This is a genomic window from Ruegeria sp. CF3 (assembly GCF_056537365.1).
Window position 1 is genome coordinate 112,200 of record NZ_JBQFRK010000007.1, and the last position, 113,985, is coordinate 226,184.

The window sequence follows — 113,985 nt, forward strand, 5'->3', positions numbered from 1 at the left end:
GTCGTAGGGCAGCAAAACCTCGCATCCGCCTTTGTCGCTGTCGCAGAGATTCAACAAAAACTCGGCCACGCGTTGCGCTCCGGTCTGAGCCTTGAGTTGCTCTAGCTGCGCCACCAACGAGTGAAGATGGGTAAAGGTCGCGGCCAGAATAGAAATACCGATCTCAGGGTCCTCTCTCATCAATGAGATCAGGATCGGACTGGGGATATGCATGACATCACAGGCCGATACGGCCTCGGCGGATACAGGATAGGGAACGTTACGCAGAGCTACGGCCTCACCAAAGCTGTCACCACGTTTGAAGACGCTCACGACGGCTTCGGCCCCGGTGGGGGTCATGCGGAACAGCTTGACCCAACCCTCAAGCACGACGTGGATGGCCTGCGCTTTTTCCTCCTGCAGGAATATTGTCTCACCACGGTCATACTGACGCCAGATCGCGTGGCTCAGCAGTGTTTCCACATGCTGTTCCGGTAAACTGCGCAGCAGCAGCGACTGACGTGCGATCGCTTTTTGTGCTTCGTGAGACAAGAGAATACCCCTGTTATTTCCTGCCGGCGCATGGGCGCGGTCGGTCCATCCCTGTTCCACGCTATGCCAGAGCCGGCAGTTGTGCACCATAGTTTTATGTTGCCTAAACTTGACTATTGTCATGTTGCGGCTTGGTTCGCTGCCCTATTCTCGGCTCAAAGCCAGTATTCCGGGGAGCACGTAACATGGACTACGAGCGTTATTTCAGTCAAAGCCTCAGTGACCTTCGGGATGAAGGGAACTATCGTGTTTTCATAGACTTGCAACGTCGCTGTGGTTCTTTCCCGAACGCGTGTCAGACGGATGGATCTGTCCAGCGAAATGTGCGGATCTGGTGTTCGAATGACTATCTTGGCATGGGTCAGCACCCATCAGTTATCGATGCAATGCATGACGCATTGGATCGCTGTGGCGCGGGGGCCGGGGGCACGCGAAACATATCAGGCACCACTCACGACCACGTGCTGCTTGAGGCCGAACTGGCCGATCTGCATGGAAAGGAAGCCGCGCTTCTGTTTACTTCCGGGTATGTTTCGAATTGGGCAGCCCTTGGCACTCTCGCCGCGAAAATCCCCGGCCTGATCGTATTCTCTGATGCACTGAACCATGCCTCGATGATCGAAGGCATCCGCCACTCGCGGGCGCAGAAGGTGATCTGGAAACACAACGATTTGGATGACCTTGAAGCCAAACTGGCCGCAGCTGATCCCGATGCGCCGAAGATGATCGCGTTCGAGTCGGTCTATTCGATGGATGGTGACATCGCCCCCATCAAAGAGATTTGCGATCTCGCCGACAAATACGGCGCGATGACCTATCTGGATGAGGTTCATGCCGTTGGCCTCTATGGGCCACGCGGCGGTGGTATCGCTGAACGAGAAGGCCTTATGGATCGCCTGACGGTGATCGAAGGCACGCTTGGTAAAGCGTTCGGTGTGGTGGGCGGGTATATTGCTGCCTCGGCTGCGCTGTGCGATTTCGTGCGCAGCTTCGCCAGCGGGTTTATTTTTACCACCGCCCTGCCACCATCGATCGCGGCCGGGGCCGCGGCCTCGATCCGGCATTTGAAACAATCGAATGCTGAGCGCGACCTGCAGAAAGCCCGTGTATCGCAGGTTCGGGCTCGTTTGGATGCGGAAGGTATTCCTCATATTCCTAACCCCAGCCACATCATCCCGGTGATGGTTGGCGATCCGGTGAAGTGCAAGTTTATCTCGGACACGCTGCTGGAAGAGTTCGGCATCTACATTCAGCCGATCAATTATCCCACCGTACCAAAAGGGACCGAGCGTCTGCGGATCACGCCGTCTCCGGTACATACGGATGAGGATATCGAGCATCTGGTTGGCGCGCTGTCCACACTCTGGCAACGCTGTCAGATTGCGCGCATGCCGATGGCAGCCCAGTAACCAAGAAGCGCCCCCTAGCGTAAAACTTCGCCGTCTCCCCGGAGGCGGCGTTTTTTTGAGTCAGATCAGGTAGAGGGCAAAGACAATGATGGCAAAGCCCGTCAGCACCATGGTGAAACCTCGCAGCCAGGCCGGGCTGTTTACGAGATCAAGATAACAAGCCAGGATAACGCGACATTTCGCCAATGCGAGGACCAGAATACACCCCGCCAGAACGGCTGGCGGGATGGGCAGCACAGTCAACAGTGCTGATGCGACGCTGAGCACCAAAAGGGTCAGCCATGCACGTGTGAGCGAACTATGGAGCGCCCTTCGCCAGTATTTGGGAAAAGATGGTGCTGCAGGCATCGGAATTATCCCAGCAGGTAGATCACGGGGAAAAGCATGATCCAGACTAGATCGACCATGTGCCAGAACTGCGCACCTGCCTCAATGTTGCGTGGATCGTCACGCCAGGCGACCAGCAGCAGGATACCGACCCCTGCCAACACATGTGCGGCGTGAAACCCGGTCAGCAGATAATAGAACAGGAAAAATGGGTGGGTCTCATAGGTGATCCCATGTGCAGCTTTGCCCGCGTATTCCGCACCTTTGATGATCAAGAACACGACACCCAGCACGGCGGCAGTGATCAAGGCCATTCGAGCCACGCCCCGGCGCGCGATTTTTCGCCACTGCAGCGCCTGAGCCGCCAGATAGCCCGAGGTGACCAGCACCACCGTGTTGAGCGCCGCCCCTGTCCGGTAAAGGTGCGATTGAGCCTCGGCAAATCCTGTCGGGTCGGTCAGGCGCACGCCCATGAAGGCAATCAGGCCCGCGCCGAAAACCAGCAATTCCGAGATGATCAGAACCCACATCAGCAGCTCGCCCGGAAGCTCATCGATCAAAGAGGCGTCGCTCATGCTCCAACCAGTTGGCGGTAGATCTGAGGCAGGGCCATGATCAGCCGGTGCGGGTCGGGGATGACGGCGAAGCCGCCTTGACCGAACATGCGCGGGAACCAGCTTTTGCCGGTTTTGTCGATGGTAACGCCAAAGACCGATTGCCCTGCCCTACGCGCCTCGCGCACGGCCATGCAGGTGTCTTCGATACCGTGGCGACCCTCGTAATGGTCCAGGTCGTTGGGTTTGCCGTCAGTGATGATCAATAGCAACCGGCGTTTGCGCGATTGGCTGGCCAGATCGGCGGAACAATGGCGTATTGCGGCGCCGAGGCGGGTATAGTGGCCGGGGCGCAGCGAGGCGATGCGCTGTTCCACCAAACTACCCATCGGCTCATCGAAGCGTTTACAGCGCTGCACGTAAACCCGCTGGCGTTTCAGCGAGCTGAAGGCGTGGATGGCGAAATCGTCGCCGCAGGCGTTCAGACCCCAGGCGAGTGCCGCAAGAGCCTCGCGTTCAATGTCGATTACGGCGCGGCCTGTGACGGCGCTTTCGGTCGAGCGGCTGACATCCAGCAGGATAGACACCGCCAGATCGCGCGCCTCGGGGCGCGATTGCATCCAAATGCGTTCGGTGCCTTCGCCATTGGCACAACGGTCTACCTGCGCCCGAACGGCTGCCTCGATATCCAATTGGTCACCATCCAGATGACCACGCGTCATCACGCGGCCCGGGCGCAGCGCCTCGAACTGGCGTTTCACGGCGCGGATGCGGCGGGCAGTGGCGGGGTCTTTGCCGAACTCGGCGGCATCTTCGCGAATCTCGGCATCCGAGGTCAGAACGTTGACATGATCGGGCAAGTATTGGCCGATGCGCACGTCCCATTCGGGATACAAAACCCGTCCCGACAGGCGTTCGCGGTTCACGTCCTCCGGAGCGAGGTCCAGATGAAGTTTCAGTTTGGTCGGCGGCGCCTTCGAGATCTGACCCAAGCCAATCTCTTCCTGATCATCGGCGGCTTTCTTGGCGTTATCAGGATCGTCATCGTCGATGCGCCGGTTGATGTTCAGGAACTCAGCCCAACTGAGGATCGCTTCGAACTTGTGCAGGATGAAACTGTCGCTGCGGTTGGCCTGATCCGATTTGCGGCGGCGGGCACGGTGGGTTTTTTCGCCGGATTCCTCGGGCGGTCCTTCGGTTTCGGGGTTCTCCACTTCGTTATGTTCGGAGAACCCGACCGGGCGCAACTCGGGCCACAGCGGGACAGGCCGGAAATGCTGATAGCTGCGCGGGGCGGTGAGGTCGTCATCCAACGCTAGAAGATGTTCAGCCTTTGGCGACAAAGGCGCGGGGTCGCCCAGCATGTGGCGGACCAGTTCTTCAACCGCTGCCTCGACGGGTGGCAGCCCGGAAATGTCGCGTTGATACAGAACGCCCTTGCACAGCTCGGTATAAAGCGGGCGCAGGCCGGGGGCGTTGTGCAACGCCGCCTCGACCATCTGTCGGGCGGCGACAAGCGCATGCAGGTCGGCGCGCAACGGGTCGTCTTCGTCGATACGAGTTCCGGCATGTGCAGCGGCGGCGGCCAGCCAGACATAAAGCGCACCGTTGGCTTCACGCGCGGGAAACACCGCCAGCCGATCCGGCAAACGCAGAACTTCGCCATCGAACGACGCACGCGGCATCATCTCGGCCTCGGTTGCCAGACGACGACGCCACCCCAGACGGTGGCGCGAAATCTCGGGCGAGACCGGGCGCAATTCTACGCCCGGACTACCCCCAAGTCCTCGAAAGAGGACTGCCAGCCGCCCTGCGACCTCTGAGAGGTCGACCGCGGCTCCATCATGCACTTCAGGTGCATCAAGGCGACTGGCAAGGGTGTGCCACAGTTTCCCGATCGTTTCTTCGGGTTCCCATGGCTCAAAATCGATCCTGACCATCGGCCGGCCTCACCCAAAGACAGCCGTGACAAGATCGAGGAGCCCGCGTTTGATATCCTCATCATCAGTCAGAGGTTCGATCATTGCGGCGAGGATGGCGCGGTCGGTGGACATGCCCTGTGCGATCAGCGTCGCGGCATAAACGACCAGCCGGGTGGACACGCCTTCCTCAAGGTCCTGACCCTTAAGCCCGCGCAACTTACCTGCAAGGCGTACCAGCGGTTTACAGCGTTCAAGCGGCAGACCGCTTTCTTGCGCGACGACTTCGGCCTCCATCTCGGGCGAAGGAAAGTCGAATTCCAGCGAGAGGAACCGCTGCCTGGTCGAGGGTTTCAGGGTTTTCAGGATATTCTGGTATCCGGGGTTGTACGAGGCCACCAGCATGAAGCCGGGTGCGGCCTCAAGCTCTTCACCGGTGCGGTCGATCGGCAGGATGCGCCGGTCATCGGTCAGCGGGTGCAGCACAACGGTGACGTCCTTGCGGGCTTCGACCACCTCATCAAGGTAGCAGATCGCGCCTTCGCGCACCGCACGAGTCAGAGGGCCATCAACCCAGACGGTTTCGCCGCCCTTCAACAGGTAGCGACCGATCAGGTCGGCGGCGGCGAGGTCATCGTGGCAGGCTACGGTGTAAAGCGGCCGGCCAAGCTTGGCGGCCATGTGGGCCACAAAGCGGGTCTTGCCGCAACCTGTTGGGCCTTTCAGCAAGACCGGCAGGTCGTTGTTGTAGGCGGCGGTGAACACATCGCATTCATCGCTTTGGGCGAGGTAGAAGGGGGCGTTCGCCGCCCCCTCATTCAGTTTCATGGAGCCATCCATATCCATTACTCCGCAGGGGTTTCAGAGGCACCGGGTTCAATCACCTCTTTCCGGGGCACCCAGATCGAGTAGATGAACAGCAGCGCACCAAGCACCACAACCACACCAGAGCCAAGACGCATCCAGTAGAAGATCGCGATCTGGTCCTGCACGTCCATGAAGTAGTCACCGACCACACGTTGCATGTGAGTCTGCACGGTACCACCGAAGGTCAGGACGAAGGTCATGAAGACCATGCCGCTGGTCATAAGCCAGAACGAGCCCATGTTCAGAACCTGATTGTAGGGATCACGGTTCTTCAGGATCGGCATCGCATAGCTGAAGATCGCCAGGTTGAGGCAGACATAAGCACCGTAGAAAGCCAGGTGACCGTGGGCTGCGGTGATCTGCGTGCCATGGGTATAGTAGTTCACCCCGTGCAGCGTGTGCAGGAAGCCCCAGACACCGGCACCGAAGAAGGCAAGCGTTGCACAGCCCAGTGACCACAGCAGAGCAGCCTTGTTAGGGTGGTCACGACGGCCCTTCCAGACCATGACGAAGGCAAAGGCCATCATCGCGAAGAACGGGATCACCTCGAGGCTTGAGAAGATCGAACCGATCCACTGCCAATAGCCGGGTGTACCGATCCAATAGTAGTGGTGGCCTGTCCCAAGGATGCCCGAGAACAGCGCGGCGGCGACGATGACATAGAGCCATTTCTCGACCACCTCACGGTCAACGCCCGTTAGCTTCAGCATCAGGTAGGCCAGGATCGAGGCCATGATCAGCTCCCATACGCCTTCGACCCATAGGTGGACGACATACCACCAGTATTGCTTGTCCAAGGACAGGTTGCCCGGGTTGTAGAAAGCAAACAGGAACAACAGCGCCAGACCCCAGAGGCCCAGAACAAGGATGCTCGAAATCGCCGTCTTCTTGCCCTTCAGAACGGTCAGTGACACGTTGTAAAGGAACATCAGCGCGGCCACGACGATGCCCGCCTTGACCCATTTGGGTTGTTCAAGGAACTCGCGTCCTTCTTTGCCCAGCAGCCAGTTGCCTTCGAACAGGTTGAAGACATAGGTCACGACCACGCCCAGCGTGCCAACCACAAGAATGATCAACTGCAGATAGGCCAGTTTGGTCGAATGGATCTCGCGCTCGGTCTCTTCGGGGATCAGGAAGTAGGCCGCACCGAAGAAGCCCAGCAGCAGCCAGACGATCAGAGAGTTGGTGTGCAGCATCCGTACGATATTGAACGGCAGAAGCTCACTCAGGAAGTTCGGGAATACATAGATGAAACCGGCCAGCAGGCCGCCGATTACCTGTACCGCGAACAGGGCCATCGCTACTGCGAAGTAGGCGTAGGCGATTTTTTGGGATTCGTATTTCATTGCTCCGTTCCCTTTCTCAGCCTGCCTCGTTGGGCGGCCAGCCCTGCGCATCGATGTTGTCCGTCCAGATCAAGAAGTTGGTCAGATCGCGGATCTCTTCGTCGCTGAGGTTGAAATTGGGCATCTGCCGACGACCGGGAATGCCGGTCGGCTGCGCCTCCATCCAGCCCTTGAGCGCTTCAAAGGCCGATTCCGGGTCGTCCAGCACACCCCAGCGGGTCATCACATTCCCGACTTCCGGCGCGTAGTAGGCGCCCTCGCCCAGGATCGTGTGACAGTTGATGCAGGCATGTTTTTCCCAGACATGTTTGCCCCGAACCACACTGTCATCAAGCTTCGCCGAATTCTCGGAGTTGACGATGTACCAGTGCGAGTGGGCCGACAGGGCCAGGAAGATGAGGATGAAGAACAGTGACCCGCCATAGAATATGTTGCGAGCCATGCTCTTTGTCATGACTTCTCGCATTGCGCTCTCCTTTGCGCAGATTAGCTAGTCTGATGACAATGGCGGGTGGGTCGCAGGGCCGCCTTAACGAAAGTCAAGCATGCCAAAGTAAGCTCGGAATTGGACACCTGTGGTCATAATTGCGCCAGTATCACTAAAATGCCCTCAGATTGCCTTGAAAAACAGTACTTAGAACAGCATGTTTCCGGACGTTCGAACAGTTGAAGCGAGCGTTCTCGATTTATTGGTAAATAGAGGTGCTTAGATGGCACCTGAAGCGTGGTGGTTAAAGAATGGCGAACTACTCATACATCGGATACGCACCCGGCGTCATTACGGTGAATACAATTGGGCCTGATACGATCACCCTGGACGCAAGCTATGACCCCGCGACGGACCGAAGGGTATTCAATGTTGAGGACGAGGCCGGTGGTTTCATTCGAAATGGGTTTGGCCCGCCAGTTCCCGATACCGGGGATGTTTTCAACGGCGACAGATTCAACAACGAAAATGGCGACGACGATACACAGACCGGAACAGTAACAAACCTTGATGGTTCGACAACGTTTCTGAGCGGCGACATCTATCTGGAAGAATCCTACATTCTGACGAATCCCAGTGGTGGGACAATCACTGTGTACCTTGTCGAGGTTGAAGGAACCAACGCTGGCTACATAACCTCTGAGCCCCTAGATCCCGGGGTGACGTATTCGATGAGCGTCGTCAACGTTACACCGAGCAACGCACCGGACACGACTGACCCCGGTTCCATCGTTGATGTTCCTTGTTTCTCAGCCGGAACGCTTATCGCGACACCTGATGGTGATGTCGCGATAGAAACGCTTTCCGCTGGTGACAAGGTTGTCACCTTGGATCATGGACCACAACCAATTCGCTGGATCGGCGCGCGCGCTCTGGATAGGTCTGAATTTGCGCTCAATCCCAAGCTGCGCCCGATCCGAATCGCAGCGGGCAGCCTGGGAAGCAACCTGCCGCGACGTGATCTGTTGGTCTCGCCGCAGCATCGCATGTTGATCCGTTCGAGTATCGCCGTTCGCATGTTCGACAGCGAAGAGGTTCTGGTCCCAGCCCATAAGCTGGTCGGCATACCCGGCATAACCGTCGACGAGACATCTCAGGGCGTGGTGTATTTCCATATTCTGTTCGACCGGCATGAGATCGTGCTGGCGGAAGGCGCGCCGTCAGAAAGCCTATTCACAGGCAAGCAAGCCTTGAAAGGAATACAGCCCGAGGCGCTGGCCGAAATTGTTGCGCTCTTCCCAGAGTTAGCTTTGCCAGACCATCAACCAATCGCAGCCCGCCAGATTCCAAAACGCGGAAGACAAATCCATACTTTGCTGCAACGGCATATTAAGAATGACAGGGCGTTGCTCCGACCTTCTTGATCTAAGAACCGTTGCTCAGGCCGCTAGACGTGGCCCGGTCAACGCGGGCCACATCGCAACCAGATACAAGACGATGGCGCAGATCCACAGCCCATCTGAGGTCAGCATCGCAACCAGATATCCCTGGTCAAACGCCGATCCGACCCAGCGCAAAACTGCGGCTGCCGCCATCAAACCGTAAGCGATCGCCATGGGTGGCGGGGCCACGAGGGCACGGCCACTATGGCCAAGGGCGGCCCGACTCATCACGGCAAGGGTCATGCCGCCGACGCAACCAATGCCCAGAACATGCAGCGCCCCGATCTCGCTGCCGAACCCCTGCACTGCCAGCCCCCACAGGATCAGGCCCAGCGCCAGCATGCCCAGCCCCAGATGCAACGCGATCAGAATCGGCTGCCGCAGTGCCCAGCGTGCGCGCCAACGTGCCATGCGCAGGATCTGAGCAACGCCAAGCATCAGCGCGGTAGCGCCTGATACAGGTCCGATTCCAAAGACGAGCAGGCTCAGCGGCAGTGACAGTGCAAGCCCCATGGCGGCTTTATCAAACGCTCCTACCGAAATAGGCCAGTTGGATTCGGGCTCTCCCGCGCGTTTCATCGCATTTCGGGTGAAAGCCGGCGTAATGCGCCCGCCAAGTATCGCGATTAGGCTGCAAAGCGTCAGCAACCCCGCCCGCAATCCGATGTCCAGCGTATCGTTGGTCACACCGATCCACTCTAAATGGGTTAACAAGTTGGCAATCCAGATCGCACTGAGCAGCAAAAGGAATACCATGTTCTGCGGTTTGGGGCGTCGGATCAGCTGAGTAGCAATCTTTGCCGCCAGAATTGGAACAAAGACCAGATCGAACACAGCGACCAGAACCGGCGGCAGCGCACCGGAGAACCACATCGCTACCCGCCCGGCCAACCAGAGACCTGCGGCCAGCATGATGAACCTGGCGCGCGCCTCTGGGGTCCCGGTCCAGTTGGGAACAGCCGTCAGAAAGAACCCGCCCAGAGCTGCTGTGGCATAGCCAAAGATCATCTCATGCGCGTGCCACATTGGGGGACTCATGGAATAGGTTGGGTCTTCGTATCCGACCAACCCGGTCTGCGTCATCAACCAAAAACCCCACGCGCCTCCCGCGAACAGACCAAAAAGTCCGGCGGACAGGAAAAAGATGCGAAACCCCTCGCCCAATACGCGCGCGATCACTGCCGACATGCCTGTTCTCCTCGGCCTCAATGGCTGTTGGAACAGGTTTAGCAAGGCCGACCAGTGATGGACTTAACCGAAATCAAGCATCCGAAAAACATGTCCCTGAAACTCAGGTTATCCCTTTGTTTTATGGCTCATTATAGCCCGTCAATTTCCAATTTGCGCGCGTTCCGTTGACTTTCGTCAAGGATGACAAACGCGTGATGTTTCACCCTAGGACCTGCCTCACCAGCAAATGGAGAGTGATCATGTCACTTGGAATCAGCTACAACAGAACTGGCCGCGCCTTAGGGGTCGGTTTGGCAATGTTGCTGGGCAGCGTCGCTGCGCCAGTCTTTGCCGAAGAGCCAACCCTGAGCAAGGAAGCCTTTGAATCATCAAAACAACTTTACTTTGAGCGCTGCGCCGGTTGTCACGGTGTGTTGCGCAAAGGGGCAACCGGCAAAAGCCTTGAGCCTCTGGTTGAAACGAAGAATGACGATGGTACCGTAACCGAGTCGGGCACCCTGAAACTGGGGCAGGAGCGGCTGGAAAAAATCATCGCATGGGGCACCGAAGGCGGGATGAACAACTTCTCGGACGTGATGTCCGAAGAAGAAATCCGCGATATGGCGACTTACATCCAGATGGAGCCACCCCAACCGCCAGAAATGTCGCTTGAGCAGATGATGGCGACCCGCAAGGTCTATGTCGAACCCGAAGACTACCCGACCGAGCCGCTGCATGGCCGCAACTGGGAAAACTTCTTCGTGGTCATCGAGCGTGACGTGGGCAAGGTGGCCGTGATCGACGGTGACACCAAGGAAGTGCTGGCGCATATCCCGACCGGTTATGCGGTGCACGTCCTGAAAGCGTCCGAGCACCATAAACTGGAAGAACCCGAAAATCCGGGCCGCTTCTGGTACACCATGGGCCGTGACGGCAAGATGACCAAGATCGACCTGTGGCAGAAGCCTGAAAACATGCTGGTTGCCGAGGTTACCATTGGTTATGACGCTCGCGACGTGGCGGTATCGGGTGACGGTAAATACGTCATCGGTGGCGCCTACTGGCCCCCTCATTTCGCCATCGTCGACGCCGAAACCATGGAGCCGAAGAAGGTTGTCTCGACCCGGGGTTACAACGTGGACGGGGATTATGTGGAAGAGGCCCGCGTGGCCGCCATCTACACCACCCCGAACGAGCCCACATGGATCGTGGCCGTCAAGGAGCTCGGTCAGCTTTGGCAGGTGGACTACTCCGATCTGGACAACCTGCGTATCGACAAGATCGACAGCGCAAAGTTCCTGCATGACGGGTTCTTTGATCCGACCGGCCGTTATTTCCAGATCGCCGCAAACGCGTCGAACAAGATGGTCGTGGTCGATACCGAGACTCATAAGCTGGAAGCTATGATCGATACCGCGCCGCTGCCGCACCCCGGCCCGGGCGCCAACTGGGATGACCCGAATTGCGGTCCTGTTGCCGGTACGACCCACTTGGGCGAAGGCACGGTTACCGTTTGGGGCAACGACCCCGAAGGCCGCCCGGACGATGCCTGGAAGGTCTGCTATGAGGTGGAAACCGACGGACCCGGTCTATTCATCCGGACCCATCCGAACTCGGACTACATCTGGGCCGACCAGACCAAGCACCCCGAGCCTGAGATCCAGCAATCGGTGCAGGTCATCGACAAAGCAACCGGTGAGATCGTGAAAACGATCCAGATCACAGAAGAGGAAGGAAACGTCGCCGTCCACTTCGAGTTCAACCAAGACGGATCCGAGGTCTGGGTGTCCAAGTGGAACCGCTCGACCTCGAAAGAGCCAAATGGTGAGATCGTGATCTTCGACGCCAAGACGCTGGAAGAGATCGGCCGCGTGAAGGGACTGTTTGCACCCACCGGCAAGTTCAACGTCTACAACCGTTCGAACCACGTCACCTGACGGGTTTTGTACTCAGCACCGGAAAGGGCGGGCCCCTCGCCCGCCCTTTCCTCGTTTGACTCATCAGCCAAATCCACAGGCCTGACATCCAGGGCCAGAAAAAGAAGCCAAAACGGAGACCGGATATGACCTCCGAACCGGAAAAGAAAAAACCAATCTGGCGCCGGTATTTCCTGTGGGGAATGCCCGTGGCCGGGATCGCTGCGGCCTTTGCCGCCGGCATCATCTTCTGGGGCGGGTTCAACACCGCTATGGAAGCTACCAACACCAAGGAATTCTGCGTCTCGTGCCACGAGATGCGAGATTTCGTTTACGAGGAATACACCGGCACGATCCACGACGTGAACCGTTCGGGGGTGGGCGCGGTCTGTTCCGACTGCCACGTGCCCAAGGACTGGACCCACAAGATCATCCGCAAGATCAAGGCGTCCAAAGAACTGTATGGCAAGGTGGTCGGCACCATCAACACCCGCGAAAAGTTTGAAGCCAAGCGCGTACATCTGGCTATGAACGAATGGGAGCGGATGAAATCCACGGACTCGCGCGAGTGCCGCAACTGCCATGACTTCGAGTCGATGATGCCCGAGTTCCAGAAACCCCGCGCCCGTCAGCAGCACCTAAACGCGATGACCGTCGGTCAGACCTGTATTGACTGCCACAAGGGGATTGCGCACTCGGACGCCCGCGACCGGGCCGACGAAGAGTATCTGGAAAAGCTTGAAGCGCCGAACCCAGATTTCATTCGCGAAATCCCGGCCGAATACCTGGCCAGTCTCGAACGCATCGAAGCCAAGGAAGCTGCCGATGCCGAGGCTGAGAAAGCCGCGCGTGTAGCCCAGCAAGAAGCCGTACAGGCCCAGATCGCAGCAGCGGTTGACGCAGCCGTCGCGGAAGAGCGTGCCAAAGCTTCTGGCGAAGAAGCCGCAGCCCCGGCAGGTGGCGGCAGCGATGTTGGCACAAATATCGATTGGGCCGCTGTCCCCGGTGCAGATATGAAACTGTTCTATCCCGGTCAGGCCTCGTTTGAATGGGTTCAGAACGGCAGATCCCACGGAGGAGCACGTCCTTTGACCAAGGGCGGAGACAAGTGCACCACCTGTCACGCTGCCGAACTGGACGCGATCGGCAACAAGATCGTGGCCGGTGGGGATCTGGAACCAACCCCGATCCCGGGCAAACGTGGTGTGATCGATGCGACCGTGCAAGCCGCTCATGATGATGAGACCTTGTATATCCGTCTGCAATGGCCGGATGCGGGCCACAACCCCGCCCCCTTTGTCGATGGCGGCAAGATGGACCCGGACAACCAGATCAAGGTGGCCATGATGATCACCGGCACTGGGATTGAGCTGGGCGATCAGGTCGGCTGCTGGGCCTCGTGCCATGCAGACAACAGCTACATGCCCTTTGACCCGGGTGCCGAGGCGATTGCCGCAAACGGCGATGTCTCGGGTCGGCTGAGCACGCAGGACACTGTGACCAAATACATCAGCGAAAGCCGCACCGAGGTCGAGATCAAAGGCCGCCGCGGTAAGGCGCTGGGTGGCTGGGACAAGCTGCAGGCCGCCGATCAGATCGAGCAGTATCTGGCCGATGGCACCTATCTGGACCTGATGCGCGTCTACGCGGACGGTAGCGCCACCAACGGCTATCTGCTGGAACAGCGCGTGGTCAATGACGGTGAGATCGCCGCCTCGGCCAGCCTTGATGCAGGTATGTGGACCGTGGTCTTCACCCGCCCATTGAACTCGGGCGCAGCCGGTGACGTGCCGCTGGAGGCCGGTCAGACCTATACGGTGGGCTTTGCCATCCACGATGACTTTGCCGCCGCACGGTTCCACCACGTGACGCTGGATACCAGCCTGGCATTGGACGACGACAACGCCTTCATCAACGTCGTCAAACAATAAGGAAGAAGGACCGGGCGATCCGGTCCCTTCCGCTCAAAAGAGGAGACTTGGACAATGAAACCCCAACACCTTCTCCCTGCGCTGCTGCTTCTGGCCGCGCCCGCATGGGCAGAGGACACCGCCGCGCTGTGTGCCGAAGCCGAAGAGCGCTATGTCGAGCTGTTCGGTCAGCCCTCCTCCGCCGTTGAGGATGCCGATGTGGTGCTGATGTACAAATACACGTTCTGCCCAGCCGAGCTAACCGTGAAACCGGGCACAACCGTGCGCTGGGTGAATGTCGATAAGCGCACCAGTCACTCGGTCCTGCTGAAAGACGGCAGCGAGCCCGAAAGCGACCGTTTGTTTCCTGAGGAGACGGTTGACCTGACCTTCCTCACCCCGGGTCCGCAGGACTATCTGTGTGGCCCACATTGGGAGACACAGAACATGATCGGCATGATCACCGTCGAACCCTGAGCCGAGGCAATCATACAGGCAAGCCGAAAGGAGCGCGGGGCAATTCCCGCGCTCCTTAACTTTAGTCAAGGAGGTTCCTTTCCGATTACGCCAGTCTGGCCGCATGACACGCCCGGCTCACCCAGCAACGTCCCCTGATCGCACAGGAATTCCGGGCTCCGAAGACATTCAGACCAAGCGAGTTTGCACATGAGCGGTAAGGTTTTTCTGATTGGCGCAGGCCCCGGTGACCCCGAACTGATGACCCTGCGCGCGCTGCGGATGCTGCAAGAGGCGGACGTGGTGGTCTATGACCGTCTGGTCTCGGCCGATATCCTCAATCTGCACGCTGATGGCGCACGGCTGATCCCGGTTGGGAAGGCCCCCAAGTGTCATACCGTGCCGCAGGATCGCATCAACGAAATCCTCGTCGAGGAAGCCAGCGCCGGTCACACCGTTGCGCGCCTTAAGGGCGGCGATCCGATGATCTTCGGACGCGGCTCGGAAGAGGCGGCGCATCTGATGGCAAACGGCATCCCAGTCGAATACGCGCCGGGCATCACCGCCGCCCAAGGGGCATCCTGTTCCACCGGCGTGCCGCTGACCCATCGCGGGTTGGCGACATCGGTGCAATATGTCACCGGGCACCGACAGGCCGACAAGGTGCTGGATCTGGATTGGAAACGTCTGGCCGACCCGGATTCGACCTTGGTCGTCTACATGGGCGTCGCCAATATCGGCCAGATCGCCATGGGACTGATGACTGAGAACCTGCCCGGCTCAACTCCGGTTTTGGCGGTTGGCAAAGCGACCACACCTGATGAGCGCCGGATGGTATCCCGGCTGGATCGGCTGGCCGCTGATGTGCGCAAGGCCGGGCTAAAGGCGCCCACGCTGTTCATCATCGGCAAGGTAGTTTCACTTTACGCAGAACGGCCTGTGGCCGACCTTTTGGAGCAGGCGCATGGCTAAGTTCGGTTCCAGAAGGCCAGCACAGCAACCGGCTGTGAGAGGACGCAAAGGATGGGCGGCACGTGCGGTTCTCACTTCCGCAGTGCTTGTTGCCACCACGGCCTTCGCCGCCGACACTCTTGACCCCAACGCACTGAAGCGTCTTGTCCATCAGGACTGCGGCTCTTGCCACGGGCTGTCGCTGAAAGGTGGTCTCGGCCCTGATCTGAGATCCGAGACTCTGGAGCACTACGACGCGGACGTTCTGACCGGCGTGATCCTCGACGGCATCCCCGACACCGCGATGCCCCCATGGCGGCCTCTGATCAGCGAAGAAGAGGCCGAATGGATCGCCCGTTACCTGCTGGCACAGGAGGCACAATGAAACAGCTCATCCTTACCCTCGCCGCCACCCTTATGATGACCACCGCCCAGGCTGAACCCACGGCGACCGGCGACCTAGGACTTGTGATCGAACGCGCCAAGGGCTCGGTTCTTCTGGTGGACCAATCCGACCGCGCAGCGCTGGCGCGGATCGAAGGTCTGGGCGATCTGTCCCATGCCTCGCTGGTCTATTCACCCGATGAACGCTTTGCCTATGTATTTGGACGAGACGGCGGCCTGACTAAGGTGGATATCGTCACCCGCCAGATCGTGAACCGGGTCGTGCAGGCGGGCAACGCCATTGGCGGTGCCATTTCGGATGACGGCGAGCTGGTCGCTGTATCGAATTATGAACCTGGCGGTGTGCGCGTCTTCGATGCGGACACGCTAGAGATGGTCGCGGACATTCCTACCGACAGCAAAACCATCGGATTGGTCGATGCACCCGGCCGCCGGTTTGTTTTTACCATGTGGGACACGGGCGAGACCTGGATTGCTGATTTCTCCAACGGCGCACCCGCGATCACCAAGATCCCCGACATAGGCAAGAATCCTTACGACGCGCTGATCACCGCAAATGGCCGCACCTATATCACCGGCTTGTTTGGCGAGGATGGCCTGACCGCGCTGGACCTTTGGGCCGAGACGCCCGAACCCATCCGCGTGCTGCCCAACTATGGGCGCGGGCAAGAAGAAATGCCGGTCTACAAGATGCCTCATCTGGAAGGCTGGGCGCTGACCGGGCGCGAGTTCGTACTGCCCGCCGTCGGCCATCACGAGGTGCTGTGGATCGACGCCGACACTCTGACCGAGACCGGACGTACGCAGACCCATGGTCAGCCGGTCTTTGCCATGGCCCGTCCTGACGGGCGGCAGGTTTGGGTGAACTTTGCCCACCCTCTGAACGACACCATTCAGGTTATTGATTCTGTGACCAAGGAGATCATTCACGAATTCAAACCCGGCCCTGCCGTACTGCATATGGAGTTCACTCCGCGAGGGCATGAGGTCTGGATTAGCGTGCGCGACGCCAACAAGGTTATGGTCTACGACACGCAAACGTTTGAAAAACTGCGCGAGATCGACGCCGACAGGCCATCCGGCATTTTCTTCACCGCCCGTGCGCACAGAATGGGGCTTTGACATGCAACACATCACCGATCCCATCGACCGTCGTTTGCTGGACGAGTTTCAGCGCGACTTTCCGATAACAGAGCGTCCGTTTCAGGTGTTGGCGTCTTTGCTAGGGCTGGACGAAGCCGAGGTGATTGATCGCCTAACTCGCATGCAGGCCACCGGGCGGATTACACGCGTGGGTGCCACCATCGCTCCGGGCGCGGTTTCGGCCAGCACCTTGGCCGCTGTTGCGGCCCCCGAACATCGGTTGGAAGAGATTGCAGCCCTGATCGACGCCGAACCGGGCGTGAACCACAACTACCAGCGGGAGGATGACTGGAACCTCTGGTTCGTCGCAACCGGCCCGGATCGCACCCATGTCGATGACACCCTTGCACGGATATCGCAGCGTTCCGGACTGCGGGTTCTGGACCTGCGCCTCGTACGTCCATTCAACGTCGATTTGGGCTTCCGTATGTCGGGAAAAACACGCAATGTTCCTGGCCTTCGTAAGGTGGATCGCTCAGCCATGCAGCCCGGAGATCGCGAGTTGCTGCAGGCGCTCAGCTCGGGCCTGACCCTGACAGAGATTCCTTATGCCGCATTGGCACAAACGCTGGGCAGAGATGATTCCAACGTAATGGGACGTATCGAAGCGCTGCAAACAGCAGGCATAATCTCTCGTCTCGGGGTTATCGTGCGCCACCGGGCACTCGGCTGGTCAGCCAATGCGATGGTTGTTTGGGACATGCCGCCCGAACAGGTGGACACGGCTGGACCGGCGCTGGCGGCCTATCCCGGCGTGACGCTTTGCTATGAGCGCAACCCGGTCAAGGATGTCTGGCCCTATCGCCTCTATTCCATGATCCATGCACGCTCGCGCCCCGAAGCGATGGAGGTTCTGGCCGCAGCCGCCGCTCTGCCCGAACTGGCAGGCGCACGGAACAAAGTGCTGTTCTCGACCCGTTGTTTCAAACAGACCGGCGCGTTGATCCAACCGAAAGAGGCAGCAGCATGACTATGGACGCAACCGACCGCGTAATCCTGAACCGGATGCAGGATGACCTGCCGCTGACCGCGCATCCCTTTGCCAGTGTAGCTCAGGAACTTGGGATTCCCGAAGACGAACTCCTAACCCGTCTCGCACGAATGAAAGAGCAGCGGATCATCACACGTTTCGGCCCGTTTTTCGACGCCGCTGCAATGGGTGGAGCGTTCTGCCTGTGCGCCATGGCCGTGCCAGAGGATGAATTCGAAACCGTCCTGACCAAAGTCAATGCGCACGCCGAGGTTGCCCATAATTATGAGCGTACGCACCGGCTGAACATGTGGTTCGTGCTGGCCACCGAAACGCCTGAGGGGATCGAGGCCGCCGCTGATGCGATCGAACGGGAAACGGGGATCGAAGTTCTCCGTTTCCCCAAACTACAGGAATTTTTCATCGGCTTCCGGGTGGCAGCATGATCGACGTTCAGGACAGAGAGATTATCGAAGCGCTGCAAAGCGGTCTGCCGCTTGTGCCTGCGCCTTACGCAGCCGTTGCCGAAAAGCTTGGGTTGGACGAGGATGCCCTTTTGTATCGTCTGGCGGAGCTGAAATCCCATGGTGTTATCCGCCGCATCGCCGCCGCTCCGAACCACTACAAGCTGGGGATGACGGCAAACGGGATGACTGTTTGGGATGTAGACGACAGCCAGATTGCGGAATTGGGCACTCAGATCGGGGCGCTGCCCTTTGTCACCCACTGCTACGAACGTCCCCGCGCCCTGCCCGATTGGCCATATAACCTGTTCGCCATGGTCCACGGTTCTGACCGGGACGAGGTCGAGGAAAAACGCGCCGAGATCACCGCCATTCTGGGCGAGGCCTGCCGGGCCAAGGACATCCTTTATTCCACGCGCATCCTGAAGAAGACAGGGCTGCGGTTGAAAAAGAAAGGCTGAGACATGTTCCGCCTGACTGAATACATGCAGCAGCTCGTCAAACCGACACCGGTGCGCAGACGCCGTCCCGGCCCGGTGAAGCCGGTAGTGATCTGGAACCTGACGCGGCGCTGCAATCTGAAATGCCGCCACTGTTACACCGTTTCAGCAGATGTCGCGTTCCCCGGTGAGCTCAGTCACGAGCAAGCCATGGTAACCCTTGAGGATCTGGGCCAATTCCGCGTCCCGGCCCTGATCCTCTCGGGTGGGGAACCGCTGGACCGGTTCGATTTCTTCGACATCGCCAAACGCGCCCGCGATCTGGTGCCGATGCTGGCACTGTCGACCAACGGTACGCGGATTTACGACGAAACCGCCGACATGATCGCCGACGTGGGCTTCAACTATGTCGGCATTTCGCTGGACGGGATCGGGGCCACAAATGACTGGTTCCGGGGCGTCGAAGGCGCCTTTGCCGACGCCCTGCGCGGTGTTCGCGAATGTAAGAAGCGCGGCATCAAAGTGGGTCTGCGGTTCTGCCTGACCGAGGGCACACAGCACCACCTGCCTGACCTGCTGCAACTGTGCGACGACGAGGGTGTCGACAAGTTCTACCTGTCTCACCTCGTCTATGCCGGGCGCGGTGACAAGAACCGAGGCGAGGATGCCGAGCATTTGCGCACCCGTAAGGGTTTGGATTTGTTGTTGGAACGCGCGTGGGAAGCCGTCTCAGGCGGTCGTCCGCTGGATATCGTGACTGGCAATAACGATGCCGATGCCGGGTATTTCCTGAACTGGGTCCGGACGCATTTCGACGACGACAAAGCCGCCCATGTGCGCGAGCATCTGGCGGCGTGGGGTGGGAACTCGAGCGGGCTGGGCGTGGCCAATATCGACAACCTCGGCCGCGTGCATCCCGATACCTATTGGTCCGATTACACTGTTGGCAATGTGAAGACCAAATCGTTTTCGGAACTCTGGACCAGCGATGACCCGATGCTCGCCATGCTGCGTACCCGTCCGCGTCCTTTGAAGGGGCGTTGCGGGGCTTGTCAGTTAAAGGATGTCTGCGGCGGCAACACCCGCATCCGTGCCTTGCAACTGACCGGCGACCCGTGGGCCGAGGACCCGGCCTGCTATCTATCAAACGAAGAAATCGGCGTGCAGGGCGCAGGCGAGCGTTTGCAGGTCACGCCGTTCCGAGGGAAAAGCCATGATCCGGCGCATCAATTCTTTTGACACCTTGAAAATCGGCACATTCTGCTCGCTGCTGCTGACCGGCGCAGCTTGGGCTGATGCACCTTCGGATTATGCCGAATTCTGTGCCTCATGCCATGGTGAAAACCGTCTGGGTGGAGTCGGTCCGGCGCTGATCCCCGAGACGTTGAAACGGATGCGTGGGCCACGCGTGGCGGCGGTGATTGCCGAAGGGCGTACGGCCACCCAGATGCCTGCGTTTTCGCACGAGTTGGACGCGTTGCAGATCGAGGAACTGGCGGGATGGTTGAAATCTCCGCTGGAGACCGATCCCGAATGGGGCGAGGCCGATATCATGGCCAGCCGGACTCTGGATGATGAGTACGTATCGGTTGACGCGCCTGTCTGGGACAGCGACCCGATGAACATCACGCTGGTGGTGGAAACAGGCGATCATCATGTCAGTGTGCTGGACGGCGATACGTTCGAGGTTCTGGATCGGTTCGAAACCCCGTTCGCCGTGCATGGTGGGCCGAAGTTCAGCCCCGATGGGCGCTATGTCTTCATCATGTCGCGCGATGGCTGGGTGCAGAAATATGATATCTGGGCGCTGAAACAGGTGGGCCGCGTGCGCGCGGGGTTAAACAGCCGCAACATCGCCATGTCGGGTGACGGCAAATGGGTGGCGGTAGCGAACTATTTACCGAACTCGCTGACCCTGCTGTCGACAGAGGACTTGTCGGTCGCGAAAGTCATTGAAGTCAAAAGCAAAAAGGGCGTTCCCAGCCGTGTTTCCGCCGTTTATCAGGCACCACCGCGCGAAAGCTTTGTTCTGGCGCTGAAGGATGTCCCCGAGATTTGGGAGGTGTTCTACGGGGCCAACCCGCCGCAATCCGGTATTGGCCACGATTTCCGCATCGAGGGGCAGTTCAAGAACCCTGACCCGTTCCCCGTGCGCAAGATCACCACGCCTGATTACCTGGACGATTTCTTTTTCGATCAGAGTTATGAATACGTTATGGGCGCCTCGCGTGATGGCAAGGGCGGGCAGGTGATTGATCTGGTGATCGGTCATAAGATCGCAGATCTGGACCTGCCGGGGATGCCTCACTTAGGTTCGGGGATCACCTGGCAGCAGGGCGACACCACCGTGATGGCTACGCCGCATCTGACCGATGGCACGGTCTCGGTGATCGACATGGGAACATGGGAAACCGTCAAGCGGATCAAAACCGAAGGGCCAGGATTTTTCATGCGCAGCCATGAGAATTCGCCTTATGTCTGGGCCGATGTGTTCTTTGGGCCGAACAAGGACGCGATGCATGTGATCGACAAGCAAAGCCTTGAAATCGTAAAGACTTTGCGCCCCGCGCCGGGCAAAACCGTGGCGCATGTAGAATTCACCAAGGATGGCAGTCACGCGCTGGTTTCGATCTGGGAAGATGACGGCGCGGTGATCGTCTATGACGCGCAAACGCTGGAAGAGGTCCGCCGCCTGCCGATGCGCAAACCGTCTGGGAAGTACAATGTCTGGAACAAAATCACCTTCTCGGAAGGCACCAGCCACTGAAGGCAAATGGCCGGTCTGGAAGCTGGCCATCCTGCTTTATCCGGCCACGGCTCTGACCGTGGCCATCAACCTGTTTCTGGCTGGGCTGATCCTGCACAGCGCGGGGTTTGGTGCCATTGAACCAGTACCTGCGATCTTATGGTCCATCCCCTTGGGCGTGCCCGCCTCATGGCTGGCAGGGCGCTGGGTGCGTGGCCTGATGGATGAGGCAGACGATTGATTTGAAAAGAAAATCAGAAATTTGCTTCACCTAACCTAAGTCAAGTCGCGACTCGGTAGAATCCAATACCCCAAAGGCATAGCTTTCCGAGTCGGAGACTCCATGCCTGCCCTGATCCCTCTGCACAATCTCCCTGTACGCGCAACTCGCGCGGCATGTGGGTTGGCAGGCATATTCCTTCTGTTGTTGCAGGCCTTTGGACCGGTGCTGGCGAGTCCCGGTGAAAGTGTCTGGATGGAGATCTGCTCGGAAGGCGGCGCGGTCTGGGTTGAAGTTGATCTTGAGGAGGACACCGAAGACCCGACCGCGTACTGCCCAAAATGCGCCGATTGCGCGCTGTGCGCTGTCACCAGTGCAGCGCCCGCACCCGAGCTGGTGCAGATACCGCAAATCGGAAACTTCCGTGTTGTACAGCTTCAGAACAGCAAATCTTCCATGTTGTACAAGTCGCATAAGCTGTGGCCCGAAACCCGGGGACCTCCGCGCCCGACCCAAGAAACTGCTGAACGCGCCCTGCGCGCGTCCATGGCGTCCACCCTAAGTATCGGAGGTGCGCCGTGGTCGTAAGTCGCGCAATCCATATAGTGCTGGCCCTTGCCCTGTCCTGCCTGATGGCGATTAGTGCCCATGCCGACAGCCTCGCCAGCTTCCTGCCCGAGATTGAACCCGCCGATCTGGCCCCCGGTGCTGATGCCATTGGGCCGGTCCGCGATGACGTTCCGGTTGCACCCGTTCTGAAGGCCGGCGAGACCGTTGCCTGGGCCTTCCTAACCTCTGACTTCGTTGGCACCACCGGCTATTCCGGCAAACCGATCCATGTGGTCGCCGCCATCGATGATCAAGCGGTGCTGACCGGTGTGCAACTGGTCAAACACTCGGAGCCTATCGTTCTGATTGGCATCCCCAACGCGCGCATGGTTGAGCTGACCGAAGGCTATGCCGGTCTGGACTTGAAGGTTGAGGCTGAAACCGGCGGTGAGGGGCATGACCTCGATATCATCTCGGGGGCCACCGTCACGATCATGGTGATTGATGACAGTCTTGTGCGCGGCGGCATCAAGGTGGCGCGGGCGCTGGGGTTGGGCGGTTTGTCTCCGCTGCAGGCCGATGGGCCGAAACGCGAAGTCGATCTGGCGCAGGATGCGGTATACGACTGGACCACCCTGTCTGGCAACGGCTCGGTCCGGCGACTAACGTTGGATATCGGGCAGGTCAACGCTGCGTTCGAAGCCACCGGAGATCAGCGCGCCATCAAACGCCCTGAACCCGGCGAACCAGATGACACCTATATTGATATGCATATGGCGTTGGTATCCGTGCCGTCGATCGGCAAGTCGCTGCTGGGTGAGGCCGAATATCAAAACATGGTCGACTGGCTGGACGAAGGCGAGCAGGCCATTCTGGTGCTGGGGCGTGGGGCCTACAGCTTCAAGGGATCGGGCTATGTCCGGGGCGGGATTTTCGACCGGATTCAGTTGATCCAAGGCGACAATTCGGTGCGATTCTTCGACAAGCAGCAGCGCCGGTTGGGCAAGGTTGCGGCACCCGATGCCCCAAGCTTCACGGAATTGGACATCTTCAAGATCCCCGCTGAGGCCGAGTTTGATCCGGCCGAGCCCTTCCGCCTGCAACTGTTGGCGCAGCGGGCTGTAGGCGCGGTTGAGAAGACCTTTCTGACCTTCGATCTGGGCTACAAACTGCCCGAGCAGTATCTGCTGCCCGTTGCAGCGCCAGTAGTTGTCGATGACGCCACCGGCGAGGCGGCAGCCAAGGCCGCGCTTTGGAAACGCATCTGGAAGGACCGCACGGTTGAGATCGGGGTGCTGGGCGTCATGCTTTTGGTGCTGACGGCGACATTCTTCTTCCAGTTCCACGCCACCATGAACGCCCGCGTCTTCTATTGGTTCCGCATCGGATACCTGACCATGACGCTGTTCTTCATCGGCTGGTACGCCAATGCGCAGCTGAGCGTGGTGAACCTGATGGCGCTGGCAGGCAGCTTGCGCACCGGCTTCTCCTGGGATGCCTTCTTGCTGGACCCGTTGGTCTTCATCCAATGGTTCGCTGTCGCTGCCGCGCTGCTGTTCTGGGGTCGGGGTGCTTATTGCGGCTGGCTGTGCCCGTTTGGCGCGCTGCAGGAACTGACCAACAAGATCGCGCGGGCCTTCAAGGTGCCGCAATGGACTCTGCCCTGGGGCCTGAATGAGCGGCTCTGGCCCGCGAAATACATGATCTTCCTCGTGCTGTTCGGGATCAGTTTTGTCTCGATCCCGCTGGCTGAAACCTATGCCGAGGTCGAGCCGTTCAAGACCGCGATCATTCTGAAGTTCATGCGCGACTGGCCCTTCGTGGTCTTTGCGCTGACCCTGCTGGGGATCGGGCTGTTCATCGAACGGTTCTATTGCCGCTATCTCTGCCCCTTGGGTGGTGCGCTGGCGATCCCTGCCCGTATCCGCATGTTCGACTGGCTGCGCCGCTACAAGGATTGCGGCACCCCCTGTCAGACCTGCGCCAACGAATGCCCCGTTCAGGCGATCCACCCCACCGGTGAGATCAATCCGAACGAGTGCGTCACCTGCCTGCATTGTCAGGTGCTCTACCAGTCCGAGGACAAATGTCCCGTCGTTATCCGCCAGTTGAAACGGCGGGCCAAGACAGGGTCGGTTCAACCGAAAACCCCCCTCGGACAACCACCGGCGAACCATCCGAACGCCAAACCGCAAACCGTTTCCTAAAAAGGAGGAACGATCATGTCGGAACACGATAAGAAACTGAACGTCACACGCCGCGGACTGCTGGGTGCATCTGCAACCGGCGCCGTGTTGGCCGGAACCGGTCTGGGCAGCACCCTGATGACCGCGAAAGAGGCCAGCGCCGCCGCCAATGCCGCGCTGGAGCCCGGCGAGTTGGACGAATATTACGGCTTCTGGTCCTCGGGTCAGACCGGCGAGGTGCGTATCCTCGGCGTGCCGTCGATGCGCGAGTTGATGCGCATTCCGGTATTCAACCGCTGCTCGGCCACCGGCTGGGGCCAAACCAACGAGTCGCTGAAGATCCTGACCGAAGGGCTGCTACCCGAGACCAAGCAGTACCTGGCCGCCAATGGCAAAGTCACCTATGACAATGGCGACCTGCACCACCCGCACATGTCCTTCACCGATGGCACCTATGATGGCCGCTATTTGTTCATGAATGACAAGGCCAACACACGCGTCGCGCGCATCCGCTGCGACGTGATGAAATGCGACAAGATCATCGAAATCCCGAACGCGCATGACATCCACGGTCTGCGTCCGCAGAAATACCCGCGCACCGGTTACATTTTCGCCAATGGCGAACACGAGGCCCCGCTGGTCAATGATGGTGAGATCCTCGACGATCCGTCGCAATATGTGAACATCTTCACCGCCATTGATGGTGATACGATGGAGATCGCATGGCAGGTGATGGTGTCGGGCAACCTCGACAACACTGACTGCGACTATCAGGGCAAATACGCATTCTCGACCTCGTATAACTCGGAAATGGGTATGAACCTGGCCGAGATGACCGAGAATGAGCTGGACCACGTGGTCGTGTTCAACCTGAAAGGCATCGAAGACGCGATTGCTGCTGGCAACTATCAGGAGCTGAACGGCGTCAAGGTCGTGGACGGGCGCAAAGAGGCGGGCGGTAACCTGACCCGTTACATCCCGATCCCGAACTCGCCGCACGGAGTGAACGCAGCACCCGACAAGAAACACATCATGATCAACGGCAAGCTGTCCCCGACCGTATCCGTGATCGATGTGGAAAAGGTCGATGCGCTGTTTGCCGACAATGCCGATCCACGCTCGGCCATCGTGGCGGAACCGCAGCTGGGTCTTGGCCCGCTTCACACCGCGTTTGATGGCAAAGGCAACGCCTACACCACCCTGTTTCTGGACAGCCAGGTGGTGAAGTGGGACATCGCCAAGGCCATCGAAGCCTACAGTGGTGCGGATGTTGATCCGATCCTCGACAAAGTGGATGTGCATTATCAGCCGGGCCACAATTCGACCTCGATGGGCGAAACGGCTGAGGCTGATGGCAAGTGGCTGATTTCGATGAATAAGTTCTCGAAGGACCGCTTCCTGAACGTCGGGCCGCTGAAGCCGGAAAACGAGCAGTTGATCGACATCTCGGGTGATAAGATGAAGGTGGTCCATGACGGGCCGACCTTTGCGGAACCGCATGACTCGATCCTCGTGCACCGGTCCAAGGTGAACCCGGTCAATGTCTGGGATCGCAACGACCCGATGTGGGAAGATGCCCGCAAACAGGCCGAGGCTGATGGTGTCGATCTGGAAGAGGGTGCCGAGGAGCCGATCCGCGATGGCAACAAGGTGCGGGTCTACATGACCTCGACCGCGCCGGTGTTCAGCCTTGAGAAGTTCACCGTCAAACAGGGTGACGAGGTAACGTTGTATGTCACCAACCTGGATGACGTGGATGACGTGACCCACGGTTTGTGTCTGTCGAACTTCGGCATCGCGATGGAGGTTGCGCCGCAGGCCACCGCCTCGGTCACCTTCATTGCCGACCGTCCGGGCGTGCACTGGTTCTATTGCCAGTGGTTCTGCCACGCGCTGCACATGGAGATGCGCGGCCGGATGTTCGTTGAGCCGCGGAGCGCATAACCATGCGTTGGTCCCTGCTCATACCGCTCCTGCTCGGCTCGCCCCTTTGGGCGGCGGATTGGGATGTGCCCAACCGGGCAGGGGCCATCAACGAGATACTGGCGCAGGCGGCGGATGGGGACACCCTCCGCCTGAGCCCCGGCGTTTATGCCGAACGACTGGTACTGGACCGGCCCATCACAATTGATGGGCTGGGACAGGCCACCATCGACGGCCAAGGCCAAGGCAGCGTCATCACCGTGACCGGGCCGGGCGTGACTGTGCGCGGACTGACGGTGATCGGCTCAGGCTCGGACCATGACGGGATCGATAGCGGTATCCAGCTGACCAAAACGGCCCATGCGCCGGTGGTTGAGGATAACGTGCTGCTGGGCAATCTCTATGGCGTCGATATTCACGGTGCCAAGGACAGCATCGTGCGCCGCAACCGGATCGAAGGGCGGCAAGACCAGCGCATGAACGAGCGTGGCAATGGCGTCTATGTCTGGAACGCGCCGGGTGCGGTGGTTGAGGACAACGATATTCGCTATGGCCGCGACGGAATCTTTGTAAACTCGTCGAAGAAGAACACCTTCACCGGCAACCTGTTTCGCGATCTGCGTTTTGCCGTGCATTACATGTATGCCGACAATTCGGTGGTCAGCGACAACGTCTCGATCGGCAATGATCTGGGCTACGCGGTGATGTTCACGACCAATGTGACCGTGGCCAATAACGTCTCGATCGGCGACCGCGAACATGGCGTCATGCTGAACTACGCCAACAAAAGCACCATCACCGGAAACGTTGTGAAAGGTGCGAAAGAGAAATGCACCTTCCTCTATAACTCGAACAAGAACGAGTTCACTGATAACTGGTTTGAGGGGTGCGGCATCGGAATCCACTTTACCGCTGGCAGCGAGCGCAACCGCATCGTTGGCAATTCATTCATCGGAAACCGGACGCAGGTGAAATATGTCTCGACCAAATGGGTCGAGTGGTCCGAAGACGGACGCGGCAACTACTGGTCCGATTTCGCCGCTTATGATGTGGATGGCAACGGCATTGCCGATGCCCCCTATCGCCCCAATGACAGTATGGACCATGTGCTGTGGACCCAACCCTCAGCCAAATTGTTGCTCGGCTCCCCTGCCGTGCAACTGGTGCGCTGGTCGCAATCGGCCTTCCCGGCGTTGTTGCCGGGGGGCGTGATGGACAGCAACCCATTGATGCAAGCCCCTGAACCCCCAGCTATGAAAAAGGTGCCTCATGACGGATAAGGCCCTGTCAATCGACCATGTTCTCAAGGACCGAGGGAAAACCCGCGTTCTTGACGATATCACCCTCTCTCTTGCCCCCGGTCAGCGCGTTGCGCTGCTGGGCCATAACGGCGCGGGCAAGTCGACGCTGATCAAATCCATCCTCGGCCTGACGCCGATCCATGGCGGAGCCATTCGGATCGGAGATGCCACCCCCGGCAGCGCGCAGGCGCGTCGCGAGACGGCCTATCTGCCCGAAGCGGTGTCGTTTCATCCCGCTTTGACAGGGCGCGAGCAGTTGACCCTGTTTGCGCAGCTTTCAGGCGCAAAGGCCGACGTGCTTGGCCTGTTGGAGCGCGTTGGTCTCAGCGACGCATTGGACCGCCGGATCGGTACCTATTCCAAAGGCATGCGGCAACGTCTGGGTCTGGCGCAGGTGCTGTTGGGTCAACCGAAAGTGGCTTTGCTGGATGAGCCGACAAGCGGGCTGGACCCGATCTCGCGGCAGGACCTTTATGCCATCATCGACGAGCTGGCTGCCCAAGGCACAGCCGTTCTAATTGCCAGCCATGCGCTGACTGAGGTCGAGGCCCGTACTGATCGCATCGCCATCATGCGCAAGGGCCGGATGGTCGCTGATGACACGCTGAACAATCTGTCGGCTCTGGCCGGTCTGCCGATCCGCCTGAAGGTGCGCGCCAGTGCCAATCCTGATGTGCTGGCCGCCGAACTGGGTGGCAACCGGATCAATGGGGCATCCGTTGAATTGCTCTGCGCACCCGAAGACAAGATGGAGGCGCTGCGCCGGATCGCCGGATTGGGCGACGCTGTGGCGGATGTGGAAATGACCCCGCCCAAGCTGGAAGACCTCTATCGCCACTACGCACAGGAGGATTTGCAATGACCCGCTTCCTCGCCATCACCCGCACAGAAATGCTGATCCTGCGTCGCAACCGCTGGCTGCTGGTCGCAACACTGATCATGGTTCTGTTCGCCTTGGCGCTGACCTTTGCAGGCAGCGCACCAACGGGCACTTTAGGCGTCGACATGCTGACCGTTTCGGTGGCCTCGATGACCACGCTGTCGGTCTATCTTGCGCCGCTGCTGGCGCTGATGATCGCCTTTGACGCCATCGCCGGCGACGTGGATCGCGGCAGCCTGTCGCTGCTGCTGTCCTACCCGGCGGGGCGCGGAGAAATCCTGCTCGGCAAGTTCACCGCCCATCTGGCCGCGCTGGCCTTTGCCATGACCATCGGTTTCGGCACCGCTGGCGCAGTGGCCGCCTTCTTTGGCGGCGCGGGTCCGGAAAGCCTGATGGCTCTGGTCCGCCTGATCCTCACATCTATCCTGCTGGGCGCTGTCTTTCTGGCGCTTGGATACTTGCTGTCCGCCCTGGCAAAGGGGGCCACGGCGGCGGCAGGTTTGTCGGCCGGGCTCTGGCTGGTTTTTGTCGTCCTCTATGATCTGGGCCTGTTGGGGGCCGTCGTCATGGACAAGGGCGGCACCTTCACCCAATCCGTCTTTCCGTGGGTGATGGTGGCCAACCCGGCCGACGCATTCCGTTTGTGGAACATCGCCGCAACCGAGGGCGTCGCGATAGCCTCGGGCATGACCGGGGCGGCGCAGGCCCTGCCGGTCTGGGCCGCGCCCGCCTCGCTGCTGATCTGGCCGGTGCTGGGCTTTGCCCTTGCGCGTCTCGCATTTCGGAGAGTTGAGCCATGAGATACCTAGCCCTGATCGCTCTGGTCGCGTTGACGGCCTGCAAAGAAGAGGTGGCCGAGGCCCCCGACCCGGTTGATCTCACCCCGGATGCGCTGAGTTATTTCTGCCAGATGAACATCGCGGAACATGGCGGGCCCAAAGGGCAGATCCATCTGGAAGGCTATCCCGCGCCTTTGTTCTTTGCGCAGGTGCGCGACATGCTGGCCTATCTGAAAAGCCCCGAACGTGACGCCAAGATCACGGCCGCCTATGTCAGTGACATGAGCGTCGCGCCCAGCTGGCGGCAACCGGGGATTTCCAACTGGATCGCAGCCGATGGCGCGACCTTTGTCGTTGGCGCCGATGTGGCCGGCGGCATGGGTGCGCGCGAAGTCGTGCCCTTTGGCGACCCCGCCGCGGCAGTGGCGTTCATTGCCGAATATGGCGGCGCCGCCCTGCCACTGTCTGATATTCCCGATGCCGAAGTGCTGGGCCCCGTCGATTTGAACCTCGCGCTGGAGACGCCCGCATGACCCTTCTGACCCGCCGCCGTTTCCTGGCCATCTCAGCCGCCTGCGCCGCCGTACCCGCCGCTGCTGGCAACGTCGCCCAATGGCGCGGTATTGCGCTGGGCGCACCCGCCAGCCTGAGGCTGGAAGGCTCGACGGACGCACAGGCCGCGCCGATCTTTGCTGCGGTCGAGGCAGAGCTGAATCGGCTGGAGGATATATTCAGCCTCTACCGGACGCACTCGCAGATCAGTCAGCTTAACCGGATCGGCCACCTGGTCACCCCGGCGCCTGAGCTGCTGGAGGTGCTGAGCCTGTGTTCCACGCTTCACGACGCTTCGGGCGGGGTGTTTGATCCGACGATCCAGCCCCTGTGGCTAGCGCTCGCGAGTGGCGCGGCGGGGTCGCAAGTGGAACGTGCGCGCCAGACGATTGGTTGGGACAAGGTTCACGTAAGCGCCGGTGAGATCCGCCTGCCGCATCCCGGACGCTCGGCGATTACCCTGAACGGGATTGCTCAAGGTGCGATCACTGACCGGATTGCCGCTTTGATGCGATCCTTCGATCTGCGCGATGTGCTGGTGGATATGGGCGAGGTCGCCACCCTTGGCCAGCGGAGCAATGGCGAGCCGTGGCGCGTCGGGCTGGCCAAGCCCGACGGTGCTGTCGCTAAACGGATCACACTGCAGGACCGCGCCGTCGCAACCTCGGCCCCCGAAGGCACCATGCTGCAGGGCGATCAGGGGCATATCCTGAACCCGAAAGGGTTGGGTGCGCCCTATCAGGCTGTATCAATCTCAGCCTCGCAGGCAGCATTGGCAGACGGGCTCTCAACCGCCCTATGCCTGACCCCGCGTGCCAAAGCAAACGCGCTGATATCGCGTTTTCCGGGCGCGCGTGTCGAGATGAGTATCTGAGCGCGGGTAAAGCTTGTCGTAAGGGGATGGTGCCTCAAGAGGGCATCTAATCCTTGTTTCAGGGTGTTTCACCATGCTCCAGATTTTCACTGAGTGATTGTTTTTCAGTGATTTAACTGCACCACCGTGTTCCACTATGCCCCACCGTATACTATATATAGAGGGTGGATAGAGAGGTGGATGGGTGTCACGTCCTTTGAATAAGCTCAGCGCATCAACGCTAAAAGCGGTTCCGCCGGGGAAATACTCCGACGGTGGCGGTCTGTGGTTCCATCGACGTGAGGACGGCGGAGCCCAGTGGTTCTTGCGTGTCACTGTACACGGTCGCAGGCGTGAGATGGGTTTGGGCTCCTTTCCTGAGGTGTCGCTCAAAGAAGTGCGTCAGGTAGCCGAGAACTGGCGGGCTGTTGCGCGAAAAGGCACTGACCCAATCAAAGAGCGCGAGCGCCTCAAGCGTGAGGAGGCCAGCAAACTTCACCTTTTGAAGGACGTTGCAGAGGATGCGTTTGAGAGCCGTAAGGCAGAGCTGAAGGGTGAAGGGAAAGCGGGTCGCTGGTATTCACCACTCGAGCTGCATGTATTGCCGAAGCTGGGCAAAGTACCTGTCGTGGAATTGGATCAGAAAGATATCCGGGACACGCTGGCACCTATCTGGCACGACAAAGCAGACACCGCGCGAAAGGCAATGAACCGGCTGTCTATCGTGATGCGTCACGCTGCAGCTCTTGGGCTAGATATTGACCTGCAGGCTACGGATAAAGCAAAGGCCCTATTGGGCAAACAACGGCATAAGCCGCAAAACATCCCTGCGATGCCTTGGAAGGATGTTCCAGCCTTCTATCAAAGCTTAGATGGCGGTACGACGACCGAACTTGCGTTGCGCCTGCTGATACTCACTGCAGTGCGGTCCTATCCCTTGCGCAACCTGCATCTAGACCAGATTGACGGCGATGTTTGGACAATACCTGCGGAGGCAATGAAAGGGCGCAGGGATGCGACTGAAGATTTCCGGATACCTCTATCGACAGCAGCCATGGCGGTCATCGAAAAGGCCAAACCAATGGCGCGGGACGGCTTGTTGTTTCCCGGCGTTCGGCGCGGAGTTATATCGGACATGACCATGGGTTCGTTCATGAAACGACGTGAACTGGTTGAGCGTCCGCATGGGTTCAGGTCGTCGTTTCGGGATTGGGTGGCTGAAACCCAGAATGTGCCATTTGAGGTTGCCGAAACTTGTCTGGGTCATGTCGTGGGTGGCTCTGTAGAGCGGTCGTACAAGCGTACCGACTTCCTGGAGCAGCGACGCGCGTTGATGGAGAAGTGGTCAAGATTCATCATCCAACGAGATACGAAAATCGTGAGGCTAGCTGAATGAAATCAATAGAATCCGAAGATGACTTTCTCGAAGCTCTCAGCGCAAGAGCAAGGCAACTTGCCGATAGCGCGAGCAACGGTAAACTTCCTAAGTCATATGCTAGTCTCGAGATTCTTACCTCAATTTTCTCAGCATTTGAGGGTGGCATTAACAAAGAAAAGATTGCTGCTTGTTATCCCGTCGCTGTCTGGAGAGAGGATAGAGTTGAAGTTCCTAGAGCGCTGCTAAGGTCGATTGTTCTGTGCTGGATGGAATATGTTGACGCGGAAACGAGCCTCACCTTAGGAGAGGCCTTTGGACTTGAAGGTGGGGGATCAGGTAAGCGACCTACAAAGGCACTTCAGCATAAGTTGGACCGCAACCGGCGATTATCGAACCTTGCTATTGTGGACTACATCTCTTCACGAATGGATGGGACACCTATCAGCCAGGATGCTGCATTTCAGGCAGTCGCTGAGTCTGAGGGTGTAAGCTATGAGACGGTAAAAAAGGCCTATCGAAAACACTCTCCTGAGACGCTAAAGAAGTTGGAACAAACTGGGGTAAAAATCTCCTGAGTTTTTTACCCAAGCAATTGATTTTAAGTCAATTTAACCGAAGGTACTGTGAGTGCACCACGGCTCTCCGGTGCGCACAGTGGTTTAGAAAGGGCCGCGCACCCCATCCTAGGGGATGCAAATGAAATATCTTTCGTTTCGCGAACTGCAGGAGAAACTGGGCGGTCGAGGCCGTACCACCATTTACCGCGACGTTGAGAATGGTCGTCTTCCGAAGCCTGTAAAGCTCGGGTCTCGATTGTATTGGAATGAGGCCGATATCGACGCTGCAATCGAGAAACAGGTTGCTGCCTAAAAGAAACCCCCACCCGAGGCACGGGCGGAGGCGAATTCTTTTAGGTGGTACTGAGAGAATAGCCGAAAGCCCGATGTCTTTCAACAAAAGAAGGACAATAGATGGTTACCTTCGAGCAAAACCAAACAATCAAAACCGAACTCCCGCCTGCAAACGCACTGCGCGTATATCGCTGGGCCGACCTTCCCAACCTGACGCTTCTGGCTCTTTACCGGGTCACTGATCCGGGTCAGGAACCACGCGAAATCTATGCATCCAAGCACAAACGCCAAGTCCTTGAGGGGCTGATGCGGTCGCCTCTCTACGCGGCGAGCTACTGCCGACTGTCGGATCAGGTTCTACCCCTGCGCCGCGATGACGGCGTGAACCTCGAATGCAAGATGTACCGAGGCGATGCAGACACCGGACGCCAGAAGTACGGCATCTACTTCCTCGTCCGCAAAGTTGAGCTGATCCAGGCGAGCGAGGTTGCGGCATGAGAACCGTTGACCTCCAGATCCGTACAATTCGCCGCAAGCATGGCCTTTCCGAAGCCGCAGCACGTGTCGTTGCCGCCTTGTACTACGGAGGGCGTCGTTCATGAGTGTTGTCATTCAGAAAAATGCTCAGGAGGAAATCCACGTTTCACGTGAGGAATACATGGGCCACGACGTTATTAACCTGCGCGTCTGGTATCTCGCGAAAGACGGGGAAAAACACCCGACCAAGAAGGGGGTGGCGTTCAGCGCCACCCTTCTCCCTGACGTTCAGACAGCACTGGCAAAACTGGTAGACCAGAATGGTGGTTCTTGATGGGGCGTGACAAGAAAAATGAGCGCCGGAGTGAGCATTGGACAAAGCTAATTCGCAACATGATGGAGGAGCCCGCTTGGCGGGCCCTCTCGACAACTGCGCAAGCATTGTATCCGTGGCTAAGGCTGGAATGGCGTGGAGTTGATAACAATAACAACGGCAAGATTTGCTTGAGCGTCAGACAAGCCGCTGAACGTTTAGGGGTGTCGTATAACACAGCTGCCAAGGGGTTCCGAGAGTTACAGGCAAAAGGATTCATTGCCGTCACCCGCCCGCCAAAACTAGGCACCAGCGGAGTCGCATCTTCGCCGCGATTCGAACTGACCGAAATTTCATTGCCGACCGCACAAGGTGAGTCTGGCCGCAGATTGTACAAACAGTGGTCAAAAGGCTCAGATTTCCCGGTCGTAAAAGCCCCTGTTCACAACCCAACTGGCAAAGGCGGAAAAACAAAACCCTGTCTTAAAAACTGCGACGAGACCGTCGTAAATTTTGCGACGAGAAAAACGGAGGCGACGCAATAAATGCGACGGGCCGTATCAATAATTGCGACGAAATCACCCGATTTCGGCAAGGCCCCCGTCGCAATATTTAAGACATCCTTAATCTACCAGGGGGTCTGGGGGAAACGGACACCTTTTGCACCAACTATCCAGCACAACGAGGCATGAGCAATGAAGAGCGAGAGCAAACAGAAAACGCATACCAAGAATGAACCCGCTTTGAACGACACGAGTTCGACAGGAACGGATCTGGAAGTCGGCAAGAGAGAAGCAACTGAAGCAGAGTTGGACGTCATCAACGCTGTGCGTGCCGACAAGCGAGCTCAAGTCAGAGCACCGAACTTGAACTTGGACTTTGATGAAGAAACGAGAGAAGTCTTTGTCGAGCACGAGGGCTTAGACGGTATGTCGGGCGCCGCTATGACAATGCATGAGCTAGGGACTTCTGACCTTCGCTTCTATGAAGGCATCATGAACCACATCATCCCGCTTGGGGATGGGGACAAAACCGTGTCGGCCCCTGCTTCGAATTTTGTCCTGTCTGTTGTCGCAGATGTTCAGCCAAAGGACCAAATCGAAGCGATGCTGGCGGTTCAAATGGGAACAATCCACCAAGCCACAATGGTAATGGCGCGGCGCTTGAATCATTCAAAGCATATCCCGCAACAAGATGCAGCCGAACGCGCACTCAACAAACTGGCTCGAACTTTCACAAGCCAAGTCGAGACGTTAAAGCGGTATCGCTCCAAAGCGGATCAAACTGTTCGGGTAGAGCGTGTTGAAGTGAAAGAAGGTGGCCAAGCCATTGTTGGTGACGTTCACCACGGGGGGCGGGGCAATGAAAAAAAGTGACTCCAACCCCATGGAAAGGGCACACGCAGCCCCACGATGCACGGCTACATCTAAGCGCACCGGCCTTCCTTGCAAAAACCCTGCGGTGAAAGGTTGGTCAGTTTGCCGAATGCACGGTGCCGGCGGTGGTCACGGTCCTGGCAAGGCCAATCCGGCCTACAAGCACGGTATGTACACCAGAGCGGCTCAGGAGATGAGGAAAAACATCAACGAGCATGTGCGTCTGGCTCGTGAACTGGATCGACTGCTAGATGGACGCTGATAGAACGCACGGGATTTGTGCACACAGAAAGTTGGCGACTTCGCAGAAGCACTTGGCAGAAATTCGCAATCATTATTCTCCAGACGACACCAAATGACCTGAGCGTAACTTGTCTAGGAGATTTTATATGAATGACCGTTTACCTGAAGGTGCATTGTATCCAGCGAGCATCCTTACGGATTGCTTCAAATCGAATGTCGGCGACCATCCATGGGTTCAGGCCAATCCCGAAGTCGCCTTAGCGGTTGAACGCGCGGTTTTGGCAATGGAAGCGGCGTGCGGGGCAATTCGGGAAAAGCAATCCAATGGCGCAGTGGGCGAAGACCTAAGTCGGCATCAAGCAAAATGGCGCCTTCAAATATAGCGACCCAACTGTGGCAAGGATGCTGACGTGACCGCGGGGAATGGTGCGACGCGCCAAACTCGTACCCCCTCATTGAAATCGCTAATCCCATCACGACGCGCCGCACCTGCTTGTTATCGGTGTAGCGTGTTTGAATTGTGTCTGAGATAAGAAAATAAGGGGTCTACGGGAATCCCCCAATTTCGGACAAGGCGCTAACGGGGTAGATTGGGTTTAACGGAACAACACTACCACTCCGGATACCCCCTCAAGAGAGAGGGGCTGGCTAAGACCCCCTCATCCAGCCCCTCACCACCTTCACTCTCAATCATTTGTGAGACGGTGGGTTCTTCCCCTACTCCCGAACCGGGAGGCCTGCACAGTATAGCACAAAGCCCGTCATATTCAGCCCGCTATAAATGGGGGGGGTCGGCAGGTCTATTGTCGGCAAATTTCGAGTTCTGCCCTATCACGTCGACTTAGTCGGATGTCGGCTTCGAGCCCGACTTTGACCGACGCTGCTAGATGCCCCAATGACAGCAATGCGCAGCAAGCCGACTTTGCAAAGTTCAACCAAAGACGTGTTTCCGGTAATGTTCAAGCAGTCAATATGCGGCGCTAAAACCCGCACTTTTGATAGATTTCTGTTTCGGCTGCCATCATATTTGTGACCCCGGGTTTTTCATCCCAGGGTCACATTTATATACGCGAGTACTATTCGGCTGGCATCGTTGATGTTTCTGGATCAATAGTTGATGCAACACCGGCGGCTTCGCGACGTCCGTCGTTCCAGATCGCTTTGATCAACGCGATGCACATCAGCGCCATGACAATAGAAAACGGCAAGGCGCCGATTACCATAGCGGTCTGAATGGCCCCGGTTCCGCCCGAGATTAGAAGACCGCCAACCACCAATGCCAACGCTGCACCCCAGAACATGATGTGCGGACGTGCCTTAGGCCCTTCGTCTCCAGCTGCGTTGATCGTATTCACGATTAACACGGCCGAGTCAGCCGAAGTGACAAGGAAGGTCATAAGCAAAATCACGATCACAACCGCCATGGCCCAAGCCAGGAACTCGGCTATGGGCGCAAGCATGTAGGTGGTCATGGCAAAGATCTTGTCTCCATTGGCGGCATCAAGGATCACACCATTTGCGCCGCCGTTCAGTTCGAGGTCGATAGCGGTGCCGCCGGCCCATGCAAACCAGACAAAGCACATCAGCGACGGTACGATCATCGCACCCAGCACGAACTCACGGATGGACCGCCCCCGCGAGATGCGCGCCAAGAACAATCCGACGAAAGGTGCAAACGCGATCCACCAGGCCCAATAAAACACCGGCCACCAGCCCTGCCATTGTGCCAGCAGGAAAGATTCAGACCCTTCGACGCCATCCGAGGCGTAAACGTTGAAGCTGAGCCAGGGCAGCGCGACCAGATAGTCCCAGATGCCGACAAAAAAGGCCTTGGCACCGAAGAATGTCGCTCCGAACAGGATGAAGAAACCCAACAGGAAGATCGACAACGCCATGTTGATGTTCGACAGCCACTTAATGCCTTTGCCAACACCGGACAGAGCCGACAATGTCGAGGCCCCCATGATCACCAACAAGGCAACGATGATGCCCAAAGTGGTGGCTGAACCGTCCGCATTAGCCAATCCGCCGATGCCGATACGTGTCAGGCCCGCGACGAACTGCTCTACACCAAATCCAAGTGTCTGCGCCACGCCAAGGATCGTCGCAACAACGGCAACAATATCGATCAGGTGACCAAGGTTGCCCGAAAGCGCCTTACCGAAGAGCGGCGTCAGGGACGAGCGGATCGTCAGCGGGAGCCCGCGGCGATAGCTGAAGAACGCCAGTGCCAGTCCAGCAATCGCATAGCACGCCCATGCACCCAGACCCCAGTGCAGGTAGGACCAGACATAAGCGGTGCGCACGTTGTCTGCATCAAGGGCAGTTGTGACACCCTGAATTACCGATGGGTTGTTCTTGAAATGGGCCACGGGCTCCGCAACGGCCCAGGTCAACATTCCAACACCGATACCAGCACCGAACATCATCGAAAACCATGAGAAATTCGAGAATTCCGGCTTTTCGCCATCGACACCCAGGTTCAGACGACCGGCGGATGGCCAGATGGCCGATCCGATACAGACGATCACAAACCCGGTGACAACCCAGATGTACCACGCGGCAAACTGAGCCAGAATGGCTGCGTTCCAGTCACCGAGAATCCTGCCGGCCTGGGTTGGCCAAACGATGCACCAGACAACCAGCAGACTAATGATGATCTTACTGATCACCGTCACGTTTACGCTGAACCCCCGATAAAAACCGTTATCAGCGGTCTTAATCGGAAGTTCTGAAAGAGGTGGCTTTATCGCCATAATTAACTTCTCCCTGTTTTTTTGATTTTCGGCAGTACGGTCTGCATGTTTTAACCCGACGCCGATATTCCCAAGAAACCAATGAGACCAACGATGCACACACGTTGCTTCGCCAATCTCACTGGGTCCGGGGAGTTAGGATATTCCGAAATACTCGGCACATAAGGTGCCAACGTATGCACGTGACTTTCGTTAATCGGATGGTTTTCCGCGTCTATGGCTGCGGCTCAGTTTGATCATCAATGGCTCCCGTGTGTCTCAAACAGGGCTGCATTTGCGCCCATTGGCACAGTTTTTGGTATATATTTTGTCTCTTTTGCAGTAGCTGAGTAATTATGGATGACATTAGCAGAATTAATGCCAACTCAAGTCGAAACCTCGTGGCGCTTTAAGTATTCGAAATGGTAGCGAATGTCGGCTACGGGCTGACTACGGTCCTTTGGAGAAAAAATGCGGATGGCCGCAAAGTCTGCAGAGCTGCCGTTAGCCTCGTCGCCAAGCATCAAAAAGTTCACCAAACGTTCCCCCTGTTTTGTTAAGCTCACCGAATGTGCGGACGACTCGGCAGACCCGAAATGACATGGGCAGAGCTTTATGCTCTGCAGAACTGGATCGTGAACGGCGTTCCTATCCCAACTGAGCGCGATCCAAACGCCAAAGACCTGTCCATGAGCTGGAACGTTAAGCCAACTCAGATGTTGGATATGGCGTTCATCCATGACGACCGACTTATTAGCTCTACGGCGCGCTGGTGGCTTGTACCGCACTGGTTCAAGGAAGACGTGAAGCAGTGGAAGCCCACCACTTTCAATGCAAAGATAGAAACGGCACATAAACTGGGTTCGTTCCGGGGCGCATGGAAAAGCAGCAGGTGCATTATCCCGGCCAGTTTCTACTATGAATGGACAGGCCCTAAGGGGGCCAAACAGCCTTGGGTTATCAAGACAGATACCAATGACCCCTGCATGTATTTTGCAGGCCTCTACTCGCGCCTCTCATCGGGTTTGAACACCTGTACAATCCTCACCCGCCCTGCGTTGCATCAAATCGAACACATACATGCACGGTCACCTGTAATTCTAACGAACGAGAACCTGGTGCCGTGGATGTCAGGTGAGATTGACCATGACGAAGCGCAGAACTTGGGCACGGAATGGGATGGACGGATGCGCTATCACAAGGTCGCGCCGATTGGCCGCGATGATGACGGACCGGAGTTAATCGACGTTATCGACGCATAATGGCCACGCGTAGTAGATCCCCAAAGAAAGCAGCGGATGAGAAGTACTTTCCAATTAGAGTGCGGATTCAAGTTCCCGAAGAAGGGTTCGGCTACAAGCTTGGTGAGATACATTGCTGGCTAAATACTCATGCCGGACGGGGACGCTGGGGTTGGAATGCTGACAAAGTGCTTTCTCGCGGCGCTCGGGATGCGGTGTCTTTCTATCTTTTGGATGCGCGATTAATTGCGCCGTTCATTGAGGCGTTCGGCCTGGAACTTGCGCGAGGTGAAGCGAACCTATGCGGTGAAGGATCGTTCAAGCACACAAATTCCGTTGAGCTGATAACCCCGGCATAAAGGCGTCCTGTGTGTATTAGGCAGTATTACAAGTTGGGAGTGCCAATGTCCAAAATCGAGCGAGCACTATCAAGATAGAGCTTTTCTCTTTCTCATGACAAACAGCCCACCAAGACCCGCCAACAACATGAGTATGGCCGGAGGCAGCGGAATTGGCGCGATACCAAATGCATCCACCCCGCTCAAACCTTTGCCCTTCCATGAGAAAGTGTTGTCTTGAGAATTGCTCCTAATAAGGATGTAACGTGGGTCACCACTGCTCCATGCAAGATAGTACTGAGCCGATCCAGTCCAACCGCCCATTTCACCAAGCGTATTGTCCAGAATGTCGACGCCAAAGTTGTCACTTGATGCCGTTTGAAGGGTAAACGATGTATCTAGCACATTATTAACAAATTTCAATCTGTTAGCATTGCTATTGGAGTTGCCAATCCCGCCATATGCCCTATACAACCAATCACCTGCGGAGGAATTGAAACCATCTTCTGGCAACAATCCGACATCCCAAAAGTCACACGACCCGGAACAAGTGATGTCGACACTCTTTGATGCTGCGGAGATAGTTACTGCCGAAACAGGAGAAGCGATTACTGCAGATGTTAAAGCCGCTACAATGAACTTCTTCACGGTACCCTCACTGGGCGAGATTTGCCTAAACTAGTCACATACAAGGAGTATTATTAATCGGATTGATCGATTCAGTCAAAATACCGGATAGACATTAGGATTGATCGGTATACGACGGATGGGGCACGCCTTGAGGGGCGTTGGTTGCTCGACTTTTATAGTCAAGCAAGCTTGTGTATCAGATTCCGCGTTTCGTTATAGACAATCGGTACTTGAATAAGGTTCACCTACAATACTTGACCCGTCTGAGCCGTGATTTAGCCGCTGGTGTCTCTAGGTGCCTATAACGGCCGTCAGGGGTATTAACAGGCTTCGGGCGCTCGCGCAGGCTGTGGTTTGTTCCGACGCATTGGGTGTTGCCGCCAGCCAAGGCCCGAAAGTATCGCAACCGCGCTTAACATCATCAGTAAGGGCATCGGAACAGGTATGGGTGCAGGCGGCGTAACAGCGTACGAACCCGATTTCGTCACTGTGCCCGCAGATCCCATGACAAACGGGAATACAGCAAACTGCGGTGGGATGACGCCAGGGTCCACCGAGTCCTCCAATGACAAGATGCACTCCATTGCCATGCATCCCGGAGCAGCGGCTGAGTTGAAGATGAAGCCTTCCGTGCCTGGGTTTCCGCGAATGTCATTGCTAGCGGCGTTATAGACAGGTGCGGCGTTTCCTACGCCTAATGTGTCGAAGGTGACACCATCCAGCGTGATTGCGAAACTGGTAAGCAGGCCCCCAGTATCAGGGGCATCGAAAGTGCCAATATTGCCGCTGATAGCAATCTCATAGGTCACAATTGCAGCGTTAGTTGAAGAAGTCGCGAAAATAGTAGTGGCAGTCGCTGCCAGGAGCGCATTTGCCATCCTTTTAATTGGGGCCGTAAACATTGGCTTTCCCCTACAATAATTAAATACAATACCAACAAAATACCAGAATTCCGCCTGCCTGTCGAATTCGAAGGGTGCTGTGGAGCGGCTAGGCAAGAAATTCGATGGGACGCATTCTCGCCAGCAAAACACCTCTCATGTGGATGCGACATTTACATTTTGAGACGTTAAGAGAGCGATTAGGGGCTTTGCGACAGTACTGTCTGACAGCCAAAGCAAAGAGGGCGCGCCTACCACAAACGCGCCCACCAACAGGGAGAAGAAATAAACTCGCGCTCTCAACACAACATGAGCGCCAACTCGTTAACTGCACTCAGATTGCATCATTCTAAGCAGGTGGTCAGTGAAGTGGGTTACACAGGTTGTGCAAAAAGAACCCAACCCAATGCGGGCCGGGCAAGTCTCCGAGGTAATTGGTCTAACTAGTCTGCTAATCTTTGAAATACAGTTTATCCATAGGCCGCGTATCCACAATGTTTGTAGTCAATTTGTTGGAGATCCAATGCTCAGATTTGCAGTAATTACGGCGTTCGCCGTCTTAGCCTTCATTATAACACCGCACGAACTAGAAGCGGAATCCATCACACGCGCAGTCAAGAGCGGACAGGCTCCAAAAGAAGTGGTTGGAAAAGGGTTCCGTAATTTGGTTCGCGAGAAGTGGACGCCAGCGAGGGCATACGGTGCTCAAATTGTTGCCAGTCCTCCGGGTAACTTCAATGGAAAAGCCGTCCGAATGGAACTTCGCTATGGGGACTGTGGACGTGAAAGAAAGTGGGACGATTGCTCTAAAAATAACGAAAGGGTCGAGTTTGCGAAGTACAGTGCATTCAAGAACGGGCAGCGAAAAAAATATGAGTGGTACGTTTATTTTGCTCCTGGATTTACCGACAGAGGTGCTCAGCAGATAATCGTAACCCAGTTTTCTATGATGGGCGCAAACTCACATCCGTTTCAGTTCGCCGTGCGTGGCAACAAACTCATTGCGCTAAAGCGTGTCGAAAGTACTGATTGGAACTACGAAAGCCTTGTTCGAACCATGATTCCAGCTGCGAGCCTAACAGGTCGCTGGCACAAGATAAACGTTGACGCAAAGTGGTCCACATCAGACGACGGGCACTTTATTGTATGGGTCAACGACGCTGTAGTTTACCAATGGAAAGGTCGCACACTCGGGACTGGCACCGTCGGTAAAATCAAGCTTGGTATGTACCGCCAGAAAGTAGGTCCAAGTGCACCACCCGCCATACTTTATCTCTCAGGCATCAAAGAGAAATAAGAGGTATCGGCGGTTGAGGGACGGAACTCTATAAAATCCATAGGGCAGTGACCACCCGCACCCGCAGCGGTTACTATTCAGAAGCCGCCCTCATGTCTTCTGAGGTGCCGAATTCATCTCTTTGTCGTAGAAAGAGGATCTCGTGTTTTGAGCTTCTCGGCCCAGATGTCAGCATGTTCCTGCAAAAGCTCTGAGCGCCTATCATAAAGCGCCGTGAGTAGACAGCCGGCCCACATTGCCATGCTCTTTTCCTGGTCATTGGCGGCCAGTTCGTACGCATGGACAACGACTGATTGGGCGGTTGCGGGGATAAACTTCATGTGGAGAACACCTTGTCACTCATTCACTGCACTCAAACACCATAGCTGTCCGCAGTAAGTGAAATTGGGCACTCAAGAGACGTTCTAGCGGCAAAATTATAAATTACGCCTGCGCCGGTTAGCAGGTTTAGCGGTTATAGTAGAAGTCAGGTCCAAATCTGAGTTTCTAGTTGTCCTTTCCCTACGGCACGTTCCAAAGCAACGTCGGTACCGTAACAGAGCTTTATCTTTTCTCCATAAGGTTGCATTCTTATATTTGAGCTATTGATTAGGTTGTATATCGAGGGATAGCGCTTTGGCTTTCATTACGATTCTTGAAATTGACAATGATCCGTTAAGCTTCACAGACGTCACCGTGCTAAACTCTTATCAGGTAGAGATTATTGATAATGATGATGCGCTTGAAGATCCTGATGCAGATGGAAGCCAGCAGCTCGACGTCTCGGGGGTACCTAGTTTCTTAGGTGACTCTACAAACTTTCAAACGTTTGAAACCTATAGCGGTGACATAGGTGGGCAACCTGTAACATTCACATTGGTTCAGTTTTCCAACCCCCAGTACATCATTGTTACATCTGGCGATGTGGATGTCGGTGACACGATAGAAAACACAAACAACAGCATCGTTACTGCACCTCCTTCAGATTACGACACTTTGCCATCCTTCGTATGCTTCACACTGGGGTCGATGGTTTTGACACCTCTGGGCTCACAACCAATTGAGACCTTGCAACCCGGCGACCTAGTGACAGTTTTCGATGGAACAGCAAAGCCTGTTCGCTGGATCGGAAAACGACGCCTCACCGTTGGCGACTTACAGCAAAGTCCGCAGCTCTGCCCGGTTCGTTTTCGTGCGGGTAGTTTCTCACGCAAATGCCCGACACGGGATCTGACGGTTTCGCCACAACATCGGATTGCTGTTACCTCGCCAGACATGCAGCTGTGTTTCGGCGAAAGCTTGATGCTAGCGCCTGCCAAGGGCTTACTGGATGGTGAAATGGTTTTCCAACTCCCACCCGACCAAGAAGTTCATTACATCCACGTTCTCTTTGACCAACATGAGCTAATTTGTGTTGAAGGCGTGTGGTCCGAGTCCTTTTTCCCCGGCGATACTTCTCTAGACGCGATGGACCGCGCAACTCTGCGCGAGGTTTTCGAATTATTTCCCGAGCTGCGTCAGAGAAGAGGACGATTTGCCGAAACCATCCTGCCCACACTGAAACCATTTGAGGCAATTTTACTGCGCGAAGGTCTCTATTCGCCCAATGAGATGCCATGCACTGTCAGACCTGAGAACAGGGGTCACCAGTTTAATCTATGAATACCAGGAAAAAAATGTTTCTGAACAGCGTGTGCTACTTAGAATTCTGGTTGTTTAGTACTTCCTTTGAAATTGGTTTATCCAACCAAGCCGGGACGTCGTCAATGAACTCCAGGTGTTCTTTTCATCAGTCACATTTATTGACCAAAACCACTCCAACCCCATTGGCCGTATCACCTGCACCCAGGAATTGGATGCCTTGGGCTTCGTACCATGCTTTAAGCGCAGCAATTGTCGCGGCATTTGGTCCACGCGCGCTTTGAGGCGTCTGTGCTTCGGTTCGTGAACGCCGTGTGATGTGGGCCTTAGACTTGCCACAGGATTCAGCGCTAGGTAGCGCTCAACGTTTCGGCATATTTCTTGTAAGTGATGCTATCGAACTATGAGATTTGTCCCCCAGCAACATTGACCGTTACAAGGTGAACAAGGTGGATGAAAGGGTGGATCAAAGAGCTACATGAACATGCAACTAATTGATAATATTAATTTTTCATACATTATATGGTGCCTCAAGAGGGACTCGAACCCCCGACCTTGTCCTTACGAAGGACCTGCTCTACCAGCTGAGCTATTGAGGCGATGCGGAAGCTCGTTTAACGGCAGCGCGCGGGTCATGCAAGCGTGGATTGCCGGGCCGTTGCGCGGTTGACCACTACGCATTCATCCCGCATCCTGACGCCAACATGATCCGCCCGGCGGGTTACGGTGGTTTATCAGATATTTGGCAAGGTCATTTGGATGTCCGGGAATTCGCAGAAGTCTTATGTTCTAGACACCCACCGGCTGCGCGACCCGGAAGAGACCCTGGCCATCGTCAAACCATTCCTCAAGCAGATGGGCATAACCCGGATCGCCAACCTGACGGGACTGGACCGGGTTGGATTGCCGACAGTGATGGTGACGCGGCCAAACTCGCGCTCGGTCGCGGTGTCGCTGGGCAAGGGGCTGTCGCTGAGCGCAGCCCGGGCTTCGGGCGTGATGGAAGCGATTGAATCCTGGCACGCAGAGCGGATCGAACTGCCGCTACGGCTGTCCAGCTTTGCTGATCTGGCGGTGGAGTATGTGGTAGATGCCGACCGTCTGCCCAGCGTCACCGGCGGGCAGTTCGACCCTCATCAGGCGATACTGTGGGTGCTGGGGCGCGATCTGCCCTCGGGCCAGCCCTGCTGGGTGCCGTATGAGATGGTGGACACCGATTATACCATCTCGCCCGTGGCTGGGCAGCGGGCGTTTCCGCGAACGACAAACGGGCTGGCGTCCGGCAACAACCTGACCGAAGCCAGTTGCCACGCGATCTGCGAGTTGATCGAGCGTGACGCCACAACGCTGTGGCACCATCAGGGCGCAACCCCGCGTGTTGATCCCCTTACAGTGGACGACCCGCGTTGCCTTCAGGCGATGGAACAGATTTCTGCGGCGGGGCTTGATTTGGGAATCTGGGACACGACCTCGGACATCGGCATCGCCAGCTTTCGCTGCGCGATATGTGAGGGCGGAGGCACGACGGGCCATATCGGCATCGGCGACGGCTGCCACCCGGATCGCGCCATTGCCCTGCTGCGGGCGCTGACCGAGGCGGCGCAAACACGGTTGACCTATATCTCGGGCGCGCGGGATGATCTGGACCCGGAAGAGTTCTCGGACACTGCCCGGAACTGGCGCAGCGGATACATCCGCGAACTGATCGATGGCTCGGCGCCCATCGGTGATTTCACCGAATGCCCAACCTACGTGACCGGATCGTTCACGGATGACCTGTCTTTGTTGCTGGCGCGCCTGTCCGAGGCAGGCATTGATCAGGTGGTCACTGTTGATCTGTCGCGACCCGAAATTGACATCGCAGTGGTGCGCGCGGTGATACCGGGCTTGGAAGCGCCCCATGACGATCCCGACTTTGTCGCAGGCCCCCGTGCGCGAGCGGTGATGTCATGAGTGTGTTTGTTTTTGTCGGGCCGACGCTACGGGCCGAAGCCGTACGCGAACATCTGAACGCCACTATTCTACCCCCGGTTCAGCAGGGCGATGTGTATCGGGCAGTGCGGGAAAAGCCGCGTGCGATCGGGATTATAGACGGGTATTTCGACGGGGTGCCCTCGGTCTGGCACAAGGAAATCCTGTGGGCCTTGGAGCAAGGTATACCGGTCTTTGGCAGTGCCAGCATGGGTGCGCTGCGCGCGGCAGAGCTGGCGGATTTCGGGATGATCGGGATCGGCCAGATTTTTGAGGGTTACCTGAATGGTGCCATCGAAGATGATGACGAGGTGGCGGTGCTGCACGGCCCTGCCGAGCTTGGCTTTCCACCGCTGAGCGAGCCTATGGTCTCGATCCGCGCCACCATTGCGCAAGCCAAGACAGCGGGTGTGTTGTCGTCAGAGACGGGCGACGCGTTGCAGCAAAAGGCGAAAGACCTGCACTACCGTGACCGGGTTTGGGATCGCATCCTTGAGGGCGCTTCGGACCCGCAACCCTTTCAACGATGGTTGCCCGAGGGGCAGGTGGATGCGAAAGGGGATGACGCCCGCACGATGCTGGCTGAGATGGCCCGCTTTCTGAATGCTGGAACGAATGTGTCAGACGCACATCGCACCGAACGGACGCTGGTCTGGCGTGACCTCTGCGCCCGTGTGGATGGGGAAGCCGCACAACAGGATAGCGAGGCGCGGGCGCTAGTGGATGAGCTGCGGCTTGATCCGGTTCTCTACGCGCATCTACGTGATCGCGCAGCGTTAGGCTTGCTGTCCAAGGACGAGACCCGCCGACAGGGTTTGGAGCCGGATAAAAACGCCGTGGTCAAGCAAATGACCGAACATCGGCTGGAGGCCAGACTGCCCCGCCACGCGGATTTGCTTGAATGGCTGGAAGAAAATGACCTGACCCTTGTGCAGTACGAGGCGATGCTGGCCGACAAATCCCGTGTCGATATCGCAATCCAAACGCTGGCCGAGACAATGGATGCCGCTTTGCTAGCCGAGCTTCGACGCTCGGGCGACTACAGCGCGTTGCGCGACCGGGCGCAGCGCAAAGCGGCGTTGCCGCCGGACCAAAGCAACGCTGCAACCCGGACGCGCGCCTTGATCTGGTATTTTGAAACACGTCTTGACCAGAGGGTGCCGGATGATCTTGACTCCTACGCGATCGGGCTTGGCCTTGAGGGGCGCGATGCCTTGGTTGATTTGGTTGCCGCCGAGTTCATGTTTTGCCAAGCTGGTGGCGATCTGGTTGACCAAGAGCCCGGATTGGCAGCCGGTCTGCACGCCGGCGGATAACGGGAGGGAAAATTGGCAATCTGGCCCGACTATTCAGAGAATGACCCCCCCGGCACGCGGTTCTTACTATATCCGCAATCGCCCTTTTTAGAGCCGAATTCCAAGCCCGAACTGGTCGAAATATCGGCCCCGCAAGGGACCATAGGCCCAGGCCCATCGGGCCCCCGCATGTATGCGATGTACCCGGTCGACAAAACGACCCCCTATGGCGCGATGATCGAGGGTGAAGACGGCCCCGAGATGTATCTGCCCGCATGGGACGGCTATATCCTGCCGCCGCCCGAGCCCGATGAGTTTGGCAATTTCATCCATATCGATCCCGAGGACCCGGCCTTTGAAGCCGCCCATCTGTTCGGAGCGGCCCATTTCACCATGGATGTGTGGGAGGGCTATTTTAATCGCCCGATCCCCTGGCATTTCTCGCGTGATTTCGAGCGGCTTGAGCTATCGTTGCTGCCAAGTCTAGATAACGCGCATATCGGTTGGGGATTTCTGGAAACCGGTGGCACTCGCGATATCGGTGACGAATACCGCCCCTACAGCCTGAACTTCGATGTGGTCGCGCATGAGATCGGCCATGCCATCATCTACAGCGTGGTCGGCATGCCATCCGAAGAGGATGCGACCGGCGAGTATTATGGGTTCCATGAATCGGCGGCCGATATGGTGGCGCTGTTGGCGTCGCTGCATTTCGGCTCGGTCGTGGATGAATTGCTGAAAAACACGCGCGGCAACCTTTATACCTATAACCGGCTGAGCCGCTTTGCCGAGCTGTCGCAGAACTCGCAAATTCGGATCGCCGCCAATGACCGGACGCTTTCTGAATTCTCGCATGGATGGTCCAGCGAACACGCCCTGTCGGAACCACTGACCGGGGCGATGTTCGATATTCTGGTCGATATCTACCACGAACGACTGGTAGCACATGACGTGATCGACCCGGAGATGGAGGAGCTCTCGGACGAGTTGGAAGGGACCGACGAATACAATGCGATCATGCAGGACCTGTTCGACGAACATTACGCAGCCGACCCCGAAGGCTTTCGGGTTGCCCTGATCGAAGCGCGCGATTTGCTGGGGTCCTATCTTGCAGATGCGTGGGAGAAATTGGACCCCGATATGCTGAGCTACTTCGGCGTTGAACGCGCCTTGGTCATGGTCGATCACGAGGTCACCGGCGGCGCATTCCGGCAGATTATCGAAGGCAATTTCCGCATGCGCCACATCGGATTGACAGCGCCCGGCCCCCGTTTGACCAAGCCCGACGGAACGAGCCATGCCGCGTCGGTTCGTACGCTGTCACCCGAGGTGAATGAACCTTAAAGTCTTTGTTTTTCCCCCGCTATTGTGGCAGGTTACGCGCACGGGGTGATAATAGTGACATTCAACGCGCACTGAATGCGCAAACCGGGACAGGCGAGGCAATCGGCAGCGTCGACCCCCGATAGGGAGAAAGTGATATGTCTGAGTCCTTACTCAGTTTTTCCGAGGTATTACTGTTTGGGCGAGAGTTAAGTGATTTAAAACTGAAACAACGCTCGGTCCGGTTGGCCGAAGAGGTTGAGGAAGACTACGACTTCAGTAAGAAATTCACCAAAATCGACGGCGTACATGTCCGGGAAGACGATCGCGTTCTGGTCCAGGTCGGGGATGCGGCAAACGAAAAGTCCGGCATCTACAAGGTCATCAAGGACGGCGACAAGTTCAAGTTCGACAAGCGGAAGAAGGTTCCGCACGACTCGTTTGTCTATATACGCCGCGGACGTCAGTTCAAGCATACCCACTGGCAGCAGATCGCGAACCGGCACTCGGAACAGCTGTTCATCGAACAGGATGGCCGCCGGAGGGGTCGTGGCGTCAATAATTTCATCGGGGACCAGTTCGGAGGCGATGCACGACTGGCCCGGATTTACGGCTTCGCCTATGACGGCACCTATTACGAGATGCCGGAACCCACGATCTTTCTGGTGCATGGCGAAGGCGAGAGCGCGACGGGTGGCAACCTGCCCCATGGCTTCAAGCTGCAGACCAGCAATGACGCTAACGCGCCGGACACCACACAACAGGCCGCACGCGCGCCGATGAACCCCTCGGTTTCGGGCGTCGCGGCAGCGGATTACCAGATGGCCAATGATATTCGCGTCTGGAACTACGATCAGGCCGATTACACCATCCGCATGGATATCGCAGCCGGTCAGATCGAAGACGTGCTGCTGGACGTCTATTTTGAGTATGACGCACCGATGATGTCCGGAGCCAAGGTCTCGGGCGCCAAGGTGAGCGGGGCCAAGGTCTCGGGCGCGAAGGTCAGCGGGGCCAAGGTGTCCGGTGCTAAGGTGTCAGGTGCCAAAGTCAGCGGCGCAAAGGCACGTGGTGAATAGGAAGGCTGAAATCATCCTGACCGATTGACGTTTGGTTTTATTCCAACGTCTGCTTTGGGTTGGCGGGCCATTTATGCCTGACCCGCCATCCCTTTCGAAGATCAGAACTTGCCGTTTTCGTGCGCCATTTCGGCTGGCGTAGGCGAAACGACGTCCCAATGTTCAACGATCTTTCCATCTTCGACTCGCCATAGGTCGAAGAAGGCCCAAGGGTTCCCGCTGACGGTGGCATCTGAGGCGACAAAGACAAAGTTGCCTTCGGCCACCACAATCTGCGGCTCGAATTTGGTGATCACATTCCCCTGCTCTGCCCAGGCTTTGGTGCCCTCGATCAGGCCATCGATCCCATCGGCAAGCATTGGATTGTGCTGCATATAGACCTCGGAATACATCGGAGCTTTCTCGGGCGCGGCACCGCCCAGAACGTCACGCACAAACCCCAGAACCAGCGCCTTGTTTTCTTCTGTTTTCTCAAGATCGGTGATCTCGGTCGGCCCATCTGTCATGCCACGGCCCGACACTGTTGTTTCGGGAACGGGCTGCAAATTGTCCCAATGTTCAGCAACTTTGCCATTCTCGACGCGGAATATGTCAAAGGCGGCGAGGGTCGGTGCACCAAAAGCGTCCGCGTTGTCGAACGTGCTGTGCAATACAACCATATCGCCCTCGGTGATGACCCGGTGGGTAGTTGCAGTCATCCCGGATTGTTCGACCAAAGGGATCAGGCCGGCCAGGCCTTCGGCTCCGGTCGGGACTTGCGGGTTGTGCTGAATATAGTCCGGGGTAACGAGCTGTAGCGCTGCCTCCGGATCTTGTTCAGCAAAGGCAGCCGTAAAAAGTGCGATTACAAGTTCTTTGGGGGACATGTTGATTTCCTGTGATTCGTATCTACTGGATATGTGGTAGCAAATCCATACTACATTTCAATTACGTACTTTAAAATGACCTGGTATGCTTGAGGCTACTGCCTGAATTTTCAGGGAGTTGTACCGAAGCTAAGGTGACGCTATTGTGCGATTAAGTTTCGAAACAATACCAGAGACTGAGATGCTACCAATTGGTGTTGCCAACAAGGCAGAAGCTTCCAACTGCTCAATCCGTTCCGTACTGTCCAATGTGACGGGCAAATGGCGGATGATCATCATCCTTGCGCTGGAGGATGAGCCGAAACGCTTTGGCGATCTCAAGCGCTGTATCGGAGACATCACACAAAGTGTGTTGACCGAAAACCTGCGCGGGTTGCAACGCGATGGTTATTTGACCCGCACCGTCGATCCCGGACCGCCAGTGGCAGTGTCTTATGAATTGACACCTTTGGGCAGAAGCTTGCTTGAAATGCTGAAACCGCTTGTCTTCTGGTCGCATGAGCAGATGGATGAAGTCAGGCGACTACGCATGCAGTTCGACCGCGAACAGGCGAGTTGATTTTTATAGGCAAGATCGGGCAGCAGCTCAGAACCCGGCCTTTTTGAGCCCCTCGACAAAATGCTGCGTGTCGTCGGACAGGCGGTCTGGCTGAACCTTGGCCCAGCGCGACAATGAGAAATTGGGATGCGCTGCGCGGTGTTTGTCTGCGATTTGGCGGGCCATTTCCAGCTCGCCCTTATGGGCATAGCTGGCAGCCAGCACGCGCTGCCCCTCGGTCGGGTTGTTCATCTTGTTCACGCATGAGATCACGTCGTCATAGCGTTTGAGATTGTAATAGGCCCCGCCCAGATGCCACAGGTACTGATCGGGGAAATAGGGGTTCAGGCGCATCGCCTGCTGCAGATGTTTGATGGCGGTTTCGTTGTCGCCCCAATGGGCCAGCGCATCGGCGTAGTCCGAATGCATGTCCGCATCGTTGGGGTTAAGCTGCAGGGCGCGTTTGTAGGATTCGATCGCCGAGTCATGCTCTTTACGATAAAGCTGCACATAGCCCAGCTCTCCAAACCCGCGCGCGTCTGTGGGGTCAAGCTCCACCGCGCGCTGAGCCAGCGACAGGGCCTTGTCCAGCGCGCTGTTTGGGTCTTCGGTCCATGAATAGCGCCAATCGATGTTGAGCGTGCGTGACAGCGCCGCCGCGGCCCGTGCATACCCGCCGTCGCGCTCAAGCGCGGATTCGTAGCAATGCTGCGCCTTGCGGTTGTCGTTGCGGGTGTATTTGAAAATATGGTGCTGCCCCTGCAGAACCGAACCATAAGCCCGCAGGTCTGACGGGATTGCCTGCACCATGCGCAGCTTTTCATGCGACTCGATCATGACTGCAGTGGCGGCAACGATGCACTCGGTCACCTCATCCAGGATGTCGAAGATATCATCGAGCTTACGGTCGAACCGTTCACCCCAGATGGTGCGTTCGGTGTTGGCGTCGATTAGCTCGGCCGTGATCCGGATACGACTGGACGAGCGGCGCACACTGCCGCGCGCGATATAGCGCACGTTCAGACGCCGAGCGGCCTCCTGCGGCGACATCGACTGGGTCTTGAAGAAGAACGAGGAATTCCGGGCAATGATGAACAGGTTCCGGAACTTGGACAGGTTCATGATGATGTCGTCGGTCAGCCCTTCGGCGACCCAGCTGTCATCTTCATCCCCGCCTTGGCTAGTAAAGGGCAGCACCGCAACCGACGGGTTATCGGGCCTTTCAAGCACTTCCAGCTGCATCTCAGGACGTAGGGTTGCGGCCATTGTTGCACCCTCGACCTCGGTTCGGACACAGTAGGTCGCGACCGGAGACATAATGTTCTTGAGCTGCTTGGGACCGAGGAATTCATAGCCATAGCGCAGGCGGTTACGGATCTGTTCATAGACGGCTGCGCTGACATAAACCCGTTCTGGCTCGGCAATCTCCTGCAGGCGGGCAGCGATATTGACGTTGTCACCGTGGATGCCGCGTTCGTCCATCAGAACTTCGCCCATGTGAACGCCAGCGCGAAATTTGATGTTGTGCTCGTCATCCCGCGCCTGATTATGTTCCGCAGCGATCCGATGCAGTTCGATGCTGAACTCTACCGCACTGGTCGCCGTGTCGAATAAGGCAAGAATGCCGTCACCGCGCACTTCGATGATTTTGCCCTGATACTTTGAGCAAGCCGATTCAAGCTGCGAAAGCAAAGACTTCAACGCGTTATACGTATCCATCTCGTTCTCGCTCATCAGGCGGGAATAGCCGACAACGTCGGCAAAAAGCACCGCGCCTAGTTTCTGTTTTATTGATGCGTCCGAACCGGTCGTGTTCACTGGCAATACTCAATTGTGTTGTCATGTCGAATCCGACAGGACTGTTTTAGCAAAAAATGACTCAGAATACGTAACATTTTAGGTATCTGCACCGGAATCGGGGGGCCAAGACCACCCAGAGGCATCAAAACTGACCACTGTTTGGGTGCCTAACTCCTGCGCGAGCACCTCTCGACGCGCGATCCAGTCCTGCTTCAACATGCCGACGACAACCATGTCATGGAACTGCCCATCCGCGAACCAGGCCTGACGCATCGTGCCCTCGATCTCACAGCCGATTCGCTGGATCAGATCACGGCTGCTGTGATTGTCGGCCCGGTAATACGAGGTGATACGGTTCAGCCCCAATTGCCGGAATGCGAAATCCAGCATCAGCGCAACCGAACGCACCGCCACGCCATGTCGACGGATGGATTTGTCGACAAAAACCGGAACCACCGCATCCCTGTTGACGCTGGAAATTGCTTCAAGCCCGGTCATCCCCACCAGATCACCACTGTCAGATTCGATTGCGAACCAGCATTTGCAGCAGTCCTTTGAGGTGTTTATCGCGTCTTCCCAATATTGTTCGGTCTGTACCAGGTTCTGAGGAATGCGCGACGTTCGGTCGAACAGTGCCAGGTCATGGATATCCTGAAACCAGCGCGCAACTGTTCCCAGATCCGCCTTTTCCAGAGGGCGCAATCTGAACAACCGGGGTGAGCTATCGGGCAAGAGAAAATATCCTCCGAGTACAATTCTGAAAATCTATTCGCGGGATACTAGCACGAAAATTTCAGAAACAATAAGAGGTTGTTCACACAACGCAGCCGTAGGCCGCTACCCGCTGAACGGGTGCAGCCGACAAACTTGTAATGGGTGGCAGGTCGTAAAGAAGCGTTACGATCAATCAGCGGTTTTCAGCGCGAATAAGGAAGATGTTGCGCAGGTAGATGGACAGGCCCATCGACTGACCCAGAATAAAGACCGGGTCACGGCGATAGATCGCATAGCTCAGCAGGATAAGCCCGCCGCCGATCGAAAGGTACCAGAACGCCATCGGGATGACGGATTTCTTGGCGCGCTCGGACGTGATCCATTGCACGATAAACCGGGCGCTGAACATCAGCTGACCGGCCAGACCGATAAAGACCCAGAGCGCCTCGGTCGGGCTGTCGACGTGCAGGATTTCCAGAATGGTTTCTTTCATGACCGGGACGCCTCGGTTGCGGAAACGGATTTGGCGCGGCGGGTCAGCCAGACGACGCCGAACAGATCCCAGATGCCGACCATGGCCCGCCCGAAATTGGTGTATTTGGATTCGCCCGACAAACGCTGCTGATGCGCCACATCCACCAGCGCGATATTCCAGCCATAGGCCTTAAACAGGGCGGGCAGATAACGGTGCATATGATTGAAAAAGGGCAGATCAAGGAAAGCCTGCCGTCGGAACGCTTTGAAACCGCAGCCGGTGTCACGTGTGCCGTCTTTCAGCATCCAGCCCCGCAGTGCATTGGCAAAGCGCGAGGCAAGCTTCTTTGACGCAGTGTCTTGCCGGCCAACCCGTTGCCCCGCTACCAGGCCAATCGAGGCATCACCACCCGACACCAGCGGCGCCCAAATCTTTGGCAGTTCTTCCGGCGGGTTCTGTCCGTCGCCATCCAGCGTGCAGCAGATATCCGCGCGTGCTTCCTTGACGCCGGAATGCACGGCAGCACTTTGGCCACCGGCCGTTTTGTGCTGCAGGATGCGCAGTTGCGGACAGTCTTTCTGCATCTGTTGCAGCGCCGCAAAAGTGCCATCGGTCGATCCATCATCAACCGCGACAATCTCGAACGCGGGCAATTCGGCCGCAGCAGCGCAGATGCCCTGGATAAGACCAGGAACAGCCCCCTGTTCGTTATGCATGGGAATCACGATCGACACAGTGGGTCGATTGTCAGCGTTGGCATCATGATCAGCATGCATAGTGGATAGCTTTACTTGTTTCAGTCTCAGGGCTTTTGCGGGATCAACGGCGAAAATTCAAGTGGCCACCGCATCGCAGGCCAACATCTGCGCAACTTGTTGGGGCATTGTTCAGCGATGGGGCGGATTGCACCGTGTCTCCTATTCAGGGGCGGGCGTGACACCGGTTGCTGACCAATAGACCAAACCGTCAACCGCAGTTGGCTGCGTCTCGAGCCCGATCAGGTCAGGTGCCAGCTCAGACAACTCACCCTCCGAACAGAGCCCTCGCAGCGGGCCGGTGGTATAGCCGAACCTGTCGAGGTATTTGTGCAGCTCCAGCCGTCTGAGATAGACAAAGCGCCTACCGTTGGAAGCAAAGACCGATGCGGCCCCGGGCGGTACGCGCAACTTGCGGTCATAGGCGCAGAGCAGCAGGGTTTCATCCGGTTGCAGCATTGCACCCAAAGGGGTCAGAATCTCGGCCTCGGGCACGCCCAAACGCACGCGACCCTTGCCCAGATCGGTGGCATCGCGGTCATAGAACAGGCCGCCTGCAACAAAGACCAGACCCAGCGCGGCCACCATCCCGGCCCAGCGCAGGCGCTCGACCGAAAACAACAAACCGGTTGCCGCGACCATCAGCATCGGCAGGATCAGCAGGGTGTAGCGTGCATAAACCTTGCCGGCTGCGGCCCACATCATGATGACGAAGAACGCGGCTATCCCTGTTGCAGCAAGAAGTCTGGGCCGCTTTTGCAGAAATGGCAGAGCGCAGATGCCGACAAAACCCAGCAGCCGCAACCACGGCTCGCCCGAGATGATCAGATCATAGAGCTTCCCGAAGCCGCGATCGCTGAGCGATGGGCGAAAACGATCCAGCATCTCGCCTTTGATGTTGCCATCAAGCGAGTCGCCAAAGAGGAACCGAAGCTCTTGCAGGATCGGCCAGGCGAAGGCCAGCGGGATCGCAATCTTGAGTGTCCGGCGAAACGTTCTGTTCTGCCAGATCTCGCTGAACGGTTCCGTCTGCCATCTGTTGGTCAACTTCAGCGTCAGTAGTGCCAGCGCTAGAAAGGCCAGCGGAGTTGGGCTTTTCTGCAAGGCGGCCAACACCAGAGTTGCGCCGAAATAAGGCCAGTATTTCGGCTTTTCCAACGCTGCCAACAGGGCTGCAATTCCAAGGGTCGAAAAGAAAACCGCACCGGTATCAAGCATCGCGGATGTGGCGTGTTGCCAGAACTGAAGCGACGTGGCCACCAGCAGGACCGAAGGCAGCATGGCCCAGGGGCTGTCCGGGATCATCACCCGCGCCAGTACGGCCGTTGCCATCAGCGCGCCCAGCGCAAAGATCATCGACGGCAGGCGCAAGGCCAGAATATCAGATACGCCAAACTCCATCAGCAGCGCAGACATCCAATACTGCATGGGCGGTTTTTTCAGGCTGGGTTCGTTGTTGGAATAAACCGCCAGCCAGTCCCCATTGCGCGCAAAGCCTGTACTACGGTCATAAGTGTAGAATTCATCGTAGTGATAGATGTTCCCAACACCCAGATCAGTCAGATACCAGGACCAGACCAGGACCATCACCAATGCGGTGACGAAGTAAGGAAGCAGTCTTAGCCAATTTGGGGAGGTACCGGTCATGCTTTCCGTGGTCCTATCGCGTCATAGAAATATGTGGTGTTGATCCCGCCGGGCCTTGTTTGAAACTGCCGCGCGTCGCGCTCCCATTATTGCGTCGCCCGTCCAAGAGCAAGAAGTTTAGAAGGGCGACCGCGCTTGTCAGACTGCAGGCTCGGCCTCGTCGGGCAACATCAGACTCAGCTCACCCTCTTTGAAGCCATCGAAGGACAAGTCCCAGCTGGCACCGGGCCAAAGCAGTTGCAACTGCTTCTTCGCAGGCCGATAGACCGCAGTATAGAGCGTGCCGAAACCTGATCTGAAAGCCGTTGAATAAAGCGGCGGACGCAGGAACGCATCGATAAACCGCTTCTCGCTTTCCGGGTGCTGGTTGAGACGGTTGAGCAAGAACCTTTCGCGTTCCACGGTGGCCGTAAAGCGCGCATGGGTGGACCATTCGACATGGCCCTGATGGTTTGTCGCGACCGGCTGGTCCGAGATTTGCGGGTGCCGGTCCGGGGCAAGGTACACCGTGCTGTGATTGTGTTTCGCATCCAGAACGGTGACGTTATAGCTCATATGACAAGGGATGCGGCACAGGCAGTCAACCGCTTGCGCAGTGGTCTCGCAGGTTTGAAGGACATAGCGCAGGATCAGCGGCACGCCAAAGCCGTCGCCGACCTCGCGCCGCCCGCCAAAGGTGAGCGAGACCGTCAGACCGGCATCGTTGATGCCATCAAGCAGACCCAGAACGCCGTCGCTCATCCCGATGATCCCGCGCCCGTCCCAGCGGGTTTTCAGCAGAGCGGCGTCAAAGGTTTTTGGATGGTAGTCGTAATTGCGCACCAGAAACGGTGTCTTGCCACGCCAAATCGCCTGGCTGCAGCCCGAAAGATATTTCGGCGGGCAGTAAAAGCTGAGAAACCGCGCCTGGCTGTCGCTGCCGCCGACCAATTCGACGATCTCTTCATAAAGCGGCAGAATCTCGGGCATGTGCTTTTGCAAGGCGCGGAGGCATTCGCGATAGGTGGGGCGGGCCGAATATCCCTCTTGCGCCCACCATTTGCGGTAGGCGGGCCAGTATTCGGCAAACAGCCCGGCCAGCTTGGGACCGGGCTGTTCCTCGTCGATTGAGCGAAAAACAAGCGCCATGGGGCTTTCTACATAATTTTGAACGCGGGGTCTTCCATCGGCTGTGCCGCGGGCAGCGGTTCAGCCGTATAAGCCGAAGTGATCCCATGAATCCACTTCTTCGATTTGTCCGTCAGTTTGAAGCCCTTGGTCATCGACCGCCCGCGAGTCACGAGGATACCCAAATCAGCGCCCTCATAGCGGTAATCACCGACATTCGAGATACGCAGGAAGAACGCTTCGTTCTCGCCCACCGCGCGGCGGTGATAGTCGAACCGGTCGAACACGACGCGGCCATCTTCCAGCATCTTGTAGATGCCCGACTGTGGGGCCTGCGTGATCCGGTCGACACTGTCATCGGTGTGTTTGATTACCATTTGCGACCAGCTGTCGATCATGTCCGGATCCGCCCAGCGGGCATTCAGTTCCTCGACATCCAGCTCGAAGGGCTTCTTTGAAAACTCAAGTAGATGGAACAGAAACAGTGGCGCATCAGCGTGCGCAAAGGCCGCGTGGTTGGTCATCGAGCTGGCGCCAGTGATACGGGGGTTCAATTCGCCCAACCACAGTTCGTCGGTTTTCTTATCGATCAGGAAGTCGAGTTCGAAATAGCCGCGATAGCCTGATTTGCGCAGCTCTTCCCCGAATTGGAAGGTCAATTGCCGCGCCTGTTCACGTGCTTTCGGTGGAAAGGCGGTTGAGAAAATCTCATTCCCGCACCAGCCGCCGCGATAGGGGGTAAGTTCCTTGAAGCCCACAAGCTCAGTCATCAGCGGGCCAACGATGGTACCCTCCGAGGTCGCACAGGCCTCGATCGCCGCCCCGCGACAGTCGATCCGCTTCATGATCTTGATCTCGCCTTCGCCGATGATCTCGTCTTTGTGCTTGTTGAAATCGGCCTCGGACTTGATGAAAAACGTCGTATGGCCACTGTCGCCGAAGGCGGATTGTAGCACCAGATCATTCCCCAATCCGGCCTTTTCGCAGATCTTTTTCAGGTGATCATAGCTTTTGACAACGCTCAGCGTGTTGGGCACCGAAGGCACACCCGCCTTATTGCCGATACGGACAGTTTCGATCTTGTTGTCACATTTGGTGCGCAGCTTGGCTTTGGGGAACCACAGCTGACCGCCCAGCTCCTTGACCAGCTTCTCAGTCGTCTCGTCGAACATCAGGAAGACAAACTTGGGCTTGCCACCGCGCCGCTTGACCAGGTCGATGACCTCTTTGTGCTGCAGCAGATAATTGTTGATGTCTTCGATGGACTGAAACTCATCATGCGGCATTTCCGAAGGCACAAACACGTTCGGATGTCGCCCGTCAAAGCAATCCATGTAGCAGATATAGGTGAAGTTCATCACCCATTCATCCAGCCCCAACAGGTTGAAATTGGTTGCCGATACGAAATAGATCGGGTCCTTGTTGGTATGGAAATACCGGCGGATTTCCGAGATGTTTTTCAGCACCTTCTTTGGCATGATTGTTGTCCTCCCTGACCCCTTAGGGGTTCTTTACTGATTTCAAAGCGTCTTCGGTAAAAATGCGCAGGCCCAGATCGGCACGGAATCCGTGGATCTCTGACACGTCCAGTTCCTGCATGAATTTGAGAATTTCAGGGCTGATCACCTGCCCCGGTACCAAAATGGGAAAACCCGGCGGATAGGGAATCACGAAGGTGGCCGAGACCATCTCTTCCCCGGCTTCGAGCCGTTCCAACATCTCCTTGTCGGGCTCGACGTAGTCGCAATTGTCTTCGTCATAGGACAGAAAAAACGCCGTACGGATGTCACCGGCTTCGGTACCTGCTTCACAGCGGAACGCATCGTGGAACCGACTAAAATCAGGCAGAGGTGGGACGTGTTCGCTCAGGTTGCTGACGCGCTTTTCAAAGGCCCGTTTTTCCATCTTCGAGGCATCGTCCATCAGATCGTCTAACTCCTTGGCGATCTCGACCAGAACCTCGATCAGATAAGCGACCGAGCTGCGTGTGGTGCCGATATTGGTCATGAACAACACGGTATTGCGTGAGGTCTTGTTGATCTGGATGCCGTATTTATCCATCAGGATCTTGGTCTTGAACGTATCGCCGTCCCAGCCCGTGGCGCCCACATGCAGCGTGATGCGGGTGGCATCCAGAACAAACTCGTCCTTGGCCCAGCAATCCCAAACATCGGCCCAGCCCTGATCGGGATCGAAATAGCTGGTCATCCCGCTTTCGCGGTATTGTTCGGGGATCATGTCGCCCGCCGTGACCAGCTTGAAATACTTCCTGAGCAGCGGATGCGTTGTCACCGCCCGGCGGATTGCCATCGCGCTTTCGACCTGCCGCTGGACGAACTCGTACCCTTCGATCTCGACCTGTCTGCGGCCTACATCCAATGAGGCGATGATCTGGTAATTGGGAGAGGTCGAGGTGTGGGTCATATAGGCCTCGTGAAACGCCTCTTCGACCGCACCTTTGAACTGCTGGTCATTGACGTGGATCATCGAACCCTGCCGCAGCGCAGTCAGCGTTTTATGCGTTGATTGTGTGGCATAGACCCTAACGCGTGCATCGGGCGGAGCGATTAGGCGGGTGTTCAGAAGGGTTTCATCATCCGCGCCCTTCAGTTCCTCCTGCTGGTTGGCATAGGCCTCGGCATGTTCTGGGGTGCGGAATTGTTCGCGCAGGATATTGGCCGATCGCATCGCGGTACGTACGCGCGAATTCGGGGCAAAGCGCGCGTAACCGAACCACGCCTCATCCCACAGGAATACAAGGTCCTTTTTGATCGCCAGACATTCCTGCATCACCCGCTGCACGTTGTAGACGATGCCGTCGAATGTGCAGTTGGTCAGCAGCACCATACGAACCTGATCCAGCTTGCCTTCGGCCTTCAGGGTCAAAAGCTTGTGCTTGATCTCTCGGATCGGCACCGCGCCATACATCGAGTAATCGTGCAGCGGATAGCTGTCCATATAGACCACGCTCGCTCCCGCCAGCACCATGCCGTAGTGGTGCGATTTGTGGCAGTCGCGGTCGATCAGCACGATGTCTCCGGGCCGGACCAGAGCTTGCACCACGATCTTGTTGCAGGTCGAGGTGCCATTCGTGGCAAAAAACGTCTGTTTAGAGCCGAATGCGCGTGCGGCAGCTTCCTGCGCCTCTTTGATCGGGCCCTTCGGCTCCAGCAGCGAATCCAGCCCGCCAGACGTGGCCGAAGTTTCCGCCATGAAGATATTTGATCCGTAGAACGCCCCCATGTCCTGAATCCAGTGGCTGCGACTAATCGATTTACCCCGGCTGATCGGCATCGCGTGGAACACGCCCGTGGGCTGTTTTGAGTATTCCTTGAGCGCCGTGAAGAACGGTGTCTTATAGCGCCGCTGCACCCCGCGCAGGATGTTCAGGTGTAATTCCAGAAAGTCTTCCTGATTGTAGAAGACCCGCCGGCACAGGCCCAGATCGAGACCGGCAATATCTTCCGCCGAACGGTCGGTGATTAGATAAGCGTCCAGCTCGGGGCGCAGCATGCCGATCCTGCGGCAGGTTTCAGGGCCGTATTCCGAAGGGGACAGCGCATCAAGATCGGCGCCCTCGCCATAGAGGCTGATATAGCGGCCCAAAACATTGGTTTCGTTCTTGGACTTCAGGCTAAGGCCCGGGCGAACAATGACCGCCTGTACATTCTGGTTGAACAGAACCCCGATCAGCGCATCCTCGACACTGGGAACGACAACGGTTTCATAAATAAACGGATCTTCGCTGCGGCGCATCCGTTGCAGGCTGGTTTGCAGGAACCGTTCCTGATGTTCGTTGACCTTGTCAACGATCATCACCTCGAAATATGGGCGGCCCAGCGCGCGGGCTTCATGGCTTTGGGTGGACTCGTCCTCAAACTCATCAACCTCGGTCTCATCCGCGATCAACGGGATCGAGCGGCGACGATAGGCCCCTGAGGTCAGCGCCCGCGACACCCGGCGCACGGCGGTAGAGAAATCGCCAAAGTTACCATGGTCCAGCAAACGACGCAGATAGTCGAACGCCGATCCGCCCGGAAAAGCGAAATACATCTCGATCGGGGCCAGCGCCTGCAGCAACTGCCGTGCCCGGTCCCGATCTTTTTCGTTACCGCCCTGATCCAGGGACTCGGCCGTTTCCCGCAGCGCGCTCCATCGGTCTGCCCTCAGTTGCGAGGCGCTGTAGTAGTCCGAGATGGTGTGGAGCTTTTCGCTATCGGAAATGCCGTGCATGAAATTTTTCCTTTCTGCCGATACCGAAAAGCTGGGCCGGTATCAGTCTGTGCCAGAGCGTCCTTTGTAGAGATACAGATTGTCGGGCTTGGTCGCGGCGTCTTCAGTATATCCCAGCGCCGTTCTGGGGTCGGATGCAGCGACGCCCGCAACGTCGCCTTTCTGCGGAATGCGCAGCGGGCCGAGCGTGTGCAGATAGGCATCCGCCCCGCTGGAACGGTCATAGACCGGGAACTCCGCCTCGCGGTCGCGGAAGCTTTTGAGAACCTGCCCCAGACCTTTCAGTCCGACCTCGCGTTGGCGGCGGATCTGATCAAGATCGATCTCGATAGGGAAGATATCCTCCTGTCCCGCAGACTGGTGCAGCACGGTGGCCGAGGGATCAACGACCAGTGAGCGGCCCACGCCCCCGGCGGCCAGCCCGTTCACGTCGAACACGTAGCATTGGAACTGCGCGGCGGTCGCCTTGGCGATCGACAGCTCGGCCTCGCGGTCGGTTGTGCCGGTCAGAACCGGGTGCAGCAGAACCTCGACCCCTTGGCTGGTCAGGTGGCGGGTGGTTTCGGGGAACCAGATGTCGTAGCAGATCGACAGGCCAAACCGGCCCACATCCGGCACATCAAAGATGCAGAATTCGGTACCCGAGGCGATGTTCTCTTCATAAGGTTTGAACGGGAACATCTTGGAGTATTTTGAGACGATCTCACCTTCGGGGTTGATCACCACCGAGGTGTTGAAAATCCGTCCATCTTCGTGTTTTTCGAACATCGAACCGGGGATCAGCCAAATCCCATAACGCCGAGCGGCATCCTGAAAGCGCGACAGGTCGTCATTGGGAAAGGGCTGGGCAAACCGGTCGAGCGGACCATGAGGCGCCAGTTCGCTGAACAGGGCCATCTGGGTCCAGGGGAACCGTGCCATCATAATGTCGATCCGGTGCAGCATCGCGTCGACATTCGACTGCAACGCACCGACATGCATCTGGATTCCGGTTATCGCAAAAGGGGTCATTTTTCGTTTCTTCTCATTTTCTTGCCGATTGCGACCGCCGATTTGATCCGGCGTTCTTCATCGGAACATAAAACCGTGTGGTCACGCAAGCCTGCTGTCCTCAGGCTATGGTTTTCCGAGGCGACTGCCCTCATACTGCGGCTTCCTCGGCGGTATCTTCTGCCTGCGGTTCCACAAAATCGATGTCGTTGCGAACCCAGAAGAACCGGAATCCGCAACTGCGCAGCCATTTCTCGAGCCGATCAAGGCTGGACCACTCCCGCCGCAGCCCGCGCGTGGATTCGACCAGCGCCCATTGGCCATCGACCAGAAAGTATACAGTCCAGGTATTGGGATGCGCCGAGTGGTTGGCAAAGCCGCCGCTGATCACCTCACGCGCCGTGCGAACGGCGACCGGATAGTCGCCGATGCGACCCTCAGCCGCGAGAATGGCCAGATCGTTTTGACGGATCGTGAATGTGGGAAGGGGGGCGTCGTTCATGCAGCCTCGATCTGCGCCGCGTCCAGCAGCGCTTTGCGCCGTTCACTGATATCCGCTGGCTTCAGGTTTTCGACGCGGGTCGCCAACGTCCAGACATGACCGAACGGATCGGCAATCGTGGCGCAGCGTTCACCCCAATAGGTGTCCGCCGCCTCAGCGATCAGGCTGGCACCGCTTTCCAACGCGGCTGCAAGGGCAGTGTCCACATCTTCGACATACATATGATGCCCAATCGGAGTGACTGTGCCCGGAATGGCGGGGCCGTGCGCACCCCATCCGGCGGTGACAAACAGCATCGAGTTGCCGATCTTGATGGAGGCAAAGCCGGGGGCCTCATCCGCATCATAGGCCTGTATCTTCGCATCAAAGGCGCTTTCGTAGAAAGTTAGCGCGGCATCGACGTCGACGACGGCAAGCGATGCGGTGCAGGTGCGATAGCCACGTGGCAGAGTGGCAGGTTTCTTTTTCATTCCGGTACTCTCTGAATTGGGCGGCGGACACCCTGGATTATCTGCAGGAATTTCCCGCACTATGCATCATACTGTGGATCAAACCAGGAGATACTGCAACACTATGATGCATAGTGCTGAAATTTCTGCCGTGATGCTTAGAATGTAGGCGGAGTACAGGCGCTGATGACCCGGCAAACTTCGGGGCCGACCTGCCTGAACCGGTGCGGGGTGCGACTGTCGAAATAATAAGCATCGCCTGGTCCCAGTACCTTGCGCTTATCGCCCACGGTCACCTCCACCCGACCCGAGATGACAATACCGCCCTCTTCCGCCTCATGCCCGTACATCACGCGACCGGTGTCAGCCCCTAACTCGTAAGTTTCCTGCAAGATCATCATCGCGCGACCACGCAGGTTTGATCCTACCTGCCGCAGAGACAGCCCACCCTTTCCGATCTCAGTAAGTTCTTCTGAGGCGTAAAACACGGTCTGCTCAGGTTCGATTTCGAAGGAAAAGAAATCGGACATGCCAATCGGTATGCCTTGCAGAATACGCCGTAACGCACCAACCGATGGATTCATCTTGCCCGACTCGATCAGTGAGATGGTTGAGTTCGGCACATCCGACTTCTTGGCCAGCGCCCGCTGAGATAAACCTGCACGCTCTCGCAAGGTTCGCAGGCGCAATCCGAGGGTCAAATCCTCTTGGCTGGTGTTCTTCATGTTCAGTATCCGCAACACTTGATCCTGCCGGGACGGTAAATCAATGGCTTATGAATCACAAGAAACAGGCTTTCGCTTGCAGGCGCAGATACTACAGTCGCGCAGTCAAACATACGGGCACCGCGCCCGGAAACGGGAAAGGACGCAAGATGCTGAACGCTCAGATTGCTGAACGCCGGAATACCTCGATCGCGCAGGGCGTGGGGATGCAAACGCAAGTCTATGTGGACCGTGCCGTGAATTCCGAGGTCTGGGATGTCGAAGGCAAACGCTATATCGATTTCGCCGCAGGCATCGCCGTTGTGAACACCGGGCATTGCCACCCCAAGGTGATGGAGGCTGTTCAGAAACAGGCCGCAAACTTCACCCATACCTGCCATCAGGTTCTGCCTTATGAGAATTACATCCGTCTGGCCGAGCGCCTGAACGAGAAAGTGCCCGGCGACTTCACTAAGAAAACCGTCTTTGTCACTACAGGTGCCGAGGCGGTCGAGAATGCCGTCAAGATCGCGCGTGCTGCCACTGGCCGCCCGGCTGTAGTGGCCTTTGGCGGCGCTTTTCACGGCCGTACGTTCATGGGCATGTCACTGACCGGCAAGGTTCAGCCATATAAAGCGGGCTTCGGCGCGATGATGCCCGATACCTATCACGTCCCGTTCCCGATCGATCTGCATGGCACCTCGACCGAAGATTCGCTGGGTGCTTTGACTAAACTGTTCAAGGCCGATCTTGATCCGGGCCGGGTGGCCGCGATCATCATCGAACCGGTTCAGGGCGAAGGTGGCTTCTACCCCGCTCCGGCTGAGTTGATGCGTGGTCTGCGCGCGCTTTGCGACGAACATGGCATCGTTCTGATTGCCGATGAGGTACAGACCGGCTTTGCCCGCACTGGCAACCTGTTCGCGATGGACGCTTATGACGTCTCTGCTGATATCACCACTATGGCCAAAGGTCTGGCCGGTGGTCTGCCGCTGGCCGCCGTCACCGGTCGTGCCGAGCTGATGGACGCCGCGCACCCGGGTGGTTTGGGCGGAACCTATGGCGGCAACCCGCTGGGGATCGCCGCCGCCCATGCTGTGATGGATGTGATCGAGGAAGAAGACCTGTGCACGCGCGCCAATGAGCTGGGCTCGCGCTTGAAACAGCGTCTGGAATCGATCCGTTCCCGCACGCCCGAGATCGTAGATATTCGTGGTCCGGGCCTTATGGTTGCGGCCGAGTTCAACACGACCGACGGCAGCGCCCCGAATCCCGATATGGCAAACGCCATACGGGTCGAGGCATTGAAGCGTGGATTGATCCTGCTGACATGTGGCGTATATGGGAACGTAATTCGTTTCCTCGCGCCGTTGACGGTGCAGGACGAAATCTTCGCCGAGGCCATGGATATCCTCGAAGCCTCGATCGACGCTGCCAAAGGAGCCTGAACATGCTGGATACCAAAGTGACCAAGCTGGAGCTGAAAGATCCCAGCCTTCTGGAACCCCGCGCCTATATCAACGGTGAATGGGTCGAAGGTGAGGCAACGTTCCCTGTCTACAACCCTGCAACTGGTGATCTGATCGCCAATGTGACAGATGTCAGCATCGAAGGCACAACACAGACCATCGATGCAGCTTACGCTGCGAAAAAGGAATGGGCTGCTCAGACTGGCAAGGAACGCGCCGCCATTCTGCGCAAATGGTTCGACCTGATGGTCGAAAACGCAGACGATCTGGCGACCATCCTGACCGCCGAGATGGGAAAACCCTGGCCCGAGGCGCGCGGTGAAATCCTATATGGCGCGTCCTTTATCGAGTGGTTCTCGGAAGAGGCCAAGCGTGTATACGGCGACGTCATCCCCGGCCACCAGCGCGACAAGCGCATCGTGGTGCTGAAGCAGCCCGTGGGCGTAGTGGGATCAATCACGCCTTGGAATTTCCCGAACGCAATGATCGCGCGCAAAGTTGGCCCAGCGCTGGCCGTGGGCTGTACCTTTGTGGCGCGCCCAGCGACGCTGACGCCGCTGTCGGCGACGGCGATGGCGGTTTTGGGTGAACGTGCGGGTATACCAGCGGGCGTGTTCAACGTGATCCCGGGCACCGACAGCTCGGGCGTCGGTAATGAGCTTTGCACTAATGACAAGGTCGCCAAGATCACCTTCACCGGCTCGACCCGTGTAGGACAGATCCTGATGCGTCAGGCGGCGGGCACCATCAAGAAGATGTCGCTGGAACTGGGCGGTAACGCACCATTCATCGTCTTTGACGATGCCGACGTGGATGCCGCCGTGGATGGCGCGATGATCGCGAAGTTCCGCAACAATGGCCAGACCTGCGTCTGTGCCAACCGCATCTATGTGCAGGCGGGCGTCTATGACGAGTTTGCTGCCAAGCTGGCCGAGAAGACAAAATCTTTGAATGTCGGCGACGGCTTTGGCGACGGCATCACCACAGGTCCCCTGATCAATCAGGCGGCAGTCGACAAAGTTGAAGAACATATATCGGACGCGGTTTCCAAAGGGGCGACTGTAACGCTGGGCGGCAAACGCTCGGATCTGGGTGGGACATTCTTTGAACCCACCGTTCTGACTGGCGTAACCCGCGACATGGTTGTGGCAAAGGACGAAACCTTCGGCCCCGTCGCTCCGCTGTTCAAATTCGAGGAAGAAGACGACGTCGTCAGCATGGCCAATGACAGCGAGTTCGGCCTGGCCTCGTATTTCTACAGCCGCGATCTGGCGCGCGTCTGGCGTGTGGCCGAGGCGCTGGAATCGGGCATGGTGGGCATCAACACTGGCCTGATCTCGACCGAAGTCGCCCCGTTCGGCGGTGTCAAACAATCCGGTCTAGGCCGTGAGGGCTCGAAATACGGGATCGAGGATTTCCTTGAGATGAAATATCTCTGCATGGGTGAAATTCAGTAAGCGCCTCGTGCCTTGAAAATTCAACGCACTCGCAGTCCGCTGCGGGTGCGTTTTTCGTTTCAGACCGATGCGTGCCCGCGCAGACGGAACACCAACGGCATCATCACCAAGACCAGAGCCGCCGAGAAAAAGAACGGTGCGCCGGGCAGATAAGTGCCTTCGCCATCGACCGACGCCTGAAAGATGCCGGTCATCACCAAAGGCGACAGAACCGCAGCGACAGAAGACAGTGACGCGATGACTCCCTGCACCACGCCCTGCCGGTCTTCGTCCGCCTGGTTCGAGGCCATAGCCGTGATCAAGGCAGGCACGAGGTCGGACAGCGCGGCAAGCAGAATAAAGATGACAAGGGCCGTAACCGTTACGGTAAACCCAAAGCCGATCATTCCGACCAATGCCGATACCATCCCCAGCAGCAGGGTTCGGTAATCGCCGATCCAGCGAATGAAGACCGGCATCAGTCCGGCTTGGACGAAGGCCAACAGCACGCCGTATGCGGCCAGCGACAGGCCGATATACAGCGTGGACCAGCCAAACACCTCTCGTATCCAGAAGGCCCAGAGGGTGGGGTAGACCATGTTGGCAAATTCAAAGATGAAAATGCACAGCAGCGGCACTGCCAGCCCCGGAAAGCGGAAGGCGTCAAAGATCGATTTGAACGGGTTCAGGTCGCGCTTGCCAAAGGGGCGGCGCTTTTCTGGTTTCAGGCTCTCGGGCAGGACGAAGACTCCGAACAGGGCGTTGGCGGCGGACAAAACCGCGGCAATCCAGAACGGCGCAGTAATGCTGATCCCGGCAGCGATGCCGCCGATGGCTGGGCCAAGCACAAACCCAATCCCGAAGGCCGCCCCGATCAGACCGAAATTCGCCGCCTTCTCGGTCGGTGAGGATATGTCAGCGATGTAAGCCGTTGCGGTAATATAGGTCGCCCCCGCAAGCCCCGCGAGCGTTCGCCCCAGAAGAAGCAGCCAGAATGTTTCGGCCAGCGCCATGATCACATAATCCAGCGCCAACATGGTCAGCGCTGCGATCAGGATCGGCCTGCGGCCAACCGCATCCGAAATGCTACCCACGATAGGTCCGCACAGGAACAGCGCCCCGGCATAGGCTGCCATCAGCAGCCCGCCCCAAAAGGCCCCTTGTCCGGTATTGCCCGCACCGACGCGATCCATCAGGTCGGGCATGATCGGGAACACGATGCCAATACCGATGGCATCGATCATCAGTGTGATCAGAATGAAGGTTATTGCGCGGCTTTTGAACATACCGCCCTATCGGACGAGTACGCTGTTAAAGCAAGAGAAAAGGGCTGTGTGGTACAATTGTCCAGCAGCCCTTTTCCAGTTCATGTTTATTGGCCCAATGCCACGCCTTCGCGACGAGGATCAGCAGCGCCGATCAACTGCCCGTCCTTGATCAGGATGGCATGCAACCCGCTGTTGAGATCGACTTCTTTCACCTCATGACCTTTGGCGGTCAGAGCATCTGCGAACTCGGCAGCGGATGTTCCCTGCTCCAGATCCATTGAAGACCCGTTGCGGTGCACGAAATGCCCCGTTTCGATGGCATCCTGCGGGTCCATCTCCCAGTCCACGATCGCGATGATCGTTTTGGCCACATAGTTGATGATGCGGCTGCCGCCGGGGGAACCGATCAGCAGATAGGGCGCGCCATCCTTCATCACGATGGTTGGTGACATCGAACTGCGGGGGCGTTTGCCGCCTTCGACACGGTTGGCGACCAGGCGATCTCCGTCCATCGGCGCGCGGTCAAAGTCGGTGAGTTCGTTGTTCAGCAGGAAGCCCCGCACGAAAACCCGACTGCCAAAGGCGGTCTCGATGGTGGTCGTCATTGACAGCGCGTTGCCGTATTGGTCACGGATCACGATATGGCTGGTGCCGGGGCGGCCCGGGTTTTGCGAGGGCGCAAACAAGGCGGTGTGATCACGCGGCGGCTCACCTGCCTGACGCTTTTCACTGGCCGCAGCCGGGTCGATCATCTCAGAGCGCAGCTTTAGATAGTCCGTGTCCAGCAGACCCTTGACCGGTACATCGATAAAATCGCCGTCGGCCATGTAAAGCGCGCGGTCGGCATAGGCCAGCTTGGCGGCCTCGGCATAGAGATGCGCCATCTCGGCGTTCCAACCGGTGCCTTCGAGGTCGAAGTTGCTGAGGATCCCCAGAATCTGGCCCACGGTCAGGCCGCCGGAGGTTGGCGGACCCATTCCGCAGACATCGTAGCCGCGATAATCGGCGCAGACGGCGGGGCGGATTTTGACGCGGTAGTCGGCCAGATCTTCAAGCGTGATGTTGTTTTCCACCTTGGATGTGGCATCCACTGCCGCCACGATATCTTCGGCGATGGGGCCGCTATAGAAGGCGCCTGCACCCTGATCGGCCAGAATGCGCAGGGTTTCGGCAAACTCGGGGTTCCGTAGTAAGGTTCCAGCCTGCAGCGGCGTGTCATCTTCGTTGAAGAAATACGCTTTGCCCGCCGGGAACACACCGACTGAGCGCTCACGTTCAATCGTGCTTTGGATCGAATTTGCCATACGGGGCGAAACCTCAAACCCCTGCTCGGCCTGATCGATGGTGGATTGGAACAGCGAGGCCCAGTCTTTCTTGCCATAGAGGTTATGGGTCACTTCCATCAGGCGCAGAATGCCCGGAACGCCAACAGATTGACCCCCGACCACAGCTTCGGGCCAAGGCATCTTTTCCCCATCCGGCAACAGAAAACGTTCGGGCGTGGCCTTGGCCGGAGCCTTTTCACGCGCATCGAATGTTGTCAGTGTCTTGGACGAGGCATCCCAATACAGCATGAACGCACCACCACCGATCCCCGAGGATTGAGGCTCGACCAGATTGAGCATCAACTGAACAGCGATCATGGCATCTGCGGCTGTGCCACCTGCGGCCAGCACGTCATACCCGGCCTTTGCTGCGATGGGGTTGGCGGCGGAAACCATGAACTCGGTGCCTTCCACCGAATTCTTATCTTCCCAACCATAGCCATATTCCGGCGCAGGGTCCTGCGCATTGGCCGCGCAAGCGACAACACCCAACGCCAGTACGGCGCCGGTTTTCATGAATGTCTTCATCATAGAAATCTCCCGGTAAGGATCTGCGAGATTGGCTACTAAGTAACGAACTTCAAATGGCAGATTCTCAGCTTAAATCCGATCGATTTACCGCACAACATATACTGACGTATGCGAATGCCTCACGACCCGCGCCGCATTCGGACCGAGCAAATAGTCCTTCAAGTCAGGCTTATGCGCGCCGATCACGATCAAGTCCGAGCCCGCGCCTTCCGCGGTTTTGAGGATCTCCTGATAGGCGCTGCCAGTTGCCACCACATGACGGACCTTGGCGTTGCGCTCTTCCCCCAGCGTGGCGGCGCAGAGGGCGACCAGCTTTTCATGAGCCTCTTCAATCACCTTTTCGTGGTGGTGGGGCTCAAAAAAACTGCTGACGAAGCCTTCTCCATAATCGGGTGTCACGGTCACGACATCCAGCCGCGCGCCATCCATTTCGGCCAGCGCTGCGGCGCGTTCAAGGACAGCAACATCAAGATCGCCATTGCTGATATCCACGGCGCACAGAATAGCTTTGGTCATGCGGGTTCTCCCTGTTTTGCGGCGCGGCCGCGCTGGAGGAAGGCGACAAGACCCAACAGGATCAGCGCCGGGATAAAGATCAGCTCTTTCGCGGGCTGGCTTTGCGGGGCCTGAATGCTGGTGATGCGAACGGCATCGTCAGCATAATAGTCGAACATATCCAGCTCATCCGCGACTGGCGTACCGAACATCGGCTCGTCAAGCTTGACCAGACCATCCTCTTCCAGCGTCATCAGGCCCAAAGCGTCAACGCGTGCTGTACCGTCGGCTCCTTCCGGAATGTCCAGAACAACGGTGGTTTCGGTCATATTGCCAGTGTCAAAGTCCGGACCTGCGACCTCAATCCGCATGGTGCTGCCGGGTGCGGCCTCACCCACGGCCTGTGTCAGCTGTGCCGGTTCGATCTGCGCAAAGGGCGGTGCGATGCGGTTCATGAAGAAATCCGGACGGAACAGCGCAAAGGCGATCAGAATCAGCGCGACGCTTTCATAGATGCGGTTCTTGGTCAGGAACCAGCCCATGGTGCCGGCAGTGAAGATCAGGATCGCGATGGTCGCAGAGACGGCCACCAAGATTCCCTGTACCCAGCCCACATCGATCAGCAACAGGTCAGTGTTGAAGATGAACACGAAAGGCAGTGCCACGGTGCGCAAGCTGTAGAAGAAGGCGGTAAAGCCCGTCTTGATCGCGTCCCCGCCCGAAACGGCGGCGGCGGCAAAGCTCGCCAGACCAACCGGCGGTGTCACATCAGCCATGATACCGAAGTAGAACACGAACAGGTGCACCGCGATCAGCGGCACGATCAGCCCATCCTGCGCGCCCAATTCCACGACCACACCCGCCATCAGCGAGCTGACCACGATATAGTTCGCCGTGGTCGGCAATCCCATCCCGAGGATCAGGCTGAGCAGACCCACCAACGCCAGCATGGCGATCAGGTTACCGCCTGACAGGAACTCGACCAGATCGGCCATCACTTGGCCCACGCCGGTCAGCGTCACGGTGCCCACGATCACACCCGCAGTGGCGGTGGCCAGCGCGATACCAATCATGTTGCGCGCGCCGTCGATCAGCCCGTTCCACAGGTCGACGACACCGGCCTTGAAGGCATTCGCTGTGTCACTTTCACCCCGGAAGATCGACTTGAGCGGTTTCTGCGTCAGCAGGATCACGAACAACAGCGAAGTCGCCCAGAAGGCTGATAGGCCCGGTGATTTCTGTTCGATCATCAGGAAATAGACCAACACGATGATCGGTAGCAGGTAATGCAGACCGGCCTTGTAGATTTCGGCAATTACCGGCAGTTCAACCTCTTTGGCATTGGGATCGTCAGGCACCAAGTCCTCTACTCCGGAAGCCAGCCAAAGCAGGATCAGATAGGCCAAAACGATCAGCGCCGACAGGACCAGACCCGACGCATCGGGCATGAGCGCGACAATCGCTTTGATCGGGTACTGGATGCCATAGCACAGCCCGGCAAAGCCCACGAAGAACAGCGCCATTCCACCGATTGTGCGCCCCATCGAAACGACGCGGTCGCCCAGCGTCGGCATGTTCCGCTTAACCGCTTCAAGGTGTACGATGTAGACGAGCGCGATGTAAGAAATCGCGGCGGGCAGGAAGGCGTGGGTGATCACCTCAACGTATGAGATGCCTACATATTCCACCATCAGGAAGGCAGCAGCGCCCATCACCGGTGGCATGATCTGGCCGTTAACGGATGAGGCGACCTCAACCGAGCCCGCTTGTTCGCTGGAAAAGCCCACACGCTTCATCAGTGGGATAGTGAAGGTGCCGGTCGTGACAACGTTCGCAATGGACGAGCCCGAGATCAGGCCGGTCGCCGCAGAACCAACTACAGCCGCTTTGGCCGGGCCACCGCGCAGGTGCCCCAGCGCGCCAAAGGCCATCTTGATGAAGTAATTGCCCGCGCCCGCCTTATCCAAAAGCGCGCCGAACAGCACGAACAGGAAGACGAACTTGGTCGACACGCCCAGCGCGATGCCAAAGACACCTTCGGACGTGATCCACATATGGCTCATCGCCTTTTGCAGGCTGGCACCTTTCCAGCGGATCACCTCGGGCACCCACTCGGAGGAACCAAAGAAGACGTAGGCCAGAAAGATCGTGGCGATGATCGCCATTGCCGGGCCAAGCGCGCGACGCGCGGCCTCGAACAACAGCAGCAGGCCAACAAGGGCAAACCACTTGTCCGTATCGTCTGCCAGCCCCCCGGCATCGACGATCTTTTGATAGAAGAAATAACCATAAAGCGCCAGAAATGCGCCCACGATCCCCATGATCCAATCCTGAATCGGGATGTAGTTCCGCGGGCTGGATTTCAGTGCCGGATAGGCCGAAAAGGCCAGGAACATCGCAAAGGCCAGATGAATCTGGCGTGAGTTGTTCACTACACTGCCCGGCAGCAGATAATTCGATAGGGGAGAGGCCAGAACGACCTGGAACACCGACCACAAAACCGCAACGATCGCCAGAAACAGCCCGACATTTCCCGCCGGATCACGCGCGCCTGCATCTGATGAGGCAACCAGTTCCTGAAGCTCTTCTTCGGAAAGAGGGCGATTGCCCTGTGTGTCGGAACTCATGTTGGTATCTCCCTGTCCTTCGGCCTTGGTTTTTACGGCCGTCTTGTCTCCGGTTTAGCCCGGATATGAATCGGGGCGCCCCGAAAGGCGCCCCGTGTCAGGTCTGGTTACTGAATCCAGCCTTTTTCTTTGTAGTACTTCTCAGCACCCGGATGCAGCGGTGCCGACAGGCCGTCCGCAATCATCTCTTCTGGTTTCAGGTTGGCAAATGCCGGGTGCAGCTTTTTGAAGTCATCGAAGTTCTCGAAGACCGAGCTGACAACCGCATAAACCGCGTCTTCCGACACGTCAGCCGAAGTCACGAAGGTTGCACCAACACCAAATGTCGAGGTGTCACCATCCGAACCACGATACATGCCACCTGGGATGGTTGCGGTACGGTAGAAGGAGTTGTCACCAACCAGCTTGTCAACCGCGTCGCCGCTGACGTTCACCAGAACCGAGTCACAGGCGGTGGTTGCTTCCTGGATCGAACCCGATGGGTGACCAACGGTGTAAACCATCGCATCGATCTGGTTGTCGCACAGGGCAGCGGACTGTTCAGCCGCCTTCAGCTCGGTCGCCAGTTCGAAATCGTCGGTGGTCCAACCCATTTCGCCCAGCAGCACTTCCATGGTGCCACGCTGACCGGAACCGGGATTGCCGATATTGACGCGCTTGCCCTTCAGGTCTTCGAAATTCGAGATACCCGCGTCGGCACGCGCCACAACCGTGAACGGCTCTGGGTGTACCGAGAACACGGCACGCAGGTTCTCAAACGGGCCGGCTTCTTCGAATTTCGAGCTGCCGTTGAATGCGTGGTACTGCCAGTCCGACTGTGCCACCCCAAACTCAAGCTCGCCTTCGCGAATGGTGTTGATGTTGTAAACCGACCCCCCAGTCGACTCCACCGAACACCGGACCCCGTGCTCTTTCCGGCCCTTGTTGACCAGACGGCAGATCGCGCCACCCGTCGGGTAATAGACACCCGTAACGCCGCCAGTTCCGATCGTGATAAATTCTTCAGCATATGCCGCTGGTGCCATCAGGGCCGCCGCGGCAAATGCGGTGATTGAGGTTTTCTTGAACACTTTGACACTCCTGTTGTCAGTCTTTTTTGATCTGTGGGGTGCCTGAAACCTTTCAGAACACAACAGAAAAAATCGCACTGGAATCAGGCCCCCCGATGATAAAGAGGAAAGCGAAACCAAACAGCAGGTGTCTATACGGTAGATTACGTATAGGCTTGGATTCAGATATAGGGGAAAGAGGGTAACTGATCACATTCTGTGACTGTGATACCGACCCGTGCAGAAGGTCGTTTGGACAAGAATTGAACTACGCAGGGCAACAAGAAATACGCCAGGACCACACTGAGCCAGCCCGCAGGCGAAGATCGCTGCGCGCCACGCTTGCGCTGTGTTTGGGTGGGCTGCAGTTCATCGCCATCCTTTCGGTGATCCTGTCGACCTTTGTCAGCTCGGAGAACGCGCTGTTGCGGCAATCCCGAACATCGCTAAACGAAGTCAGTGTCAATGTCATCGGCCAAGTCAAAAGTTTTCTGAACCCCGCCCGGCAGGCCTTGGATGCAACTCGGCGACTTGCTGAAAATGACGTACTGGATATCAGCGATCCTGGCGTATTGGAAAGCCATTTTTTTCAGCAGCTACAGGTCGCGCCTCAACTCGCAGGGATGTATCTGGCCGATGCGACGGGCAGGTTTGTCTATGTCATGCGCGCGGAAGAGCCCGGACGCTATCGCACCAAGTTCGTTCCGCCATTCCTGCCCGGCACCGCGGAACATCCCGCCGATTTCCAATGGCGCAACGATCAGTTCACATTGCTGGAAACGGCCACTACCCAGACTGACACCTATGAGGCGCGCACCCGGCCCTGGTTCAGAATGGTGACCGAAGCCAAAGCACCGATCTGGACAGAGCCATATATCTTCTTCACCACGCGCCAGCCGGGGATCACTTATAGTGTCCCCATATTGGACGATACCGGAGCTATCCGTGCCATTTTGGGTGTCGATATCCAGATCGACGCCCTGTCGGGGTTCCTGCTGGACATCTGGTCGGAACGACGCGGTGCCGCGCTGGTTCTGAACGAAAATGGCGCGGTGCTGGCGCATCCAACGCTAGTGCTGATCCGGCAGGAAGCACATATGGAAGCGCCCGAGCTGACGCGTGTGGACCAAATCGCAGACCCCATCGCGCAAAAGGCGTTCGGAGATGTCGTGCAAACCGGTCTGAGCGACACGGAAGGACCGGTTCATACCGATTTCCAGCTGAACGGTCAGGACTATGTGGCGATGCTGATCGAGGTGTCCGAGCCGGGGCTGCGTTGGTTGATCGGGCTTTATGCGGCCGAGGACAACTTTATTGGCGAGATCAAGAAGAACCGGACGCAAGGCGTCTGGATCGCGCTTGCCATTGCCATTCTGACGGGCGCAATTGGTTTGGCCATGGCCGACCGGATCTATGCCCCTGTGCGCACCTTTGCCAGCCAGAGCCAGCAATTGCGCAGCGGAGAGATCACCACCGAAGAAGGCCTGCACAGCCCCTATCGCGAGCTGGAAGATACCGGCGCGGCTCTGACACAGGAAGTTCGACAACGGCAACGGTTCGAAACCGCCTATGGCCGCACCTTCGATCTGGCCTCGCGCGGGATGGCGCAGATCTCGCCCGAAACGGGGCGTTTTCTGCGGACCAACGAACAGCTGTGCGATATCATGGGATATCAGCCGGATGAATTGGAGAGGATGACGCTGGCCGACATCCTGCCGGAAGACGAACAGCAGATCGCAGTCAAGTTTCGCGAAACCCTGCTGCAGGATTCCGAGTTCATCGCCGAAAACCAGTTTATCCGAAAAGACGGATCCCCCATCTGGTTGCGGGTCAATGCCATTCTGATCCGCGATGAAAGCGGGACCCCTGATCATGCGGTTGCCATTATCGACAACGTCAGCGATCGAAAGCAGGCCGAGGATGAAGTAAGCCGCCTCAGCCGCGATCTGTCCCATGTGGCACGGGTCAACCTGATGGGCGAGATGGCCTCGGGGCTGGCGCATGAGCTGAACCAACCGCTAAGCGCGATTTCCTATAATGTCGACGCCGCGAAGATCACGCTGGATGAAATCGGCGATCCCGATCCTGAGGTTATAGAAATCCTTTCGGATATCGACCGCCAGTCGCGCCGTGCGGGCGACATCATCCGCGCCCTGCGTGATGTGGTGCGTAAGGATCGCGGACGTCAGACTCCGTTTGAACTGAACGGGCTGATCCGGCAAACCGTCAGCCTGATGGACGCCGAGGCGAAGTTACACGAGATCAAGCTGCTTTATGAAGAAACCGACCTTCCTCTTGTCATCGGAAACCGGACGCAGATCGCTCAGGTTCTGGTTAACCTGTTGCGCAACGCGATCGACGCCCTGGCCCTGGATCCGGATGGCAAGGGTAAAATCACCATCACTACAAAGACTAGCGATGAACTGGTCGAGGTGCGGGTTGAGGATAACGGGCCCGGGATTAGCGATGGTGTCACCTTGTTCAACTCGTTTGACACCCAGAAGACCGACGGGATGGGGCTGGGCCTGTCCATTTGTCGGACCATCGTCAAAGCCAATGACGGAGCCATTTGGTACGAGCCTACTGAGACGTCCGGGGCGCGCTTCTGTTTCACCCTGCAGCGCCGCGATCAGCCCAAGGAGGATCACGCATGACCTTTGAGCCGCTGGTCGTTTATATCGTCGATGACGATGAAGATGTGCGCGTCGCCTTATCTCGCTCGCTCAGCAAACGCGGACTAAGGGTCGAGCATTTTGCCGATGCGCAGACATTTCTGAATCAGGTGCATGAGGACGCAAAAGGTTGCCTGATCCTGGACTATGGCATGCCCGGGATGGACGGGCTGGAATTGCAGGAACATCTGAACCGGCGCGAGTCGACCATACCGGTCATTTTCATCTCGGGTCATGGCGGCATTCCGGAATCCGTGCGGGCCACCAAGGCGGGTGCAATTGATTTTCTGGAAAAACCCTTTGACCTGCAGGTGCTGATCGAACGGATACAGGCCGCGTTTGAAATAGGCGACCGTCTGCGCGCCGAGAAATCGCGACGTCAGATGCTTGCGGACAAGCGCAGACTTTTGACCGACCGCGAGGAGCAGGTCTTGCAACATATTCTGACCCACCCCGCGCGCACGTCGAGCAAAGAGATCGCAACCGCCTTGGGTATCAGCCCGCGCACGGTAGAAATACATCGCGGGCGCATCCAGCAGAAGGTCGGCGTGAAAACCACGATAGAGCTGTATGAACTGTTCGGGCAGATGCAATGATCGCAAGCCTGATGATGTATGCCCGCCCTCAGCTTGATGAGGCACATCTGCGATACTGGAACCTCATCCGTGACAATCTGAACCGAGCCGGGATCGAGAGCCCTGAGCATCTGTCGCAGGACGCCGAGGAATTCTCGGTCTGGCAGCACCCGGAACTGGTGCTGAGCCAGACTTGCGGCATGCCGTACCGGACATGGCTACACGATAAGGTCGCGTTGGTTGGCACGCCAGACTATGGTCTCGACGGGTGCCCGCCCGGCTATTACCGCAGTGCTCTGGTCGTGCGCGCCGATGATCCACGCACAAATCTGATGGCGTTTCGGGAAACGGTGTTCGCTTACAACCAGACATTTTCGCAATCTGGCTACGCCGCGCCTTATTGGCATCTTGAGCCGCATGGCTTCTGGTTCAAGCACCGTGTGCAAACCGAAGGTCACCTGAAGTCGGCGCATGCCGTTGCGGAAGGTCACGCAGATATCGCTGCCCTTGATGCGGTTTCTTGGCGATTGATGGCTGAGTATGAAGAGTTTGCCGCATCTCTGCGGGTTTTAGAGTGGACGGACCCGACGCCTAGCCTGCCATTGATCACTGCGGAGGGTAACGATCAGCAAGCGATTTTTACAGCGGTTGAACGGGCAATTGCGCAGTTGGATGATGCGGATCGTACTGCCTTGGGGATCAAAGGTCTCGTGAGGATTCCGGCCGAACGTTATCTGGACGTGCAAAACCCGCCGGGATCGGTTTAGTCGTCTTGTGTGCCGGTGTCGCCGACGACAGCCGATAGCACATAATGGCTTTGGTCGCCCTTGATCAAAATCGGTGGGCCGGGCTGTTTAAGCTACGGAACGACGCTTTCAACGCCGAGACCGCGCGTTAGGTCTGTCGCGCGACTTCCTCCGTGACCGGCTCGGCCTTTCCCTCGATCATGTCCTCTTCGACCGGCTCTTCAAGTGACTCTTCAGCACTTTCTTCAGGTTCCTCTGCCTCTTCAGCCTCTGATTGATCCTCAAGCGCGCCAACGATCAGAGGCAGCATGTGCACACCCGTCACACTAGCAATCTCGGGCGTCTGAGGCGTCTGCCAACTGAGCGTATCGAAGCTGCCGCAGTTCTGGCACACCGGTCCCCATTCAGGCTGAATGTCGTGGCAATTGGTGCAGACCCATTGCGGCCCGCGCGGTGCGTTCAACGCCTTGGCCAGCCAACCCTGAACCACCGCGTCCGAGGCGCCCTCGCCCCGTTCAATCGCAGCCATCAGCGTGTAGGCCCGTGCATCCCCCTGCTTTTCGACAACATCACCCAGCGCGCGTCGCGCTTCGGGGAAGTCTTCGGCTACAATGTTCAGCTCGGCCAAGATCAGGCGTGTTTCCATATTCTCTGAATGAACGCGGGTCAAAGCGGTGAACCGCTTGATCCGCTGTTCAGGTGTTTCGTCTGGCACAATCTCGGCAAAGGCATGGGCCAGATCCGGGTGAGGTTGTACTTCCCACGCCTTTTTCAGAATCTTGGTTGCTGCACGCGGTTTGCCCTTTTCGATATAGGCGCGCGCGGCCATGGCGGCTGCCGGGACAAGATCGGGTGAAAGGCGGTTTGCCTCAATCGCATGTTCCTGCTGTTCGACCGTCGCCGTGTCGTCCAGCAGCACTTTGGCCTCGGACAAAGCCAGGACTGCGTCGCGCCGTTTGAACACGTCGCGCGGCAAATACCCGGCCTTCAGCTTCGAGGTCAACGTGGACCGCGCACCGGCCCAATCCTGCGCCTTGGTCTGCAGGTTCAACAGCACATCCTGCGTTTCTTCATGCCGGGGTTTGAGGGCCAGAGCCTTCTCGGCCAGCTTGCGCGCGGTTTCATCATCGCCTTCGGCCAGCTTTTGCTTCATGATCCCGCGCACACCGACAAATCGCGTGGCGTTGTTGGTGACCAGCTTCTTGTAAGTCTCGGACGCTTTCTTGGTATCACCGGTCATCTCGGCTGCCTGCGCCACCAGCAAATTGGTCAGTTCCGGATTGTTCAGCAGCTTCTCGGCCTTGTTCGCCTTGGTCATTGCCACGCGCCCCTCACCCGAGGCCAGCGCCATCAACCCGTCCGCCAGAGCCTGATATCCCCGCTTTTCCCGACTGCGATCGAAATACCGTGAAAGGGCGGTTTCATCACCGTTTAGGAATTTCAGCGTGGCGATCAGCAGCGTAAGCAGCTTGAAGAACAACCAGACCGCAAACACCAGCACGCCCAGCGCGATCACTGATTGCAGCGGGCCCAGTGTGTATTCGGTGCCTGCGACGGTGATCTGCACGCCGCCGGATGATTCCATCAAGAACCCAGCACCCATGGCCAGCAGGCCGATAATCGCAACAAAAACAAGGATCTTTAACAATGACCACAGCATGGCAGGTCCTTCAGTTCGAGTTCAGGCTTGAAGCAAGCGTATTTGCGGCCTCGACGGCAGAGGCCCGTGTCTGCGCCGCCTGCTCCCAATCCGCCAATGCGGTTTGTGCCGCTTCGGGCAGGGATTTCAATTCGGTCAGCGCCTTTGAGACATCACCATCTGCCAACGCTGCCTGAGCACGCGACAGGACCGCGTCCGGATCGTCGCCCTCTTGCGGGGTCACCGACCGCGCGCCTGTCTGGCGCTGCAAGAAAGCAACCAAGCCTGTGCCTTTATCGGCATCACGGGCATCCGCCAGTGCGGCGCGGGCTGCGGGGGCAAACGAGCTGCGCAGCGCCGAAAGCGTCTCAACTCCGTCCTTCGAAGATGCAGCCAAAGCATCGGGCACATCGACACCACCGGCTTTCAGTTCAGAGACCAAATCTTCATAGGGTTGACCGGCATCCAATTGACCATGCAAACGCGACAGGATGGCAGCGTTGGTCGCCGCGCGCGCCTCGGCCGAAGCCTTAGCCTCTAAAGCCTGCGCGTCTGAGACCATCTTTTCCACTTCGCTACGCTGAGCGGCCAGAGAATCCTGTAGTTTCTTCAATTCTGCCTCGAACGCGGCTGTGGCCTCGGGCGAGACATTTGCTTCAAGCGGCTGCTTCTCAAGCGCGGTCAGGCGTTCCTCAAGCGGGTCGACCTTACCGGTCAGGCCATCAACACTGCTCTTCACGGCAGTCAGATCGCTTTCGACCGGAGCAAGCTTATCCGACAACGCCTTGATCTGATCTGACAAGCCCGAGACATCGGGGCCTTCAGCAAGAGATTTTGTCAGTTGGGCAATCTGATCGGATTGTTCCGCCAGCTTCGACTCGAGCGCGGAAATTGCGTCCGAGCTATCTGCTCCTTGAGACAATAACCCGCTGTTGCCTGCAGCAAATCCGAGGCCTGCAGCAATAACCCCGCCCAACAAAGCCGGAACAAACCCACCGCGTTTTTCGACTGTGCGTTCGATCACCTTTTCTTCGGTCGGCTCGGCCCTGTTCGGGGCTTCGGCTTCGGCTTCGGCTTCGGCTTCGGCTTCGGCTTCGGCTTCGGCTTCGGCTTCGGCTTCGGCTTCGGCTTCGGCTTCGGCTTCGGCTTCGGCTTCGGCTTCGGCTTCGGAAGTCAATTCGTCCGCAGCGTTATCCGCGTCAACGGATTTCTCATCCGAGACTGCATCACTTTCGGTCTCGGCGGCTTCTACCACCTCTTCGACGCTGGGGTCTTCGACCGGTTCCTGATCGGGTTTCTTCTTATCAGCCACCGCGTTAATCCCCTTATCGATTCCCAAAACACATGAACAACAGACTAACCCAAGTTAATCTGCACCCGGCGCGCTCTCAACCCGCATCACGTGTTTCACGAGTTTTTTCACGGCTTTCTGCATTTTATCCGGGGTCGGTTCATCCGCGATCTTCAGCCGCTCGAAACTCAGTGTTTTAAGGGGTTCCGCTGTGGCTTCGCTGATCGCGGCCAGCCACAGAGGCGCAGATCCGGCCCAGACATCGGCAAATTGTCGCGCTGTGCGGGGTGAAAATAGCGGGGCGATGATGGGCTGATCACCTTTGGCGGCGTGGGAAGCGTCATCACTCAGCGGCAAAAGCTGTTGCCGATAAATCGGCTGTTCGCGGGTGGTCAGCCCGGATTCAGTCAAACGCGCGGCCACGTTGCCACGGCTGTGTTCTCCGCGCAGATGTAGCAGCGGGCTGTTTGGCTTGAGTTTCAGCAGATTGGCCACCAGCCCTTCGGCCGTCGCACCCAGCATCTGCGCTTCCCACCCTGCTGCCTGCGCTGCCTGCGTGGTCACCGGACCAACGCAATAGGCGGGCAGGCTGCGTTCCACATTCAATAGGGCGGCGGCATTCACGCCATTTGCCGAGGAAAAGATCAGTCCAGCAGAATCATCGGACTCAACCATGACACCCAGCGGTTCGATCTTTAACAAGGGTGAATGGATAACCGCGACATGCGACCGAATGTGGTCCGGCAGTTGCGCAACGAACCTGTCCGAGGCGGCGCGAGGGCGGGTCATCAACAAATACAACGGTCGGCGCCTTCGGCCTTGGGATTGTTTGCATCCGCGCGGGGTGATACCCCGCTTGGCAATCATGATGCAACGGATCAGGCCTATGGTGCAAACACTTACCGTCCTTGGACTGGAAAGCAGCTGCGACGATACCGCAGCCGCCGTTGTGCGGCAGGGCACAGGCAAAGGGGCCGAGATCCTGTCATCCGTGGTGCATGGCCAGACTGAGTTGCACAGCGCCTATGGTGGCGTTGTGCCTGAGATCGCAGCGCGTGCGCATGCGGAAAAGCTGGATATTTGCATCAAACAGGCTCTAACACAGGCCGAAATTGGCTTAGATGATCTGGACGCTATCGCTGTCACCGCAGGTCCCGGCTTAATTGGCGGCGTAATATCCGGCGTGATGTGCGCAAAGGGCCTAAGTGCAGCAACCGGGTTGCCGCTAATCGGGGTGAACCATTTGGCCGGGCACGCGCTGACACCAAGACTGACCGACGAGATTGCCTTTCCCTACCTGATGCTGCTGGTCTCGGGTGGTCACTGCCAATATCTGATCGCTCATGGACCGGAACAGTTTACCCGCCTTGGGGGGACGATCGACGATGCCCCCGGTGAAGCCTTCGACAAGACCGCCCGTCTGCTGGGCTTACGCCAGCCCGGTGGCCCCTCGGTCGAGGCTGAGGCGCGCGCGGGTGATGCCAAACGTTTCCGCTTTCCCCGGCCCCTTCTGGATCGCCCCGGATGTGACCTGTCTTTTTCGGGACTCAAGACCGCGCTGATGCGGATGCGGGATAAGGTCGTAGCCGAAAAAGGGGGGCTGACCCGACAAGATCGCGCTGATCTGTGTGCCGGATTTCAGCAGGCAATCGTCGATACTCTGGCCGAGAAAACCCGCCGCGCGATTGCCCAGTATCTTGAGGCATCACCGTCGGAACCGGTTATTGCCGTTGCCGGTGGGGTTGCTGCAAATACCGCCATTCGCGCTGCATTAGAGACCGTTTCTGCGGAAATGGGCGCCCGATTTATCGCCCCGCCCATGGCCTTATGCACCGACAACGCCGCCATGATTGCCCATGCAGGTATAGAGCGATTTCGCACCGGTGCGCGGGATGGGTTGGACTTGACGGCACGACCCCGCTGGCCCTTGGATCAAACCAGCCCGGCGATGCTGGGCAGCGGCAAGAAAGGAGCCAAGGCATGAGCGTGACCGTCCTTGGATCAGGTGCCTTTGGAACCGCTTTGGCGATATCATTGGCGGGAAATGGCCCCGTTACGCTTTGGTCGCGGAATCCCGAGCAGGCAAGGCAAATGCAGCAATCGCGCGAAAATGTCGATCGCCTGCCGGGCGTCACGCTGCCTGCCAACATCACGGTGACTACCGAGATTGAACAGGCGGTGCGGTCCGACGTATTGCTGCTTGCCGTGCCAATGCAAAAACTGCGTGATGCCCTGAATCTTCACGCAGCACGACTGAGCGGGAAGGTTCTGGTGGCTTGCTGCAAGGGGATCGAACTGTCCACGGGTCTGGGCCCCGTCGCCGTGATCCGTCAAACCGTGCCAGACGCACAACCGGCCCTGCTAACCGGGCCCAGCTTTGCCGACGACATCGCGCGCGGTCTGCCCACGGCGCTAACGCTGGCTTGTGCTGAAGCCGAATTGGGCGAGGCGCTTCAGCAAGAGCTGACAACCGCCAACCTGCGTCTTTATCGAACCGCCGATACCATCGGGGCCGAGTTGGGTGGCGCGCTGAAGAATGTGATGGCTATTGGTTGCGGCGCGGCCATTGGTGCCGGGCTTGGCGACAGCGCCCGCGCTGCGTTGATCACACGCGGATTTTCTGAGATGCAGCGCTTTGCCGCCCAGCGCGGGGCACGGCCCGATACGCTGATGGGGCTATCGGGGCTGGGTGATCTGGTTCTAACCTGCTCATCCGAATTGTCGCGAAACTATCGTTTTGGCCTTTGTTTGGGTCTAAGCAAGCCATTTGACAGCACCACAACCGTCGAAGGTGTCGCCACTGCGCAGGCCATGTCCGAAATCGCAGCGAGCGAAGGGTTAGACATGCCCATCAGCGCAACGGTGGCGAAACTCAGCAGCGGTGCCTACAGTGTCACCGACGCGATTCAGGCCCTGCTGGGTCGCCCACTCAAGGAGGAATAAAATGCTCATCGCCCTGATCGCCCGGGATAAAGCCGGAGCCCTACAGACCCGGCTGGACAACCGCACCGCCCATCTGGCTTACATTGAAGAAACCGGTGTTGTGGCGCAGGCTGGCCCGTTGCTGGACGGCGATGCAATGATCGGATCGCTGGTCATTCTGAACGTCGAGGATCTGGCCGCCGCGCAAGCTTGGGCTGAGAATGACCCCTACGCGCTGGCCGGCCTGTTCGACTCGGTTGAATTGATCCCGTGGAAAAAGGTCATCGGCTGATGGCGTATTGGCTGTTCAAATCCGAACCCTCGACCTGGAGCTGGGATCAGCAGGTCGGCAAGGGGGACGCGGGCGAGGAATGGGATGGGGTGCGCAACTACCAGGCCCGCAATTTCATGCGTCAGATGCAGATTGGTGACCGGGGTTTTTTCTACCACTCGCAAAAGGACAAGGAGATTGTCGGCATTGTCGAAGTCTGTGCCGAGGCCCATCCCGACAGCACAACCGATGATGAGCGTTGGGAATGCGTGGATATCAAAGCCGTCCGGTCTTTCACAATTCCGGTCAAACTGGATCAGATCAAGGCGGATGAGCGTTTGGGTGAAATGGTTCTGGTCAAGAATTCACGCCTTTCAGTGCAGCCGATCAGCGATACAGAATGGCAGTTGATCTGCGCTTTGGGCGAGACAGAGGCGGATTGAATGAAAAGGGAAGGCCCTGACGACTTCAGAACCTTCCCTACCCCGCGTGCTCCCAAACTCACCACACGCATACGGAAATCTGTTGGTTCTGACCGTCCTGGTCATGACCTGACCTTAGCCGATTTCAGAACCGCGCTTCAAACGCCAAGTATTTAGAGTTTCAATCAAATACAAAACACCCGCCAGTAAGACCGACGGGTGCTGAAATGGTTCTTGGCTGGATCAGCTATAGACCGATTCTTTGCCGAAATGCTTGGTCAGCATGTAATAGACGACAGCGCGGTACTTGTTACGCTCGGACATGCCATAGGTCTCCATGGCCTTGTTGATCCCTTCCATCAGTTCGGGACCATCCGACAGGCCCAGCTTTTTGATGAGGAAGTTGTTCTTGACCGTCTCAAGCTCGCCTTCCTGGCTGGCCGCCACTGTCGACGCATCCGCGTCATAGATCGCCGGACCGCAACCGATGGTGACCTTGGTCAGCAGGTCCATATCGGGGTCCATCCCGCATTTGCCTTTTAGATCTTCAGCGTATTTGGCGATCAATTCGTCGCGTTTGCCCATGTCCCAATCTCCTTAATCCATTGTCACGGAACTTTTTACCGATGCACGAGAGACTAGCCTTGTCGGCGGAATTCCCAAAAGGGAAAAATCACAAGGTTTCCCCCTAGGCTGAACTTCGCGGGACTCGGTGATTTGATTTTTTTAGATTTATTATTTAACATTTTTGTTAATTATGATTCCCGGAGGTCCCCATGCCCGTAACGTTACCGAATGAAACCACCGAATATCGGTCAGCTCGTAATGCACTTCTATCCGCCGAGCGGGACCTGAGAGCAAAGGTTGAAGAGGTCGCGGCCTTGCGCCGTTCTCTTCCAACCGGAGGCAAAACCCCTAACGATTATGCGTTCCGAGATCTGGCAGGCGAGGGTGCGCCTATGTCGTCGCTGTTTGGCGACAAGGATACGCTGATTATCTATTCGCTGATGTACGGACCCGACGCGGAACGCCCCTGCCCTATGTGTTCGGCGTTTCTGGATGGGCTGAACTCTCAGATCCACCATCTCATACAGAACGCCTCGGTTGCCGTAGTGGCGCAGAATACGCCCGAAAAACTCTCGGCGCTCAAGGATGAGATGGGTTGGAATGCGCTGCCGCTCTACTCAGCATTAGGGACGAATTACCAACGTGACTATCTGGCCGAGACCGACGGGGGTGATCAGCTTCCTATTCTAAATGTCTTTCAACAGCTCCCTGATGGCATTCATCACTTCTGGAGTTCCGAGCTGTTCTTTGAACCCAGCGACTGGCATCCCCGGCATGTGGATGCAGCTTGGCCTTTGTGGAATGTGCTGGATTTCACACCACAGGGCCGCGGCGATTTTATCCCACCTCTACGCTGAGGTACTATCGGCAGTAGCCCCAGCCGGGCCCCTGCAGGTGGAAGTGATCGGCATGTAAGCGGTTGTAATCAGGGCCAAGCACCACGCGGAACCAGTCACAGGCTCCGCGCCAGATCTGGCGCAGAAAATCGGCCTCGGGCCCGTCAGCGTCCCAGTCAGCCAGCAGGTTCAAGCTGCGCCCGTCCGAGAGATCCATTCCGACGATGTCGATCGCGTCCGCAGTGGCGTGACTGCTCCAACCATTGTCTTGTCCTTGCGCGGTGCGCATCCGCCGGCAGTTATAGCTACCGATCTGGCGCAATCTGCTGACGGAAGTCCCCAGTAGTTGCTGCGCAGCGGGTTGCACAACATGGTGTTCCCACATGACAAGCCGCAAAGTTGTGGCACACCGGGTCTCGACTGCAGTGACGCGGGCGTTCACCAGACCGGACAACCGGCCGCGTCCCTCGATTCCGCAATTCTGGTCCACCACCAGATCGTCCAGCGGATCAAACCGAGCTCCAGCCTCGGCCAAGGCTGCACGGCATAAAGCGTCATCCGCCAGTGCGCGGTTCAACTGGTAAGGGGTGACCGGGGTGACCGGGGCCGTCACGGTCAGATCACGCAGCGGGTTCCAGTGCGGGGGTACAGGCGTATTGGGAAGGGCAAGCAGCCACCAAACGCCGCCGCCCAACACGGTCAACAGCGTTAAGAGGCCAAAAAGAAAAGACGCCGCCGAAAGCAGGATTCGGCGGCGTCCAGAAGCTTTGGTCATGCGTCTTTCGCACTTAGTAGCGGTAGTGTTCCGGCTTATAGGGGCCTTCGGGTTTCACGCCGATATAGGCCGCCTGATCGCTGTCCATCTGGGTCAGCTTCACGCCGATCCGGTCCAGATGAAGACGGGCAACTTTTTCGTCCAGATGCTTGGGCAGGATGTAAACTTCGTTCTTGTATTCATCGCCTTTGGTGAACAGCTCGATCTGGGCCAGAACTTGGTTGGTGAAAGAGGCCGACATCACGAACGAGGGGTGACCGGTGGCGTTGCCGAGGTTCAGCAGGCGGCCTTCGGACAGCAGGATAATGCGGTTGCCCGAGGGCATCTCGATCATGTCCACCTGTTCTTTGATGTTGGTCCACTTGTGGTTCTTCAGGCTGGCCACCTGAATTTCGTTGTCGAAGTGACCGATGTTACCGACGATGGCCATGTCCTTCATCTCGCGCATGTGCTCGATACGGATCACGTCCTTGTTGCCGGTGGTGGTGATGAAGATATCGGCGTTTGCGACTTCGTCTTCCAGAAGGGTGACTTCGAACCCGTCCATGGCCGCTTGCAGCGCGCAAATCGGGTCGACCTCAGTCACTTTCACGCGGGCGCCTGCGCCACGCAGCGAAGCCGCCGAGCCTTTGCCCACGTCACCATAGCCGCAGACCACGGCAACCTTACCGGCCATCATGGTGTCGGTGGCGCGGCGAATACCGTCAACCAGCGATTCCTTGCAGCCGTATTTGTTGTCGAATTTCGACTTGGTGACCGAGTCGTTCACGTTGATCGCCGGGAACGGCAGGTGGCCGTCTTTCACCAGCTGATACAGGCGGTTTACACCGGTGGTGGTTTCTTCAGAGACGCCTTGGATCTGGTCGCGCATTTTGGTGAACCAGCCCGGAGACGCGGCCATGCGCTTGGCGATCTGCTTCTTGATCACCTCTTCCTCTTCCGAACCCGGAACAGGGATAATGTCCTCTCCTGCCTCGGCACGTGCACCCAGCAGGATGTACAGCGTCGCGTCGCCGCCATCGTCCAGGATCATGTTGGGGCCTTCGTCGAACAGGAAGGATTTGTCCAGATAATCCCAATGCTCTTCCAGCGTCTGGCCCTTGATGGCAAAAACGGGAATACCAGCCTCGGCAATCGCCGCCGCCGCGTGGTCCTGCGTTGAGAAGATGTTGCACGACGCCCAGCGCACATCAGCGCCCAGCGCCACCAGTGTTTCGATCAGAACGGCGGTCTGGATGGTCATATGCAGTGAACCGACGATCCGCGCGCCTTTCAGCGGCTTGCTTTCGCCATATTCGGCGCGCAGGGACATCAGCCCCGGCATTTCCGTTTCAGCGATATTCAGCTCTTTGCGGCCAAACTCGGCCATTGAAATGTCTTTAACGATATAGTCCCCGGCCATCAGGTACTCCACTCCGGCAATTCACAGTCCAAAGTGCCACTAGCATCCCTTGCGGGATGAGGCAATGAAGATGGCCGGAAACAGGAAGTCTGGTGACAAAATATCAGCTTGGCGTACCCTCTGCCTTGATTTTGGGGATCGCTTCAAAAAAATCAGTGCCAACGGCGACAATACAACTCATGCCGTTCGCCTGGGTCACCAAAACGGTATAACTTCCCGTTTCCTTCGAGGTCCAAACCTCCATGACCGTCTGCCCGCCACGTGATTTCTGAAGACCGCCAAAGGTTAATTCCTCGGAGTAATTGTCTTGCAGTTTGGTAATCACGTGCTCGCGCTCTGCGCAGTTCTGGGCAAAGGCAGGTGGCGCGGTTGCGGCCATTCCGAAGGTCAGGGTTATTGCAAACAAACGCTTGAACATAGCAAGCTCCTTTCGATACGAGTTTCGTTTCGAGAGGGCGCAACTGGGAGGAGTCAGCACCCCCCTCAGTCCTTGATGTCGGGATCGTATCGCGCAGGTTCAAAGCACGAATGCTCAAGAAATTGTTGGCAGCATGTGATCCAGACAGATACATCATACCACAAGAACGCGAATTGAACGTGTCCCAGTTCACAAGGCATGGTAAAATGGCAACACAACCCAGAGCGTGGCAAAGAATGCTGTCGGGCCGTCGGCTGGATTTGCTGGACCCGACGCCCGTGGATATCGAGATCGAAGATATCGCGCACGGGCTGGCCTTTGTGGCGCGGTGGAACGGTCAGACCAACGGGGATTTTGCCTATTCCGTGGCCGAACATTCCTTGCTGGTTGAAGAGCTCTTTGGCCGCATCGCACCAAATGCACCGACGAAATGGCGGTTGGCGGCACTGTTACACGATGCCCCCGAATATGTGATTGGTGACATGATCTCTCCGGTGAAATCCGCCGTTGGCCCGGATTATGGTGATTTAGACGACCGGCTGGCTGCTGCGATTCATATACGTTTCGGGTTGCCCGCCGTGGTACCAAAAACAGTGAAACGCCAGATCAAGAAGGCGGACAAGATCAGCGCCTGGATGGAGGCGACGCAGATCGCGGGTTTTTCTGATACCGAAGCATCAAAGTTCTTTGGTCGTCCGGACAAGGCAATATTAGAGGGGTTGCAGATCAAACTGCGTCCCCCGATTGAGGTGCGGCAGGCCTATACCGCGCGGCATCAGGAATTGTTGGGCAGCATTTAGGTCGCCAATAGATCAGCAGCTCGGCCTATGCTAATTTTCCGCTAAAACAAGACCATAATCGGACGCAGGTTCAGATGAGCGACGCAGACAGCCAGATACCGGTCACGAACGCGCAGATGGAATATGCCAACGCGTGTTTACGTGAAGCGTACAATCTGACAGGCCGAGGGCGGGTGCGCAATCTGATCCGAAAGTCACTGCTGCCACAGTTGATCGCCTACCGGGGTATTCGAATCCACCTGCACCCTTATGACAATTTCAGCGAATTCTCTCTTTGGCAGAAGGGCCGGTCCCCGGAAGAGCTTGAGCTGAATTGGCTGAAAGACAGTTTTGCGGGGAAGACTCTCAAGGTTTTGGATATCGGGGCAAATTTTGGTCTGTATTCACTTTTCTTGTCGTCAATTCTTAGCCCGGACTCCCGGATTCATGCGTTTGAGCCTAATCCGACACTGGCCGAACGCCTCAGCAATAATTGCTCTCTGAACGGATTTGGCAACGTGGAGCTGAACACTTTCGCGATCGCGGGCGAAACTGGTGAGGCGACACTTATCATAGAAAAGCGGGGCGACACGGCCACCAATCTTGGTCAGGCGCGCTTGGCAAACGACCCAGCGTATCTGGAGCTATCAAAATACGATACGATTGAGGTGCAGACCCGAACACTGCTTGAGCTTACACATCTGCATGATGCCGATTTTGCCAAGCTTGATGTTGAAGGGCACGAGCCGAACATTCTTATGCCTTTTCTTGAAAGCGCAGAAGATGCAGCGCTTCCCCAATATCTACAGCTGGAAACCGTGAATCTTGGTGATAGCGCCGAACGCCTGTTTGCCTCACTTTCTGATCGTGGCTATGAAAATGCCTTTCAAACTCAACGTAATATCATCTTCAGAAGATAGGCCGTGCAAGGAAGAACCGCGATCATGATCAAACCCACTCAGGCCAAGCCGATATGAAGGTCGGGTTGTTCTCCTGCGCCAAGGATGAAGGGCCGTTTATACTTGAGTGGATCGCGTATCATCTGCTGGTCGGGTTTGATCCTATTCTGATTTACAGCAATGACTCGACAGACGGCACCGCCGAGCTGCTTGATGCGCTGGATGATAACGGGGTTATTTCCCATGTTCTGCAAGGTCTGAAACCCGGGCAAGTACCACAGCATACAGCGGCAGAAACGGCCTATGCGCATCCTTCGCTTAACGATGCCGATTGGCTGATGTGGCTTGATAGCGATGAGTTTCTGTTCTGTGCAAACGATGAAAATCAGGTCGCAGGTCTCGTCGAACGCTGTTCCGGTTTCGCCGAGGGCATCGCCGTGAATTGGTTGATCTTCGGAAATGGGGGCAACGACAAGTGGGAACCGGGGCTGGTCACGCAACGGTTCCTAAAGCGTGCCGATACAGATCATAATTTGCATCGCTACTTCAAAACGCTTTTTCGAAAGTCTGATAAAATACGGGGGTTTGGCCTGCACCGGCCCTACTTGCGACCGGACTTTCGAAACGATGGATCGCAATTTGTAAATGCTGCGGGCCTGCCGATGCACGAACACATGTATCGTTCGGGATTGCGACGAAGACATGCGCTGGGTGCCGCGCCCGAGCATCTGTCTACACACGATTGGGCTGCTGTCATTCACTACCCGGTGAAAACGCGAGACAGTTTCGCGCTCAAGCGGCAGCGCGGGCAAGGCACGAAAGCGACAGATGCACCCAACCGGTCCAGCCGGTTTCGTGAAAGGTATTGGAACAAGTACAACCAGAACAGCGTCGTGGATGATCGAATGCTGGCGATGGGCGGCAAGCTGCAGGCAAAGGTTGATGAGTTGCTGTTATTGCCTGAGGTTGGGTGCGCGCACTCTGCCTGCCTTAAGAATTACGCGCTGAAGCTCCAAACTCAGGCTCAATCCGCGCCCTGAAGGTCGTTTGGAACGGCCCGGGAAAACACACTATTAAGTTTACGGGTCTACCTTGGACTACGCTTCGCTAGAATCCTCTGCAGCGTTCTGCGGTGCATGTTCAACCGGCGCGCGGTTTCCGAGACGTTCCGGTCGCACAGCTCATAGACGCGCTGGATATGTTCCCAGCGGACGCGGTCGGCGCTCATGGGGTTTTCCGGCGGCGGGGGCAGTTCGTCGCCCTTGGCCAACAGAGCGTTGGTGATGTCAGTGGCGTCGGCGGGTTTGGACAGATAGTCGGTTGCACCAATTTTGACCGCCGCAACGGCGGTGGCGATGGCGCCATAACCGGTCAGAACCACAACCCGGCTGTCGGGGCGTTTTTCGCGCAGCACTTCAACCACGTCCAGCCCATTGCCATCTTCAAGTCGCAGATCTACCACGGCATAGGCAGGTGGGCGGGCTGTGGAAATGGCGCGGCCTGCGGCGACGGAACCCGCGGTTTCAACCTCGAATCCGCGTTTTTCCATGGCCTTGGCCAGACGTCTCAGAAACGGCTCGTCATCATCTACCAGCAGCAGCGATTTGTCGGGGCCGATTTCAAGCTGGGAACTGTCTGCCATATGTGGGTCTTTCCGCTATTTCATGCCTCTTGGCTTAAACATGAGTAATAGCAGCGCCATTCCAAAGGTCAAACCGACTGTTGAGGATCAGGCCTGATCAAGAAAGCAGCCAATCTTGTCCGCCATCTGCTCGGCCGTTTCATCGCGTTTGAAAAATTCCAGAAACCCGTCCTCGGGCGTCATCAGATAGGTAAAGGTCGAGTGGTCGACCAAATAATACTCATCGCTTTTGTCTTGGGCCTTGTAATAGGTCTTGTACGCCTTGCTGGCCGCCTTGATCTGCTCGGGCGATCCGGTCAGGCCAATCACGCGTTCATGCAGGTTGAATGCGAAATCGCCCACAACCTCGGGGGTATCGCGATCCGGGTCTATCGAGATGAACAACGGCGTCACCGACTGACCGCGCTCTGCCAGCAAATCGATCGTGTCGACATTGCGCGACATGTCAAAGGGGCAAACATCCGGGCAGAAGGTATAACCGAAGTAGACAAGCGTGGGCTCGGTGATCACATCCTTGTCGGTTACCGTCTCACCATTGGCGTTAAGCAGTTCGAACGGTCCGCCGATCGCCGCGCTCCCGCCCGCAATCTGAGACGAGCGGCACTGCGCGTATTTGTCATCTGAGCCACCCCGCGTCAGCAGCCACATGGCGCCAAGACCAATTGCAAGAACAACAGTTGCGAGAATAGCATAAAGACGAACCATGGCGCGTATCCTGATACGAAAGGGGATGTTGATCGATTCTGCCGGGACACCTATCAACATGTCGGACCGACGCAATAGGACATAATCGACAGATGACGAATTCCAACACCAGTCTTTGGCGTGGGCAGGAGCGCAGTACCTGGATCAGGCTGCGCACGCTGATCCTGCTGCGATGGGTCGCCATTATCGGCCAGTTTACGGCCATCACGGTTGCACAGAAATATTACGACGTTCAGCTTGAGCTGGCATTGTGTTATTTCGTCATCGGCATTTCGGTGATGGGTAACCTCACGGCCATTCTGTTGTTTCCCGAAAACAAGCGCTTGTCGGAATTCGAGAACTTCCTGATGGTGCTGTTCGATCTGCTGCAGCTGTCGATCCTTTTGTATCTGACGGGGGGGCTAAACAACCCGTTTGCGCTGCTGTTGCTGGGTCCGGTGACGATTTCTGCAAATGTAATGAGCACCCGCTCGACCCTGATCATCGGCAGCGTTGCGGTGATCCTGACCACGTTGCTGGCGCAATTCCACCTCCCGCTGAGAACCAATCTGGGGTTGGTGCTGGATATCCCCGATATTTTGCTGTTCGGAAACTGGGCGGCGATTATCATCGCCATCGTTTTCATCGGCGCCTATTCGCACCGCATCAGTTCCGAAGTTCAATCGATGTCCGAAGCGCTCTCGGCCACCCATATGGCGCTGGCGCGCGAGCAAAAGCTGACTGATCTTGGTGGTGTGGTGGCCGCCGCCGCGCATGAGTTGGGTACGCCGCTGGCTACGATCAAGCTGGCCAGTTCAGAACTGATCGAAGAGCTGGACGACCGGCCTGAGCTGATGGAGGACGCAGCCTTGATCCGCGAACAGGCTGACCGCTGCCGCGACATCCTGCGCGATATGGGCCGAGCTGGGAAAGATGACTTGCACCTGCGTCAGGCGCCTCTGTCCACCGTGATCCATGAAGCGGCAGAGCCACATATCAATCGTGGTAAAGTGGTGCATTTCGACGAAGGACCAGTTGCGGATGGCGATGTGCAGCAGCCCTCAATCCTACGCAAGCCCGAGATCATTCACGGGCTGCGCAACCTGATCCAGAACGCAGTGGATTTTGCCCAGTCGACGGTCTGGGTCGAAGCTGAATGGACCTCTGACCGGATCAGCGTTTCGATCATGGATGATGGGCGCGGCTACCCCTCCCACATCATTGGTCGGATTGGTGACCCATTCATGCGCCGCCGCCGCGCCGATCGCAGTAGTCGGCCGGAATACGAAGGCATGGGGCTGGGTCTGTTCATCGCCAAAACCCTGCTGGAACGCAGCGGTGCCGAACTGAGCTTCGCCAATGGCGCGGACCCTTATCAGACCCTGACTGACCAACCGGACCGCAGGGGGGCGATCGTCAATGTCGTTTGGCCGCGCAAGCTGATCGACGCGCAAACCGGGGACACTCCTGTTCCCTCGGGCGCCAACCAACCGTTCCAGATCTGAGTTAAGACCCCGTTAACCATTGTTGTTCATATAGATTCAAACGTTTTACCCGGGGGTTGGAGCAATGGCCGAATGGATCGTTCTGGCCGCAATCAGTGTGGTTTCGGCCAGCTTTGCGATGTTGTGGCTCTTGCCACGCCATCAGGCCAAAACAAGAGATTTCGGGCTGTCAGCGCCCGGAGCGCTGTTCGATGTTGTCTTCCTGTTCGATGGCGACCGGTTGATCAGCCACTCCGATATTGCGCTGGCAGGTTACGAATCCGTCAGCAACTGGGCTGAACTGCGGCGTTTGCTGCAACGTGATTTTCCCGCTTTCCCCGAAACGCCCGAGATTGTCCGGTCCGGGGGCAACATCGCCGTTTCAGCCATCGACTGCACAGTCGAGCGCGAGGTTCTGTGCGAATGGATCGATGGTATCATTCGGGTTCAATTACGTGATCTGACGGGGACCATCCCTGCGCCACGCCGTGACCAGCGCGATCCAATTCGTTTGGCGATGGAGCAGGCGCCCTACCCTGTTTGGCTGATAGATCACCGTGACAAGGTGGGCTGGTGCAATGCGGCCTATGTACGGTTGGTTCGCAAGATTGCGGGACCGGATGCCGATCTGACGGACCCTCTGTTTCCTTCTCACAGGGACGAGGCGCAGCTGAGTCGAAAAACCCGTGTCTCGATTCCGGTAAGGGACAGCGATGCCAAGCTCTGGTTTGACCTGACCCAGGTCGCACACGAACAGGATCAGTTGTGTTACGCGGTCGATATCAACGCGATTGTCGAAGCCGAGACAGCACAGCGCAAGTTCGTGCAGACCATGACCAAAACCTTCGCACAGCTCTCCATTGGCCTAGCGATCTTTGACCGCAACCGGCAACTGGCCCTGTTCAATCCAGCGCTGATTGATCTGACCACCCTGCCACCCGACTTCCTGAGCCTGCGCCCAAGCCTGTCCAGCTTTTTTGACCGGCTTCGCGACCAGCATATGATGCCCGAGCCTAAGAACTATCGCAGTTGGCGGCGCCAGATGAACGACCTTCTGGAGGCGGCACAGGACGGGAACTATCAGGAAACCTGGTCGCTGCCATCAGGATCGGTCTATTCCGTCAGTGGTCGCCCGCATCCCGATGGGGCCGTGGCTTTCCTGTTCGAAGATATCACCGCCGAAATCACACTGACCCGACGGTTCCGCGCTGAAACGGACCTTATGCAATCCATTCTGGACAAGCTGGCTGATGCCATCGCGGTGTTTTCGGATGACGGTTCGCTGGCGATCACAAATTACGCCTATCAGGTGTTGTGGGGCGACAGCGGCGAAGTAGGATTCGAACCAGCAACGGTGCTGGAAATCACACGCCAATGGCAGGAGCACTGCACCGCCACGCCGATCCTTGGCGAGATCCGCGAATTCGTCACCGCGCGAGAGAATCGGGCCGAATGGTCGGCTGAACTGATCCTAAAATCCGGCGGCTCTTTGAACTGCACGGTCAGCCCCATGCAAAACGGGGCAACAATTGTCCGTTTCGCCTCGGACAACCCGGTCAGGAACATCACGGAAATACAAAAAATCAGCGCCTGAACCGGTTGCAGCCGACCCGGCGCAGGTTCATTGTGACGCCATGAACGCACCGCTGACTCTGACCTCGAAATCCCCATTCGACACTGCTGAAGTTGCCACCAAACTGGGTGGCGCATTGCAGTCTGGCGATACTATCCTGCTTGAAGGTACCATCGGCAGCGGCAAAACCCATTTCGCACGCGCATTGATCCAATCTCTTCTGTCCGCACCCGAAGATGTGCCTTCGCCGACCTTTACTCTAGTTCAGGTTTACGAGACGCAGCTTGGTGAAGTCTGGCATTCAGATCTCTATCGTCTTTCTGCCGTGGAAGAGATCGAAGAGCTGGGGCTGGTCGACGCCTTCGACGCCGGCATTTGCCTGATCGAGTGGCCTGAAAAGCTGGGTCCCCTGACGCCAGAGCCGGCCTTACTGATCCGGTTCACCACAGACGCCAACGAACAAGATACGCGACAACTTAAGATGTCGTGGACAGACCCGAAATGGAACGCCAAGCTGGAGGGGATCCAATGACGAACCGGGCCATTCTGGCAGAAGCCTTGATCGCGCAGACACCATGGAACGGCGCACGGCATACGCCTTTGGCGGGTGATGCCTCGAACCGCCGGTACGAGCGTCTGACCGACCCTGCCACCGGCCGGACCGCCGTTTTGATGGATGCTCCGCCCGACAAGGGCGAAGCTGTTGAACCCTTCGTGCGTATGTCGAAGTACCTGCGTTCCATTGGGTTGAGTGCGCCGGAAATCTACGCCGAGGACTGCGAATACGGGTTTCTGTTGCTCGAAGATTTGGGCGACGATCTGTTCGCACGCGTCTTGCGGGACGATCCGACGCTTGAGCGCACGCTGTATGACGCCGCAACCGATGTACTTGTCCATCTTCACGCGGCGCCGACGCTTTCGCTCGACAGTTACGACCCCGCTATGATGACCGAATTGGCGGCGCTATCGTTCACGAAATATGCGCAAGGCATTCTTGGATCGCACGACGACGAGGCCCGCGCCCGGTTCGAGCTGCGCTTTGCGGATATCCTGCACCGGGAAACCGGCGGAACACGGGTTGTTGTGCAACGCGATTACCACGCAGAAAACCTGATCTGGCTGCCCGAGCGCGAAGGTCTGGCGCGCGTCGGTCTGCTGGATTTCCAAAGCGCGATGCTGGGGCATCCCGCCTATGATTTGATGTCACTGCTACAGGATGTGCGTCGGACTGTGCCCGCCGGGATCGAGATGCGGATGATCGACCGCTATATCACCGCAACCGGCGTCGATGGGCATGATTTCCGCACCGCATATGCTGTTCTGGGCGCACAGCGTAACCTGCGCATTCTGGGCGGTTTTGCCCGGTTGGCGACCGATTATGGAAAGCCACACTACGTCGACCTGATCCCGGCTGCGTGGGCACATTTGATGCGCGATCTCGAACATCCCGCGTTGGTGCCGGTGGCAGACCTGTTGCGCAGCGCCCTGCCCGCCCCAAACCCCGAGAACCTGGCAAAGCTGAGGGCGCAATGACCGGCACCCCCCAAGCTGCAATGCTGTTTGCCGCGGGCTTTGGTACTCGCATGGGTGTCCTGACCAAAGACCGGCCCAAACCGCTGATCGAGGTGGCCGGGCGGCCCCTGATTGATCACGCACTGGATCTGGTCGATGCGCTAAGGCCGTTGCGGGTTGTTGCCAACCTGCACTACCACGCTGATCAGTTGGCTGATCATCTGGCGGGCTGCGACGTTATGATATCGCGGGAAGAACCGCGCATTTTGGATACTGGTGGTGGGCTGCGCGCAGCGCTACCTCTGCTTGGATCCGATCCCGTATACACCTTGAACAGCGACGCGATCTGGGCTGGGCCCAACCCACTGAATTTACTGAAGGATCATTGGAATCCGGATAAAATGGATGCGCTGCTGATGTGCGTTCCAGTTGGGCAAACCCTTGGCCACACAGGCCCTGGTGACTTCACTCAGGACAGCACAGGGCGGATCGTCCGCGGTGCCGGTCTTGTTTACGGCGGGGTACAAATTCTGAAAACCGAAGGGCTACATGACATCGCTGAGGACGTGTTTTCATTGAACGTATTGTGGGATCGAATGCTGCAGCAAAAGCGCCTGTTCGCACTGTCTTACCCCGGTCGCTGGTGCGATGTGGGGCGTCCCGAGGGTATTGATCTGGCCGAGGGGCTGATTGCCGATGTTTGAGCCCAGCGCCCTACCCCGGGTATTCGCCATTCCTCCGGGCGCGGATTTCCCCAAGGTGCTGGTTGACGGTCTGCATGAGCGATTTGAGGGGCAGCCGCCCGATGCGCTGGCCCGGGTACAACTGGTAATCAACACCCGCCGGATGGCGCGCCGGGTGCGCGATCTGTTTGATCAAGGTCCCGCTTGCCTGTTGCCACGCCTCTCTTTGGTCACAGATCTTGGCGAAAGCGCCGATCTGGCGCAGATCCCACCCGCAATCCCGCCTCTGCGTCGCAGGCTGGAGCTGACGCAGCTGATCGCAAAACTACTGGACCAGCAACCCGATCTGGCGGCCCGGTCCTCGCTGTTCGATCTGTCTGACAGTCTGGCCGGGCTGATCGACGAGATGCAGGGGGAAGGTGTCTCGCCCGATGCGATCAGGCAACTGGATGTCAGCGACATGTCCGGCCATTGGGCACGGGCGCAGGCCTTTATCGGCATCGCCGATCAGTTCATGGAATCCGGTTCGGACGCGCTGGATGCGCAGGCCCGACAGCGGCGCGTAGTCGAGAACCTGATCGCGCGCTGGGAGGCGTCGCCGCCCGAACATCCTGTCATTCTGGCAGGCTCTACCGGGTCTCGCGGGACCACCCTGATGCTGATGCAGGCGGTTGCGCGTCTGCCTCAGGGGGCGCTGGTGCTGCCTGGCTATGATTTCGACCAGCCTGAACATGTTTGGAGCAATCTGGATAACCCGCTGACATCTGAGGATCATCCTCAATACCGGTTCCGCAAGCTGATGCTTGGGCTAGGGCTTGGCCCGGATCAAATCCGGCCATGGACCACGGATCAGGCCCCTTCACCTGCCCGTAACAAGCTGATTTCGCTTGCATTGCGCCCTGCCCCGGTCACCGACGCATGGATGACTGAAGGCCCGCTCCTGCCCGACCTGAACGGTGCGACCAAGGATGTGACGCTGATCGAGGCGCCCTCGCCCCGGGCCGAGGCCTTGGCCATTGCGCTACGCCTACGGCAAGCGGCCGAGACCGGCCAGACCGCCGCGCTAATCACCCCCGACCGGATGCTAACCCGGCAGGTCAGCGCCGCACTGGACCGGTGGAATATCCTGCCCGATGACAGCGCGGGCCTGCCACTGCAGCTGTCTCCGCCCGGGCGGTTCCTACGCCATGTCGCCGGGCTGTTCGCGCGCCGCCTGGATGGCGAGGCTCTGCTGACGCTGCTCAAACACCCACTGTGCCATGACGGGGGCGACCGGGGCAGCCACCTGCTGCATACCCGCGATCTTGAGCTTGACCTGCGTCGCTATGGCCCGCCCTTTCCCGACAGCGCCAGCCTGACCGCTTTCGCCATTCGTACTGAAGCGCCCGAGGACTGGGTCCGCTGGGTTACCGAGACTTTTTGCGATCAATACGACCCCGCCGAAAAGCCACTGTCGGACTGGGTCGCCCGGCTTCGCACGCTGGCCGAGATGATCTCGGCAGGTGCAACCGGTGAATCCGGCACATTGTGGGACAAGAACGCGGGCCAGAAGGCGCTTGCGGTGATCTCCACTTTGGAGGCCGAAGCACAGCATGGCGGTGCGATGACCGCCCATGACTTTGCCGACCTTCTGGGCGCGTTGTTGGCAGGTGAAGAAGTCCGCGACCGTGATGCACCTCACCCGCATCTGATGATCTGGGGCACCCTGGAAGCGCGCGTTCAGGGTGCGGATCTGCTAATTCTGGGTGGCTTGAACGAAGGCAGCTGGCCCGAGGCTGCGGCACCCGACCCCTGGCTGAACCGTCAGATGCGCAATGAGGCCGGTCTTTTACTGCCCGAACGCAGGATCGGTCTGTCCGCGCATGACTTCCAGCAGGCGGCAGGTGCGGCAGAGGTGGTTTTGACCCGCGCTACCCGCTCGGATGATGCGGAAACTGTACCATCCCGTTGGCTGAACCGCATGACCAACCTGTTGCTAGGCCTGCCTGAACAGGGTGGAACTAGCGCGTTAGAAGCAATGCATGCGCGGGGCCAACGGTGGTTGGATTGGGCAGAGATGCTGGAACATGCACCCCGAATCGCACCCGCGCACCGCCCGTCGCCACGACCACCCGTCGCGGCGCGGCCACGGCGGCTATCGGTGACCGAAATCAAACGCCTGATCCGCGATCCGTACGCCATATATGCCCGGCATATCCTGCGATTGAGACAACTGGACCCGCTGGTTCAGGCGCCAGATGCCCTGCTACGCGGTATCGTCATCCACGAGGTGATGGAACAATTCGTGCGCGACAGCGTTCTGGATCCGGCTTTATTGACCCGAGAAAATTTCCTGAAACGCGCCAAAGCTTTGCTGGACGACCACGTTGCCTGGCCAACTGCCCGAAAGCTGTGGCTGGCGCGGCTAGAGCGGATTACCGATAGCTTTCTGTCCGCCGAGATTCAGCGCCGCGCCGATGGCGGGCCTGTGGCTTTTGAGGTTGGGATGCGCCTGACGTTGACGCCGCTGGACTTCACCATTGCCGGACGTGCCGACCGAATCGATCGAAGCGGGCAGGGGGCCTTGCGTATCATCGACTACAAGACGGGCACTCCGCCGACGGAAAGTCAGCAAGCCAAATTCGACAAACAACTGCTGATCGAAGCTGCAATGGCCGAGCAGGGCGGTATCGAAGGATTCGATCCGCTTCCCGTTGCACAGGCGATCTTCATTGGCATGGGCGGCACCTATAAAGAAGTGCCCGCACCGCTGCAGAAAGAGCCGACCGACAAGGTGCTGGCCGAACTGAAAGAGCTCATTTCAGCCTATTTAGAGCCTGATCAGGGGTTCTCTTCACGCAGGATGCTGCACAAGGACACAGATATAGGGGACTATGATCACCTCGCCCGGTTCGGCGAGTGGGATCGTTCGACGGAAACCGAACCGGAGGACCTGACATGACCCCCCGCAATGATGCCACCGAACGGCAGGTTCAGGCCGCGCGCCCGGACGCCTCAACCTGGCTGGCGGCCAATGCGGGCTCGGGCAAGACCCGGGTGCTGACTGACCGGGTGGCACGGCTGTTGCTGGATGGCGTACAGCCGCAGCATATCCTGTGCCTGACCTATACCAAGGCCGCGGCCAGCGAGATGCAGAACCGGTTGTTCAAACGTCTTGGCAAATGGGCAATGTTGGGCGACGGCGACCTTCAGGCTGAGTTGGTCGAACTTGGCGTACCAGGCCTGATCGATCCCGACCGGTTGGCGCAAGCACGGACCCTGTTTGCCCGCGCTATTGAGACGCCTGGTGGACTGAAAATCCAAACGATCCACTCCTTCTGTGCTTCGCTGCTGCGACGGTTCCCGCTTGAGGCAGGGGTCAGCCCTCAATTCTCCGAAATGGAAGACCGGGCTGCGGCGTTGCTGCGCGAAGAGATCATTGAAAGTTTTGCCGACGGCCCTCAGGCCGAATTGATCGAAGACGTTGCCCGCTTTGTCACCGATACCGGTTTTGACAAACTGACTGCCGCTGTTGCGCAGAAACGAAATCAGTTTGAACATGTGCTGCAATGGCCGGACATTCTGCAACGGTTTGATCTGCCCGAAGGTTTTGATGAACAGGTCCTGCTGCGTAACGTGTTTCTGGGCGGTGAGGTCGAACTGATCCAGTCCATTTTACCCGCGCTTTCGGAAAGCGGAGGGAACAATGCCAAGGCCGCCGACAAGCTTGTCGGCTTTACCGACGCCCGGCTGAGCAAACTGACGATACTTGAAAACGTCCTATTGACGGGTAAGGGCGCGAAAGAGCCCTTTGCCGCAAAACTCAACAGCTTTCCAACCAAGGCGCTGCGTGAAGGGGTGCTGGCAGATCGGATGCCCCAGCTCGAGGCCCTGATGCTGCGGGTTGAAGCCGCGCGGGAACAACGACTGGCGCTGGTTGCGGCCCAGAAAACCCATGTATTACATCGCTTTGCCGCGGCCTTCCTTCCGGAATACGAGCGGCGCAAGCAGGTTAGGGGTTGGCTGGATTTTGATGACCTGATCCTGCGCGCACGTCAGGTGCTGAACGACCCGGCGGTCGCAGAATGGGTGCTGTACCGGCTCGACGGTGGCATCGATCACATTCTGGTGGACGAAGCGCAGGACACCAGCCCGGATCAATGGGACGTGATCGAAAAATTGGCTCAGGAATTTACCAGCGGGGAAGGGGCCCGATCCGGAGTTGAACGCACGATCTTTGTGGTCGGCGACAAGAAACAGTCGATCTATTCCTTCCAGGGCGCCGACCCGCAAGCCTTTGACCAGATGCAGGCCGAATTTGGGCGGAAACTTCGAGAATCAGGCTCTAAACTGTGGGATTCAACGCTGGAATATTCGTTCCGCTCGTCCAGCGCGATCCTTGGGCTGGTCGATATACTGTTCGAAAACCATGTAGGGGCCGGGTTCCACAAGGATGCCTTACACCGGGCATTCAAGGCCGATCTTCCTGGGCGCGTCGACCTATGGCCGGTGATCGAGAAAGTTGAAGACGAGGATGACAGCGATTGGACCGATCCCGTTGATCGACCCGGCGCACGGCATCACACCGTCATTCTGGCAGAACAGGTTGCCCGGTCAATCAAGGATATGATCAGGAATGGCGCTACCATTTCCGATGATGGCGATGCGTCGGGGACATTTGTCCGGCGCAAAGTGCAACCCCGCGACTTTCTGATCCTTGTCCAACGCCGCTCGGACCTGTTTGCCGAGATCATTCGCGCCTGCAAAAGCGAGGGTCTGCCCATCGCGGGGGCAGATCGCCTGAAGGTGGGCGCGGAACTGGCGGTCAAGGATCTGGCTGCTTTGCTGAGCTTTCTGGCCACACCCGAAGACAGCCTATCCCTGGCGACAGTCCTGAAATCCCCACTGTTTGGCTGGACGGAACAACAGTTGTTCGATCTGGCTCATCGCAGGGAGGAAACTTATCTATGGGCAGCGTTGCGCAATCGTGCCGAGGAGTTCCCGGTAACGCTTGCGATTCTGAACGACCTACGCGGTCAAACCGACTTTCTGCGTCCTTATGATCTGATCGAACGTATCCTGACGCGCCATGACGGGCGACGCAAACTGCTGGGCCGGCTTGGGGCCGAGGCTGAGGATGGTATCAACGCGTTACTGTCGCAGGCGCTGGCCTATGAACGGACAGATATCCCAAGCCTCACCGGTTTTCTGGTCTGGATGCAAACCGACGATCTGGAGATCAAGCGCCAGATGAGCGGTGTCGGCAATATGATCAGGGTGATGACCGTTCATGGCTCAAAAGGATTGGAATCACCGATCGTAATCCTGCCGGACACTGGTAAACGACAGCCACCACGAGATGCCGAGATCATGATGGCGGGCGATACTCCGTTGTGGAAAGTGCCTTCTGATGCCTCACCTGCATTGATCGCAGCTGCGCGCCAAGAAGCCAGAACGCGCGAGGAGAATGAGCGGCTGAGGCTTCTATATGTGGCTCTAACACGGGCAGAAAAGTGGCTAATAGTGGCGGCCGCCGGGGATGTAGGCAAGGATGGCAACAGTTGGTATCAGATGGTTGAGGCCGCGATGGCGCGGGCAGGGGCTACTCATGTTCCCGGCACCCAGACCCTTCGACTGGCGCATGGAGATTGGGAGGCTTTGCCTGCCGTTGAACAGGGCAGCATCCCGCACAACGAACAGCATTTGCCTGTATTTTTTGACCACCCCGCGCCAAATCTACCCGCGCCAGCCGAAACGCTCAGCCCCTCTGATCTAGGGGGTGCGAAGGCCTTGCCCGGAGATGCGGGGCAGGATGAAGAGGCGGCGAAACGACGCGGATCGCAGCTGCACCTGTTGCTCGAACATCTTCCTGCTGCCGCACAGGATCAATGGCCGCAGCTTTGCGCACGGCTTCTGGCCGATATGCAAGATGTTGAGCGGCAAGATCTGCTGACTGAGGCCACATCGGTGCTGACGGCCGAATATCTGAAACCGGTCTTTGGCTCGGATGCGCTGACCGAGGTTTCGGTCTCTGCCGATCTGAACGGCACACGAATGCATGGGGTCATCGACCGGCTGATTATCACGGATAAAGAGGTGCATGTAATTGATTTCAAATCCAATGCGACTGTTCCGACCGGGCCAGAATCCTGCCCCGAAGGGCTGTTGCGCCAGATGGCGGCCTACGCCCATGCCCTGTCGCAAATCTATCCCAATCACAGTATCCGCACCGCTATCTTGTGGACGCGAACCGCGCACCTGATGTGGTTGCCACACGATATGGTGACGGACGCCCTGACACCGAACCCTATATCTTGACCTTGCCCGGTGCCGCACCTAGGTTCTGAGCCCAAGCATTCCCAGTCAGGAGACAGACATGTCGACCGTAGCCGTTACCGACGACACCTTTGACGCCGAAGTCAAGAATTCCGATATCCCCGTCGTGGTGGATTTCTGGGCCGAGTGGTGCGGCCCCTGTAAGCAGATCGGCCCCGCCCTGGAAGAGCTGGCCAGCGAATATGGTGGCAAGGTGAAGATTGCCAAGGTCGATGTCGACAGCAACCCAAACTCAGCCGCGGCCATGGGCGTGCGCGGCATTCCGGCGCTGTTCATTTTCAAAGACGGTCAGGTGGTTTCGAACCGCGCTGGCGCGGCCCCGAAGGCGGCCCTGCAAAGCTGGATCGACGAGTCGATCTGACCTTCGCTAGTGTGTGAACGAAAAAAAGGCGCCCCGCATTGGGCGCCTTTTTTGTGAAAGCCACTGCGTGACAAGAGTTTAGACTCACTTGATGGTCCACCTCACCGATACTCCCGCGCCGTCTTTGTGGGTAAATGTAACGGTGTCGTCTGCGATTGAAACCACCTGACAGTCGCGGGGCATCACTTCACCGACGATCACGATTCTCCGACAGTAATACCTGTCTTTCCACTCCCACGTGCCGCTGATACTGCCACCTTTCGGGCCTTTGCCCTCAACCGTGCCGTCCTTGTGAATAGTCACCCAGGTTTCGCCCTGAACCAGCTTCTTATCAACGATCAGGTTCATAAATTTCGCTTTGTTTTCTATGACTTCAGCGGATACGCCTGGCGCCAGAAGTCCAAACAACAACAATGATGACATGAGCCGAAAATACGTCATGGAATCAAACCTTTCATAGATCGTGTGCTTAAACAGACAGAATTCTAGTCGATAGCGGCGGTACACACCAAACATTCGGGTTTCGTGGTTTGGCCGGATGCAGTTCACTGTACTGGTTCTTTCAATTCGCAAGAACTCGTGCAGATTGTCGGGTCATCAGGAATAAGGAGGCGACATGCCCAAAACTCGGGTATTGGTGGAATTCGGTATGGGTACGTCGCTTCGGCGCGAAGACTATACCGAAGCAGCGCTGCGCGCGCTCAAGGATGCGCTCTGGCATAACTCGATCAATATGGCGGAATTGTTCGGATTCCCGAAAGAGGCCATGATCATCGACGCGGAAATCGGAGTACAGCAACCGGACCGGGTGGATTCGCAGGCGTTGAAGGCCATTTTCCCCTACGGCCAGCCCAACATCACGGTCACACATGGTGGCTTGGATATCGACAAACCCCATTCTGAAGGTCGCACGGTGATCGCCAACGCCGCGATCGTTGTCTCATTTGATATGGAGCCCGCCCGATGACGGAAAAACGCATCATTCTGGAGATGGGGACCGGCAACGACCTGTATGGTCAGGACTATACCAAGGCCGCGCGCCGCGCTGTTCAGGACGCGCTGCACCACTCGTCCATCACGCTGTTTTCCAAACTGGGCATCAGTCATGAGGAGATGCGCGTTGAGGTCACGATTGGCGTTCAACAGCCTGAGAAGGTTGATTGTGATCTTGTCGCCTCGGATCTGCCGCGGGGCCGCGCCTCGGTTCGGGCGGTCAAAGGGGGACTGGATGTCGAGGATGCCGAGGCGGGTACCCGGCATGTCGTAGCCACTGCTGCAGTTGAGGCTTATCTGCCTGATCTCGCAGGTAAATTCGTCGAAAGCTGAAAAAGAAAAAGCCGCTCAATCGAGCGGCTCATCTTATAAGTGTTCAAATCCTGGATCAGAACTTGGAGATATCAGCGCGGGTCAGCCCGACGTCTTCCAGCTGCTCGTCGCTCAGTTGCGACAGTTCGTTGCGTGTCTGATATGATTTGTACCATTCGACAACGTTTTCGAATGCATGAGAGAATGCGTCCACTGCGTGCAGGATGGTGACTGCTCCGCGCGGCGCATGGGTTTTTGCGATTGCGTTTGCCATGTGCTTAGTCCTTTTAACAGAAACAGCCGACCCGTTGTCGGTTGTAAGCCTCATGTAACTCCGGCGGCTGAGTCTCACAAATGCTGACTCAACAGCCCCGGTTTGCGTTTACTGCATATCTTTTGGGCAGTTTTAGAACCGGTTGCGCAGAACCCGTGCCCGGCCCATATATGGCAGCACGGATAACGGAGGCATTCATGGCAGACAGCGATTTTCCCGGATGGCACGGCACCACTATTATTGGCGTCAAGAAGGGCGGGCAGGTTGTCATCGCCGGGGACGGGCAGGTCAGCCTGGGCCAAACCGTGATCAAGGGCACTGCGCGAAAGGTGCGTCGCCTGACACCGGGCGGGTTCGAAGTGGTCGCCGGATTCGCCGGATCTACGGCGGATGCGTTCACGCTGCTGGAACGTCTGGAAGCCAAGCTTGAGGCGACGCCCGGCCAACTGGCGCGTGCTTCGGTCGAGCTGGCCAAGGACTGGCGCACCGACAAGTATCTGCAGAAGCTCGAGGCGATGCTGATTGTGACCGACGGCGAGGATCTGCTCGTGATCACTGGGGCAGGGGACGTGCTTGAGCCGGAACACAACGTCGCTGCAATCGGGTCGGGCGGCAACTTTGCCCTGGCGGCGGCCCGTGCGATGATGGATAGCGACAAACCAGCCGAGGATGTAGCGCGTGAAGCTATGGCAATTGCTGCGGATATCTGCGTGTATACCAACGGCAATCTGACGGTTGAGACGATCGGGTCATGAGTGCGGTTCTGGCAGCGATATTTGGTGGGCTGATTGGCGGTATTGTTGGGCCGATTGTGCTTGAGGAATATCGGAACCGGAAGCACGCCAAGACATGGAAAGAGCCTCGCAAGAAGCTGCTTGAGTCCATGTTGAGAGATACGAAGTACAAGTTCAAAACTCTGGAACGACTCAGCAGAACAATTGGCTGCACCGAAGATCAGACACGCTCACTATTGATCGAGCTGGAAGCCAGAGGCGCTGTTTCAAAGAAGACCAAAAAGGAAATTTGGGCACTGATCGAGCGCGCGCCATTACAGGAAAGCCAGCGCAAACTTGACGAAGAAGAAATTGAGGAAGAGCAGGAGTAGGTGACCCTTTCCGCTCTATCGGCTGCTCTTTACGCCAATAGCGCTTTGATCTCTTTCCCCTTCCACCTCAAATGCATCCCGATCAGGCCCATCAGGGCAGTGACAATGACGATATAATACGGCACGCGGATGTCGATGCTCATCAATCCGCCTCCGATCAGGGACATGATACCGCCTGCTAGGCAGAACACGGCTGTGGTCACGCCCATGACCCAGCCCTGATCCGTTTCGGCAACGCTGGATGAGAACAGGCCTAGCAGCGTCGGGTAAGAAACGCCGAAGAAGAAGTAGAAGAAAAAGACCGGAATATAGCTCAGTACCCCGCTGGGGCTGAATGCGAAGGCAAAGCCACAGATCACCATGGTGACCAACGAGGTGTAGATGATCTGGTGCTTGCTGAACCTCTCTTGCGCTGGTTTCACAAGGAAGGTGCTGGAAAAGGCCAGCGCAACGCCAATGACCACCATCGCCATGCTGCCCCCTATTACGCCATAACCCCACGCGCTGGTCAGGAAGTTGTCGACGAATACATAGAAAGTAACGTTGGCGACCATGAACAGGGCATAAACTGGCATGATTTTCAAAACCAACGGGTGTTCGCGCACAGCTAGGAGGCTGTCGGTTATGTCGCGGGGGCGGAAGACGAAGGGTTCGCGCTCGGTTCTGGTATCCTTGAAGAACGCGGTCACAAGAAAGATTGCAATCAGGACCAGCACAAACGCCCCGTAGAAAGGCGTTTTCAATGTCGCCGCGCTGCCCAATAAGGCTGCATCGGACAGAACCGCGCCTATGATCGGTCCTCCGACCAAGCCAAAGCTGACACCGGTCACAATATAACCCATGTTGCGGTCGCGGTCGGCAGCGTCGGTGCTGCCATCGATCATTGCCGCCTGCGCAATGGGCTGATTGCCGGCGGTAAATCCGGTGATCGACCGGCCGATGATCAGCAATAGCAGGCTGTTAAGATAAAGCGCGGCGATCGTCAGGGCGTAACCGACCAACGCCCCGGTCAAACAGACCAGAAGAGCATTCTTGCGCCCGATAGAGTCAGAAACTTTCGAGACATAGACCACCCCCAGAAACCAAGACAGGAAGAAGCAGCCGATCACCAGACCATAATAAAAGTGCCTTGTGCCCATGGCTGTGCTTTCCGGCAAGAAGCCGGACTTCGTTTCCATGATCAGGGAGTTGATGATGGGAAACACCAGCCCTTGTCCGATCAGGTCAACAAAGACCACAAACAGCAGGGTGATCTTGGCAATCTTGGTCATGAAAACGCCCCCAGTTCCAATATCTTGGGGCGAGTGTAACAGACAGTTGCCCTGTCACCTAACGGCGTGTCAGAGGCCGGAAAGCCCGACCCCTGAAGGGTGTGATTACTTCAACGAAGCAACTCCCAGCGGGACGCCGGCAACCTCGCACCAAATGTAAACTTCGTTGTAGCCCGAGACATCCATGGTTGGTGGCACGGCATAGGATTGCTTGCCGGTCAGGTGCAGCAGCGCGCCCAGTTTGCTGTCTGGGGCGTATGTGCCGTCCTTGCCAAATGCGACACGCGGGTCGGGGCCGTTGTCCAGCGAAAAGTCGTCGCCCAGTTCAACGATGTAACGCTCGCCATCTTTGACCAGTTTTACCGAACCGGTAGTGACGTGGTTCGAGCGGCCTTCAAATGTGCCTTTCTTTTTTGCGCCACCGGCCAGGGCAGCGGTGGTGCCGACCAAAGACAGGGCCGCGCCGGTAGCTGCAGCTTTCACAAAAAGCGAACGACGAGTCATCATGATGAGGTATCTCCCTAATGTCATACGGACGCAGAGTCCGTCGCGAAAGGTTATGCCGCAGACGCTGTGCATCTGGCGATTCACATCACCACGAAATTCCGTGTGCTGCCCGTGAGTTGCCGTGATCTTCTCGTGATCGGCTTGTGTTTTCGCGCCGTATGATTAGGTTCCGCTGCGAAACATACGGATAGAACACATATGACCGACCTGACCCCGCGCGAGATTGTCTCGGAACTGGACCGCTTTATTATCGGGCAGAAAGACGCGAAACGCGCCGTCGCCGTGGCGCTACGCAACCGCTGGCGGCGCAAGCAGTTGCCAGATGACATCCGCGATGAGGTCTATCCAAAAAACATTCTGATGATCGGACCCACCGGCGTTGGCAAGACCGAGATCAGCCGCCGTCTGGCCAAACTGGCCCGCGCACCCTTCATCAAGGTTGAAGCCACCAAATTCACCGAGGTCGGCTATGTCGGTCGGGACGTTGAACAGATCGTGCGTGATCTGGCTGACGCCGCAATCCTGCAAACCCGCGAGTATATGCGCGAGGATGTCAAAGCCCGCGCCCATCAGGCCGCCGAGGATCGCGTGATCGAGGCGATTGCTGGAACCGACGCCCGCGAAGCGACGCGGGAGATGTTCCGTAAGAAGCTGAAAGCGGGTGAGCTGGACGATACCGAAATCGAGTTGGAACTGTCAGATACCACGAACCCGATGCCGATGTTCGATATACCGGGCCAGCCGGGTGGTCAGATGGGGATGATGAATCTGGGTGATATCTTCGGCAAGGCCTTCGGTGGAAGGACCGTCAAGAAACGCATGACTGTCGCTGAAAGCTATGAGGCCTTAATTGGGGAAGAGGCCGACAAGTTGCTGGATGATGAAACCGTCAACCGGGTGGCTTTGGAAGCGGTCGAACAGAACGGCATCGTGTTTCTGGATGAAATCGACAAAGTCTGCGCCCGATCCGATGCGCGCGGAGGCGATGTCAGCCGGGAAGGGGTTCAGCGCGACCTGCTGCCTCTGATCGAGGGCACCACTGTCAGCACCAAACATGGCCCTGTGAAAACCGACCATATCCTTTTCATTGCATCCGGTGCGTTTCACATCGCCAAGCCCTCGGACCTGCTGCCAGAACTTCAGGGCCGCTTGCCGATACGCGTGGAACTGCGCGCCCTGACAGAAGAGGATTTCGTACGTATCCTGACCGAGACCGACAACGCTCTGACCCTGCAGTATACTGCCCTGATGGGCACTGAAGAGGTCACGGTCAGTTTCACCGAAGACGGGATCGCAGCCTTGGCCCGGATTGCGGCGGATGTGAACCAAAGCATCGAGAATATCGGTGCGCGGCGGCTTTACACGGTGATGGAGCGCGTGTTCGAAGAGCTTTCGTTCACCGCACCGGATCAGGCAGGGGCTGAGATCACCGTCGATGCAGGTTTCGTGAACGACAATCTTGGCGAGCTGACAAAATCCACAGACCTCAGCCGTTACGTTTTGTAACAGGTGCCAGCCGGATTTTGCCAATGAGTCGTGCCCTCAGGCTGGACGCGGGGCGGGAATACGGTAGCGTAGCCCTGTAACTTCACAGGGGCAGAGCGTGCTGCGCTATTTCATCATCATTGTGACGCTGTCTGTGCTGACCGCCTGTGCGGATCGGTCTATCACAGAGATCACACCCGAAGCCCTTAGGGTCGGCACCCCCGCCACGGTCTTTGCCGCCACTACCCGTGCGCGCGAGCCGGATGGCAGCTACGGAGCTAACCGTGCCGAGGCACTTCGTTACCTTGAGATGACCGTCTCGATTCCGCCGTCGCACACGCCGGGTGACCTCGAGTTCTCATACGCGAACCCGAATCCGAACAAACAGTTTGTCGTGGCCGATGTTACCGAGTTCTCGGGTCCGCAGGATCTGAAGTCCCGTCTGCGTGGCGTGGATGACGTGGTCATCTTTGTTCACGGGTATAACGCCACGCAGACCGAGACCGCATTTCGGGCCGCTCAGCTGAGCCATGATATCGGTATCCCCGGAACCATTCTGATTTATTCCTGGCCCAGTAAGGCGCGCGGCACCGGTTACGCTTATGATCTGGACAGTATGCTGTTTGCCCGAGACGGGCTGGAACAGACCATTAGATTGCTCAAATCAATGGGCGTAAAGCGGGTCGTCCTGATAGCGCATTCGATGGGCAGCGCCCTATCGATGGAGATGATGCGGCAAGCCGAACTGCGCGAGCCGGGATGGGCAAGCCGCAATCTTGAGGGGGTCATCCTGATCTCACCTGATCTGGATGTGGATCTGTTCCGATCCCAGATGAACAGCATCAAGAGCCCGCCCGACCCGTTTGTGGTGATGGTGTCCCAGAAGGACAAGATTCTGAACCTGTCGGCTCGGCTGCGCGGCACCGCGGACAGTCAGAGGTTGGGTAATATTAGTTCGGTCGACGCGTTGGCCGAATATCCGATCAGCGTGATCGACACGACTGCATTCAACAGCGATGCGGGATCATCTCATTTCGTGGCGGCGACGTCTCCGGCGCTGCTGGCCATTCTCAGTTCAGTCCGCCGAGTCAGCAACACCTTTGGCCCCGACCGGCCTGGCATCGATGTCCTTGTCCCACCCAGCGAGCGCAGCGCAGATGGCGCGACCGAGATTGTGCTGACCGAGACCGGACAGGCGCAGGTTAGCGCGCCCTGATCAGGCACGCATTCGATGATCGGGGTCCAGCGATGGGATCGCATCCAGCAACCGCTTGGTATAGTCTTGCTTGGGTGCGGCAAACAGTTCGCGCGTCGGGGCGCTTTCGACGATCTTGCCGTGATACATCACGACCACAAAATCGCAGGTATGGGCCACAACCGACAGATCGTGGCTGATGAACATGAAGGTCAGGCCCATATCTCGCTGAAGGGATTTCAGCAGGTTCAGGATATCCGCCTGAATCGACACGTCCAGCGCCGCCACGCATTCATCGGCAACTACAAAACGCGGGTTGCAGGCCAGAGCCCGCGCGATAGAAATCCGCTGACGCTGACCGCCCGAAAACGCGTGCGGATAGCGTCGCAGATGTTCAAGGTTCAACCGGCATTTGCCCGCAATCTCGCGAACCCGCGCATCGGTTTCCTCACGCGATGCGGTCAGGCCCATCACATCCAGCGGTTCGGCTATGATATCACGCACGGTCATCCGAGGACTAAGCGCCGCGTAAGGGTCCTGAAAAATCAACTGAGCCCGACGGCGATAGGACTTGAGATCGGTTGCTGACATTTTGGTCAGATCGAACCGCTCTTCACCATCATCATAGCTTGCGCCACCGCTGGTGATTGGAACCGCATTCAGCAATGCGCGGCCGAGTGTTGTCTTGCCCGAGCCGGACTCGCCGACCACCCCAACAAAAGCCCCTCGCGGGATTTCGATCGAGACGTTGTCGACCGCCTTCAGCGTGCGCTTGTTAAACAACCCGCCACCAAGGGGAAATTCGACTGACAGGTTTTCGGTTTTGATCAATGCGTTTGTCATGGCTGGCCTGGCACGTCTTCGGGGAAAATGGCTGCGAAATGGCCGGGGCTGACCTCGGTCAAGGGTGGGCGTTCCGTTTCATATCGCGATCCGGGTTTGAGTTCCGGGTTGCGTGGATGGAACACGCAGCCTGATGGCCGCTCCAGAGGTGAGGGGATATCGCCGGGGATCGGGGTTAGCGGTGCGTCCAGATCATCGAGTTTGGGTAACGCGTTCAGCAGGCCACGCGTATAGGCATGTGCCGGATGGCGGATCACTTCACGCACAGGTCCGCTTTCCATGATCCGACCCAGATACATCACCGCAACCCGGTCGGCGGTTTGGGCGACGACGCTTAGGTCATGGGTGATGAAGACGATGCCCATGCCGAACTCGGCCACCAGATCCTTCATCAGATCCAAAACCTGAGCCTGAATGGTCACGTCCAGCGCCGTTGTCGGCTCATCCGCGATCAGCAGTTTGGGCTTGGTCGAAAGCGCCATGGCGATCATCGCCCGCTGACGCATCCCGCCCGACAATTCGAAAGCGTATTGGTTGAACCGGGCCGCTGGTTCAAGGATACCCACCCGGTCCAGCATTTCGATCGATAGTTCTTTGGCCTGCTTTTTGCTGAGATCCGTGTGGATCAGCAACTGTTCAACCATCTGCTTGCCGATGGTGATCGCGGGGGCAAAGCTGGCCATCGGCTCTTGAAAGATCATACTGATCGCCCCGCCGCGCACAATCTCCATGTCCTTGGGCCGCTTCAGCGCCATGATATCAACCGGGCCGCTGTCGAGATGCAGATCGATCCGGCTTTCCGGTGCATAGATCGCGTTGGGTGGATTCAGTTTCATCAGTGATTTTGCTGTCACTGATTTCCCTGATC

General features: G+C 57.5%; 109 protein-coding genes and 1 tRNA gene (2 of these 110 running past the window's edge). 65 read left to right on the forward strand and 45 right to left on the reverse strand.

Annotated features, from left to right (window positions below):
* Positions 1-531 carry the 5' portion of a Crp/Fnr family transcriptional regulator gene (locus ACR0KC_RS19520; RefSeq protein WP_170648312.1) on the reverse strand. It extends 171 nt beyond the left edge of the window, so the window shows 531 of its 702 coding nt (coding positions 1-531); the start codon lies at positions 529-531; the stop codon falls past the left edge of the window.
* A 185-nt stretch (positions 532-716) separates the two neighbouring features.
* Between ACR0KC_RS19520 and hemA the strand changes: the two genes are divergently transcribed.
* Positions 717-1,940, forward strand: coding sequence for a 5-aminolevulinate synthase (hemA, locus tag ACR0KC_RS19525; protein WP_480707444.1), 1,224 nt, complete (start codon positions 717-719; stop codon positions 1,938-1,940).
* Positions 1,941-2,000: 60 nt separating this feature from the next.
* Here hemA and ACR0KC_RS19530 read toward each other — a convergent pair whose 3' ends face one another.
* From ACR0KC_RS19530 to ACR0KC_RS19555, 6 genes are read right to left on the reverse strand one after another with little or no spacing between them, the layout of a single operon-like run.
* Positions 2,001-2,288, reverse strand: a complete 288-nt coding sequence (locus tag ACR0KC_RS19530; RefSeq protein ID WP_480707445.1) for a cytochrome C oxidase subunit IV family protein — start codon at positions 2,286-2,288, stop codon at positions 2,001-2,003.
* A gap of 5 nt (positions 2,289-2,293) precedes the next feature.
* Positions 2,294-2,842 carry a cytochrome c oxidase subunit 3 gene (locus ACR0KC_RS19535; protein ID WP_480588184.1) on the reverse strand — a complete coding sequence of 183 codons (549 nt, stop codon included), beginning with the start codon at positions 2,840-2,842 and terminating at the stop codon, positions 2,294-2,296.
* Positions 2,839-4,761 (reverse strand): nitric oxide reductase activation protein NorD, encoded by a 1,923-nt coding sequence (locus ACR0KC_RS19540; protein ID WP_480571890.1) that lies wholly within the window; start codon positions 4,759-4,761, stop codon positions 2,839-2,841. The genes ACR0KC_RS19535 and ACR0KC_RS19540 overlap by 4 nt, the downstream gene beginning before the upstream one ends.
* A 9-nt stretch (positions 4,762-4,770) precedes the next feature.
* Positions 4,771-5,580 carry an AAA family ATPase gene (locus ACR0KC_RS19545; RefSeq protein WP_480772153.1) on the reverse strand — a complete coding sequence of 270 codons (810 nt, stop codon included), beginning with the start codon at positions 5,578-5,580 and terminating at the stop codon, positions 4,771-4,773.
* 5 nt (positions 5,581-5,585) lie between these two features.
* The gene (locus tag ACR0KC_RS19550) at positions 5,586-6,953 is read right to left on the reverse strand and encodes a cbb3-type cytochrome c oxidase subunit I (RefSeq protein WP_170398155.1); all 1,368 of its coding nucleotides are present in this window, start codon (positions 6,951-6,953) and stop codon (positions 5,586-5,588) included.
* Positions 6,954-6,969: 16 nt separating this feature from the next.
* Entirely contained in the window at positions 6,970-7,419 is a 450-nt protein-coding gene (locus tag ACR0KC_RS19555) for a c-type cytochrome (protein ID WP_170398152.1), read from the reverse strand.
* A 272-nt stretch (positions 7,420-7,691) separates the two neighbouring features.
* On the opposite strand from ACR0KC_RS19555, the gene ACR0KC_RS19560 reads away from it, so the two are divergent.
* On the forward strand, positions 7,692-8,804 hold the full coding sequence (locus tag ACR0KC_RS19560) for a Hint domain-containing protein (RefSeq protein ID WP_480772154.1): 1,113 nt from the start codon (positions 7,692-7,694) through the stop codon (positions 8,802-8,804).
* A gap of 15 nt (positions 8,805-8,819) precedes the next feature.
* On the opposite strand, the gene ACR0KC_RS19565 is transcribed toward ACR0KC_RS19560, so the two are convergent.
* Positions 8,820-10,010, reverse strand: a complete 1,191-nt coding sequence (locus ACR0KC_RS19565; RefSeq protein ID WP_480772155.1) for an NnrS family protein — start codon at positions 10,008-10,010, stop codon at positions 8,820-8,822.
* Positions 10,011-10,252: 242 nt separating this feature from the next.
* Between ACR0KC_RS19565 and ACR0KC_RS19570 the strand changes: the two genes are divergently transcribed.
* The 28 genes from ACR0KC_RS19570 to ACR0KC_RS19705 all read left to right on the forward strand — a co-directional run bounded on the left by ACR0KC_RS19570 (position 10,253) and on the right by ACR0KC_RS19705 (position 35,657).
* Positions 10,253-11,929 (forward strand): cytochrome D1 domain-containing protein, encoded by a 1,677-nt coding sequence (locus ACR0KC_RS19570; RefSeq protein ID WP_480571905.1) that lies wholly within the window; start codon positions 10,253-10,255, stop codon positions 11,927-11,929.
* A 125-nt stretch (positions 11,930-12,054) separates the two neighbouring features.
* Positions 12,055-13,839 (forward strand): NapC/NirT family cytochrome c, encoded by a 1,785-nt coding sequence (locus ACR0KC_RS19575; RefSeq protein WP_480772156.1) that lies wholly within the window; start codon positions 12,055-12,057, stop codon positions 13,837-13,839.
* Positions 13,840-13,893: 54 nt separating this feature from the next.
* The gene (locus ACR0KC_RS19580) at positions 13,894-14,295 is read left to right on the forward strand and encodes a plastocyanin/azurin family copper-binding protein (protein WP_170408094.1); all 402 of its coding nucleotides are present in this window, start codon (positions 13,894-13,896) and stop codon (positions 14,293-14,295) included.
* Positions 14,296-14,484: 189 nt separating this feature from the next.
* On the forward strand, positions 14,485-15,246 hold the full coding sequence (gene cobA, locus ACR0KC_RS19585) for a uroporphyrinogen-III C-methyltransferase (RefSeq protein ID WP_170408092.1): 762 nt from the start codon (positions 14,485-14,487) through the stop codon (positions 15,244-15,246).
* Positions 15,239-15,610, forward strand: coding sequence for a c-type cytochrome (locus tag ACR0KC_RS19590; protein WP_480459890.1), 372 nt, complete (start codon positions 15,239-15,241; stop codon positions 15,608-15,610). Before cobA ends, ACR0KC_RS19590 begins: the two co-directional genes overlap by 8 nt.
* On the forward strand, positions 15,607-16,752 hold the full coding sequence (locus ACR0KC_RS19595; RefSeq protein WP_480707450.1) for a cytochrome D1 domain-containing protein: 1,146 nt from the start codon (positions 15,607-15,609) through the stop codon (positions 16,750-16,752). Before ACR0KC_RS19590 ends, ACR0KC_RS19595 begins: the two co-directional genes overlap by 4 nt.
* A 1-nt stretch (position 16,753) precedes the next feature.
* A complete protein-coding gene (ahbB, locus tag ACR0KC_RS19600) occupies positions 16,754-17,743 on the forward strand; it encodes a siroheme decarboxylase subunit beta (RefSeq protein WP_480707451.1) in 990 nt (329 codons plus the stop codon).
* Positions 17,740-18,189 carry an Lrp/AsnC family transcriptional regulator gene (locus ACR0KC_RS19605; protein ID WP_170513576.1) on the forward strand — a complete coding sequence of 150 codons (450 nt, stop codon included), beginning with the start codon at positions 17,740-17,742 and terminating at the stop codon, positions 18,187-18,189. Before ahbB (ACR0KC_RS19600) ends, ACR0KC_RS19605 begins: the two co-directional genes overlap by 4 nt.
* Entirely contained in the window at positions 18,186-18,668 is a 483-nt protein-coding gene (ahbB, locus tag ACR0KC_RS19610; RefSeq protein ID WP_170398124.1) for a siroheme decarboxylase subunit beta, read from the forward strand. The genes ACR0KC_RS19605 and ahbB (ACR0KC_RS19610) overlap by 4 nt, the downstream gene beginning before the upstream one ends.
* Positions 18,669-18,671: 3 nt before the next feature.
* A complete protein-coding gene (gene nirJ, locus ACR0KC_RS19615) occupies positions 18,672-19,886 on the forward strand; it encodes a heme d1 biosynthesis radical SAM protein NirJ (RefSeq protein ID WP_480562906.1) in 1,215 nt (404 codons plus the stop codon).
* Positions 19,861-21,414, forward strand: a complete 1,554-nt coding sequence (locus tag ACR0KC_RS19620) for a nitrite reductase (protein WP_170408077.1) — start codon at positions 19,861-19,863, stop codon at positions 21,412-21,414. Before nirJ ends, ACR0KC_RS19620 begins: the two co-directional genes overlap by 26 nt.
* Positions 21,371-21,634, forward strand: a complete 264-nt coding sequence (locus ACR0KC_RS19625) for a hypothetical protein (RefSeq protein ID WP_170398115.1) — start codon at positions 21,371-21,373, stop codon at positions 21,632-21,634. Before ACR0KC_RS19620 ends, ACR0KC_RS19625 begins: the two co-directional genes overlap by 44 nt.
* A gap of 102 nt (positions 21,635-21,736) precedes the next feature.
* Positions 21,737-22,201, forward strand: a complete 465-nt coding sequence (locus ACR0KC_RS19630) for a DUF2946 family protein (protein ID WP_170737087.1) — start codon at positions 21,737-21,739, stop codon at positions 22,199-22,201.
* 44 nt (positions 22,202-22,245) lie between these two features.
* A complete protein-coding gene (locus tag ACR0KC_RS19635; RefSeq protein ID WP_480707489.1) occupies positions 22,246-24,369 on the forward strand; it encodes a 4Fe-4S binding protein in 2,124 nt (707 codons plus the stop codon).
* Positions 24,370-24,384: 15 nt separating this feature from the next.
* A complete protein-coding gene (nosZ, locus tag ACR0KC_RS19640; RefSeq protein ID WP_480571929.1) occupies positions 24,385-26,292 on the forward strand; it encodes a TAT-dependent nitrous-oxide reductase in 1,908 nt (635 codons plus the stop codon).
* A 2-nt stretch (positions 26,293-26,294) separates the two neighbouring features.
* On the forward strand, positions 26,295-27,551 hold the full coding sequence (locus ACR0KC_RS19645; RefSeq protein WP_170466503.1) for a nitrous oxide reductase family maturation protein NosD: 1,257 nt from the start codon (positions 26,295-26,297) through the stop codon (positions 27,549-27,551).
* Positions 27,541-28,434 carry an ABC transporter ATP-binding protein gene (locus ACR0KC_RS19650; RefSeq protein WP_170398101.1) on the forward strand — a complete coding sequence of 298 codons (894 nt, stop codon included), beginning with the start codon at positions 27,541-27,543 and terminating at the stop codon, positions 28,432-28,434. The genes ACR0KC_RS19645 and ACR0KC_RS19650 overlap by 11 nt, the downstream gene beginning before the upstream one ends.
* Entirely contained in the window at positions 28,431-29,252 is an 822-nt protein-coding gene (locus ACR0KC_RS19655) for an ABC transporter permease (RefSeq protein WP_170408066.1), read from the forward strand. The genes ACR0KC_RS19650 and ACR0KC_RS19655 overlap by 4 nt, the downstream gene beginning before the upstream one ends.
* Complete coding sequence (locus tag ACR0KC_RS19660; protein WP_480772157.1) at positions 29,249-29,764, forward strand: nitrous oxide reductase accessory protein NosL; 516 nt, start codon at positions 29,249-29,251, stop codon at positions 29,762-29,764. The genes ACR0KC_RS19655 and ACR0KC_RS19660 overlap by 4 nt, the downstream gene beginning before the upstream one ends.
* Entirely contained in the window at positions 29,761-30,657 is an 897-nt protein-coding gene (locus ACR0KC_RS19665; protein WP_480707456.1) for an FAD:protein FMN transferase, read from the forward strand. Before ACR0KC_RS19660 ends, ACR0KC_RS19665 begins: the two co-directional genes overlap by 4 nt.
* 184 nt (positions 30,658-30,841) lie before the next feature.
* Complete coding sequence (locus ACR0KC_RS19670; protein ID WP_480772158.1) at positions 30,842-32,032, forward strand: tyrosine-type recombinase/integrase; 1,191 nt, start codon at positions 30,842-30,844, stop codon at positions 32,030-32,032.
* Positions 32,029-32,589 carry a hypothetical protein gene (locus ACR0KC_RS19675; RefSeq protein WP_480772159.1) on the forward strand — a complete coding sequence of 187 codons (561 nt, stop codon included), beginning with the start codon at positions 32,029-32,031 and terminating at the stop codon, positions 32,587-32,589. The genes ACR0KC_RS19670 and ACR0KC_RS19675 overlap by 4 nt, the downstream gene beginning before the upstream one ends.
* Before the next feature lie 121 nt (positions 32,590-32,710).
* A complete protein-coding gene (locus ACR0KC_RS19680) occupies positions 32,711-32,884 on the forward strand; it encodes a helix-turn-helix domain-containing protein (RefSeq protein WP_170635398.1) in 174 nt (57 codons plus the stop codon).
* A 101-nt stretch (positions 32,885-32,985) separates the two neighbouring features.
* The gene (locus ACR0KC_RS19685) at positions 32,986-33,363 is read left to right on the forward strand and encodes a hypothetical protein (RefSeq protein ID WP_480772160.1); all 378 of its coding nucleotides are present in this window, start codon (positions 32,986-32,988) and stop codon (positions 33,361-33,363) included.
* Between the two features lie 100 nt (positions 33,364-33,463).
* Positions 33,464-33,676, forward strand: coding sequence for a transcriptional coactivator p15/PC4 family protein (locus ACR0KC_RS19690; protein WP_170635400.1), 213 nt, complete (start codon positions 33,464-33,466; stop codon positions 33,674-33,676).
* The gene (locus ACR0KC_RS19695; protein ID WP_170635401.1) at positions 33,676-34,200 is read left to right on the forward strand and encodes a GntR family transcriptional regulator; all 525 of its coding nucleotides are present in this window, start codon (positions 33,676-33,678) and stop codon (positions 34,198-34,200) included. The genes ACR0KC_RS19690 and ACR0KC_RS19695 overlap by 1 nt, the downstream gene beginning before the upstream one ends.
* A 150-nt stretch (positions 34,201-34,350) precedes the next feature.
* The gene (locus tag ACR0KC_RS19700) at positions 34,351-35,031 is read left to right on the forward strand and encodes a hypothetical protein (RefSeq protein WP_480772161.1); all 681 of its coding nucleotides are present in this window, start codon (positions 34,351-34,353) and stop codon (positions 35,029-35,031) included.
* Between the two features lie 389 nt (positions 35,032-35,420).
* The gene (locus ACR0KC_RS19705; protein ID WP_480772162.1) at positions 35,421-35,657 is read left to right on the forward strand and encodes a hypothetical protein; all 237 of its coding nucleotides are present in this window, start codon (positions 35,421-35,423) and stop codon (positions 35,655-35,657) included.
* 693 nt (positions 35,658-36,350) lie between these two features.
* On the opposite strand, the gene ACR0KC_RS19710 is transcribed toward ACR0KC_RS19705, so the two are convergent.
* Positions 36,351-38,030: a BCCT family transporter gene (locus ACR0KC_RS19710; RefSeq protein ID WP_480791459.1), complete on the reverse strand. Its 1,680-nt coding sequence runs from the start codon at positions 38,028-38,030 to the stop codon at positions 36,351-36,353.
* A gap of 548 nt (positions 38,031-38,578) precedes the next feature.
* Between ACR0KC_RS19710 and ACR0KC_RS19715 the strand changes: the two genes are divergently transcribed.
* A complete protein-coding gene (locus tag ACR0KC_RS19715) occupies positions 38,579-39,271 on the forward strand; it encodes an SOS response-associated peptidase (RefSeq protein ID WP_170648270.1) in 693 nt (230 codons plus the stop codon).
* A 407-nt stretch (positions 39,272-39,678) separates the two neighbouring features.
* On the opposite strand, the gene ACR0KC_RS19720 is transcribed toward ACR0KC_RS19715, so the two are convergent.
* On the reverse strand, positions 39,679-40,236 hold the full coding sequence (locus ACR0KC_RS19720) for a hypothetical protein (protein ID WP_480772164.1): 558 nt from the start codon (positions 40,234-40,236) through the stop codon (positions 39,679-39,681).
* A 302-nt stretch (positions 40,237-40,538) separates the two neighbouring features.
* Positions 40,539-41,027 (reverse strand): hypothetical protein, encoded by a 489-nt coding sequence (locus ACR0KC_RS19725; protein ID WP_480772165.1) that lies wholly within the window; start codon positions 41,025-41,027, stop codon positions 40,539-40,541.
* 595 nt (positions 41,028-41,622) lie between these two features.
* On the opposite strand from ACR0KC_RS19725, the gene ACR0KC_RS19730 reads away from it, so the two are divergent.
* Positions 41,623-42,396, forward strand: a complete 774-nt coding sequence (locus tag ACR0KC_RS19730; protein ID WP_480772166.1) for a heparin lyase I family protein — start codon at positions 41,623-41,625, stop codon at positions 42,394-42,396.
* Between the two features lie 615 nt (positions 42,397-43,011).
* Positions 43,012-44,037, forward strand: a complete 1,026-nt coding sequence (locus ACR0KC_RS19735) for a Hint domain-containing protein (protein ID WP_480772168.1) — start codon at positions 43,012-43,014, stop codon at positions 44,035-44,037.
* A gap of 502 nt (positions 44,038-44,539) precedes the next feature.
* On the opposite strand, the gene ACR0KC_RS19740 is transcribed toward ACR0KC_RS19735, so the two are convergent.
* Positions 44,540-44,615, reverse strand: a tRNA-Thr gene (locus ACR0KC_RS19740).
* 160 nt (positions 44,616-44,775) lie between these two features.
* On the opposite strand from ACR0KC_RS19740, the gene ACR0KC_RS19745 reads away from it, so the two are divergent.
* From ACR0KC_RS19745 to ACR0KC_RS19760, 4 genes are all read left to right on the forward strand, one after another.
* Entirely contained in the window at positions 44,776-45,969 is a 1,194-nt protein-coding gene (locus ACR0KC_RS19745; RefSeq protein ID WP_480772169.1) for a YcaO-like family protein, read from the forward strand.
* Positions 45,966-47,303 carry a TfuA-like protein gene (locus ACR0KC_RS19750; protein ID WP_480772170.1) on the forward strand — a complete coding sequence of 446 codons (1,338 nt, stop codon included), beginning with the start codon at positions 45,966-45,968 and terminating at the stop codon, positions 47,301-47,303. Before ACR0KC_RS19745 ends, ACR0KC_RS19750 begins: the two co-directional genes overlap by 4 nt.
* A 12-nt stretch (positions 47,304-47,315) precedes the next feature.
* Complete coding sequence (locus ACR0KC_RS19755) at positions 47,316-48,626, forward strand: gluzincin family metallopeptidase (RefSeq protein WP_480772171.1); 1,311 nt, start codon at positions 47,316-47,318, stop codon at positions 48,624-48,626.
* Positions 48,627-48,763: 137 nt separating this feature from the next.
* Positions 48,764-49,684: a pentapeptide repeat-containing protein gene (locus tag ACR0KC_RS19760; protein WP_170397991.1), complete on the forward strand. Its 921-nt coding sequence runs from the start codon at positions 48,764-48,766 to the stop codon at positions 49,682-49,684.
* A gap of 101 nt (positions 49,685-49,785) precedes the next feature.
* Here the strand turns inward: ACR0KC_RS19760 and ACR0KC_RS19765 are convergent, their stop codons facing one another.
* Positions 49,786-50,550, reverse strand: a complete 765-nt coding sequence (locus tag ACR0KC_RS19765) for a nuclear transport factor 2 family protein (protein WP_170513538.1) — start codon at positions 50,548-50,550, stop codon at positions 49,786-49,788.
* A 181-nt stretch (positions 50,551-50,731) separates the two neighbouring features.
* Between ACR0KC_RS19765 and ACR0KC_RS19770 the strand changes: the two genes are divergently transcribed.
* Positions 50,732-51,109 carry a winged helix-turn-helix transcriptional regulator gene (locus tag ACR0KC_RS19770; RefSeq protein WP_170397987.1) on the forward strand — a complete coding sequence of 126 codons (378 nt, stop codon included), beginning with the start codon at positions 50,732-50,734 and terminating at the stop codon, positions 51,107-51,109.
* 27 nt (positions 51,110-51,136) lie between these two features.
* Here the strand turns inward: ACR0KC_RS19770 and ACR0KC_RS19775 are convergent, their stop codons facing one another.
* The 12 genes from ACR0KC_RS19775 to ACR0KC_RS19830 form a co-directional block, all read right to left on the reverse strand.
* Positions 51,137-52,906, reverse strand: coding sequence for an adenylate/guanylate cyclase domain-containing protein (locus ACR0KC_RS19775; RefSeq protein WP_170407986.1), 1,770 nt, complete (start codon positions 52,904-52,906; stop codon positions 51,137-51,139).
* Between the two features lie 78 nt (positions 52,907-52,984).
* A complete protein-coding gene (locus tag ACR0KC_RS19780; RefSeq protein WP_170425435.1) occupies positions 52,985-53,620 on the reverse strand; it encodes a GNAT family N-acetyltransferase in 636 nt (211 codons plus the stop codon).
* Positions 53,621-53,795: 175 nt separating this feature from the next.
* Complete coding sequence (locus tag ACR0KC_RS19785; protein ID WP_039542759.1) at positions 53,796-54,095, reverse strand: lipid-A-disaccharide synthase N-terminal domain-containing protein; 300 nt, start codon at positions 54,093-54,095, stop codon at positions 53,796-53,798.
* Positions 54,092-54,853, reverse strand: a complete 762-nt coding sequence (locus ACR0KC_RS19790) for a glycosyltransferase family 2 protein (RefSeq protein WP_170514273.1) — start codon at positions 54,851-54,853, stop codon at positions 54,092-54,094. The genes ACR0KC_RS19785 and ACR0KC_RS19790 overlap by 4 nt, the downstream gene beginning before the upstream one ends.
* A gap of 141 nt (positions 54,854-54,994) precedes the next feature.
* A complete protein-coding gene (locus ACR0KC_RS19795) occupies positions 54,995-56,479 on the reverse strand; it encodes an ArnT family glycosyltransferase (protein WP_480707461.1) in 1,485 nt (494 codons plus the stop codon).
* A gap of 138 nt (positions 56,480-56,617) precedes the next feature.
* Positions 56,618-57,607 (reverse strand): C45 family autoproteolytic acyltransferase/hydrolase, encoded by a 990-nt coding sequence (locus tag ACR0KC_RS19800; RefSeq protein ID WP_170425427.1) that lies wholly within the window; start codon positions 57,605-57,607, stop codon positions 56,618-56,620.
* 8 nt (positions 57,608-57,615) lie between these two features.
* Positions 57,616-59,064, reverse strand: a complete 1,449-nt coding sequence (locus tag ACR0KC_RS19805) for a biotin carboxylase (RefSeq protein WP_170407976.1) — start codon at positions 59,062-59,064, stop codon at positions 57,616-57,618.
* A 22-nt stretch (positions 59,065-59,086) separates the two neighbouring features.
* The gene (locus ACR0KC_RS19810) at positions 59,087-61,819 is read right to left on the reverse strand and encodes an aminotransferase class I/II-fold pyridoxal phosphate-dependent enzyme (RefSeq protein ID WP_170636619.1); all 2,733 of its coding nucleotides are present in this window, start codon (positions 61,817-61,819) and stop codon (positions 59,087-59,089) included.
* A gap of 42 nt (positions 61,820-61,861) precedes the next feature.
* Positions 61,862-62,830: a carbon-nitrogen hydrolase family protein gene (locus ACR0KC_RS19815; protein WP_480772172.1), complete on the reverse strand. Its 969-nt coding sequence runs from the start codon at positions 62,828-62,830 to the stop codon at positions 61,862-61,864.
* A gap of 130 nt (positions 62,831-62,960) precedes the next feature.
* Positions 62,961-63,311, reverse strand: a complete 351-nt coding sequence (locus tag ACR0KC_RS19820; protein ID WP_170397963.1) for a hypothetical protein — start codon at positions 63,309-63,311, stop codon at positions 62,961-62,963.
* Positions 63,308-63,781: a VOC family protein gene (locus tag ACR0KC_RS19825; RefSeq protein WP_480707463.1), complete on the reverse strand. Its 474-nt coding sequence runs from the start codon at positions 63,779-63,781 to the stop codon at positions 63,308-63,310. The genes ACR0KC_RS19820 and ACR0KC_RS19825 overlap by 4 nt, the downstream gene beginning before the upstream one ends.
* A gap of 137 nt (positions 63,782-63,918) precedes the next feature.
* Positions 63,919-64,485, reverse strand: a complete 567-nt coding sequence (locus ACR0KC_RS19830; protein WP_480707464.1) for a cupin domain-containing protein — start codon at positions 64,483-64,485, stop codon at positions 63,919-63,921.
* A gap of 149 nt (positions 64,486-64,634) precedes the next feature.
* Between ACR0KC_RS19830 and ACR0KC_RS19835 the strand changes: the two genes are divergently transcribed.
* Both ACR0KC_RS19835 and ACR0KC_RS19840 read left to right on the forward strand, forming a co-directional pair.
* Complete coding sequence (locus tag ACR0KC_RS19835) at positions 64,635-65,912, forward strand: 4-aminobutyrate--2-oxoglutarate transaminase (RefSeq protein ID WP_170397954.1); 1,278 nt, start codon at positions 64,635-64,637, stop codon at positions 65,910-65,912.
* Between the two features lie 2 nt (positions 65,913-65,914).
* Positions 65,915-67,390 carry an NAD-dependent succinate-semialdehyde dehydrogenase gene (locus ACR0KC_RS19840; protein WP_170609187.1) on the forward strand — a complete coding sequence of 492 codons (1,476 nt, stop codon included), beginning with the start codon at positions 65,915-65,917 and terminating at the stop codon, positions 67,388-67,390.
* A gap of 59 nt (positions 67,391-67,449) precedes the next feature.
* On the opposite strand, the gene ACR0KC_RS19845 is transcribed toward ACR0KC_RS19840, so the two are convergent.
* From ACR0KC_RS19845 to ACR0KC_RS19865, 5 genes are all read right to left on the reverse strand, one after another.
* Positions 67,450-68,655, reverse strand: coding sequence for an MFS transporter (locus ACR0KC_RS19845; RefSeq protein WP_170407966.1), 1,206 nt, complete (start codon positions 68,653-68,655; stop codon positions 67,450-67,452).
* A gap of 86 nt (positions 68,656-68,741) precedes the next feature.
* Complete coding sequence (gene ggt, locus ACR0KC_RS19850) at positions 68,742-70,493, reverse strand: gamma-glutamyltransferase (protein WP_480791457.1); 1,752 nt, start codon at positions 70,491-70,493, stop codon at positions 68,742-68,744.
* Positions 70,494-70,577: 84 nt separating this feature from the next.
* Positions 70,578-71,009, reverse strand: coding sequence for a universal stress protein (locus ACR0KC_RS19855; protein ID WP_480615813.1), 432 nt, complete (start codon positions 71,007-71,009; stop codon positions 70,578-70,580).
* Complete coding sequence (locus ACR0KC_RS19860; protein WP_170397940.1) at positions 71,006-73,615, reverse strand: TRAP transporter permease; 2,610 nt, start codon at positions 73,613-73,615, stop codon at positions 71,006-71,008. Before ACR0KC_RS19860 ends, ACR0KC_RS19855 begins: the two co-directional genes overlap by 4 nt.
* Before the next feature lie 107 nt (positions 73,616-73,722).
* Positions 73,723-74,685: a TAXI family TRAP transporter solute-binding subunit gene (locus ACR0KC_RS19865; protein ID WP_170397937.1), complete on the reverse strand. Its 963-nt coding sequence runs from the start codon at positions 74,683-74,685 to the stop codon at positions 73,723-73,725.
* 242 nt (positions 74,686-74,927) lie between these two features.
* Between ACR0KC_RS19865 and ACR0KC_RS19870 the strand changes: the two genes are divergently transcribed.
* Genes ACR0KC_RS19870 through ACR0KC_RS19880 form a run of 3 tightly spaced genes read left to right on the forward strand, consistent with a single transcriptional unit; the run spans position 74,928 to position 78,678 of the window.
* A complete protein-coding gene (locus tag ACR0KC_RS19870) occupies positions 74,928-77,318 on the forward strand; it encodes an ATP-binding protein (protein ID WP_170397935.1) in 2,391 nt (796 codons plus the stop codon).
* Positions 77,315-77,932: a response regulator transcription factor gene (locus ACR0KC_RS19875; RefSeq protein WP_170397932.1), complete on the forward strand. Its 618-nt coding sequence runs from the start codon at positions 77,315-77,317 to the stop codon at positions 77,930-77,932. The genes ACR0KC_RS19870 and ACR0KC_RS19875 overlap by 4 nt, the downstream gene beginning before the upstream one ends.
* A complete protein-coding gene (locus ACR0KC_RS19880) occupies positions 77,929-78,678 on the forward strand; it encodes a PhnD/SsuA/transferrin family substrate-binding protein (RefSeq protein WP_170594972.1) in 750 nt (249 codons plus the stop codon). The genes ACR0KC_RS19875 and ACR0KC_RS19880 overlap by 4 nt, the downstream gene beginning before the upstream one ends.
* 127 nt (positions 78,679-78,805) lie before the next feature.
* On the opposite strand, the gene ACR0KC_RS19885 is transcribed toward ACR0KC_RS19880, so the two are convergent.
* From ACR0KC_RS19885 to ACR0KC_RS19895, 3 genes are read right to left on the reverse strand one after another with little or no spacing between them, the layout of a single operon-like run.
* Positions 78,806-80,317 (reverse strand): heme biosynthesis HemY N-terminal domain-containing protein, encoded by a 1,512-nt coding sequence (locus tag ACR0KC_RS19885; RefSeq protein WP_480772174.1) that lies wholly within the window; start codon positions 80,315-80,317, stop codon positions 78,806-78,808.
* A 10-nt stretch (positions 80,318-80,327) separates the two neighbouring features.
* Complete coding sequence (locus ACR0KC_RS19890) at positions 80,328-81,608, reverse strand: COG4223 family protein (protein WP_480796370.1); 1,281 nt, start codon at positions 81,606-81,608, stop codon at positions 80,328-80,330.
* A 54-nt stretch (positions 81,609-81,662) separates the two neighbouring features.
* Entirely contained in the window at positions 81,663-82,376 is a 714-nt protein-coding gene (locus ACR0KC_RS19895; protein WP_480572461.1) for a uroporphyrinogen-III synthase, read from the reverse strand.
* A 97-nt stretch (positions 82,377-82,473) separates the two neighbouring features.
* Here ACR0KC_RS19895 and tsaD point away from each other — a divergent pair, with 97 nt between their 5' ends.
* Genes tsaD through ACR0KC_RS19915 form a run of 4 tightly spaced genes read left to right on the forward strand, consistent with a single transcriptional unit; the run spans position 82,474 to position 85,223 of the window.
* Complete coding sequence (gene tsaD / locus ACR0KC_RS19900; protein ID WP_480772176.1) at positions 82,474-83,571, forward strand: tRNA (adenosine(37)-N6)-threonylcarbamoyltransferase complex transferase subunit TsaD; 1,098 nt, start codon at positions 82,474-82,476, stop codon at positions 83,569-83,571.
* Positions 83,568-84,530: an NAD(P)H-dependent glycerol-3-phosphate dehydrogenase gene (locus tag ACR0KC_RS19905; RefSeq protein WP_480772177.1), complete on the forward strand. Its 963-nt coding sequence runs from the start codon at positions 83,568-83,570 to the stop codon at positions 84,528-84,530. Before tsaD ends, ACR0KC_RS19905 begins: the two co-directional genes overlap by 4 nt.
* Position 84,531: 1 nt before the next feature.
* Positions 84,532-84,801, forward strand: a complete 270-nt coding sequence (locus tag ACR0KC_RS19910; RefSeq protein ID WP_170425387.1) for a YciI family protein — start codon at positions 84,532-84,534, stop codon at positions 84,799-84,801.
* On the forward strand, positions 84,801-85,223 hold the full coding sequence (locus ACR0KC_RS19915) for an EVE domain-containing protein (protein WP_480772178.1): 423 nt from the start codon (positions 84,801-84,803) through the stop codon (positions 85,221-85,223). The genes ACR0KC_RS19910 and ACR0KC_RS19915 overlap by 1 nt, the downstream gene beginning before the upstream one ends.
* 222 nt (positions 85,224-85,445) lie before the next feature.
* Here the strand turns inward: ACR0KC_RS19915 and ACR0KC_RS19920 are convergent, their stop codons facing one another.
* Positions 85,446-85,787 carry a DUF2853 family protein gene (locus tag ACR0KC_RS19920; protein ID WP_170397892.1) on the reverse strand — a complete coding sequence of 114 codons (342 nt, stop codon included), beginning with the start codon at positions 85,785-85,787 and terminating at the stop codon, positions 85,446-85,448.
* Between the two features lie 191 nt (positions 85,788-85,978).
* Between ACR0KC_RS19920 and ACR0KC_RS19925 the strand changes: the two genes are divergently transcribed.
* Positions 85,979-86,626, forward strand: coding sequence for a DUF899 family protein (locus ACR0KC_RS19925; protein WP_170514234.1), 648 nt, complete (start codon positions 85,979-85,981; stop codon positions 86,624-86,626).
* A 4-nt stretch (positions 86,627-86,630) separates the two neighbouring features.
* Here the strand turns inward: ACR0KC_RS19925 and ACR0KC_RS19930 are convergent, their stop codons facing one another.
* From ACR0KC_RS19930 to ACR0KC_RS19940, 3 genes are all read right to left on the reverse strand, one after another.
* Entirely contained in the window at positions 86,631-87,380 is a 750-nt protein-coding gene (locus ACR0KC_RS19930; protein WP_480772179.1) for an extensin-like domain-containing protein, read from the reverse strand.
* 13 nt (positions 87,381-87,393) lie between these two features.
* Positions 87,394-88,782 (reverse strand): adenosylhomocysteinase, encoded by a 1,389-nt coding sequence (ahcY, locus tag ACR0KC_RS19935; RefSeq protein WP_170733772.1) that lies wholly within the window; start codon positions 88,780-88,782, stop codon positions 87,394-87,396.
* A 103-nt stretch (positions 88,783-88,885) separates the two neighbouring features.
* Positions 88,886-89,200: a hypothetical protein gene (locus ACR0KC_RS19940; RefSeq protein ID WP_170397881.1), complete on the reverse strand. Its 315-nt coding sequence runs from the start codon at positions 89,198-89,200 to the stop codon at positions 88,886-88,888.
* A gap of 206 nt (positions 89,201-89,406) precedes the next feature.
* Here ACR0KC_RS19940 and ACR0KC_RS19945 point away from each other — a divergent pair, with 206 nt between their 5' ends.
* The 3 genes from ACR0KC_RS19945 (at position 89,407) to ACR0KC_RS19955 (ending at position 91,918) form a co-directional block, all read left to right on the forward strand.
* A complete protein-coding gene (locus ACR0KC_RS19945; RefSeq protein ID WP_170397878.1) occupies positions 89,407-90,000 on the forward strand; it encodes an HD domain-containing protein in 594 nt (197 codons plus the stop codon).
* Between the two features lie 74 nt (positions 90,001-90,074).
* Positions 90,075-90,899, forward strand: a complete 825-nt coding sequence (locus ACR0KC_RS19950; RefSeq protein WP_170613069.1) for an FkbM family methyltransferase — start codon at positions 90,075-90,077, stop codon at positions 90,897-90,899.
* Between the two features lie 53 nt (positions 90,900-90,952).
* On the forward strand, positions 90,953-91,918 hold the full coding sequence (locus tag ACR0KC_RS19955; RefSeq protein ID WP_480791494.1) for a glycosyltransferase family 2 protein: 966 nt from the start codon (positions 90,953-90,955) through the stop codon (positions 91,916-91,918).
* A gap of 47 nt (positions 91,919-91,965) precedes the next feature.
* Here ACR0KC_RS19955 and ACR0KC_RS19960 read toward each other — a convergent pair whose 3' ends face one another.
* Both ACR0KC_RS19960 and ACR0KC_RS19965 read right to left on the reverse strand, forming a co-directional pair.
* The gene (locus tag ACR0KC_RS19960; protein ID WP_039542641.1) at positions 91,966-92,520 is read right to left on the reverse strand and encodes an ActR/PrrA/RegA family redox response regulator transcription factor; all 555 of its coding nucleotides are present in this window, start codon (positions 92,518-92,520) and stop codon (positions 91,966-91,968) included.
* A gap of 87 nt (positions 92,521-92,607) precedes the next feature.
* Positions 92,608-93,225: an SCO family protein gene (locus ACR0KC_RS19965; RefSeq protein WP_170514218.1), complete on the reverse strand. Its 618-nt coding sequence runs from the start codon at positions 93,223-93,225 to the stop codon at positions 92,608-92,610.
* Positions 93,226-93,317: 92 nt separating this feature from the next.
* Here ACR0KC_RS19965 and regB point away from each other — a divergent pair, with 92 nt between their 5' ends.
* The 8 genes from regB (at position 93,318) to trxA (ending at position 105,132) form a co-directional block, all read left to right on the forward strand.
* Complete coding sequence (regB, locus tag ACR0KC_RS19970; RefSeq protein ID WP_170397866.1) at positions 93,318-94,709, forward strand: sensor histidine kinase RegB; 1,392 nt, start codon at positions 93,318-93,320, stop codon at positions 94,707-94,709.
* A 64-nt stretch (positions 94,710-94,773) separates the two neighbouring features.
* Positions 94,774-96,282, forward strand: a complete 1,509-nt coding sequence (locus tag ACR0KC_RS19975) for a PAS-domain containing protein (protein WP_480707480.1) — start codon at positions 94,774-94,776, stop codon at positions 96,280-96,282.
* 40 nt (positions 96,283-96,322) lie between these two features.
* Positions 96,323-96,793, forward strand: a complete 471-nt coding sequence (gene tsaE, locus ACR0KC_RS19980; protein ID WP_170407927.1) for a tRNA (adenosine(37)-N6)-threonylcarbamoyltransferase complex ATPase subunit type 1 TsaE — start codon at positions 96,323-96,325, stop codon at positions 96,791-96,793.
* Positions 96,790-97,794 carry a phosphotransferase gene (locus tag ACR0KC_RS19985; RefSeq protein ID WP_170425366.1) on the forward strand — a complete coding sequence of 335 codons (1,005 nt, stop codon included), beginning with the start codon at positions 96,790-96,792 and terminating at the stop codon, positions 97,792-97,794. Before tsaE ends, ACR0KC_RS19985 begins: the two co-directional genes overlap by 4 nt.
* Positions 97,791-98,477: a nucleotidyltransferase family protein gene (locus tag ACR0KC_RS19990; protein WP_480707481.1), complete on the forward strand. Its 687-nt coding sequence runs from the start codon at positions 97,791-97,793 to the stop codon at positions 98,475-98,477. Before ACR0KC_RS19985 ends, ACR0KC_RS19990 begins: the two co-directional genes overlap by 4 nt.
* Positions 98,470-101,397 carry a double-strand break repair protein AddB gene (gene addB, locus ACR0KC_RS19995; RefSeq protein WP_480772181.1) on the forward strand — a complete coding sequence of 976 codons (2,928 nt, stop codon included), beginning with the start codon at positions 98,470-98,472 and terminating at the stop codon, positions 101,395-101,397. Before ACR0KC_RS19990 ends, addB begins: the two co-directional genes overlap by 8 nt.
* Positions 101,394-104,753 carry a double-strand break repair helicase AddA gene (gene addA / locus ACR0KC_RS20000; protein WP_480707484.1) on the forward strand — a complete coding sequence of 1,120 codons (3,360 nt, stop codon included), beginning with the start codon at positions 101,394-101,396 and terminating at the stop codon, positions 104,751-104,753. Before addB ends, addA begins: the two co-directional genes overlap by 4 nt.
* Positions 104,754-104,811: 58 nt before the next feature.
* Complete coding sequence (trxA, locus tag ACR0KC_RS20005) at positions 104,812-105,132, forward strand: thioredoxin (protein ID WP_170397826.1); 321 nt, start codon at positions 104,812-104,814, stop codon at positions 105,130-105,132.
* 84 nt (positions 105,133-105,216) lie between these two features.
* Here trxA and ACR0KC_RS20010 read toward each other — a convergent pair whose 3' ends face one another.
* A complete protein-coding gene (locus ACR0KC_RS20010; protein WP_170425357.1) occupies positions 105,217-105,480 on the reverse strand; it encodes a hypothetical protein in 264 nt (87 codons plus the stop codon).
* Positions 105,481-105,748: 268 nt separating this feature from the next.
* Between ACR0KC_RS20010 and ACR0KC_RS20015 the strand changes: the two genes are divergently transcribed.
* Complete coding sequence (locus ACR0KC_RS20015) at positions 105,749-106,099, forward strand: Lin0512 family protein (protein ID WP_170625360.1); 351 nt, start codon at positions 105,749-105,751, stop codon at positions 106,097-106,099.
* A complete protein-coding gene (locus tag ACR0KC_RS20020) occupies positions 106,096-106,458 on the forward strand; it encodes a Lin0512 family protein (protein ID WP_170407917.1) in 363 nt (120 codons plus the stop codon). The genes ACR0KC_RS20015 and ACR0KC_RS20020 overlap by 4 nt, the downstream gene beginning before the upstream one ends.
* A 55-nt stretch (positions 106,459-106,513) precedes the next feature.
* On the opposite strand, the gene ACR0KC_RS20025 is transcribed toward ACR0KC_RS20020, so the two are convergent.
* A complete protein-coding gene (locus ACR0KC_RS20025; protein WP_170397815.1) occupies positions 106,514-106,711 on the reverse strand; it encodes a DUF1127 domain-containing protein in 198 nt (65 codons plus the stop codon).
* Positions 106,712-106,908: 197 nt separating this feature from the next.
* Here ACR0KC_RS20025 and hslV point away from each other — a divergent pair, with 197 nt between their 5' ends.
* Together hslV and ACR0KC_RS20035 are read left to right on the forward strand one after the other, a co-directional pair.
* On the forward strand, positions 106,909-107,466 hold the full coding sequence (gene hslV / locus ACR0KC_RS20030; protein ID WP_170566574.1) for an ATP-dependent protease subunit HslV: 558 nt from the start codon (positions 106,909-106,911) through the stop codon (positions 107,464-107,466).
* Positions 107,463-107,816, forward strand: coding sequence for a hypothetical protein (locus ACR0KC_RS20035; protein WP_170425354.1), 354 nt, complete (start codon positions 107,463-107,465; stop codon positions 107,814-107,816). Before hslV ends, ACR0KC_RS20035 begins: the two co-directional genes overlap by 4 nt.
* A 29-nt stretch (positions 107,817-107,845) precedes the next feature.
* Here the strand turns inward: ACR0KC_RS20035 and ACR0KC_RS20040 are convergent, their stop codons facing one another.
* Positions 107,846-109,087: an MFS transporter gene (locus ACR0KC_RS20040; protein ID WP_170733761.1), complete on the reverse strand. Its 1,242-nt coding sequence runs from the start codon at positions 109,085-109,087 to the stop codon at positions 107,846-107,848.
* 105 nt (positions 109,088-109,192) lie between these two features.
* Positions 109,193-109,594: a DM13 domain-containing protein gene (locus tag ACR0KC_RS20045; protein WP_170397803.1), complete on the reverse strand. Its 402-nt coding sequence runs from the start codon at positions 109,592-109,594 to the stop codon at positions 109,193-109,195.
* A gap of 198 nt (positions 109,595-109,792) precedes the next feature.
* On the opposite strand from ACR0KC_RS20045, the gene hslU reads away from it, so the two are divergent.
* Positions 109,793-111,100 carry an ATP-dependent protease ATPase subunit HslU gene (hslU, locus tag ACR0KC_RS20050; protein ID WP_170425348.1) on the forward strand — a complete coding sequence of 436 codons (1,308 nt, stop codon included), beginning with the start codon at positions 109,793-109,795 and terminating at the stop codon, positions 111,098-111,100.
* Between the two features lie 97 nt (positions 111,101-111,197).
* Positions 111,198-112,295 carry an alpha/beta hydrolase gene (locus tag ACR0KC_RS20055; RefSeq protein ID WP_480707486.1) on the forward strand — a complete coding sequence of 366 codons (1,098 nt, stop codon included), beginning with the start codon at positions 111,198-111,200 and terminating at the stop codon, positions 112,293-112,295.
* Here the strand turns inward: ACR0KC_RS20055 and ACR0KC_RS20060 are convergent, their stop codons facing one another.
* Both ACR0KC_RS20060 and ACR0KC_RS20065 read right to left on the reverse strand, forming a co-directional pair.
* Entirely contained in the window at positions 112,296-113,117 is an 822-nt protein-coding gene (locus ACR0KC_RS20060) for an ATP-binding cassette domain-containing protein (protein ID WP_170594923.1), read from the reverse strand. It abuts the gene before it with no gap.
* On the reverse strand, positions 113,114-113,985 hold the 3' portion of the coding sequence (locus ACR0KC_RS20065; RefSeq protein WP_170513428.1) for an ABC transporter ATP-binding protein. It continues 127 nt past the right edge of the window; only the last 872 of its 999 coding nucleotides appear in the window; the start codon falls outside the window, past its right edge — the gene reads right to left on this strand; it ends in the stop codon at positions 113,114-113,116. Before ACR0KC_RS20065 ends, ACR0KC_RS20060 begins: the two co-directional genes overlap by 4 nt.

Bases quoted from the DNA above. Each gene is read 5' to 3' on its own strand.
- ACR0KC_RS19555 (WP_170398152.1), bottom strand. From the start codon at position 7,419: ATGCGAGAAGTCATGACAAAGAGCATGGCTCGCAACATATTCTATGGC.
- ACR0KC_RS20015 (WP_170625360.1), top strand. From the start codon at position 105,749: ATGCCCAAAACTCGGGTATTGGTGGAATTCGGTATGGGTACGTCGCTT.
- ACR0KC_RS19570 (WP_480571905.1), top strand. From the start codon at position 10,253: ATGTCACTTGGAATCAGCTACAACAGAACTGGCCGCGCCTTAGGGGTC.
- ACR0KC_RS19920 (WP_170397892.1), bottom strand. From the start codon at position 85,787: ATGGGCAAACGCGACGAATTGATCGCCAAATACGCTGAAGATCTAAAA.
- ACR0KC_RS19875 (WP_170397932.1), top strand. From the start codon at position 77,315: ATGACCTTTGAGCCGCTGGTCGTTTATATCGTCGATGACGATGAAGAT.
- ACR0KC_RS19790 (WP_170514273.1), bottom strand. From the start codon at position 54,853: ATGCATGCTGATCATGATGCCAACGCTGACAATCGACCCACTGTGTCG.
- ACR0KC_RS19550 (WP_170398155.1), bottom strand. From the start codon at position 6,953: ATGAAATACGAATCCCAAAAAATCGCCTACGCCTACTTCGCAGTAGCG.
- ACR0KC_RS19985 (WP_170425366.1), top strand. From the start codon at position 96,790: ATGACGAACCGGGCCATTCTGGCAGAAGCCTTGATCGCGCAGACACCA.
- ACR0KC_RS19715 (WP_170648270.1), top strand. From the start codon at position 38,579: ATGTGCGGACGACTCGGCAGACCCGAAATGACATGGGCAGAGCTTTAT.
- ACR0KC_RS19665 (WP_480707456.1), top strand. From the start codon at position 29,761: ATGACCCTTCTGACCCGCCGCCGTTTCCTGGCCATCTCAGCCGCCTGC.
- ACR0KC_RS19695 (WP_170635401.1), top strand. From the start codon at position 33,676: ATGGGGCGTGACAAGAAAAATGAGCGCCGGAGTGAGCATTGGACAAAG.
- ACR0KC_RS19820 (WP_170397963.1), bottom strand. From the start codon at position 63,311: ATGAACGACGCCCCCCTTCCCACATTCACGATCCGTCAAAACGATCTG.
- ACR0KC_RS19910 (WP_170425387.1), top strand. From the start codon at position 84,532: ATGCTCATCGCCCTGATCGCCCGGGATAAAGCCGGAGCCCTACAGACC.
- ACR0KC_RS19605 (WP_170513576.1), top strand. From the start codon at position 17,740: ATGACTATGGACGCAACCGACCGCGTAATCCTGAACCGGATGCAGGAT.
- ACR0KC_RS20045 (WP_170397803.1), bottom strand. From the start codon at position 109,594: ATGATGACTCGTCGTTCGCTTTTTGTGAAAGCTGCAGCTACCGGCGCG.
- ACR0KC_RS19650 (WP_170398101.1), top strand. From the start codon at position 27,541: ATGACGGATAAGGCCCTGTCAATCGACCATGTTCTCAAGGACCGAGGG.
- ACR0KC_RS19625 (WP_170398115.1), top strand. From the start codon at position 21,371: ATGTCTGGAACAAAATCACCTTCTCGGAAGGCACCAGCCACTGAAGGC.
- ACR0KC_RS19680 (WP_170635398.1), top strand. From the start codon at position 32,711: ATGAAATATCTTTCGTTTCGCGAACTGCAGGAGAAACTGGGCGGTCGA.
- ACR0KC_RS20035 (WP_170425354.1), top strand. From the start codon at position 107,463: ATGAGTGCGGTTCTGGCAGCGATATTTGGTGGGCTGATTGGCGGTATT.
- ACR0KC_RS19620 (WP_170408077.1), top strand. From the start codon at position 19,861: ATGATCCGGCGCATCAATTCTTTTGACACCTTGAAAATCGGCACATTC.
- ACR0KC_RS19915 (WP_480772178.1), top strand. From the start codon at position 84,801: ATGGCGTATTGGCTGTTCAAATCCGAACCCTCGACCTGGAGCTGGGAT.
- ACR0KC_RS19950 (WP_170613069.1), top strand. From the start codon at position 90,075: ATGAGCGACGCAGACAGCCAGATACCGGTCACGAACGCGCAGATGGAA.
- addB (WP_480772181.1), top strand. From the start codon at position 98,470: ATGTTTGAGCCCAGCGCCCTACCCCGGGTATTCGCCATTCCTCCGGGC.
- cobA (WP_170408092.1), top strand. From the start codon at position 14,485: ATGAGCGGTAAGGTTTTTCTGATTGGCGCAGGCCCCGGTGACCCCGAA.
- ACR0KC_RS19925 (WP_170514234.1), top strand. From the start codon at position 85,979: ATGCCCGTAACGTTACCGAATGAAACCACCGAATATCGGTCAGCTCGT.
- ACR0KC_RS19785 (WP_039542759.1), bottom strand. From the start codon at position 54,095: ATGAAAGAAACCATTCTGGAAATCCTGCACGTCGACAGCCCGACCGAG.
- hslV (WP_170566574.1), top strand. From the start codon at position 106,909: ATGGCAGACAGCGATTTTCCCGGATGGCACGGCACCACTATTATTGGC.
- ACR0KC_RS19660 (WP_480772157.1), top strand. From the start codon at position 29,249: ATGAGATACCTAGCCCTGATCGCTCTGGTCGCGTTGACGGCCTGCAAA.
- ACR0KC_RS20010 (WP_170425357.1), bottom strand. From the start codon at position 105,480: ATGAACCTGATCGTTGATAAGAAGCTGGTTCAGGGCGAAACCTGGGTG.
- ACR0KC_RS19955 (WP_480791494.1), top strand. From the start codon at position 90,953: ATGAAGGTCGGGTTGTTCTCCTGCGCCAAGGATGAAGGGCCGTTTATA.
- ACR0KC_RS19905 (WP_480772177.1), top strand. From the start codon at position 83,568: ATGAGCGTGACCGTCCTTGGATCAGGTGCCTTTGGAACCGCTTTGGCG.
- ACR0KC_RS19635 (WP_480707489.1), top strand. From the start codon at position 22,246: ATGGCGATTAGTGCCCATGCCGACAGCCTCGCCAGCTTCCTGCCCGAG.
- ggt (WP_480791457.1), bottom strand. From the start codon at position 70,493: ATGATGAAGACATTCATGAAAACCGGCGCCGTACTGGCGTTGGGTGTT.
- ACR0KC_RS19940 (WP_170397881.1), bottom strand. From the start codon at position 89,200: ATGTTCAAGCGTTTGTTTGCAATAACCCTGACCTTCGGAATGGCCGCA.
- ACR0KC_RS19800 (WP_170425427.1), bottom strand. From the start codon at position 57,607: ATGGCGCTTGTTTTTCGCTCAATCGACGAGGAACAGCCCGGTCCCAAG.
- ACR0KC_RS19705 (WP_480772162.1), top strand. From the start codon at position 35,421: ATGAATGACCGTTTACCTGAAGGTGCATTGTATCCAGCGAGCATCCTT.
- ACR0KC_RS19655 (WP_170408066.1), top strand. From the start codon at position 28,431: ATGACCCGCTTCCTCGCCATCACCCGCACAGAAATGCTGATCCTGCGT.
- ACR0KC_RS19700 (WP_480772161.1), top strand. From the start codon at position 34,351: ATGAAGAGCGAGAGCAAACAGAAAACGCATACCAAGAATGAACCCGCT.
- ACR0KC_RS19965 (WP_170514218.1), bottom strand. From the start codon at position 93,225: ATGGTTCGTCTTTATGCTATTCTCGCAACTGTTGTTCTTGCAATTGGT.
- ACR0KC_RS19770 (WP_170397987.1), top strand. From the start codon at position 50,732: ATGCTACCAATTGGTGTTGCCAACAAGGCAGAAGCTTCCAACTGCTCA.
- ahbB (WP_480707451.1), top strand. From the start codon at position 16,754: ATGCAACACATCACCGATCCCATCGACCGTCGTTTGCTGGACGAGTTT.
- ACR0KC_RS19690 (WP_170635400.1), top strand. From the start codon at position 33,464: ATGAGTGTTGTCATTCAGAAAAATGCTCAGGAGGAAATCCACGTTTCA.
- ACR0KC_RS19530 (WP_480707445.1), bottom strand. From the start codon at position 2,288: ATGCCTGCAGCACCATCTTTTCCCAAATACTGGCGAAGGGCGCTCCAT.
- hslU (WP_170425348.1), top strand. From the start codon at position 109,793: ATGACCGACCTGACCCCGCGCGAGATTGTCTCGGAACTGGACCGCTTT.
- hemA (WP_480707444.1), top strand. From the start codon at position 717: ATGGACTACGAGCGTTATTTCAGTCAAAGCCTCAGTGACCTTCGGGAT.
- ahcY (WP_170733772.1), bottom strand. From the start codon at position 88,782: ATGGCCGGGGACTATATCGTTAAAGACATTTCAATGGCCGAGTTTGGC.
- addA (WP_480707484.1), top strand. From the start codon at position 101,394: ATGACCCCCCGCAATGATGCCACCGAACGGCAGGTTCAGGCCGCGCGC.
- ACR0KC_RS19710 (WP_480791459.1), bottom strand. From the start codon at position 38,030: ATGGCGATAAAGCCACCTCTTTCAGAACTTCCGATTAAGACCGCTGAT.
- ACR0KC_RS20025 (WP_170397815.1), bottom strand. From the start codon at position 106,711: ATGGCAAACGCAATCGCAAAAACCCATGCGCCGCGCGGAGCAGTCACC.
- ACR0KC_RS19730 (WP_480772166.1), top strand. From the start codon at position 41,623: ATGCTCAGATTTGCAGTAATTACGGCGTTCGCCGTCTTAGCCTTCATT.
- ACR0KC_RS19595 (WP_480707450.1), top strand. From the start codon at position 15,607: ATGAAACAGCTCATCCTTACCCTCGCCGCCACCCTTATGATGACCACC.
- nosZ (WP_480571929.1), top strand. From the start codon at position 24,385: ATGTCGGAACACGATAAGAAACTGAACGTCACACGCCGCGGACTGCTG.
- tsaD (WP_480772176.1), top strand. From the start codon at position 82,474: ATGGTGCAAACACTTACCGTCCTTGGACTGGAAAGCAGCTGCGACGAT.
- ACR0KC_RS19685 (WP_480772160.1), top strand. From the start codon at position 32,986: ATGGTTACCTTCGAGCAAAACCAAACAATCAAAACCGAACTCCCGCCT.
- ACR0KC_RS19835 (WP_170397954.1), top strand. From the start codon at position 64,635: ATGCTGAACGCTCAGATTGCTGAACGCCGGAATACCTCGATCGCGCAG.
- ACR0KC_RS19580 (WP_170408094.1), top strand. From the start codon at position 13,894: ATGAAACCCCAACACCTTCTCCCTGCGCTGCTGCTTCTGGCCGCGCCC.
- ACR0KC_RS19560 (WP_480772154.1), top strand. From the start codon at position 7,692: ATGGCGAACTACTCATACATCGGATACGCACCCGGCGTCATTACGGTG.
- ACR0KC_RS19845 (WP_170407966.1), bottom strand. From the start codon at position 68,655: ATGTTCAAAAGCCGCGCAATAACCTTCATTCTGATCACACTGATGATC.
- ACR0KC_RS19675 (WP_480772159.1), top strand. From the start codon at position 32,029: ATGAAATCAATAGAATCCGAAGATGACTTTCTCGAAGCTCTCAGCGCA.
- ACR0KC_RS19630 (WP_170737087.1), top strand. From the start codon at position 21,737: ATGCCTGCCCTGATCCCTCTGCACAATCTCCCTGTACGCGCAACTCGC.
- ACR0KC_RS19880 (WP_170594972.1), top strand. From the start codon at position 77,929: ATGATCGCAAGCCTGATGATGTATGCCCGCCCTCAGCTTGATGAGGCA.
- ACR0KC_RS19760 (WP_170397991.1), top strand. From the start codon at position 48,764: ATGTCTGAGTCCTTACTCAGTTTTTCCGAGGTATTACTGTTTGGGCGA.
- ACR0KC_RS19975 (WP_480707480.1), top strand. From the start codon at position 94,774: ATGGCCGAATGGATCGTTCTGGCCGCAATCAGTGTGGTTTCGGCCAGC.
- ACR0KC_RS19825 (WP_480707463.1), bottom strand. From the start codon at position 63,781: ATGAAAAAGAAACCTGCCACTCTGCCACGTGGCTATCGCACCTGCACC.
- ACR0KC_RS19575 (WP_480772156.1), top strand. From the start codon at position 12,055: ATGACCTCCGAACCGGAAAAGAAAAAACCAATCTGGCGCCGGTATTTC.
- ACR0KC_RS19590 (WP_480459890.1), top strand. From the start codon at position 15,239: ATGGCTAAGTTCGGTTCCAGAAGGCCAGCACAGCAACCGGCTGTGAGA.
- ACR0KC_RS19855 (WP_480615813.1), bottom strand. From the start codon at position 71,009: ATGACCAAAGCTATTCTGTGCGCCGTGGATATCAGCAATGGCGATCTT.
- ACR0KC_RS20040 (WP_170733761.1), bottom strand. From the start codon at position 109,087: ATGACCAAGATTGCCAAGATCACCCTGCTGTTTGTGGTCTTTGTTGAC.
- ACR0KC_RS19540 (WP_480571890.1), bottom strand. From the start codon at position 4,761: ATGGTCAGGATCGATTTTGAGCCATGGGAACCCGAAGAAACGATCGGG.
- ACR0KC_RS19960 (WP_039542641.1), bottom strand. From the start codon at position 92,520: ATGGCAGACAGTTCCCAGCTTGAAATCGGCCCCGACAAATCGCTGCTG.
- ACR0KC_RS19795 (WP_480707461.1), bottom strand. From the start codon at position 56,479: ATGACCGGTACCTCCCCAAATTGGCTAAGACTGCTTCCTTACTTCGTC.
- ACR0KC_RS20020 (WP_170407917.1), top strand. From the start codon at position 106,096: ATGACGGAAAAACGCATCATTCTGGAGATGGGGACCGGCAACGACCTG.
- ACR0KC_RS19895 (WP_480572461.1), bottom strand. From the start codon at position 82,376: ATGACCCGCCCTCGCGCCGCCTCGGACAGGTTCGTTGCGCAACTGCCG.
- trxA (WP_170397826.1), top strand. From the start codon at position 104,812: ATGTCGACCGTAGCCGTTACCGACGACACCTTTGACGCCGAAGTCAAG.
- nirJ (WP_480562906.1), top strand. From the start codon at position 18,672: ATGTTCCGCCTGACTGAATACATGCAGCAGCTCGTCAAACCGACACCG.
- ACR0KC_RS19805 (WP_170407976.1), bottom strand. From the start codon at position 59,064: ATGCCAAAGAAGGTGCTGAAAAACATCTCGGAAATCCGCCGGTATTTC.
- ACR0KC_RS19815 (WP_480772172.1), bottom strand. From the start codon at position 62,830: ATGACCCCTTTTGCGATAACCGGAATCCAGATGCATGTCGGTGCGTTG.
- ACR0KC_RS19830 (WP_480707464.1), bottom strand. From the start codon at position 64,485: ATGAAGAACACCAGCCAAGAGGATTTGACCCTCGGATTGCGCCTGCGA.
- ACR0KC_RS19860 (WP_170397940.1), bottom strand. From the start codon at position 73,615: ATGAGTTCCGACACACAGGGCAATCGCCCTCTTTCCGAAGAAGAGCTT.
- ACR0KC_RS19990 (WP_480707481.1), top strand. From the start codon at position 97,791: ATGACCGGCACCCCCCAAGCTGCAATGCTGTTTGCCGCGGGCTTTGGT.
- ACR0KC_RS19565 (WP_480772155.1), bottom strand. From the start codon at position 10,010: ATGTCGGCAGTGATCGCGCGCGTATTGGGCGAGGGGTTTCGCATCTTT.
- ACR0KC_RS19745 (WP_480772169.1), top strand. From the start codon at position 44,776: ATGTCCGGGAATTCGCAGAAGTCTTATGTTCTAGACACCCACCGGCTG.
- ACR0KC_RS19545 (WP_480772153.1), bottom strand. From the start codon at position 5,580: ATGGATGGCTCCATGAAACTGAATGAGGGGGCGGCGAACGCCCCCTTC.
- ACR0KC_RS19750 (WP_480772170.1), top strand. From the start codon at position 45,966: ATGAGTGTGTTTGTTTTTGTCGGGCCGACGCTACGGGCCGAAGCCGTA.
- ACR0KC_RS19535 (WP_480588184.1), bottom strand. From the start codon at position 2,842: ATGAGCGACGCCTCTTTGATCGATGAGCTTCCGGGCGAGCTGCTGATG.
- tsaE (WP_170407927.1), top strand. From the start codon at position 96,323: ATGAACGCACCGCTGACTCTGACCTCGAAATCCCCATTCGACACTGCT.
- ACR0KC_RS19945 (WP_170397878.1), top strand. From the start codon at position 89,407: ATGGCAACACAACCCAGAGCGTGGCAAAGAATGCTGTCGGGCCGTCGG.
- ACR0KC_RS19840 (WP_170609187.1), top strand. From the start codon at position 65,915: ATGCTGGATACCAAAGTGACCAAGCTGGAGCTGAAAGATCCCAGCCTT.
- ahbB (WP_170398124.1), top strand. From the start codon at position 18,186: ATGATCGACGTTCAGGACAGAGAGATTATCGAAGCGCTGCAAAGCGGT.
- ACR0KC_RS19765 (WP_170513538.1), bottom strand. From the start codon at position 50,550: ATGTCCCCCAAAGAACTTGTAATCGCACTTTTTACGGCTGCCTTTGCT.
- regB (WP_170397866.1), top strand. From the start codon at position 93,318: ATGACGAATTCCAACACCAGTCTTTGGCGTGGGCAGGAGCGCAGTACC.
- ACR0KC_RS20060 (WP_170594923.1), bottom strand. From the start codon at position 113,117: ATGACAAACGCATTGATCAAAACCGAAAACCTGTCAGTCGAATTTCCC.
- ACR0KC_RS19645 (WP_170466503.1), top strand. From the start codon at position 26,295: ATGCGTTGGTCCCTGCTCATACCGCTCCTGCTCGGCTCGCCCCTTTGG.
- ACR0KC_RS19885 (WP_480772174.1), bottom strand. From the start codon at position 80,317: ATGCTGTGGTCATTGTTAAAGATCCTTGTTTTTGTTGCGATTATCGGC.
- ACR0KC_RS19930 (WP_480772179.1), bottom strand. From the start codon at position 87,380: ATGACCAAAGCTTCTGGACGCCGCCGAATCCTGCTTTCGGCGGCGTCT.
- ACR0KC_RS19810 (WP_170636619.1), bottom strand. From the start codon at position 61,819: ATGCACGGCATTTCCGATAGCGAAAAGCTCCACACCATCTCGGACTAC.